General features: G+C 67.3%; 97 protein-coding genes and 1 pseudogene (1 of these 98 running past the window's edge). 35 read left to right on the top strand and 63 right to left on the bottom strand.

Features of this window, described 5'->3' with window-relative positions:
• Positions 1-152 precede the first annotated feature (152 nt).
• The gene (gene kdgK1, locus ACMGFE_RS07445; protein WP_436924455.1) at positions 153-1109 is read right to left on the bottom strand and encodes a bifunctional 2-dehydro-3-deoxygluconokinase/2-dehydro-3-deoxygalactonokinase; all 957 of its coding nucleotides are present in this window, start codon (positions 1107-1109) and stop codon (positions 153-155) included.
• Between the two features lie 288 nt (positions 1110-1397).
• Between kdgK1 and ACMGFE_RS07440 the strand changes: the two genes are divergently transcribed.
• On the top strand, positions 1398-3317 hold the full coding sequence (locus ACMGFE_RS07440) for a HAMP domain-containing protein (RefSeq protein WP_436924454.1): 1920 nt from the start codon (positions 1398-1400) through the stop codon (positions 3315-3317).
• Between the two features lie 1427 nt (positions 3318-4744).
• Here ACMGFE_RS07440 and ACMGFE_RS07435 read toward each other — a convergent pair.
• The gene (locus ACMGFE_RS07435; RefSeq protein ID WP_436924453.1) at positions 4745-4975 is read right to left on the bottom strand and encodes a hypothetical protein; all 231 of its coding nucleotides are present in this window, start codon (positions 4973-4975) and stop codon (positions 4745-4747) included.
• 2300 nt (positions 4976-7275) lie between these two features.
• Here ACMGFE_RS07435 and ACMGFE_RS07430 point away from each other — a divergent pair.
• Both ACMGFE_RS07430 and ACMGFE_RS07425 read left to right on the top strand, forming a co-directional pair.
• A complete protein-coding gene (locus ACMGFE_RS07430) occupies positions 7276-7722 on the top strand; it encodes a DUF5805 domain-containing protein (RefSeq protein ID WP_436925157.1) in 447 nt (148 codons plus the stop codon).
• On the top strand, positions 7715-8740 hold the full coding sequence (locus tag ACMGFE_RS07425; RefSeq protein WP_436924452.1) for a tyrosine-type recombinase/integrase: 1026 nt from the start codon (positions 7715-7717) through the stop codon (positions 8738-8740). The genes ACMGFE_RS07430 and ACMGFE_RS07425 overlap by 8 nt, the downstream gene beginning before the upstream one ends.
• Before the next feature lie 697 nt (positions 8741-9437).
• Here ACMGFE_RS07425 and xacF read toward each other — a convergent pair.
• On the bottom strand, positions 9438-10889 hold the full coding sequence (gene xacF / locus ACMGFE_RS07420; protein ID WP_436924450.1) for a 2,5-dioxovalerate dehydrogenase: 1452 nt from the start codon (positions 10887-10889) through the stop codon (positions 9438-9440).
• Between the two features lie 154 nt (positions 10890-11043).
• Between xacF and ACMGFE_RS07415 the strand changes: the two genes are divergently transcribed.
• Both ACMGFE_RS07415 and ACMGFE_RS07410 read left to right on the top strand, forming a co-directional pair.
• Positions 11044-12282, top strand: a complete 1239-nt coding sequence (locus tag ACMGFE_RS07415; protein WP_436924449.1) for a mandelate racemase/muconate lactonizing enzyme family protein — start codon at positions 11044-11046, stop codon at positions 12280-12282.
• Positions 12283-12780: 498 nt separating this feature from the next.
• Positions 12781-13542, top strand: a complete 762-nt coding sequence (locus ACMGFE_RS07410; protein ID WP_436924448.1) for an IclR family transcriptional regulator — start codon at positions 12781-12783, stop codon at positions 13540-13542.
• Positions 13543-13855: 313 nt separating this feature from the next.
• Here the strand turns inward: ACMGFE_RS07410 and thsA are convergent, their stop codons facing one another.
• The 10 genes from thsA to ACMGFE_RS07360 all read right to left on the bottom strand — a co-directional run bounded on the left by thsA (position 13856) and on the right by ACMGFE_RS07360 (position 25501).
• The gene (gene thsA / locus ACMGFE_RS07405; protein ID WP_436925156.1) at positions 13856-15532 is read right to left on the bottom strand and encodes a thermosome subunit alpha; all 1677 of its coding nucleotides are present in this window, start codon (positions 15530-15532) and stop codon (positions 13856-13858) included.
• Positions 15533-15712: 180 nt separating this feature from the next.
• Complete coding sequence (locus ACMGFE_RS07400) at positions 15713-16897, bottom strand: oligopeptide/dipeptide ABC transporter ATP-binding protein (protein WP_436924447.1); 1185 nt, start codon at positions 16895-16897, stop codon at positions 15713-15715.
• 3 nt (positions 16898-16900) lie between these two features.
• On the bottom strand, positions 16901-18031 hold the full coding sequence (locus tag ACMGFE_RS07395; RefSeq protein WP_436924445.1) for an ABC transporter ATP-binding protein: 1131 nt from the start codon (positions 18029-18031) through the stop codon (positions 16901-16903).
• A 36-nt stretch (positions 18032-18067) separates the two neighbouring features.
• Entirely contained in the window at positions 18068-19093 is a 1026-nt protein-coding gene (locus tag ACMGFE_RS07390) for an ABC transporter permease (RefSeq protein WP_436924443.1), read from the bottom strand.
• 2 nt (positions 19094-19095) lie between these two features.
• Complete coding sequence (locus ACMGFE_RS07385) at positions 19096-20118, bottom strand: ABC transporter permease (RefSeq protein ID WP_436924442.1); 1023 nt, start codon at positions 20116-20118, stop codon at positions 19096-19098.
• Positions 20119-20156: 38 nt separating this feature from the next.
• Positions 20157-20879 carry a YIP1 family protein gene (locus ACMGFE_RS07380; RefSeq protein ID WP_436924440.1) on the bottom strand — a complete coding sequence of 241 codons (723 nt, stop codon included), beginning with the start codon at positions 20877-20879 and terminating at the stop codon, positions 20157-20159.
• 20 nt (positions 20880-20899) lie between these two features.
• Positions 20900-21874: an AAA family ATPase gene (locus ACMGFE_RS07375; RefSeq protein WP_436924439.1), complete on the bottom strand. Its 975-nt coding sequence runs from the start codon at positions 21872-21874 to the stop codon at positions 20900-20902.
• A gap of 90 nt (positions 21875-21964) precedes the next feature.
• On the bottom strand, positions 21965-22495 hold the full coding sequence (locus tag ACMGFE_RS07370; protein WP_436924438.1) for a DUF7519 family protein: 531 nt from the start codon (positions 22493-22495) through the stop codon (positions 21965-21967).
• Positions 22495-24513 carry a DUF58 domain-containing protein gene (locus ACMGFE_RS07365; protein WP_436924437.1) on the bottom strand — a complete coding sequence of 673 codons (2019 nt, stop codon included), beginning with the start codon at positions 24511-24513 and terminating at the stop codon, positions 22495-22497. The genes ACMGFE_RS07370 and ACMGFE_RS07365 overlap by 1 nt, the downstream gene beginning before the upstream one ends.
• The gene (locus ACMGFE_RS07360) at positions 24503-25501 is read right to left on the bottom strand and encodes a DUF4129 domain-containing protein (protein ID WP_436924435.1); all 999 of its coding nucleotides are present in this window, start codon (positions 25499-25501) and stop codon (positions 24503-24505) included. The genes ACMGFE_RS07365 and ACMGFE_RS07360 overlap by 11 nt, the downstream gene beginning before the upstream one ends.
• 285 nt (positions 25502-25786) lie before the next feature.
• Here ACMGFE_RS07360 and ACMGFE_RS07355 point away from each other — a divergent pair, with 285 nt between their 5' ends.
• Entirely contained in the window at positions 25787-27604 is a 1818-nt protein-coding gene (locus tag ACMGFE_RS07355) for an ABC transporter substrate-binding protein (RefSeq protein ID WP_436924434.1), read from the top strand.
• A 118-nt stretch (positions 27605-27722) separates the two neighbouring features.
• Here the strand turns inward: ACMGFE_RS07355 and ACMGFE_RS07350 are convergent, their stop codons facing one another.
• Entirely contained in the window at positions 27723-29876 is a 2154-nt protein-coding gene (locus ACMGFE_RS07350; RefSeq protein WP_436924432.1) for an ABC transporter substrate-binding protein, read from the bottom strand.
• A gap of 229 nt (positions 29877-30105) precedes the next feature.
• Here ACMGFE_RS07350 and ACMGFE_RS07345 point away from each other — a divergent pair, with 229 nt between their 5' ends.
• On the top strand, positions 30106-30483 hold the full coding sequence (locus ACMGFE_RS07345) for a hypothetical protein (protein ID WP_436924431.1): 378 nt from the start codon (positions 30106-30108) through the stop codon (positions 30481-30483).
• A gap of 126 nt (positions 30484-30609) precedes the next feature.
• Here the strand turns inward: ACMGFE_RS07345 and ACMGFE_RS07340 are convergent, their stop codons facing one another.
• From ACMGFE_RS07340 to ACMGFE_RS07330, 3 genes are all read right to left on the bottom strand, one after another.
• A complete protein-coding gene (locus ACMGFE_RS07340; protein ID WP_436924429.1) occupies positions 30610-30858 on the bottom strand; it encodes a hypothetical protein in 249 nt (82 codons plus the stop codon).
• 153 nt (positions 30859-31011) lie between these two features.
• A complete protein-coding gene (locus ACMGFE_RS07335) occupies positions 31012-33297 on the bottom strand; it encodes a glycoside hydrolase family 3 N-terminal domain-containing protein (RefSeq protein WP_436925155.1) in 2286 nt (761 codons plus the stop codon).
• Positions 33298-33492: 195 nt separating this feature from the next.
• Positions 33493-35595, bottom strand: a complete 2103-nt coding sequence (locus ACMGFE_RS07330) for an endo-1,4-beta-xylanase (RefSeq protein WP_436924428.1) — start codon at positions 35593-35595, stop codon at positions 33493-33495.
• Positions 35596-35793: 198 nt separating this feature from the next.
• On the opposite strand from ACMGFE_RS07330, the gene ACMGFE_RS07325 reads away from it, so the two are divergent.
• On the top strand, positions 35794-37869 hold the full coding sequence (locus tag ACMGFE_RS07325; RefSeq protein WP_436924427.1) for an alpha-glucuronidase family glycosyl hydrolase: 2076 nt from the start codon (positions 35794-35796) through the stop codon (positions 37867-37869).
• Between the two features lie 147 nt (positions 37870-38016).
• On the opposite strand, the gene ACMGFE_RS07320 is transcribed toward ACMGFE_RS07325, so the two are convergent.
• The 3 genes from ACMGFE_RS07320 to ACMGFE_RS07310 all read right to left on the bottom strand — a co-directional run bounded on the left by ACMGFE_RS07320 (position 38017) and on the right by ACMGFE_RS07310 (position 42273).
• Positions 38017-39222, bottom strand: a complete 1206-nt coding sequence (locus tag ACMGFE_RS07320; RefSeq protein WP_436924426.1) for a glycoside hydrolase family 11 protein — start codon at positions 39220-39222, stop codon at positions 38017-38019.
• A 346-nt stretch (positions 39223-39568) separates the two neighbouring features.
• On the bottom strand, positions 39569-39763 hold the full coding sequence (locus ACMGFE_RS07315; RefSeq protein WP_436924424.1) for a hypothetical protein: 195 nt from the start codon (positions 39761-39763) through the stop codon (positions 39569-39571).
• Positions 39764-39858: 95 nt separating this feature from the next.
• Positions 39859-42273, bottom strand: a complete 2415-nt coding sequence (locus ACMGFE_RS07310; protein WP_436924423.1) for a glycoside hydrolase family 95 protein — start codon at positions 42271-42273, stop codon at positions 39859-39861.
• Between the two features lie 199 nt (positions 42274-42472).
• On the opposite strand from ACMGFE_RS07310, the gene ACMGFE_RS07305 reads away from it, so the two are divergent.
• Both ACMGFE_RS07305 and ACMGFE_RS07300 read left to right on the top strand, forming a co-directional pair.
• Positions 42473-43543, top strand: coding sequence for a mannonate dehydratase (locus ACMGFE_RS07305; protein WP_436924421.1), 1071 nt, complete (start codon positions 42473-42475; stop codon positions 43541-43543).
• 354 nt (positions 43544-43897) lie between these two features.
• Positions 43898-44671 (top strand): IclR family transcriptional regulator, encoded by a 774-nt coding sequence (locus ACMGFE_RS07300; protein WP_436924420.1) that lies wholly within the window; start codon positions 43898-43900, stop codon positions 44669-44671.
• A gap of 43 nt (positions 44672-44714) precedes the next feature.
• On the opposite strand, the gene ACMGFE_RS07295 is transcribed toward ACMGFE_RS07300, so the two are convergent.
• The gene (locus tag ACMGFE_RS07295; RefSeq protein ID WP_436924418.1) at positions 44715-45797 is read right to left on the bottom strand and encodes an LLM class flavin-dependent oxidoreductase; all 1083 of its coding nucleotides are present in this window, start codon (positions 45795-45797) and stop codon (positions 44715-44717) included.
• Positions 45798-46109: 312 nt separating this feature from the next.
• On the opposite strand from ACMGFE_RS07295, the gene uxaC reads away from it, so the two are divergent.
• Together uxaC and gfo6 are read left to right on the top strand one after the other, a co-directional pair.
• Entirely contained in the window at positions 46110-47474 is a 1365-nt protein-coding gene (gene uxaC / locus ACMGFE_RS07290; RefSeq protein WP_436924417.1) for a glucuronate isomerase, read from the top strand.
• 79 nt (positions 47475-47553) lie between these two features.
• Positions 47554-48621, top strand: a complete 1068-nt coding sequence (gene gfo6, locus ACMGFE_RS07285) for a D-xylose 1-dehydrogenase Gfo6 (protein ID WP_436924416.1) — start codon at positions 47554-47556, stop codon at positions 48619-48621.
• A gap of 39 nt (positions 48622-48660) precedes the next feature.
• Here the strand turns inward: gfo6 and ACMGFE_RS07280 are convergent, their stop codons facing one another.
• A complete protein-coding gene (locus tag ACMGFE_RS07280) occupies positions 48661-49638 on the bottom strand; it encodes an endo-1,4-beta-xylanase (RefSeq protein WP_436924415.1) in 978 nt (325 codons plus the stop codon).
• Between the two features lie 93 nt (positions 49639-49731).
• Here ACMGFE_RS07280 and ACMGFE_RS07275 point away from each other — a divergent pair, with 93 nt between their 5' ends.
• Positions 49732-52206 (top strand): glycoside hydrolase family 31 protein, encoded by a 2475-nt coding sequence (locus tag ACMGFE_RS07275; RefSeq protein ID WP_436924413.1) that lies wholly within the window; start codon positions 49732-49734, stop codon positions 52204-52206.
• Between the two features lie 65 nt (positions 52207-52271).
• Here ACMGFE_RS07275 and ACMGFE_RS07270 read toward each other — a convergent pair whose 3' ends face one another.
• Positions 52272-54413, bottom strand: a complete 2142-nt coding sequence (locus ACMGFE_RS07270; RefSeq protein WP_436924412.1) for an ABC transporter substrate-binding protein — start codon at positions 54411-54413, stop codon at positions 52272-52274.
• A gap of 151 nt (positions 54414-54564) precedes the next feature.
• Between ACMGFE_RS07270 and ACMGFE_RS07265 the strand changes: the two genes are divergently transcribed.
• Positions 54565-55314, top strand: a complete 750-nt coding sequence (locus ACMGFE_RS07265; protein ID WP_436924410.1) for a ThuA domain-containing protein — start codon at positions 54565-54567, stop codon at positions 55312-55314.
• Positions 55315-55355: 41 nt separating this feature from the next.
• On the opposite strand, the gene ACMGFE_RS07260 is transcribed toward ACMGFE_RS07265, so the two are convergent.
• Positions 55356-55607 carry a DUF8074 family membrane protein gene (locus ACMGFE_RS07260; RefSeq protein ID WP_436924408.1) on the bottom strand — a complete coding sequence of 84 codons (252 nt, stop codon included), beginning with the start codon at positions 55605-55607 and terminating at the stop codon, positions 55356-55358.
• Between the two features lie 144 nt (positions 55608-55751).
• Here ACMGFE_RS07260 and ACMGFE_RS07255 point away from each other — a divergent pair, with 144 nt between their 5' ends.
• Positions 55752-57461 carry a glycoside hydrolase family 2 protein gene (locus ACMGFE_RS07255; RefSeq protein WP_436924407.1) on the top strand — a complete coding sequence of 570 codons (1710 nt, stop codon included), beginning with the start codon at positions 55752-55754 and terminating at the stop codon, positions 57459-57461.
• A gap of 636 nt (positions 57462-58097) precedes the next feature.
• Here the strand turns inward: ACMGFE_RS07255 and ACMGFE_RS07250 are convergent.
• The 3 genes from ACMGFE_RS07250 to ACMGFE_RS07240 all read right to left on the bottom strand — a co-directional run bounded on the left by ACMGFE_RS07250 (position 58098) and on the right by ACMGFE_RS07240 (position 61394).
• A complete protein-coding gene (locus ACMGFE_RS07250) occupies positions 58098-59174 on the bottom strand; it encodes a Gfo/Idh/MocA family protein (RefSeq protein ID WP_436924406.1) in 1077 nt (358 codons plus the stop codon).
• Between the two features lie 96 nt (positions 59175-59270).
• Positions 59271-60425 carry a Gfo/Idh/MocA family protein gene (locus tag ACMGFE_RS07245; protein WP_436924405.1) on the bottom strand — a complete coding sequence of 385 codons (1155 nt, stop codon included), beginning with the start codon at positions 60423-60425 and terminating at the stop codon, positions 59271-59273.
• A 3-nt stretch (positions 60426-60428) separates the two neighbouring features.
• The gene (locus ACMGFE_RS07240; protein ID WP_436924404.1) at positions 60429-61394 is read right to left on the bottom strand and encodes a sugar phosphate isomerase/epimerase family protein; all 966 of its coding nucleotides are present in this window, start codon (positions 61392-61394) and stop codon (positions 60429-60431) included.
• 160 nt (positions 61395-61554) lie between these two features.
• On the opposite strand from ACMGFE_RS07240, the gene ACMGFE_RS07235 reads away from it, so the two are divergent.
• The 4 genes from ACMGFE_RS07235 to ACMGFE_RS07220 all read left to right on the top strand — a co-directional run bounded on the left by ACMGFE_RS07235 (position 61555) and on the right by ACMGFE_RS07220 (position 66214).
• Complete coding sequence (locus ACMGFE_RS07235) at positions 61555-62418, top strand: fumarylacetoacetate hydrolase family protein (RefSeq protein ID WP_436924403.1); 864 nt, start codon at positions 61555-61557, stop codon at positions 62416-62418.
• A 93-nt stretch (positions 62419-62511) separates the two neighbouring features.
• Positions 62512-63276 (top strand): IclR family transcriptional regulator, encoded by a 765-nt coding sequence (locus ACMGFE_RS07230; protein ID WP_436924402.1) that lies wholly within the window; start codon positions 62512-62514, stop codon positions 63274-63276.
• Positions 63277-63865: 589 nt separating this feature from the next.
• On the top strand, positions 63866-65836 hold the full coding sequence (locus ACMGFE_RS07225; RefSeq protein WP_436924401.1) for a DEAD/DEAH box helicase: 1971 nt from the start codon (positions 63866-63868) through the stop codon (positions 65834-65836).
• A 66-nt stretch (positions 65837-65902) separates the two neighbouring features.
• Positions 65903-66214, top strand: coding sequence for a CGCGG family putative rSAM-modified RiPP protein (locus ACMGFE_RS07220; RefSeq protein WP_436924400.1), 312 nt, complete (start codon positions 65903-65905; stop codon positions 66212-66214).
• 61 nt (positions 66215-66275) lie between these two features.
• On the opposite strand, the gene ACMGFE_RS07215 is transcribed toward ACMGFE_RS07220, so the two are convergent.
• Positions 66276-66506 (bottom strand): glycine zipper 2TM domain-containing protein, encoded by a 231-nt coding sequence (locus ACMGFE_RS07215; RefSeq protein WP_436924399.1) that lies wholly within the window; start codon positions 66504-66506, stop codon positions 66276-66278.
• Between the two features lie 150 nt (positions 66507-66656).
• On the opposite strand from ACMGFE_RS07215, the gene ACMGFE_RS07210 reads away from it, so the two are divergent.
• The 3 genes from ACMGFE_RS07210 (at position 66657) to ACMGFE_RS07200 (ending at position 67798) form a co-directional block, all read left to right on the top strand.
• Complete coding sequence (locus ACMGFE_RS07210; RefSeq protein ID WP_436924398.1) at positions 66657-66839, top strand: hypothetical protein; 183 nt, start codon at positions 66657-66659, stop codon at positions 66837-66839.
• 351 nt (positions 66840-67190) lie between these two features.
• The gene (locus ACMGFE_RS07205) at positions 67191-67517 is read left to right on the top strand and encodes an Asp23/Gls24 family envelope stress response protein (RefSeq protein WP_436924397.1); all 327 of its coding nucleotides are present in this window, start codon (positions 67191-67193) and stop codon (positions 67515-67517) included.
• 134 nt (positions 67518-67651) lie between these two features.
• Positions 67652-67798 (top strand): hypothetical protein, encoded by a 147-nt coding sequence (locus tag ACMGFE_RS07200; RefSeq protein WP_436924396.1) that lies wholly within the window; start codon positions 67652-67654, stop codon positions 67796-67798.
• A gap of 21 nt (positions 67799-67819) precedes the next feature.
• On the opposite strand, the gene ACMGFE_RS07195 is transcribed toward ACMGFE_RS07200, so the two are convergent.
• Positions 67820-69571 (bottom strand): MutS-related protein, encoded by a 1752-nt coding sequence (locus tag ACMGFE_RS07195; RefSeq protein WP_436924395.1) that lies wholly within the window; start codon positions 69569-69571, stop codon positions 67820-67822.
• 124 nt (positions 69572-69695) lie between these two features.
• Between ACMGFE_RS07195 and ACMGFE_RS07190 the strand changes: the two genes are divergently transcribed.
• On the top strand, positions 69696-70424 hold the full coding sequence (locus ACMGFE_RS07190) for a hypothetical protein (RefSeq protein WP_436924394.1): 729 nt from the start codon (positions 69696-69698) through the stop codon (positions 70422-70424).
• A 37-nt stretch (positions 70425-70461) separates the two neighbouring features.
• Here ACMGFE_RS07190 and ACMGFE_RS07185 read toward each other — a convergent pair whose 3' ends face one another.
• Together ACMGFE_RS07185 and ACMGFE_RS07180 are read right to left on the bottom strand one after the other, a co-directional pair.
• Positions 70462-71370, bottom strand: a complete 909-nt coding sequence (locus tag ACMGFE_RS07185) for a PLP-dependent cysteine synthase family protein (protein ID WP_436924393.1) — start codon at positions 71368-71370, stop codon at positions 70462-70464.
• 234 nt (positions 71371-71604) lie between these two features.
• A complete protein-coding gene (locus tag ACMGFE_RS07180; protein ID WP_436924392.1) occupies positions 71605-72276 on the bottom strand; it encodes a hypothetical protein in 672 nt (223 codons plus the stop codon).
• A 134-nt stretch (positions 72277-72410) separates the two neighbouring features.
• Here ACMGFE_RS07180 and ACMGFE_RS07175 point away from each other — a divergent pair, with 134 nt between their 5' ends.
• Positions 72411-72851: a DUF488 domain-containing protein gene (locus ACMGFE_RS07175; protein ID WP_436924391.1), complete on the top strand. Its 441-nt coding sequence runs from the start codon at positions 72411-72413 to the stop codon at positions 72849-72851.
• Positions 72852-72903: 52 nt separating this feature from the next.
• A complete protein-coding gene (locus ACMGFE_RS07170) occupies positions 72904-73293 on the top strand; it encodes a TlpA family protein disulfide reductase (RefSeq protein ID WP_436924390.1) in 390 nt (129 codons plus the stop codon).
• Positions 73294-73336: 43 nt separating this feature from the next.
• On the opposite strand, the gene ACMGFE_RS07165 is transcribed toward ACMGFE_RS07170, so the two are convergent.
• The gene (locus ACMGFE_RS07165; RefSeq protein ID WP_436924388.1) at positions 73337-75607 is read right to left on the bottom strand and encodes a thioredoxin domain-containing protein; all 2271 of its coding nucleotides are present in this window, start codon (positions 75605-75607) and stop codon (positions 73337-73339) included.
• A 104-nt stretch (positions 75608-75711) separates the two neighbouring features.
• Here ACMGFE_RS07165 and purD point away from each other — a divergent pair, with 104 nt between their 5' ends.
• Positions 75712-77028, top strand: a complete 1317-nt coding sequence (purD, locus tag ACMGFE_RS07160) for a phosphoribosylamine--glycine ligase (protein WP_436924387.1) — start codon at positions 75712-75714, stop codon at positions 77026-77028.
• Positions 77029-77036: 8 nt separating this feature from the next.
• On the opposite strand, the gene ACMGFE_RS07155 is transcribed toward purD, so the two are convergent.
• The 4 genes from ACMGFE_RS07155 to ACMGFE_RS07140 form a co-directional block, all read right to left on the bottom strand.
• Positions 77037-77450 carry a VOC family protein gene (locus ACMGFE_RS07155; protein WP_436924386.1) on the bottom strand — a complete coding sequence of 138 codons (414 nt, stop codon included), beginning with the start codon at positions 77448-77450 and terminating at the stop codon, positions 77037-77039.
• Between the two features lie 94 nt (positions 77451-77544).
• Positions 77545-78057, bottom strand: coding sequence for a plastocyanin/azurin family copper-binding protein (locus ACMGFE_RS07150; RefSeq protein ID WP_436924384.1), 513 nt, complete (start codon positions 78055-78057; stop codon positions 77545-77547).
• A 220-nt stretch (positions 78058-78277) separates the two neighbouring features.
• Positions 78278-80884, bottom strand: a complete 2607-nt coding sequence (locus ACMGFE_RS07145; RefSeq protein WP_436924383.1) for a heavy metal translocating P-type ATPase — start codon at positions 80882-80884, stop codon at positions 78278-78280.
• Positions 80885-81049: 165 nt separating this feature from the next.
• Positions 81050-81514 carry a GNAT family N-acetyltransferase gene (locus ACMGFE_RS07140; RefSeq protein ID WP_436924381.1) on the bottom strand — a complete coding sequence of 155 codons (465 nt, stop codon included), beginning with the start codon at positions 81512-81514 and terminating at the stop codon, positions 81050-81052.
• A gap of 538 nt (positions 81515-82052) precedes the next feature.
• Here ACMGFE_RS07140 and ACMGFE_RS07135 point away from each other — a divergent pair.
• On the top strand, positions 82053-83222 hold the full coding sequence (locus tag ACMGFE_RS07135) for a methyltransferase (protein WP_436924380.1): 1170 nt from the start codon (positions 82053-82055) through the stop codon (positions 83220-83222).
• Positions 83223-83249: 27 nt separating this feature from the next.
• On the opposite strand, the gene ACMGFE_RS07130 is transcribed toward ACMGFE_RS07135, so the two are convergent.
• The 5 genes from ACMGFE_RS07130 to ACMGFE_RS07110 all read right to left on the bottom strand — a co-directional run bounded on the left by ACMGFE_RS07130 (position 83250) and on the right by ACMGFE_RS07110 (position 87870).
• Positions 83250-83846, bottom strand: a complete 597-nt coding sequence (locus tag ACMGFE_RS07130; RefSeq protein WP_436924379.1) for a winged helix-turn-helix transcriptional regulator — start codon at positions 83844-83846, stop codon at positions 83250-83252.
• A gap of 128 nt (positions 83847-83974) precedes the next feature.
• Positions 83975-85243 carry a ZIP family metal transporter gene (locus ACMGFE_RS07125; protein ID WP_436924377.1) on the bottom strand — a complete coding sequence of 423 codons (1269 nt, stop codon included), beginning with the start codon at positions 85241-85243 and terminating at the stop codon, positions 83975-83977.
• On the bottom strand, positions 85240-86529 hold the full coding sequence (locus ACMGFE_RS07120; RefSeq protein WP_436924375.1) for a multicopper oxidase domain-containing protein: 1290 nt from the start codon (positions 86527-86529) through the stop codon (positions 85240-85242). Before ACMGFE_RS07120 ends, ACMGFE_RS07125 begins: the two co-directional genes overlap by 4 nt.
• Positions 86526-87218, bottom strand: coding sequence for a metal-dependent transcriptional regulator (locus ACMGFE_RS07115; RefSeq protein ID WP_436924374.1), 693 nt, complete (start codon positions 87216-87218; stop codon positions 86526-86528). Before ACMGFE_RS07115 ends, ACMGFE_RS07120 begins: the two co-directional genes overlap by 4 nt.
• An 85-nt stretch (positions 87219-87303) precedes the next feature.
• Positions 87304-87870 (bottom strand): peroxidase-related enzyme, encoded by a 567-nt coding sequence (locus ACMGFE_RS07110; RefSeq protein ID WP_436924373.1) that lies wholly within the window; start codon positions 87868-87870, stop codon positions 87304-87306.
• Positions 87871-88015: 145 nt separating this feature from the next.
• Between ACMGFE_RS07110 and ACMGFE_RS07105 the strand changes: the two genes are divergently transcribed.
• Positions 88016-88558, top strand: a complete 543-nt coding sequence (locus ACMGFE_RS07105) for a metal-dependent hydrolase (RefSeq protein WP_436924372.1) — start codon at positions 88016-88018, stop codon at positions 88556-88558.
• Here the strand turns inward: ACMGFE_RS07105 and ACMGFE_RS07100 are convergent.
• Positions 88555-88806: an MTH865 family protein gene (locus ACMGFE_RS07100; RefSeq protein ID WP_006884247.1), complete on the bottom strand. Its 252-nt coding sequence runs from the start codon at positions 88804-88806 to the stop codon at positions 88555-88557. The genes ACMGFE_RS07105 and ACMGFE_RS07100 overlap by 4 nt on opposite strands.
• A gap of 128 nt (positions 88807-88934) precedes the next feature.
• Between ACMGFE_RS07100 and ACMGFE_RS07095 the strand changes: the two genes are divergently transcribed.
• Complete coding sequence (locus ACMGFE_RS07095) at positions 88935-90362, top strand: PQQ-dependent sugar dehydrogenase (RefSeq protein WP_436924371.1); 1428 nt, start codon at positions 88935-88937, stop codon at positions 90360-90362.
• Between the two features lie 71 nt (positions 90363-90433).
• Here the strand turns inward: ACMGFE_RS07095 and ACMGFE_RS07090 are convergent, their stop codons facing one another.
• The 12 genes from ACMGFE_RS07090 to ACMGFE_RS07035 form a co-directional block, all read right to left on the bottom strand.
• Positions 90434-91024, bottom strand: a complete 591-nt coding sequence (locus tag ACMGFE_RS07090) for a DJ-1/PfpI family protein (protein ID WP_436924370.1) — start codon at positions 91022-91024, stop codon at positions 90434-90436.
• 148 nt (positions 91025-91172) lie between these two features.
• Positions 91173-91985 carry an HAD-IIA family hydrolase gene (locus tag ACMGFE_RS07085; protein WP_436924369.1) on the bottom strand — a complete coding sequence of 271 codons (813 nt, stop codon included), beginning with the start codon at positions 91983-91985 and terminating at the stop codon, positions 91173-91175.
• A gap of 160 nt (positions 91986-92145) precedes the next feature.
• On the bottom strand, positions 92146-93585 hold the full coding sequence (locus tag ACMGFE_RS07080; RefSeq protein WP_436924368.1) for a hypothetical protein: 1440 nt from the start codon (positions 93583-93585) through the stop codon (positions 92146-92148).
• Complete coding sequence (locus ACMGFE_RS07075) at positions 93582-94367, bottom strand: ABC transporter ATP-binding protein (protein ID WP_436924367.1); 786 nt, start codon at positions 94365-94367, stop codon at positions 93582-93584. The genes ACMGFE_RS07080 and ACMGFE_RS07075 overlap by 4 nt, the downstream gene beginning before the upstream one ends.
• A 259-nt stretch (positions 94368-94626) precedes the next feature.
• Positions 94627-95550, bottom strand: coding sequence for an NAD-dependent epimerase/dehydratase family protein (locus tag ACMGFE_RS07070; RefSeq protein WP_436924366.1), 924 nt, complete (start codon positions 95548-95550; stop codon positions 94627-94629).
• Between the two features lie 86 nt (positions 95551-95636).
• Positions 95637-97403, bottom strand: a complete 1767-nt coding sequence (locus ACMGFE_RS07065; protein WP_436924365.1) for a PH domain-containing protein — start codon at positions 97401-97403, stop codon at positions 95637-95639.
• Positions 97400-98176 (bottom strand): PH domain-containing protein, encoded by a 777-nt coding sequence (locus ACMGFE_RS07060; protein ID WP_436924364.1) that lies wholly within the window; start codon positions 98174-98176, stop codon positions 97400-97402. The genes ACMGFE_RS07065 and ACMGFE_RS07060 overlap by 4 nt, the downstream gene beginning before the upstream one ends.
• Before the next feature lie 43 nt (positions 98177-98219).
• Complete coding sequence (locus ACMGFE_RS07055; RefSeq protein ID WP_436924363.1) at positions 98220-99194, bottom strand: aldo/keto reductase; 975 nt, start codon at positions 99192-99194, stop codon at positions 98220-98222.
• 122 nt (positions 99195-99316) lie between these two features.
• Positions 99317-100438 (bottom strand): ABC transporter permease, encoded by a 1122-nt coding sequence (locus ACMGFE_RS07050; RefSeq protein ID WP_436924362.1) that lies wholly within the window; start codon positions 100436-100438, stop codon positions 99317-99319.
• On the bottom strand, positions 100428-102341 hold the full coding sequence (locus ACMGFE_RS07045) for a PrsW family intramembrane metalloprotease (RefSeq protein WP_436925154.1): 1914 nt from the start codon (positions 102339-102341) through the stop codon (positions 100428-100430). The genes ACMGFE_RS07050 and ACMGFE_RS07045 overlap by 11 nt, the downstream gene beginning before the upstream one ends.
• An 80-nt stretch (positions 102342-102421) precedes the next feature.
• The gene (locus tag ACMGFE_RS07040; RefSeq protein ID WP_436924361.1) at positions 102422-103321 is read right to left on the bottom strand and encodes an ABC transporter ATP-binding protein; all 900 of its coding nucleotides are present in this window, start codon (positions 103319-103321) and stop codon (positions 102422-102424) included.
• A gap of 498 nt (positions 103322-103819) precedes the next feature.
• Entirely contained in the window at positions 103820-104242 is a 423-nt protein-coding gene (locus ACMGFE_RS07035) for a helix-turn-helix domain-containing protein (RefSeq protein ID WP_436924360.1), read from the bottom strand.
• A 136-nt stretch (positions 104243-104378) separates the two neighbouring features.
• Here ACMGFE_RS07035 and ACMGFE_RS07030 point away from each other — a divergent pair, with 136 nt between their 5' ends.
• Positions 104379-105071, top strand: a complete 693-nt coding sequence (locus ACMGFE_RS07030) for an aminopeptidase (protein WP_436924359.1) — start codon at positions 104379-104381, stop codon at positions 105069-105071.
• 120 nt (positions 105072-105191) lie between these two features.
• On the top strand, positions 105192-105623 hold the full coding sequence (locus tag ACMGFE_RS07025) for an SRPBCC family protein (protein WP_436924358.1): 432 nt from the start codon (positions 105192-105194) through the stop codon (positions 105621-105623).
• 60 nt (positions 105624-105683) lie between these two features.
• Here ACMGFE_RS07025 and ACMGFE_RS07020 read toward each other — a convergent pair whose 3' ends face one another.
• The 3 genes from ACMGFE_RS07020 to psmA form a co-directional block, all read right to left on the bottom strand.
• A complete protein-coding gene (locus ACMGFE_RS07020; protein ID WP_274323687.1) occupies positions 105684-105923 on the bottom strand; it encodes an HVO_2901 family zinc finger protein in 240 nt (79 codons plus the stop codon).
• A gap of 140 nt (positions 105924-106063) precedes the next feature.
• Positions 106064-106789: a ribosome assembly factor SBDS gene (locus ACMGFE_RS07015; RefSeq protein ID WP_436924357.1), complete on the bottom strand. Its 726-nt coding sequence runs from the start codon at positions 106787-106789 to the stop codon at positions 106064-106066.
• Between the two features lie 87 nt (positions 106790-106876).
• Positions 106877-107653: an archaeal proteasome endopeptidase complex subunit alpha gene (gene psmA, locus ACMGFE_RS07010; protein ID WP_436924356.1), complete on the bottom strand. Its 777-nt coding sequence runs from the start codon at positions 107651-107653 to the stop codon at positions 106877-106879.
• A gap of 456 nt (positions 107654-108109) precedes the next feature.
• On the opposite strand from psmA, the gene ACMGFE_RS07005 reads away from it, so the two are divergent.
• The 4 genes from ACMGFE_RS07005 (at position 108110) to ACMGFE_RS06990 (ending at position 111526) form a co-directional block, all read left to right on the top strand.
• Entirely contained in the window at positions 108110-109252 is a 1143-nt protein-coding gene (locus ACMGFE_RS07005) for a sugar ABC transporter substrate-binding protein (protein ID WP_436924355.1), read from the top strand.
• Between the two features lie 22 nt (positions 109253-109274).
• Positions 109275-110291 (top strand): ABC transporter permease, encoded by a 1017-nt coding sequence (locus ACMGFE_RS07000; protein WP_436924354.1) that lies wholly within the window; start codon positions 109275-109277, stop codon positions 110289-110291.
• The gene (locus ACMGFE_RS06995; protein WP_436924353.1) at positions 110288-111118 is read left to right on the top strand and encodes an ATP-binding cassette domain-containing protein; all 831 of its coding nucleotides are present in this window, start codon (positions 110288-110290) and stop codon (positions 111116-111118) included. Before ACMGFE_RS07000 ends, ACMGFE_RS06995 begins: the two co-directional genes overlap by 4 nt.
• A 78-nt stretch (positions 111119-111196) precedes the next feature.
• Entirely contained in the window at positions 111197-111526 is a 330-nt protein-coding gene (locus ACMGFE_RS06990; RefSeq protein ID WP_436924352.1) for an L-rhamnose mutarotase, read from the top strand.
• A gap of 57 nt (positions 111527-111583) precedes the next feature.
• Here ACMGFE_RS06990 and ACMGFE_RS06985 read toward each other — a convergent pair.
• From ACMGFE_RS06985 to ACMGFE_RS06960, 6 genes and pseudogenes are all read right to left on the bottom strand, one after another.
• A pseudogene (locus ACMGFE_RS06985) lies at positions 111584-111928 on the bottom strand (Rpp14/Pop5 family protein); the annotation flags it as partial.
• Positions 111925-112608, bottom strand: coding sequence for a class I SAM-dependent methyltransferase (locus ACMGFE_RS06980; RefSeq protein ID WP_436924351.1), 684 nt, complete (start codon positions 112606-112608; stop codon positions 111925-111927). The pseudogene ACMGFE_RS06985 and the gene ACMGFE_RS06980, both read right to left, overlap by 4 nt.
• Positions 112609-112647: 39 nt before the next feature.
• Positions 112648-113355, bottom strand: coding sequence for an RNase P subunit p30 family protein (locus ACMGFE_RS06975; protein ID WP_436924350.1), 708 nt, complete (start codon positions 113353-113355; stop codon positions 112648-112650).
• A 27-nt stretch (positions 113356-113382) separates the two neighbouring features.
• Entirely contained in the window at positions 113383-113808 is a 426-nt protein-coding gene (locus ACMGFE_RS06970; RefSeq protein WP_436924349.1) for an RNA-binding protein, read from the bottom strand.
• 11 nt (positions 113809-113819) lie between these two features.
• The gene (locus tag ACMGFE_RS06965) at positions 113820-114002 is read right to left on the bottom strand and encodes a DUF1918 domain-containing protein (protein ID WP_436924348.1); all 183 of its coding nucleotides are present in this window, start codon (positions 114000-114002) and stop codon (positions 113820-113822) included.
• A 44-nt stretch (positions 114003-114046) separates the two neighbouring features.
• Positions 114047-114425 carry the 3' portion of a DUF7504 family protein gene (locus ACMGFE_RS06960; RefSeq protein WP_436924347.1) on the bottom strand. It continues 293 nt past the right edge of the window, so 379 of the gene's 672 nt are visible here — the last part of the coding sequence; its start codon lies off the right edge, out of view — the gene reads right to left on this strand; the stop codon is at positions 114047-114049.

Below are 114425 nucleotides of genomic sequence, written 5' to 3'. Positions count from 1 at the left end.
TCGAATTCGGTGGCAGTCGGCCACGCGAGGCGCGGTCTTCGGGGCCGGTGATGCGAACGGTTTTCCTCCGTTCCTCGCCGGTCTCCGTCGGCGAGTACGACGCTCGAACCGGTCCCCCGTCCCGGCCGGTCTCAGGCGATGATACCTACCGGTTAGCGGGAGATACCGCTCTGTTCGCCCTGGTCGACGACGCGCCGGACTTCATCGGGCGTGACGAGCGCGACGTCGCCGGGGATGGTCCGCTTGAGCGAGGCGGTCGCCGCGCCGTACTCCAGGGCGTCCGGGACGGACGCGCCCGTGAGCCACTGCGAGAGGAAGCCGCCGACGAAAGCGTCGCCGGTGCCGACGGTGTCGTACTCGTCGGCCTCGAAGACGCCCTGCTCGGAGACTTCGCCATCGGCGAGGGCCAGCGAGCCCTCGCCCCCGCGGGTGATGAGTGTCAGGTCGAAGTCGAACTCCCCCGCGAGGTCGCGGGCGATGGCCTCGGCGTCGCCTTCGCGGTCGAGAACGTTCCTCGCGTCGCGCTCGGCCACGACCAGCACGTCGATGTCGGCGAACAGTTCCTCTAGCGTGTCTCGCGCGTCCGCGGGCGACCAGAGCTTCGAGCGGTAGTTCACGTCGAAGACCGTCGTCGTGTCGTGTTCCCCCGCGATTGCGAGGAGTTCGCGACTGGTCTCCAGGAGCGTGTCCGAGAGCGCCGGTGTGATGCCGGAAGTGTAGTAGGCGTCGGCCTCGGCGACGCGGTCGGTCTCGAGCTCGTCGGTGGTCGCCGTGGTCACGGCGGCGTCTGCCCGGTCGTAGATGACGTTCGTTCCGCGGGGTTTGCCGGCCATCTCCACGTAGTACGTCCCCATGCGCGCGTGGTCGTCCCAGACGATGTGGGGGTCGACGCCGTGGTTGCCGAGCGCACTCGTCACGCGGCGGCCGAGCGGCGAGTCCGGGAGTTTCGAGAGCCAGACAGTGTCCAGACCGAGCCGCTCGGCGGCGACGGCGACGTTGCTCTCCGCGCCGGCGACGTGCACGTCGAGGCTGTCCATCGCTTCGAGTCGCTGTTGTCCCGGCGGCGAGAGTCGGAGCATCGACTCGCCGAAGGTGACGAGATCCGTCATGACCCTCGATGGAACTGGAGTCCGCTTAAATCCGCAGGGATCGGACCGGGCGACGGCGACGACCCGGCTGGAGCGTGGTCGCGGTCGTTGCCAGTTCGATGGTGGTTACGTGTTATCAGGTTGTGAGAACGCTCGATGTACTCCAAAGCTATATATGAGATAGTCGAACATGAAATCCTATGCGCAATTGGGGAAATGTGGACGATCCGAATAATCGCACCGAGAAGGTGTTCAGGGTGGCAGTGACTCGGGTGTGTCAGGACAGGGAGCCGACCGGAGGGAGGATCGATGAGCGGTGACGACGCCGGTGGTGGCGTGATGGGAATCGTCCGGACGGTGGTCCCGAACTTCATCAGGAAACGCTTCGCGCTGAAGTTCCTCATCGTGTTGCTGGTGATGGGGCTGGCGATCGGCGCCGTCGGGTACGTCGGGACCCAGCAGTTCAGCGACCACACGCGCGAACAGACGGAGAGCGAGTACAGCTCCCTCGCGGTGCAAGAGTCGAACCTGGTCGGCCAGTGGATCGAGAGTAACAAACTGTCGACGCGCCTGGCGTCAGAAGCGCCGGCGTACGCGGGCAAGAGCCAGTCGCGGATGACGAGCAAACTCCAGCACCACAAGGATACCGTGATGCCGAGCTCCGTGAGCGCGATGCACATCGTCCAGCGCGTCGGCGGTGACTACAAGATCGTGGCGAGCACGGGTTCGATGACCGGGAACTTCATCAAGGACACGGAGCGCTCCTGGTTCATCGGGAAGGACTTCAGCGCGACCAGCGACGTGGCGATGTCGAACGTCTACCGCCCGTCCAGCGGGGGCAGCTCTGTCGTCGGGTTGGCCAGTCCGGTCAACGGCACCTCGAACCGGTACCTGATCGCCGAGCTGGGGACGACGAACATCGCGAGTGAACTCCAGGGGGCCGACCGGGCCGATGGCGGGTTCACGATGATCGTCAACAACAGGACCGGAACGATCCAGATCGACGAAAAAGCGTTCTCTAACGGATTCGACCAGTCGGACGACGAGACGCTCGACCAGTACGGTGACCGCAAGACGCTCCGGGCGGGGGCGAGCCTCACGAACAACGTCAGCGGCGTCGTCTCGAGCCGAACGAACGGAGCGGTCATGGACGAAGAGTACGCGGTCGGTTACTCGCAGATTCTGGTCCCGGGCAACGAGGACACCTGGGTCGCGCTGGTTCACGCGCCGACGGACGTTCTCTTCGGTGACGTCCAGCAGGTCACGCGGTTCGGGATGATCGCGACCGGCGGTGGCGTGCTGCTGATGCTGCTCATCGGGGCGGTGCTCGGCTACAACACCTCGTCGTCGATCGACCGCCTGAAGGGCAAAGCCCAGGAGATGGAGGAGGGCAACCTCGACGTCGACATTCACTCGGGTCGCATCGACAGCATCGGCCAGCTCTACGACGGGTTCGCCGAGATGCGCGACGCCTTGCGCGAGCAGATCGACGAAGCCGAACGAGCCCGGAAGGAAGCGGAGGTCTCGCGGGCCGAGGCGATGGAGATGAGCAACTATCTCCAGGAGAAAGCCGAGGAGTACTCCGCGATCATGCAAGCGGGCGCGCGCGGTGACCTCACCCAGCGGATGGAGCCGGAGGGTGAAAACGAGGCGATGGACCAGATCGCCAGGGACTTCAACGAGATGATCACCGAACTGGAGATGACGACCGGCCAGCTCAAGACCTTCGCCGTCGAGGTCGAAGAGAGCGGGCGGTCCGTCCAGCAGAGCGCGGAGACGGTCCGCGACGCCAGCGAACAGGTCGCCGACTCCATCCAGCGGATCTCCGACGACGCCTACGACCAGAAAGAGCGGCTCCAGCGCATCTCCGAAGAGATGGACGGGGTCGCCGGCCAGCTTGACGACTTCGCGGACGACAATCCCGGGGTCGACTTCGGCGATTCGCTCGATAGTATTCGGGAGGTCGCGGGCATGATAGACGAAGCCGCCGACCTCGCGGAGGACACGATGTCCGAGAGCGAGAACGTCGCCGGCGCAGCGGAGGAACAGGCCGCCGAACTCAACGAAGTGTCCTCGCGCGCCGAGGAACTGGTCCGCTACGCGCAGTACCTCGGCGACGGCCTGAACAACTTCGAAACCGAGGAAGAACACGAGTTCGTCTTCCAGACCGGTGCCGGCGGGACCGGTCCCGGCGTGGACGACGCCGACGAACCCGCAGACCAGCAGTAGAACGCGCCCAGCGTCCGGCTTTTTTTCGCTGCGATCGACTACAGAGCTGCCGGTCCAGATTAACGATGTAACTACCGAGCGACGAACGTGACGACTTTCCCATTGCATTCGTTGCGCCGCAAATCGCGCGTTCGCCGTGACAGGGGTGTCCTCTCCGGGGAGCAGTGGTGATCACCGAGAACGGGAACGACGCCTCCGTCACCGGTCGACCTCTGCGAGACGGTCGTCGAATTTACCGGGGGCTACAACCACAACGATCCGAATTCTGTGCATTGGCGCCACCGAAACCGATCGAGGACCGGCGTTCGAACGGGCGACTCGCTCGCAGCCCACGCCTTCGATCCCGTGGCACTGACGGTGCCACGCGAGCGGACCGGCGTCTGTCGCAGCGACACCACCCGGCTCTTCGACGAACAGGGCGAATCCTCGCCTCGTTGCCGGAGTGATGAAGCCCGGCGAGTACGCGATCGTAGACGAGTCCTCCTATCGAGGTCTCCGCGTGCGCGTGACGATGTGCTCCTGTCACGACGGGAGTCGCGGTCTGGTCGTCGTCACCTCCGGTCACGACACTCCGAACGTGCGGTGCCGGAAGGTTGTCCATCTGGAGCCCTCTCGACGGGCGCGACCGTCGGGGCGGACGGGCCAGCCGATGGATCTCTCGTCTCTGTCAGATCTGCAGTCGCCTCGGCTGCCGACTGACATTCTCGGCTTTCCGCCACTCGGAGTCGCTACGGCCCCGTGAGCGCCAGTTCGCTCACGAGGTCACTCACCCATTTCTGTATAGCGGAATATAGTTTATGCGCACGGCGTCGGGCAGCACAAATCGTTAATTCATTTATCGTTTATATTGATGGATCGCGGTTCCAGGCTGTTTGAAGGCGGTAGCATCCCCCGAGTCGAGTAGGGCAGGTACCGCGCGCACTGCAGTCCCCAAACCGATCACGGGGAGATATCCCGACCACGTTCGATATCGTCGTGGGGGGTTCAATGCGTCACACCCACTCCCAAACGGAGGCCGAGCGAACGAGCCCAAACGGCCGAGTGCAAGTCTACGAAACGGAGTGCTGGCCGTGGCCCGTCCAACTTCCGAGAGCGAGTGTCAACCCGCGCCCAGTACCGACACCGTCGAATCGTGGGACGATAGCCGAACGAGAATTCGACGTGCCCGAAAATTATCTTTCCCGACCCTGGCCGCTCTAGAGGCGCTCAGGGCGCCATAGAACGGTTCGAACTGAGGCGAGTGGAGAGGCACATCTGGGCCCTCTGCGGGCAAGAGGGACAGCAATTCCGACGTGCCAACGGTGCTTCTGCTGAGGGACGTCGACCGATTGTCGCGTCCGGTGAAGCGGTTGGCCCTTGGTGCGGTGCGGCGATCGATTTGACTGCATCGTACTAGATATATAGTGACGTGTTCGACCGAGGAGCTCTCAGATACGGTGATATCGGCCGCGCTGGCGTCCGGACGCCAGGTCGATATCGACCTGCTCCCGTTTGTCATCGACGGAAGTGCGTTCGACCTGCAACGCCTTCCAACGCGTCGTGTTCGGACGATTTGCCGTCGGTTCGAATGGACCGCACACTCCGTGGCAGGCAGTTGCGAATTCGAGGCCGTGCTCCCGATAGCGACGGTAGCTGGCGATCATTTGCTGCGGAGTCATGGACTTACTCAAGAAGTCCGCTGGAATCGGGCCCCTCGATCAAATTCAGACGCTCGATCCGTCCGGTTGCCGTCTCGTTCGGGGCGTCTCGACGATGTACCTTCGCGGGCACCCTGCACCTCAACGGAGTTCTGCTAAGTGGTAACGAGCCATACACCGTTCTGCCCCGATCGGGCTGAGGCGTGCCAAAGATGCCGACAATATGTCGCCGCACAGATAATTAATTAGATGTAACTCTGGATTACCGGCGTAGAGTACAGACACATTCCCATCTATTAGCACAATCGTGGCCGTGATTTCGATCCCTCGCTCACAAATAAGACCATTTAGATGGAAATGTGGATTTTCACCTCCTTCGATGGCGATGGCTCGACACTGTCGAACGCGGTCATCGGATCGACTGGCCAGTGTTTCGAATTGTTCTCAAATTCGGCACACTTCTCATCGCCGCAGTCTGCGTCGAGGACCGAACTCGCAGACAGCATTGCCGGTCTCATTCCGGGGTTCGGGCCGAATTCGATCTCGGCGGACTGCACCCGTCGGTAGGTTGGACGGTTCGATTTCGATAGCGACGTATTCGGTCACTGGATTAATCGAACGACTACCTGAAGGCCGGAGGTCCGTGGACAGCCATCGATATACGACTGTCGTGATGTGCTTTCCCGAATTCCCTTCATCGATTCGAGAGACCGACGAATCCTCCACCCAGGAATAAGGAGATGCCGAAGATTACGAAGACCTCGGTAAGAGTACCGGGGATCGGGTCAGCGAAGATCGAGAGAAGGGCGAGATATACAACGGCATACGCCAGTGGAAGAATGAGGTGCCCAATCTCATCGCGGGGGGTAGGGGGGCGCGCACTATATCGAGATATCTGTCGATGAAGGAACGCAAGGACCACGACCGCTCCCAGTCGGACGAAGTGCAAAGGCGCCGTTATCGTCTGTTCGGTCGAAATTCGGTTTAGATACTCCTGCCAGACCGTGAACAGCATCGCTGTGCCCATCGATAGAACCAGAATCTGATTCACCAACGGTACCGTCGCGCGTTTCGTCGATCGGTCCCCCGAGCGCTGTCCAGATTGGTCGTCCGATGGCGGCCGCTCAGGACGGATCAGATACCCCGCTACGACGGCTTGAGCCGAAAACATGGTCAGAATCGTCGGGTCGGACAACACACCTACTCTGTCCCCTCCTCCGCGAACATTCGAAAGGCGATCCAATGACCGTTATTGCGGCTTGGTAGTAATTCGGACCCATCGTCACGAGCTCGGATGTGTTGACCCCTCGAGCGCAAATATATCGCCGAAATCTCCCTGCCTGGACGGTAGGGTGTGAACCTTCGTCATACGTGTCTATACCTCAGCAGGCCGATTTGAGCCGAGACGAAGGTTACCCCGGCAGCGGCGGGAGGGTCTGGACACGAACGACCGGGAGATCGGGCTTCGATAAACGTCTTGTCTATATCGAAATAAGATTTATCGATAACCTCGCAATCCGGTCTGGCTTTGGTCCTATCCGGAATGCTGGACCGTTGGGCTGCGCGGCAACGATAGTGACTCTGTAGCATGTCTAGGGAGGATAATTGCCGACGTATCGATGCCAGAGAAGGATGCGGGGTCTTCGACAGCGCGACTGACTAGGGTGGTGTCAAGGTAGCCGATCAGGTCGGCAACAGTTCGAACTAGATCTCATACCCACCGGAAACACGACAGCTCACATCTCTGACTCTGGGACGGTTTCACAAAACTTGTCAGCGATCTCGGATTCGATGACTTGTTCTAGATCCAAAATGGTGAGTTCGAGAGGTGATAGCTATAGATCGTCGCTTAGAACGGTTCTGCGTGAGATTCCGAGAGTACGTATGGAGTAACACCGTCTATCGGCTGACGTTGCTGTGACCCCTGGGGTAGTGGTGTCGATGACCCCCTTGCAGAGCGAGTTGTCTTCCCACTCCCTGGACTTCGATCGGTCGGGGTTGACGAATCGTCGGCTCCTCGTTACACTTCTCCGAATCGCATCCCAGAGGGATCTGTTGGGGATACGATCGATGGTTCGCCCAGTCTCATACTCACGACTGGTGCGCCCCCGCAGCGCTGGATGGTCGTGTCACTGACATTATCCTGAGCATTGCCTCCGTAGAACCACACTCACGGATAAAGACCCTTATTTGTGAATGAGGGTCTGATGTAGCGCATCAAAACGGCCGATATAGGCCATCTAAATGCCATTCTGAACTATCAAGAGTATATCGGTGAGTGTGGCGTTAGATTGATATCGCTGGGGAAACATCGGCGAACGATGGCAGAGAGTGAGCTGGATACGTCGCGGGCGACAGTCCGAACGTACGTGCCGGCATACCAGCGAGAGGAGTGGGACGACCATGCCGACGAACTCGGGATGAGTCGGAGTGAGTTCGTTCGATCGATGGTGCAAGCCGGTCGCCGCGGGTTCGGCGACGTCGATCACAGCGATTCCAACGTGAGCAGGTCTGAGAGTGACGATACCGGGGCGTCGTCTCTGGAATCTCCTGGAGGGGTGTCTTCGGACGCTGACCCCCAGGGGATGGACCTCGAAGAGCGGGTCGTCGGAGCCCTCGAATCAGCCGACTACCTGTCGTGGGACGATCTCCTCGGTGCGGTCACCGACGACATCGAGGCCGAGCTCGAGGAAACGCTCCAGGGACTCCAGGCCGACGGCCACGTGACCTACAGCGGTCGGAACGGCGGTTACACCATCGATGAGTAGCGCCGAACGCGAAGCGAGCGAATCCAACGACCCGGTGGCGTACTTCCTGGAGGACATCACGTTCCAGGGCAAGAGTCAGCGGACGCGAGACGCCTACGAACGGGTCCTCCGGGAGTTCGAGGGGTACCTCGACGACCGCGGTCTCGCGCTGTCGGAGGCGAACCACCGGGACTGCATGGCCTGGATCCACCGACTCCGTGGCTCTGTCGGCGAGAGTACCGTCGCGACCTACGCGTCCTACCTCCACCGCTTCTACGGCTACATGACGGAGGTGGGAACGTTCGACGAGAATCCGATGTCACTCGTCCTCGAGGAGATAGACGAGTCGATCAACGTCGACCCCGAGCGCCGGGACATCACGGTGCCCGCGATGCGGTCGTTCGTCGCAGACATCGGGCATCCGCTGGACAGAGCCGTGGTCGTGACGCTCCTGAAGACGGGGATGCGGGCCGGCGAACTCTGTAATCTGGACCGACGAGACCTCTCGCTGCACGATTCGCCCCTCGCGACAGACCACCGCCCTCAGCTCGACGGCAAACCGGATTCGCTCTACGTCGACGCGGCTCCGAAGGCGGGCGAACGGTACAACGACCAGGTGCGGACCGCGTCGAACAAGCGTAAACGGGCGACGACGATACCGATCGACGAGGAACTCGCCAGCGTGCTCGTCGAGTGGTTGGCGGTCAGGCCGGACCCGCGATCGGACGCCGACCCGCTCTTCCTCAGCACGGCCGACGAGTGGGGCAAGCGCCTCACGCCGGACATGGTCCACCACCTCGTCGAGATGCACGCACGCGACCAGGGCTGGTACCGCGACGGCGGCGGCGCCGAAGAGAACGTGACGCCTCACTACTTCCGCCACTTCTTCACGACACACCTCCGGGACCGGACCGGCGACAGGGGGATCGTCAAATACCTCCGCGGCGACGTCGCCCAGGACATTATCGATACCTACACCCACGACTGGGGCGACCGCGTCCGCGAGGTCTACGAAGCCAACATCTATCGCCTCCTCTGACCCCGTCTTCGGCTGACTTCGGGGCCACTCGACCGCGATAATGTCAACTATCCCCACTGAGTGCGGGTCGTACCTCGAACGCATAAACTGTATCTCGCTATATTGAATTGGGGCCGTGTCCGTCTCGTCGACCTGGGAGAAAAGCCCGCAGAGCGGTTCGTTCGCGAGTGATCTGGAAGTGAAGTTCGAACGTATCTCTCGACCGTAGCATTGTTCGAAAGTGCTTGCCACCGGTTCATCGCTTCACGGCTACTCAGACGATCGCCACTCCGTCGCCCCATCCGGTCCAATCTAGATTACACCCGTAGTACTGTCATGAGCGTCAGTCGAAGCCGGCCCCCTATCGTGTGGGGGAACTTGCGTTCAACTATGGCGAACGTTAGTTGCGCCAATAGAGACGATTGTCCAGCCGAATTTCCTGGCAGATGGCATTCACCACGGCGTGTGAGTGAGAATTCGTTTCCGGGCGGTTGGATAAATTACGAAACAGCTGTTCCGTTTAAGTGAACACATACAGGGGCCGCAGTCAGTCGGGTACAGCAGAGATTCGCGCCGGAGGACCGAACTGCGGGATCGACGGGTTGAGCGGTATCAGGCGCATCCGGTAATACAGGATTCGAAGGTGCAGCGTTCGGCGGTGAAAGATGGTCGCGGTCGATAAATCTGAAGCGAAGGTCCCGGATCCGGGACGGGGCGATTACGTGTTCAGGTAGACCGTCTTGATCTCGGTGAAGAAGTCGAGACCGGCGTCGCCCTGCTCGCGGTAGGTGTTCGTCGAGGAGTCCTTCACACCGCCGAAGGGGACGTGGAGCTCGAGCCCCGTCGTCTTCTCGTTGACCTTCGCGACGCCCGCTTCGGTTCGCTCGATGAACTCGTGGGCCTCTTCGAGGTCCGTGGTGACGACGCTCGAAGAGAGACCGAACTGGCTGTCGTTGGCGGTCTCGATGGCGTCGTCGAAGTCCTCGACTTCGGTGACGGCGAGGACCGGCCCGAAGACCTCTTCCTGGAAGATGCGCATGTCGCGCTCGACGTCGGTGAAGACGGCCGGCGTGACGTAGTAGCCGTCGTCGTACTCGTCACCCGTGAGACGCTCGCCACCCGTCTGGTGGGTGGCGCCCTCGTTGGCGGCGACGTCGACGTACTCCAGCGTGGACTCGAGTTCGCCCTGGCTGACGTGGGGGCCCATGCCGGGGTCGTCGAGACCGGGACCGACGTCGATCGACTCGGCGTACTCGACGATGCCCTCGACGAACTCGTCGTAGACGTCCGTGTGGACGATTGCACGGGAACAGGCCGTACAGGCCTGCCCGGTCACGCCGAACGCGCCGGCGCCGACGATGTCGACCGCTTCGTCGACGTCCGCGCTGTCGGTGATGATGGCCGGGTTCTTGCCGCCCATCTCGGCCTGCGCTCGCGCCATGTTGTCGGTCGCCGCGTCGTAGACGTGGTGGCCGACTTCGGAACTGCCCGTGAAGGAGACGGCGTCGACGTCCTCGTGCGAGGTCAGCGTGGCACCGACGTCGCTACCGGAACCGGGGACGAAGTTGATGACGCCGTCCGGGAGGCCGGCGTCTTCGAGCGCCTGGACGATGCTGGCCGCGGGACCCGGCGCGTTGGAGGCCGGCTTGATGACGACGGTGTTGCCCGTCGCCAGCGCGGGGGCGATCTTCCAGGCGGGGATCGCGATGGGGTAGTTCCACGGCGTGACGAGGCCGGCGACGCCCAGCGCCTCGCGCTTCGTGTAGACGGACGTCCGACCGCCGCTCGGGCCCTTCCGTTTGCCTGCGTTGTCGGCCGCCTTCTCGGCGTAGTAGTAGAAGATGTCGATGGCCCGCTGGACCTCGGGGCCCGCCTCGGAGAGCGTCTTGCCTTCCTCGTGGGAGAGCTGCTCGGTCAGTTCTTCTTTCTGTTCCTCCAGCAACTTCGCCGTCTCGCGGAGGATGGAACCGCGGTCCGGCGCGGGCATCGCTTCCCAGTCGGCCTGGGCGTCCGCCGCAGCGGCGATGGCGCGCTCGGCGTCCTCGGTGGAGCCTTTCGCGTACTCGGCGGCTGTCTCCGTCGTGTCCGCGGGATTCTCGACTGCGAAGGTGTCCCCGCTTTCGGCGGGCACCCATTCGCCGTCGATGTACAGGTTCGTGGTCTCTGTCATGCACTAAGACGGTCGTATGGTGTCCACTTACGAGTTTCCATACAGGATATCTTGGGCCGTTCTCGTTGACTCGCTTCCGGGTTGTCGTTTCGATCGCCTGGGCCTGGTGGATGTGGGAAACTTTATACCAGTCAGGTCGGGAGGTGTAGCCGTCATGGTCGATTTCGACAAGATCAGCGACCCGAACGCTGAGTATACGATGCGGGACCTCTCTGCGGAGACGATGGGCGTCTCCAAGGAACGCGGCGGCGTGCGCGACGCCGAGATCACCGACGTCCAGACGACGATGGTGGACGGCAACTACCCGTGGATCCTCGTCCGCGTCTACACAGACGCGGGGGTCGTCGGCACCGGTGAGTCCTACTGGGGTGGCGGCGACACCGCCATCATCGAGCGGATGAAACCGTTCCTCGTCGGCGAGAACCCGCTCGACATCGACCGCCTGTACGAGCACCTGATCCAGAAGATGTCGGGCGAAGGCTCGATCTCCGGGAAGACTATCTCGGCCATCTCCGGGATCGAGATCGCCCTTCACGACGTGGCGGGCAAACTCGTCGACCTGCCGGCCTACCAGCTGTTGGGCGGCAAGTACCGCGACGAAGTCCGCGTCTACTGCGACCTGCACACCGAAGACGAGGCGAACCCGCAGGCCTGCGCCGAAGAGGCCGACCGCGTCGTCTCCGACCTTGGCTACGACGCCATAAAGTTCGACCTCGACGTTCCCTCCGGTCACGAGAAAGACCGCGCCAACCGTCACATGCGCGCCCCGGAGATCGAACACAAGGCCGAAATCGTCGAGGCGACCACCGAGGCCGTCGGCGACCGCGCCGACGTCGCCTTCGACTGCCACTGGTCGTACGCCACCGGCAGCGCCAAGCGTCTGGCCAAGCGTCTCGAAGAGTACGACGTCTGGTGGCTCGAAGACGTCGTCCCGCCGGAGAACCACGACGCCCAGCGCGAGGTCACCCAGTCGACCGCCACGCCGCTGGCCACCGGCGAGAACGTCTACCGGACCCACGGCAACCGCGATCTCATCGAGAACGAGGCCATCGACATCATCGCCCCCGACATCCCGCGCGTCGGCGGCATGCGCGAGGGCCGCAAGATCGCCATGATGGCGGACATGTACTACATCCCCGTCGCCATGCACAACGTCTCCTCGCCCATCGGCACGATGGCCTCCGCCCAGCTCGGCGCCGCCATCCCGAACTCGCTGGCCGTCGAGTACCACTCCTACGAACTCGGCTGGTGGGAAGACCTGGTCGAAGAGGACGACCTCATCGAAGGCGGCTACATGGAGATCCCCGAGGAGCCCGGCCTCGGTCTGACCCTCGACCTCGACGTCGTGGAGGAGAACATGGTCGAAGGCGAGACGCTGTTTGACGAGGCGTAGCCGAAGTCAAACTCGATAATCTTCGATTTTCGGTGTTCGACGCGGCTCCCTGAGCCGCGTCGAACCGGCGAATCTTTGATTCGACTCGCTCGATGAAGCAGACGGGTCACCTGGGCTTCCGTATTCGCCTGGCAACCGTCGATTCGTGTGACTACCTCGAAGACGAGTACGCGGCGTCCCCTGACCCTCGCGCTCGCTGGAACACTTCGAGCAGTGGCTTCGACTCGCCCCTGAAAGTTCCCGCGAGCGTCCACAAATACCCGACTCTCCCATCCGGTATTCGCTCGTCGAAGGGCCCCGCCGTCAGATTACAAAATGCGAGAGACGAACGTGGAAGGTTTCACCAAATGAAACGCAGATCGGCCGGATTCCACGCATACGCAGGACCCCCCGAATTCTAGACCCCTCCCACCGACAGGAGCACAGACGAGGTTCCCGGCCTGAGAACGAGATTCCCTGGAACAGAACAGGTAAGTGATCCGCAGTGGATGCTGTGGTATGGACCAGCCGAAACATCCAGTGACGACAGTCGACAGAACGTTACAGATAGTCGAGATAATACAGGAACTGGACGGGGCTGGGGTCTCGGAGATCGCCGAACGCGTCGACGTGGGGAAAAGCGCCGTGCACAACCACCTCAACACCCTCGCGAACCGGGAGTACGTCGTCAAGGAGGGCGACGAGTACCACATCGGACTCGCTTTCCTGGGCCTCGGAGCGTACGCACGCCAGCGGAACGAGATCTTCGACGCCGCCCACAAGGAAGTCGACACCCTCGCCGACGAGACGGGCGAACTCGTCAATTTACTCGTGGAGAAAAACGGGATGGGCATATACCTCTACCAGTCGCAAGGAGAGAACGCGGTCGAACTCGACACCTACGAAGGCAAGCGCGTCCGACTGCACTGCACCGGCCTCGGCAAGGCCATCCTCGGGTTCCGCCCCGAGGACGAAGTCACGGAGATCCTCGACGTGCGCGGCATGCCCGCCGAGACCGAGCACACCATCACCGACCTTGACGCGTTCTTCGACGAACTCGCCGACATCAACCAGCAGGGCTACGCCATCGACGAAGAGGAACGACTCAACGGGCTGCGCTGCGTCGCGGCGCCTATTACCGACGACGACGACCGCGCCATCGCCGCGATCAGCGTCTCCTGTCCCGTCCACCGGGTCGACGACGACCGCTTCTACGAGGACCTCAGGCAGGCCGTGCTCGGCGCTGCGAACGTCGTCGAACTGGAGCACAACTACTCCTAGCCATCTTTTTCGTCGGGGGGTCGCCTGCGGCGACCCCCCCGACCAAAAACATGGGTGAAAAAGCCGGAACCTCGCTTCGCTCGGTTCCGGTGAACCGCGCGCCTGCGGCGCGCGGACGTTCTACTTCTGTTCTTTCAGCTGCATAATTTCACGACCAGGATATTCCGAGCTGCGGTTGTAGCATCCGCCGAGCGAAAGCGAGGCGGTTCACCGGTCGCGAGGGAGCCAAGCGACCGCCGCGACCGGCCTTTTTCACCCATGTTTTTGGCCCGGGGGTCGCGCTCCGCGCGACCCCCGGGCGAAAAAGATGGTCTTACATGGCGCCGCCCATACCGCCCATGCCGCCCATGCCGCCGCCGGGCGGGCCGCCGGCCTCCTCTTCCTCGTCGTCGCCGACGGAGAGGTCACCGGCGGAGATGACGTCGTCGATGCGGATGATCATCGTCGCCGCGTCGACCGCGGAGTCGACGGCCGTCGTCTTCACGCGGAGCGGCTCGACCACGCCGTCTTCGAACATTTCGACGAGTTCGCCCGTGTCGGCGTCGATGCCGACGTTCACGTCGCCCGCGTCGTGGCGCGCGGTCATGTCGACGAGCGCGTCGATGGCGTCGTGGCCCGCGTTCTCCGCGAGCGTGCGCGGGCCGTCCTCGAAGGCCTCCGCGAAGGCCTCGACGGCGAGTTGCTCGCGTCCCTCGACGGAGTCGGCTTCCTCGCGGAGCGCGAGCGAAGCCTCGATCTCCGGGGCGCCGCCGCCCGGCAGGACGGAGCCGTCCTCGATGGCCGCGGAGACGACGCCGATACTGTCGACGACGGCGCGCTCGACCTCGTCGAGCACGTGTTCGGTACCCCCGCGGAGGAGGATCGTCCCGACGCCCTCCGTGGGGAGGTCACCGAAGACCGTCGTGCTCTCGTGGTCGGCCTGCCGGCGGACGGTCTTGTCACGGATGATGCGCTCGGTGACGCTCCCGGCGAAGCCGAGGTCCTCCTCGGTGAGCGCCTCCAGGTCGCCGACGCGCGTGGCGCCGGTGGCCTGCGCGATCCGCTCGCGCTTGTTGCCGTCGACGCGGCGGTAGGCCGTGACTCCCTCGTTGGCGAGGCGCTCGGCCGCGTACTCGTCGATGCCGCCGTCGGCGACGACGATGTCGGCGCCGGCCTCGACGATGCGGTCGACCATGTCGGCGAGTTCCGACTGCTCTCGCTCGACGAAGCTCTGCAGTTCGTCCATGTCGCCGACCGTGGCCTCGGCGCCGACGTTCGTCTCCGAGACCTCGATGTCGCCCTCGTAGACGAGGACGTTCGCGTCCTGGTGCTCCCGGGACATGTTCTGGTTGACCGGTTCGACGTCGAAGAGGACGCCGTCGACGAACTCCGAGTCGTCGATCGAGGCGCCGTAGAACTGGCGCACGACGACCGCGTCCTGGTCGACGGTGCCGTCCTCGCGGACGGCGGCCTGCACCGCGGAGACGACCATCGACGAGAGCAGGTCTTTCGCCGTCTCGGCGCCCTTGCCGGTCATCGCGGTGCCGGCGACCTGTTTGAGGACCTCCTCGTCGTCGGGGTCGACCTCGGTCGCCATGTCGTCGAACACGTCGACGACCGTCTCGGCCGCGTGGCGGTAGCCGGCGACGATAGAAGTCGGGTGGATGTCCTGTTCGAGCAGGTCCTCGGCGTTCGAGAGGAGCGCTCCCGCCAGGATCACGGCGGAGGTCGTCCCGTCGCCGACCTCGGACTCCTGGGTCGTCGCCACGTCGATTATCATGTCCGCGGCGGGGTGGTCGACGTCCATCTCTTCCAGGAGCGTCACGCCGTCGTTCGTGATGACGACGTTACCGCCCTGGTCGACGAGCATCTTGTCCATTCCGCGGGGGCCGAGCGTCGTGCGGATCGTCTCCGCGACTGCTCGCCCCGCCTCCAGGTTCATCGACCGGGCGTCCTCACCCGACGTGCGCTGCGATTCGTCGGAGAGGACCACCATCGGTCCGTCGGCCATCTGTCGTGCCATGTGTGCTCACAACCGCGTCTGGCGGAAATAAGATTTGCTTTCCGAACGCGCCCGACCCCGAGACACGAGCGGAGCCACGGGGCCAGCCCACAGGTCGGTCCGCTGGCGCGGTCGAGACGCCGTGTCGACGAGCGAAAGCGGCGAAAAATCGGTGCGTCGGGGAGCGACTCAGTCGCCGAAGCCGGACTCGGATTCGGTACCGTACTCGTCTTCGGGGCCCGCGAGTTCGGCGCTGTTCCAGTACTCGTGGTTCTCCAGCGCGCGGAAGCAGGCGGCGTCGGCCTCGCCCGCCGTGTCGTACAGCCCCGGTTCCTCCTGCGTGCAGACCTCCCGGGCCTCCGGGCAGCGCGTGTGGAACTTGCAGCCCGACGGCGGGTCCTCGGGGTCGGGCACGTCGACCTCGCGGACCGGCGGGTCCTCCTGGATGCGCTCCCTGGCCAGGTCGGGGTCGACCGTCGGCGTCGACCACCTGAGCACCTTCGTGTAGGGGTGGGTCGGGTTGTTCAGGATCTCCTCGGGCGGGCCAATCTCGACGATCTCGCCGAGGTACATGATCGCGATCCGACCGCCGGCACGCTTGGCGAGGTACCGCGCGTTCGCCAGGTCGTGGCTGATGAAGATGTACGACGTGTCGAACGTCTCCTGCAGGTCGAGGATGAGGTCCATCATCCCGACGCGCAGGCTCACGTCCAGCGCGCTGATGGCCTCGTCCGCGAGGATGACGTCGGGATTCATCAACAGCGCGCGGCCCAGCGCGACGCGCTGTTTCTCGCCGCCGGAGAGCTGGTGGGGATACCGCTCGGCGTAGTCCTCCGGCGGCATCATGTCCACGTACTCGAGGTACCGGTAGATGGTGTCCTCGCGCTCTTTGGGGCCCAGCTCGGTCCGCCACTTCTTCAGCGGGTCCGAGAGGATGGCCTTGACCCGCCGCGAGGAGTTCAGCGCGTTGGCCGGGTCCTGGTGGATGATCTGCATCGCCCGCCGGATGTCGGTGAACTCCATCTCGGCCTCTCGCGGGTTGTCTTTCGCTTCCCAGATGTCCTGGCCGCGGTAGGAGATCGTGCCCTCGGTGGGTTTCTCCAGCCCGACGGCGGTCTTGCCGAGCGTCGTCTTCCCGCAGCCCGATTCCCCGACGAGGACGACGATGTCGTTCTCGTAGAGGTCGAAGCTGACGCCGTCGACGGCACGGACCGTCTTGTCCGTCAGCGCGCGCTTGACGATGCCGCCCGGCTTGTAGTGGACCTTCACGTCCTCGACCGAGAGGATCGGTTCGTCGCTCTGTGCCGCGGTCGCCTCGTCGCCGGCGATCTCGTCGGCGGTGGCGTCGTCCGCCGTGGGTTCGTCTGTGCTCATGAGTTACTCCTCCCTCGCTCCGTGGTCGAGCGAGTACTCCAGTTCGCCGCGCGCCTGGTCCGTGTAGAAACACGCCGCCTCGTGGTCGTCGTCGACCGTCACCAGGTCCGGGTCCTCGATCTCACACCGGTCGTCCGCGATCGGACACCGCGGGTGGAACGAGCAGCCGGTCGGGATATTCACCGGGTCCGGCCGCGCCCCCTCGATCGGCCGCATCGAGTCGATGTCCGAGTCGATGCTCGGGACCGAGCGCAACAACGCGCGCGTGTAGGGATGTGCGGCGTCTTTCAGCAGCGAGCGGGTCTCGCCGACCTCGATGAACTCGAAGGCGTACATGACGCCGATGCGGTCCGAGAGCCCGGCGACCAGCGGCAGGTCGTGCGTGATGAACACGATGGTCAGCTCGAACTCGTCGCGCAGCTCGCGCAGCATCGAGATGATCGAGCGCTGCATGAGCAGGTCGAGCGCGGCGGTCGGCTCGTCCATCACGAGCACTTCGGGTTCGAGCACGAGCGCGAGCGCGATGAGGGCGCGCTGTTTCATCCCGCCCGACAGTTCGTGCGGGTAGGCGTTCATCACGCGGTCGGGATCGAGGTGCAGCGCCTCGAAGAGGTCGTAGACGTGGTCCATCCGCTCCTCGAGGACCGCGTTGTGGGCCTGGATGGTCTCGTGGAAGTGCCCCTTGATCTTCATCGTGGGGTTGAACGAGTTCATCGCGCCCTGGAACACCATCGAGACCTGCTCCCAGCGGAACGACTGCAGTTCGCCGTCGCTCATCTCCAGCACGTCCACCGAGTCGTCGCCGACGGCGTCGTAGTCGCCGATCTGGTCGGCGCTCGGGGTGGTGTCGCCCTCGTCCTCACGGGGGTAGTAGGTCACCTCGCCGGAGAGGTGCCCGGGGTCCTCGACCGCGTCCATGAGCGCCGCGGCGAACATGGACTTGCCCGACCCGGACTCGCCGACGATAGCGAGGATCTCCTCGCGCCGGATCGAGAGGTCGACGTCGTTGAGGACCCACGCCTGCCCGCGGGACATCCCGAACTGCACTCTGGCGTTCCGTACGTCCATGACGATGTCCTCGTCGGCATCGTCGCCCTCCTCGTCCGTCGTCTGGTTCTGTTGTCCGATAGCCATGTCAGTTCACCTCCGACCGTCGAGCGGGTCCGGCCATTAGAGACCACCCGCCTCGTCCTGTTCGTCTTCCGGCACCGTCTCGGAGTGACGGGCGAGCAACCGGGGGTTGAACACGCGGTCCAGCCCCTGCGAGAAGAGGATGAGCGAGAAGCTCATCCCGGAGATCGCGAGCAGCGGGAAGAACATCCAGTGTCCCGCCCGCCCGGGCGCCGCGACCGCGTTCCCCTGCCGGTAGGCCATCTGCATCATGACGCCCCAGTTCAGCGAACTGAACGGGAGGACGCCGATGAAGTACAGGGCGACCGACTGGAAGATGACGCCGACAGCCGCACCGGCCGCCGAGATGAGTACGAACGGCGCGACCTTCGGGACCAGCTCCTGGCCCACGATGGTCGGCGTCGAGAGCCCGATGGACCGGGCCGCCTCGACGAAGTCCTCGTCGCGCAACGCGAGCACCTGTGACCGCAACATCCTCGCCAGTCCCGGCCACTGGTCGATCGCGATGATGGTACCGACGATGAACGGGTTCTCGGGCGAGAAGATCGCCGCGAGGACGATGATGAGCGGCAGGCCCGGGAGCGTGATGAACACGTCGGCCACCGTCATCAGCATCGTGTCGATGACGCCGCCCTTGTAGCCGGCGATCATGCCGACCAGGACAGCCACGCCGACGGAGAAGACGACGCCCGCCAGCGCCATCTGCATCATAGCCGGCGTCGAGTGGACGAGCGTCTTGAACACGCCGCGCCCGAGGTTGTCAGTCCCGAGCGGCATCGTCCAGTCGACGAACGGCTTGAGGTAGTACGGCCCCTCGTTGATCTGCGGCGGCGGGGTGAGCCAGACGCCGACGGTTCCGAGCAACAGGTAGAAGAGGACGCCCGCGCCGCCGATGCGGGTCCGCCAGTCGCTCCAGGCGACCCGGAACGGCGTCGCGATGTAGAAGTCGAACGCGCGCCGGGCGCGCTCGGCCGGCGGCGTCCGCCGCCGCTCGACCTCCTCGTCGGTGCCGAAGATGCTCTCCTGGGTCACGCCTCCGTCGCTCTTGGGCGTTTTCTCGGACATCGTTAGTAACTCTCCCTCGTCGCGCCGGTCCCGGCTCGCGGGTCGATGAGCCCGTAGGTGAGGTCGGCTATCAGGATGGCCGTCACCGTGATCCCGGAGAAGAACACGAACGCGGCCATCACGAGCGGGTAGTCCTGATTCGTCGCCGCTTCGAGCATGAACCAGCCCACCCCGTGGTACTGGAAGATGCGCTCGGTGATGACGTTCGAGCTGAACATCCCGGAGATACCGAGCATGAAGCCGGTGTAGATGGGGAGGATCGAGTTGCGAGTCAGGTAACGGCTGAGGATGCGGTTCGTGCTCAGCCCGCGCAGGCGCGCAGACCGCAAGTAGTCCGCGCCGACGACGCGGACCGACAGCGCCCGCATCCCGATGGCCCCGCCGGCGAAGCCGACGATGAAGTTCGACAGTATCGGCAGCGCCGCGTGCTGGGCGACCCCGATCATGAATTCCACGTTGAACCCGGGGTCGGCCGCCGGGGGCGCGCGCCCGCCGGTCGGGAAGATGCCCCACTGGAAGGCCAGCACCGAGAGCATCACGATGGCGGCCACGTAGTAGGGGATCGATCGCATCACGAGCACGAACACGGTCAGCCCGGAGTCGATCTTCGTCCCCTCGTGCCAGGCCATGAAGACCCCGACCGCGATTGTCGCGGTGAAGCCGAGCAAGAGCCCGTACACGCTCAGGAAGATCGACCACGGCATCCCGCGGAAGAGGATGTCGAAGACCGGGTCCTGGAACATGATCGACTCGCCGAAGTCCTGGTACAGGATGATGTCGCGCAACCACTCGTAGAACGCGATCGGGATCGGCTGGTCGGGGTTGATACCCGTCAACTGCTCGGCCATCTCCGCCAGCTCCTGCTGGTCGACCTGCTGGTCTTGCTCGCGCATCTGTTCGATCCGGTCCGCCATGAGTGCCTGCACCGGCCCACCCGGGACGAGTCGATACAACGCGAACGTGATGAACATCCCCAGGACGAACGTCACGATCGCTTGCACGAAGCGACGTATGTAATAGTTCATAGTGTGTGTTGGTGTCTCACAATCTCTTAATACTTCCGTCAGAGCGCAGTGACCGCGCTGTAGACGATGTACAGCACGTATCCGATGGTCGGGACGGCGGCGACCTTGTACGCCTCGTCGACGGTGAGGTCGCGCACGTCTTTGATGGCGTACGCGCCGATGTACCCGGCCCACACGGCGAAGAGCACGCCCGCCAGCGTGGCCGCGACGACGATCGTCTCCCCCGCCGCCTGCGACCAGATGGCCTGCGAGACCACGTCGGACAGGCGCGACTCGACCGACACGTCGTCCGCGCTGATATCCATCGTGACGGAGAGATACACCATCGCGGCCGTGTGGACGAGGTTCGCGATCAGGATCGGGACCAGCACCCACGCCGCACGTTTCATCGCGAGGTAGGTCGTCCCGATGGTCGTGTAGAGCCAGCCGATCACGTACATCCCCATGCCGTACCAGATCCACACCAGGACGGCGCCGATCAGCGGTTCGAGGACGCGCTGCTGGAGCTGGAACCTGACGTCCTGGTTGACGACGACCGATTCGATCCCGTCGAACTGGGCGATCAGTTCCTGCAGGACGAGGTAGTTACCCACCGCGCCGACGATGCCGACGACGAGCACGAGCGCGAGCTCGGACTTGAGTCCGCGCGTCCCGATGTACTCGTCGTAGAACCGCTCCGGATCCGTCAGTAGCGACCTGTACAGCCCCAGCGTCCGGCTGAGGTACGACCCTGGATTGCGGACAGCGTTTGAAACTCCCATTGTAGTCCTCCAGAGTGTCCTTACGCCGGCGCCTCGATGGTCGGGACCGGAATCTCCTCGAGCACGTCCCGGACGATCTCGCTCTTGTCGACGTCGTTGACCTGCGACTCCGCCGTCAGGCCCAGTCGGTGGGCGATGACCGGCTGGGAGACCGTCTTGACGTCGTCGGGCGTGACGTAGTTGCGGCCCTCGATGACCGCCTGCGCTCGTGCGGTCTCGTAGAGGCGCTGGGTCCCGCGGGGGCTCATCCCGGTCTCGACCCGGTGGTCCTCACGCGTCGCTCGCGAGACGGCCGCGATGTACTCCAGCATGTCCTCGGTGACGGTGACGGTGTCGGGCACCGCCTGCAGGTCCATGACCCGCTGGTGGTCGAGCACCTGTCCGACCGAGGGCGTCGTCGACGTCCGGTCGTTCCGGCGCCGGAGCAGTTCGACCTCGCCGTCCACGTCGGGATAGCCGATGCTGGACTTGACGTTGAACCGGTCGATCTGCGCCTCCGGCAGCGGGAACGTCCCTTCCTGCTCGACGGGGTTCTGCGTCGCGATCACGAAAAACGGCTCGGGCAGCTGCCGCGTGTCTCCCTCCGTCGTCACCTGGCCCTCGCCCATGGCCTCCAGCAGCGCCGCCTGCGTCTTCGGCGGCGCGCGGTTGATCTCGTCGGCGAGGACGATGTTCGCGAAGATAGGACCCTTGTTGAACTCGAACTCTCCCTCCTGTTCGTTGTAGATGTACGTCCCCGTGACGTCGTTGGGCAGCAGGTCCGGCGTGAACTGGATACGGGAGAACGACAGTCCGAGCGCCGTGGCGAAACTGTTCGCCGTCAGCGTCTTCCCCGTCCCGGGAACGTCCTCGAGCAGGACGTGGCCCTTCGAAAGCAGCCCCACGAGCACTGTCTCCAGGAACTCTTCCTCGATGATGACCGACGACTGTATCTCGTCGATCACCGCATCCAACTCGTCGCTGGCCTCCTGGATGGATAGGTCGGTCTGTGCCATGGTAAGATAGGCCGTGCTTCCCCCCTTAATACTGACGGTGTAAGAGCGTTCCGTCCCCGGAAAAACTGACCAAACGACCGATCCGATCGGTTACTGTCGGATCGACCAGATCAAGAACAGCGCGGCCAGCAACAGCAGAGCCAGCGCCGGGACCGTGAGCGCGCCGGAGGGCACGAGGTAGATCCCGTACGAGAGGCCGGCCGCGACGACGCCCACGAAGACGGTCGCCGCCGCGTGGACGGACTCGCCGCGCTGGGTGTCCGTCTGCTCGGAGAGCTGTCGGCCAACGCTGAAGGCGTTCGACCCCAGGTCGAACGAGATGATCGTCGCCAGGCTCGCGAACAGCAGTATCTCCGGCACGCTCGCGAAGAAGCCGCAGACGATCACGCCGACGAACACGATGCCGGTGCCCGCGATAGTCAGTCGCTCGGACTCGAAGACGAACAGGCCCGCGGCGACGCCCGCCAGTCCGAACAGTCCGATCGGCGCCGACAGCGGCGCGAACAGGCCCGTGATGGCGACCGCCAGTAGCGCGGCGGCCACCGAGAGGATGCTGCTGAACCGCGCCGGCGCGTGCGTTACCTCGACCGCTCCCGTATCAGCGTCTGTCTCGTAGCTCATTATGCCCACCTCGCCTGTGCCTTCTGGATCTCGAGCGAGAGCCGCTCGTGGGGGTCCCAGTCGAGCACGCGGATGCCCCGTTCGCGGAGATAGCGGACCCGCGCCGTCCGTTCGATGCGCGTGAGCCGCTGGCCGACCGTCTCGTCGACGGTCACGTCCGGACTGATGACGGTGACCAGGTGGCCCTCGGAGTCGAGTCTGCGCGCCACTTCCGCCGCGTAGTCGTCCGCCAGCGGTGAGAAGAGGAAGATCTGTGACGTGCTCGGCAGGCGCCGACGCACGTGCGTCATCGGGTCGATGTACTGGCTCTCGTGGTCCTGTCGTTCGGGCGGCCGGGGCGACAGCGCCGGGTGCTGGGCGAACAGCACGCGGGCGTTCTCCAGGTGCTCGCTGCCGGCGCCCGGCGCGTACCAGCACGGCACCGTGTCGAACGCCGCGATGCCGACGAGGTTGCCCTGGTCGTACAGCGCGCCGAACACGTCGCTGGCCGCGTGGACCGAGTGGTCGACGGCATGCGGTTCGTCGGGACCCGCCGAGATGTACGCGCTCTGGCGGGTGTCGAACAGGATGGTGACCGTCGCGGCCTTCTCCTGGCGGAAGTCGATCGTCGCGAGTTCGCCCGTGCTCGCGACCTGCTTCCAGTTGATGCGGTTCATCGGGTCGCCGGGGCGATAGTCGCGCACGGAGTAGAACTCCAGGCCCGACCCGCCCTGCTTGGTGTCGACGTCGCCGGCGTACTGCGTCGTCTGGGCCCGCACCGGCACGTCGTTGGTGACCCGCAGCGGCGGGACGACTCGCATGCCCGCGTCGGGCGTGACCAGCGACGTCCGCTCGACGCCCCCGCTGAAGTCTCGGGCGACGACCAGCAGCGGCCACTCGTACTCGCCGCGCTCGACGCGGACGGTGTACTCGATCTGCGCCTGTGCGCCCGCCTGCAGCGCGGTGTGCAGGCGCGGGACGCCCTCGGTGACGACGAACGCGTCCGGGACGGCGTCGATCAACCGCAGGTCCGGGAGCATCGACCCGCTCTCGTTCCTGACGGTGAGCGTCACCTCGACGAGGTCGCCCGGTTCGGGGTCCTCGGCGTCGAACTCTCGCTCGACGACCAGTCCTTCCGTACGCGGGACCGCCGAGACGCGGGCGTAGATGGTGTACGCGACGCCGACCGTCCCGGCGAGCATGAGTCCCGGGTTGAAGGTGACCGTCCCGATGCCGACTGCGACGAGCGCGAAGGCCGTCACGCCCAGCCAGCGATTGGTGTGCTGGAGCGCGACGTCCTCGAAGGGCTCGCTCGTGCGGAACGTCGGAATCGAGGAGTTGGCCTCGTTCCAGTTCGACTCGACGCCGCCCTCGTCCTCGTCGTCGCCGCCGGAGCGGCCGAGCAGACGGTCGAGGAACGAGCGGTCGTCCTCGGTCTCCACCTCGACCGAGTGGCTCACGTCGACGTCGCCGACCCGGATGAGCTCCTCGACGGTCTCGCGGAACTGGTTCTCGAAGGCGGCCACGTCGTCGGTGCCCGACAGCAGCGACTGGGACAGGCCGGCTTCCTGGGCGGCCGTCCGCTCGCCCTCGAAGAACGAGGCCGCCTGCTCGTTGTCGGTCCACTCGCCGGCGTTCAGGATTCGCCGGGCCTCTTCGACCGAGCAGTCCTCGCGGTTCCTGACGACGGCGATCGCGAGGTTCTCCAGGCGCTCCTCCAGGTGTTCGCGGTTCTCGTTGACGCCCTGGCGCAGGTGGGTCATCTCGTAGAGCATCCGGTCGACGTCCGCACCGGGCATCGGGTTGCCGGCCGGTCGCTCCGGGTCAGGTGTGACCGTCTCTTCCACCTCGCCCTTGAGGCGTCGGCGCACGACGCCGAAGCCGGTCACGGCGCCGAGCGCGCCGATGAGGAAGATGACCTCGTTGCCGAACGGGAGCACGCTGCCGGCGCCGGGCGCGACGATCAACACGACCGCGCCGACGAACAGGAGCGCCCCGATGGCGATCAGCAGCCGGTTGAGGGCGGTCTCAATATCCATCGTCGCCCTCCGTGTCGCCGACGTTCGAACTCCGTCCGCCCGCAGCGCCGTACTCGTCCTCGATGTTCCGGAAGACGTCGATGGCGAGTTGCTCGCGGCTCTCTGCGTCGCGCTTGCCGTAGCGGACCTCCTCGAACAGGCGGGTCAACTCGCGGACGTCGTCCTCGCCGAGACCGACGTCGATAGCGGCGTCGGCGAACTCGCCGGGCGTCGCGCTGTCCGGGTTCGGGACGTCGAGCATGCTCGTCATCTCCCACCAGGCGCGGTAGACCTCGTTGTCCACGTCGGCGTTGTGCTCTTCGAGGCGGTCGGCGGCGCGACCGGCCGCGGCGGCCAGGTCCATCACGTCCGCCTCGGCCCCCTCCTCGTCCGCCTCCGGCTCCATCGTGGTGATCTCCTGGTCACCGGACGCGCGCATCAGGACGGCGGCCGTGGCCACCAGGACGATGCCGAAGACGCCGAGGATTGCGACCGGGGGGATGTCCATCGAGGCGACGGGCGAACTGGTTCCGTTGGCGATGGCGCCCCGCGTGCCGTCGCCGAGCCCGGGTCCGCCGACGGACGCGCAGTCGGTGCCGAGGAAGTAGCCGAGGAGTACCGGCGGCGCGATCGCGTACAGTCCGAGGAACGCGGCGCCGAACGAGTAGCGTCGCTTGACCAGATAGACCAACATCGCGGCCGCCCCGAAGTACGCCAGCCCGCCGTACCAGCTCGACAGCGGTTCGATGCACGTCGTGTACTGCACCGCGTTCCGGTTTTTGCCCTCGACACTCCGGTTTATCGGGTTGCCGCCGCCGGAGCTGTCACCCCCGCCGCCACCCTGCTGGTTCTGGGAGTCTTGCCCCGGATTCTGCGGCGCTTCCCCACCACCGGGAGCCCCCGTGTCGACGGTCGCCGTGATCGTCGCGGCCCCGACCGCGATGGCGGCCATCGCGACGAGCCCGATCACGACGAACCGGAGGGCTTCCTGTGACACATAATCATCCATACTACGTCTTGAACGAACCACAGTATATGTTTTTTCCGCTTGATCGAAGCACGGAGGTCGCCTCGCCGTCTGGAATACGGACGAAACGGGCGTCGTCGACGGCGGTGACGCCGTGTGAGAGAACGGCTGACAACCCCAACCGTCGACCGCGATCTGAGACACGTGTCCGACATCTGGGCCGACGAGCGCGAGCGATCGGGAGCCGCCGTCTCCGGCCCCGTGCGGGCGGGATCGGTCTCTGAAGGGCGGTGGCCTTATACAGTCCCGTCCGCTATCCTCGCGCCAATGAACACAGGGCCGGACGGGCGTAGTCACGGTCGGGCTGGCGCAGGGTGGACGCGCAGGGAGTATCTCGCGGCGCTGGGCGCCGGGGGAGCGGTCGGGTCGCTCGCCGGGTGTACGGAGACGAACGACATCGTGGACTCCCCGGAGGTGTTCGGCTACCAGTTCCCGTACGACGCCGAGACCACGCACGTCGGCCCGTGGTCGACCTCGGACCCCGACTCGTTCTACCCGCTGATCTACGAGGCCAGGTCCTACGCCGCGCCCGCCAGCGACCGCCAGCTCGGCGACGTCGTCGAGTCGGTTGACGTCGACGGCGCGACCGCGACCGTCACCTTCGCCGACGGGTTCACGTGGTGGTCGGGGGAGCCGGTGACCGCCCGCGACACGTGGGTCCACGACGAGATCCACTCGCACGTCTCCTCCGAGTCCGCTCCGAGCGTCGAACTCGTCGACGAGTACACGCTCCGCTACGAGTTCGAGCGCCCGCTCGACAGGCCGCTCGTCCTCTCGGAGGTCGCCAGCGGCGCCGTCCGGACGCCGGTCGAGTTCTACGAGCCGTGGCTGGACCGCCTCCGCGAGGCGACGACGGACGACAGGACCGAGGAGGTGGTCGCGGACCTGCGGACGGAGAGCCCCGGTCTCGAGACGCTCCTCGACGAGGGGCTCGGCTGCGGGCCGTACGAACTGACGGAGGTCTCGATCAACCGGCTCGTGCTGGAGCGGTTCGACGACCACCCGCGCGCGGAGGAGATCTCTATCCCGCGGCTCTGGCTCCCGGTCGTCCAGGAGGTCTCGATCGAGAACCTGATCAAGAAGGGGTGGCTCGACGGCGGGACCGGGACGTTACACGACGAACGGGGGTCCCCGGCGGAGAACCTCGAACAGATCGCCCGCTATCGGACCACCTCGGGGTCGAAGCTCGTCCTCGACTGGCGCAACGACCACCTCGCCCGGCGCGGCGTCCGCCGTGCGATCCTCGCTGCGATCCCGGTCGACGACGTCGTCGAAGTGGCGAGCTGGGGCGAGCCGACGGCGCGGCAAACGGGGCTCGCGGGACCGGCCGAGCGGCGCTGGCTCCCGGAGTCCGTCCGCGAGTCGTTCCACGAGTACCCGGTCGAAGCCGACACCGAGCGAGCGGCCGAGCACATGCGCGCGGCCGGGTACACGCGTGACGAGAACGATACGTGGCGCGACGAAGACGACCGACGAGCGCGATTCAACATCGGGACGCCGGTGTGGGACGACTTCGTCTCCGCCGGGAGCATGATCGAGTCGAGCCTCGGCCGCTTCGGCTTCGACGTCTCGATCGACCGCGTCCCGAACACGCGGATCCACTACGAAGTCACCCAGCACACGTACGACGTCATGCTCTGGAGCTTCGACGGGCGGCCCCACCGCGCCTACGACGTGACGAGCGACGGCGCCACCTCGATCGGCTACGGCGTCTCGGACGCGTCAACGGCGTCGTCGAGCCAGGGGAAACCCGTCGAGGTGCGCGTTCCGCGCACGCCGGGCGACGTAGACGCACCCGAGAGTGACCGCCGGACCGTGAACCTCGTGGACGTCTGGCGGACGATCCGGCGACCGACCGACCGGTCGTCGACGGTCGACGCCGTCTCGACGTTCGCCACCTGGTGGAACGACGCGCTGCCGGACGTCTATCTCGGCACCGAGGTCACCGGCCTCTGGGGGAACACGCGCGACTTCGAGTGGCCGTCCGAGGAAACTGGTTCAGCATATGGAACGGCGGGGCCGGGCGGAAACCCCGTATTCCACATGCTGAAACACGGTGCGATCCGCCCGGCCGGCGACGAGTGAAAAAGCGAGCCGGGGCGGGGAAAACGGCGGTCCGCCCGCGCCCCGGGACCGCGTGACAGAGACGAAAGTTCCGACCGGCGAACGGTCGGTCAGTCGGGAGTACGGCGGGTCGATCGCGTTATTGTGGCGGTTCGAACTCCTTGTCGTAGCTGGCCTGTGCGATGCCCCCGAGGACGAGCACGTCCTCGATACCGAACGAGCGCTCGTAGTCGAACGCGCGAGCGGCCGGGTCCGGCCAGTCGAAGTCGCGCACGTCGCCGAACGCACCCATCAGGTACTGGTGGAACGGGAAGTGCGGGACGTAGAAGTTGTAGTACCTCGCGCACGTCCGGTAGAGCTCCTGCAGGTCCTCCTCGCTGTTGCCGGGCTCGCGGATGGCGTTGACCGTCTCGACGAGGTTGACCTCGGAAGCGTTGTCGAGGTCGGGCGCCTTCCCGGCCTCGTCTGGCGCTTCGAACGCGCCCGGTTCGTCCGGCACCTGCTGGACGATCGGCTTGCCCTGCGTGTCGACCTCGTCGTCGGGTTCGGCTTCGAACGGGCTCTCCGCGGTCGGGCTGCCGGCAACGAGCGGCTCGTCCCACCACGCGCCGCGGTCGTGGTAGTACTGGAAGATGTACGGGTCGCCGTGCCAGAAGATGGTCGAGTCGTAGTTGAGCCCGCCGTTCGGGTCGATGTTGTTCGACCAGGTCGACCACCCCTGCGTGCTGAGGTTGACGCCGAAGCCCCACTTCGAGAGGTTCGCCTTGATGGTCTGACCCGCCTGGACGTGGGCCGTGATCGCCGAGGTGGCGATGAGGTCGATCGAGGCCTGGTTCCCCTGGGGACTGACCCACTGGCCGCCCTGTTTGGAGTAGCCGGCACGCTTCATGTACTGCGTGGCTTTCTCCTTGTTCGACGCGCGGGAGTAGGTGTGGAGGCTGCTGAGGAAGTCCTCCGAGAAGTGCCGCTCGGACTGGGCGTCGAGCATGAAGGTGTCGTGTTCGAGCACCTGCGAACCCTCTTCACCCCAGCCGTTGGCGCTGACGGCGTTCCAGTCGATCGCTTCGACGAGCGCCCGGCGCACCCACAGGTTCTGGAGGTGCTCGTTGCGCCAGTTGAGCTTCCACAAGTCGCCACCGGTCGCGCGTAGCCACCGGGTGAACTCCTGGATGTGGTCCGGGAGTGCATCGCGCGTGATCGTCGATCCGGGCGTGATGGCGCCGTCGTCGAGGTCGAGCACCCCTTCCGTCGTGAGGGTGTTCCGCCGATCGCCTTCCGCCCAGTAGAGCGCGAGTTTCTCGACGTTCGTGTGTTCGGCGTTCGGGTGGTCCTCGTCGAGGTGCAGGACCATCTTCTCCGAGCCGACGTCGTCCATCGACTCGAGCACGTAGGGACCGGACCCGGCCAGCGTCTCGTCCGTCCCGCCGTTCAGCGCCATCCGTTCGAGCCCGATGCCGTCGCTCGTCAGGTCGTCGGTGATGCTGTTGGCCTCGTCTTCCGTCCCGGCGTCGCGATATCGCTCCAGGTACGGCTCTGTGAAGTCGGGGTGGATCGGCGGGTTGCCGTCGACGGGGCCCGCGTTCGATTCGAGTACCGGCCGGCCCGTCGGGTTCGGCTCCTGCTCGGGCACCTCGCCCTTGTCTTCCCAGTAGTGGATCGTCCACTGGCTCTCGGCCTCCTGGTTGAACGTCGCGTCCTCGGCGAACTTGTTGCCGCCCTGGAACCAGTCGACGTGGTTGTGCTTCACCCGGGCCTCCGCGTCGTACGGGTCGCCGTTCCAGTACGTCGACCGGTCGTCGTGGTGGTCCCGCCAGTCGAACGGCGGTTCGACGTCGTAGCCCGAGATCCACGTCATGATCTCGATCTCTTCGTGGTCGGGCTTGTGTGGCGTCTTGACGGTCGTCCCGCTGTAGGACGAGTTCGTCGTGTGGACGTTCCGGAGCCCGTGGAGTTCGGACATCCACAGGTCGCCCGCCGTGTTGTCCTGGGGCGGCCACGGGTTCCAGTTGAACACGTCCGGCGAGTTGGCGATCGCGTAGTTGATCGTGTCGGTGACCGGTTCCCGGGGGGTCGCCGTGTCGGTGTCCTCACCGCCACTCGTCTCCGTGTCTCCGTCGGTGCCGCCGTCACCCGGCGTCGCGGTCGGCGTCGGCGTCCCGGTACTCCCGCCGTCACCTCCGTCACCACTTTCGCTCGGGCAGCCGGCCAGCCCGGCGGCTCCCATTCCAGCCAGTATCTGTGCGTACTGGCGACGCGATAACTCCTTGCCACGGATGCTGTCAGGCTTCCGCATACCACTACCTTTTGTGATTTGTATTTATAGATTGTTGTTCTTTCCTTTTCCATCTAGTGGGGAATTAAATTCGGCGCGTCACGCGGACTCGTTTCCGGGCGCTGGCGGAACCGGGACGCGCTGGCGAATCACCAGTGGAGCGGAGGTAGCGCCCCGCTGGTGGCGCGCCGAGCGTACCCGCCCGCGCAAGCGGAAGTTTGATGTTCGTGTGTGGAACAGTCTATCGCACATGAGGCAGGCTATCGAACGAGCCAAACAGGAGTCGAGTGGTGGGAGAGCGTACCTGCTGGCGCTGTATTACTTCGTGACGGGGAACGTCTCGCTCGTGATCGTGCTGTTGGGCGTCGCGTCGATCGGTCTCGGCGCGACGCTGGTCAACGGGACCCCCGCTATCGTGATCGGGGGCGAAGGCGGGTTCATCTCGATCATGAACGGGATCCCGGAAGGCGAGCGGAGCTTCGGCGCGGTCGAGGGAACCGTCCTCGCTCACAAGGTGTTCGCCGGAATGATGGGCATCTTCGGGGCGACCCTCGTCGTCCTCGGGGCGAGCATCTACGGGTTCCTGTTCGCGAACAAGCTGTACGCCCGGGCGTCCGCGTCGGCCTGACCGACGCCCTCGTTTCCGTTTCGACCACATTTCGAAGCGGCGGTTCTATTTTCGCGGTGGGTACCGTCCTCCGCCGCGCGAGCTCGTGTGGTGACCCGCGGACTGGCCACTCGATCAGCGAGCCGATCACTCCTCGCGCTGGCTACAGAACCAGAGCGCGCTCCCGCTCGCGACCGCGAAGGCGCCGCTCCCGATCACGTTGAGCGTGGCGACGACGAACAGCGACGAGTCCTGGTCGACGACGAACAGGTACGGCACCTGGATCAGCAGGAACACGACCGCGATGGTGAACACGCCCAGGATCTTCCGCGACTGGTCGCAGAGGGCTTCGACTGCCATCTCCCGACCGCTCTCGTCCCCGGCGGTATCACTCACCGTCGGACACCCCGTCGCCGACCGCCCGTTGACTGCGCATAGCGCTCCATCGGTAGTCTCCGAAAAAAGCGTTACCACACCGACCGGTCGGACGGTCCGACGGAGGGGCCGTCTCCGGCTCCCGGAATCGGGCGCCGTCTGCGGCTGCCCGAATCAGGCGCCGTCGACGGTCGTCTCCGTGACGTATCGGCGGGCGGTCCGGGGGACGGGTTTCGAGTCAGTCACGGAGACGGTCGCGGTCTCGGCGACCTCGGCGGCCGAGTGACCCACGCGCAGTTCGTAGTCGCCCGCTTCGACGGTGAGGGTCATCGTGCGGTCGTGGTAGGCGAGCTGGCTCGCGCCGAGTTCGAACGACACGCGCACCGATTCGCCGGCGTCCAGTTCGACGCGCTGGAAGCCTTTCAGTTCCTGAACGGGGCGGGCCTGGTCGGGGTTCTCGGCGGAGGCGTACAGCTGGACCACGTCACTGCCGGCCCGATCGGCCGTGTTCTCGACGGTGACGCTCGCCGTGACCGTGTCCGAGGGGCCGATTTCCGCGTCCGACACGTCCAGATCGGAGTACTCGAACTCGGCGTAGCTCAGTCCGTGGCCGAACGGGTAGACGGGCTGTGCGTCGTCGTAGACGTAGTCCTCCTCGAACGTGTTGGGTTTTCGACTGTAGTGGACCGGCAGTTGCCCGACGGATTTCGGCATCGAGACGGGCAGGTGCCCGCCGGAGTCGTGGCCCTCGAACACCACGTCGACGACGGCGTTGCCGGCTTCCTCGCCGGGGAGCCACGCCTGGACGACGGCCTCGGCGTTCTCGTCAATCTCCGGGATCGCGTGGGGTTTCCCGCTGACGAGGACGACGACGACCGGCGTGTCGGTTTCCTGGACCGCCGCAACGAGTTCGTCCTGGACGCCCGGGAGCCCGAGGTCGGTCACGTCACAGCCCTCGCCGCTGGTCGGGACCATCGGTTTCTCGCGCTTGTCGCCCTCCGCGTCGGAGAAGTCGACGGCCGAACGCGCGCCGACGAAGGCCAGCGCGACGTCCGCGTCCGCGGCGGCCTCGACGGCGCGGTCGATCTTGTCGGTCGAGTTGCCCGTGGCGGTGCAGCCCTGGGCGTAGTTCACGTCGGCGTCGACGCGGTTCTCGATCGCGGCCAGCGGCGTGTCGGCCTCGAAGTCGTACTCCTCCTCGGGGTAGTGAGCGGCGTAGGCGTAGTCGCCGAGCATCCCCTTCTTGTCGTCGGCCTTCGGTCCGACGACCGCGACGGAGTCCGCGCCATCGAGGGGCAGGAGGTCGTCCTCGTTCTTGAGGACGACCAGCGAGTCGCGGGCGGCCTCGCGGGCGAGGTCCGCGGCGGACTCGTCCTCGTAGGGGTCGGTCGCGGCGTCGACGTCGACCGTCGGCTCCTCGAACAGCCCCTTCTCGAACTTGGCTCGCAGGACGCGACGGACCGACTCGTCGAGCGTCTCCTCGGCGAGTTCGCCCCGGCGGACGGCCTTCGGCAGGTACTCGTAGCAGTCCGTGTTGGGCAGTTCCACGTCGATTCCGGCTTCGACGGCGGAGACCCCTGCCTCGCGCTGGGTCGCGGCGACGCCGTGTTCCGCCTCGAGGAAGTCGACGCTGAAGTAGTCGGAGACGACGTGGCCGTCGAAGCCCCACTCGCCGCGGAGCACGTCCGTCAGCAGCCACTCGTCTTTCGCGCAGGGGACCCCGTCGATGTCGTGGTAGGCGTTCATGACCGACTCGGCGTCGGCCTCCTGGATCGCGGCCTCGAAGGGGAACATGTGGACCTCACGGAGTTGGCGCTCGCCGAGGTTCACCGACGAGCGGTTCTTCCCGCCCGCGCCGACGCCGTGGCCGACGAAGTGCTTGAGCGTCGCCGAGATGCCGTCCGCGGGGCCGTCGCCCTGCAGTCCTGACACGTACGCGGTCGCCATCTGGGCGACGAGGTAGGGGTCCTCGCCGTAGGTCTCCTCGACGCGGCCCCAGCGCAGGTCGCGAGCCACGTCGAGGACGGGCGACAGCGCGTGCGCAGTCCCGATCGCTTCGAGCTGGTCACCGATCGTGTCGGTGACCGCTTCCAGCAGGTCCGGGTCCCACGTGCTGGCCATCCCGATGCCCTGCGGGAACGTCGTCCCCTCGGGGCCCATGTACCCGCTGAGACACTCCTCGTGGGGGATCGCCGGGATGCCCAGGCGCGTCTCCTCGGTGAGGAACGTCTGGAGTTCGTTCGTGATTTCCGCGGCGCGCTCGGGCGGGAGGCTCCCCTCGCCACCGATGCGAGTGAGGTGACCGATGCCGTCCGCGAGCAGTTCCTCCGCTACATCGCGGTTGAGTTCACCGTCCTCGATCATCGGGGTCCCGCCGTCGCCCTCGCTCTCGGCCTCGTCTGCGACGTTCCGGCTGGGACTGACCGACCCCAGCTGCGCGGCCTTCTCTTCGAGCGTCATCCGGGAGAGGAGGTCCTCGACGCGTCGTGAAGTCGATGCTGTCGGATCGCGGTAGACGTGCGCGGGATCGGCTGTCATTACGGCCGTGAGGTGGTGATCCCGGACTATAATGGTTCCGGGCCGGTGCCGTCCGCCGACGGATTCGACGGACCTGTTTGCAAGGGCCAAACACCAGGGGCGTGGCAAGAGCGATCCTCACTGAAGAGCGAGTTCGACCGTCGTGCCACCGTCGCCGAGCGTCACGCGCTCGCTCACCTCCTCGCCGTCGACCGTGGCGGTGACCTCGTATTCGCCCGTGAACCCCGTCGTCGCGTAACTGCCGTCGGCGTCCGTCTCGCCGGACGCCTCGGTCCACCACTCGTCGAAGACGAGGTCGCGGTACTCGGCGAGGGCGGGTTTCTCCTCCCAGCCCTCGGCGAAGAACGGCGCGTCGTCGCGCCAGTGGAGCGTGTCGAGGATGCCCCAGACGAGGAAGTCGTCGACCGCCGGATGACTGAAGACCGTCTTCAGGAACTCGCGGAAGAACGTCGCCTTGTCCTCCTCGTCCCAGCCGTCGTCGGCCATGTCGAACTCGGTGATCCGCAGGCGCACGTCGTGTCCCGCGTAGCGGTCGAGCCCCTCCAGGACCTGTTCCGGGGTCAACGCCGAACCCTGGTCGAAGTGACACTGGAGGCCGACCGCGTCGAGGCCCGCCTCCGAGTCGGCGAGGAACTCGATCTGGCGTTCGTAGTCGGCGCGGGTCGACTCGTAGGGGCCGGCGAGCGTGTTGTAATCGTTGACGGCCAGGAGCGTCCCGTCGGGTGCCGCCTCGCGAGCCGCCGCGTACCAGTCCGCGAGGATGGGGGCTTCGACGGGGTCGAGGTCGTCGAGCGACGCGTCGTCGGTCGCCTTCACGCCGTTGGCGGCCTTGATCAGGCCCGGTTCGTGGGTCACCTCGTTCGCGACTTCCCACTCGGTGATGTCGTCGCCGTAGTACTCGATTATCGCGGGAACGTGCTCCATCGTCCGCTCGCGGACGTAGTCGGGGTCGAGTGCCGGGTCCGTGACGCCGTTGTCCTCCCACTCGACGCCCATCGCGCGGACGACGTCCGGGGGCACCGCCCACGCGGAGACGTTCGCCCAGAGGCAGACGTGCCCACGGAGGTCCAGTCCCTGGTCGAGGACCCACTCGGTCGCGCCGTCTGCCGTCTCGCGATTCTCTTCCCAGAAGCGCCACTTGTGGTGGTTCCCGAGGACGGCGAGGTTGAACAGGTCCGTGACGTGCTCGCGATAGGGGTCGCCGTCCGCGGTCTCCTCTAGCAAGTGGCCGGCGTTGATCGCCGTTCCGAAGCCGAATTCGTGTTCGCGCATCGCGACGTCGACGGACGCCCCGTCGACGGGGTTCCCGTCCGCGTCGGTCACTTCGACGGTGAGGTCGCTCGTCCGGTGTTCGCGGATCCGTTCGTCGGCGGCCACCTCCCAGTCGGTGCCGTCGTCGCTGCCGGTGGCTCCCCCGTCGACGGGCCCGCTCGGCAACTCGTCCACGGAGACGCGCCCGCCGAAGTCGATCAGCGCGACGCCCCCCACGTCGATGGTCTGCGGGCCGTAGCCGAGGAACAGTTCGACCCACCAGGTTCCCGGGTCGGCGTCGTAGTCGAACCGCATGGGGACGTAGTACCGCGTCCACTCGGCCGGAGGTTGCACCTGCGGCGTCGACCGGACCACGTTCGTGTCGAGGTTGTCCTCGTCCTTGGCGACGAACTGGGCCGTCGGCGTCGACTCGCTGGACGCCGGGCTGCGCAGGGCGACGACGCCGAGGAGCACGTCGCCCTCGGCGACCGACCGGTCGGTGACCGTCCCCTTCATCGTCACGTCCCACGGGTTCTCCGTCTCCTCGGTGACGTGCACGCGCACGGCCGAGGAGAACGGCTCGCCGTCCCCGACCGAGACGGACGACGTGTCCGCGGCCTCCGAGTCGACGGCGAAGGCGTCGAGCGTCGCTGCCTCCCCGTCGGCGTAGACGAATTCGCCTGCGGGAAGGTCCATGTCGCCGAGGTCTGCCGCGAGTCGCCCGTAGTACGGGTCCGCCACGTCCGGCCAGCCGTCGGCCGCCGTCTGTGCGGTCGTCCCGTCGGCTCCGTCTGTCGCGCGGTCCGTCCCCCCGCTTTCGTCGTCCGGGGAATCCGTCTCTCCGTCTCCGCTCTGTCCGGGACACCCCGCGAGGCCGACGGCCGCGAGCGCCCCCAGCAACGGTCGGCGGCCCACGGACGGGCCGTCGCTGTCGGTACTGTCCGATCCTGATGGATCGCCGGCTGGCATGGATATGTCCCGTAGGTGGTGAATATCATACATAAATGTTTTCCTCTTGACCAACGGAGCGAACGGGGTGGAGAGCGCCGGCGCACGAGACGCAACGCAAGAGGGCGAGCGGTATGGAGAGGGCCCTCTCGCTTCGTTCGGCGCCCGCGAGCCCCGCGTCGGCAGCATTTTAGTGGGTGACGGCGATTGCTACCCCGTATGCAACCCGATTACGACGACTGCTGGCTCCGGTATCGCGAAGTCCGCGACGCGGACCTCCGGGCGTCGTACCAGCGTTTCTGTGCCCACGCGTACGTAGCCGAGCAGTCGCGCGAACTCGGCGCGGTTCGCGAGGAACTCCGGCGCGGCCTCGGCGGCCTGCTCGGACGCGACCCGCACCGCTGGCAACACCCGCCCCGGACGACCGACGGCTTCCTCGCGATCGGCACGCCCGCCGACATGGACGTCGTCGCCCAGTGCGTCGACGCGGAGCGGGTCGCCGACCTCGCCGAGGACGGGTACGTCGTCACGACCGGCGAATGGGAGGGCACCGACGTCCTGGTCGTGACAGCCCCGTCGGACAGCGGCCTCGTCTACGGCACCTTCCACCTGCTGCGACTGCTCTCGAATCACGAACCGATCGAGGACATCGATCTCGTCGAGGAACCGGCCTCGCCCGACCGGCTGATCAACCACTGGGACAACCCCTTCCGCGGGTCGATGGAGCGGGGCTACGCCGGCCAGTCCATCTTCGACTTCGAGACCCTGCCGGACCTGCGCGAGCGCTACCGGGACTACGCCCGCTTGCTCGCTTCGGTCGGGATCAACGGCGTCGTTCTCAACAACGTCAACACGCAGATCCCGGGCCGCGACAGCGCCAACGAGGCGATGGACGAACTGGAGGGGTGGCGACTGCTCGAATCGCGGTACCTGGAGAAGCTGACCGGCCTCGCCTCGCTGTTCCGCCGGTACGGCATCACGACGTACCTCTCGGTCAACTTCGGGGCTCCCGAGAAGGTCGGCGGGCTCGAGACCTCCGATCCGAACGACCCCGAGGTGGCCGACTGGTGGACGGAGAAAGCCGACGAGATATACGACCTGATCCCGGACTTCGGAGGGTTCCTCGTCAAGGCCGACTCCGAGGGCCAGCCGGGTCCCTACAACTACGACGCCGACCACGTCGACGGCGCGAACGTCCTCGCCGAGGCACTGGAACCGCACGGCGGCCGCGTCTGGTGGCGCGCGTTCGTCTACGGCTCGCACAAGGACCGCGCGGTCCAGCAGTACGACACCTTCGAACCGCTCGACGGCGAGTTCCACGACAACGTCACCATCCAGGTCAAGAACGGCCCGATCGACTTCCAGCCGCGCGAACCCATCTCGCCCGTCTTCGGGCAGATGCCGAACACCGACCTCGGCCTGGAACTCCAGATCACCGGCGAGTACACCGGCCAGCACGTCCACGCCTGCTACCACGTCCCGATGTGGAAGGAAGTCCTCGAGTTCGACACCGACCCCGAGGGCCACGGCAAGAAAGTCAAGGACCTGTTCACCGACGAGGGGACCGGAATGGCCGGCGTCGGCGGCCCCGGGGAGGACAAGAACTGGACGGGTCACTACCTCGCGCAGGCGAACCTCTACGGCTACGGCCGTCTGGCGTGGGATCCCGACCTCGAAACGGGCGATATCACCGACGAGTGGGCACGCCAGACGTTCGGCCACGACCCCGCGGTCGTCGAGACGGTCACCGAGATCATGCACTCGACGTGGCCCGCGGTCGTCGACTACTCGACCGGCGGCATCGGTCTCATGCACATGATGTACAACGGCGAGGCCTACCTGGAGAACCACTACGACCCGGGTCCCGAGGAGTGGCCGGGCTACACCGGCGCGACCGCGGACGGCATCGGCAAGGACCGCAACGCCAGGGGCAACGGCTACGCCCAGCAGTACCCCGACGCCCTCACCGAGCTGTACGACGACCCGGAATCCTGCCCGAAGGAGTTGCTCCTCTTTTTCCACCACCTGCCCTGGGACGACGAACTCGACGACGGCCGGACCGTCGTCCAGACGCTGTACGACAACTGTTACGCCGGCGTCGAGGAAGTTCGGCGACTTCGCGACGAGTGGCGCACGCTCGACGGCGAGATCGACGAGGAACGGTACCGCCACGTCGCCGAGCGCTTCGACGAGCAGGTGGCACACGCCGGGATCTGGCGCGACCGCCTCACCGAGTTCTTCTACGACCACTCGGGGATCGCAGACGAGCAAGGGCGAGTCCCCCGCGAGGACTGAGCGGGCGACGCCCGCTGTCCTCGCGCTCGCCGAGACGGACGCGAACGACCGATGCAGAGGGGTCAGTTCACTGCCGATACCGTGGGGTAGGCGAGGCAGTCGGTCGGGTCCGCGTCCGTCTCGGCGCTCGCTGGATCTCCGTGCGGGTCAGACGGAGTCGAAGGTCCACAGCTGGTTGCCGTTTCCGGACCAGCTGTACTGCTGGACGTTGGCCCCGTCGCTGGTCGAGGCGCCCTCGACCTCGACGGCCTTGTCGCTGTGGACGGGCTGGATGTGGTACTCGCCGCCGCCCTGGTCGTGCAGGTGGAACCGCTGGTTGTCGCCGCCGCCGTCCGCGTACTGCTGGACGTTCGCACCGTCCTCGGTCGACTGGCCCGACACGTCGAGCACCTTCCCGCTGTTGACGTTCTCGATGCGGTAGACGCCGTTGCCGGTGTCTTCGACGTTCCACTGCTGGTTCGCCCCGCCCCAGTAGCTGTACTGCTGGACGTTGGCGCCGTCGTCGGTCGACTCGCCGGAGACGTCCAGCGCCTTGCCGCTGTCGACGTTCTGAATGCTGTAGGTGCCGTTCGCGACGGATCCGGACGACCCGCTGCCGTCGTCGTCGCCCGACCCACCGTCGCCGCCGCTACCGGAGTCACCGACAGTGACGTCGGAACTCCCGCTACTCTGGTAGCCCTCCGTGGCCACGATCTGGTAGTCGTGGGTGCCCATGTTCATGCCGTTGCTCTCCCACGCGTCGAAGTGGTTGCCGGTGGTGATCGTGCCGCTCGTCCTCGTGTCCTGGCGGACGCTCCAGTACTGGGGGAACGTCGCCGTGCCCTCGATCGAGGGCTTGTTCTCCCGCAGCGACTCGTAGATGTCGTAGGTCCCGCCGTCGCTCGTGACGGTACCCTTGTAGTCGTGCTCCGGCCGGTAGCTGCCGTGGTCTTCGATGATGTAGTACTCGACGAGCGGGTCCGTCGTCCACCCGTAGAGACACAGGTAGCTGTTGCCGTCGGGGCTGAACGAGGCCGAGTAGTCCACCGTCCTGCGGGAGCCGGTCTCCCAGCCCTTGCCGCAGACGAAGTTCCCCGTGTCCGTCCAGTCGACGCTGTAGTTGCCGCCGGACTCCAGCGTCATGGTGACCGATCCCTCGTCGTTGGTCCAGAACGAGTAGTAGTACCCCTCGTGCGTGCCCGTCTCGTTCGAGGTGACGTCCCGGGCAGCGGCGGCCGGAGACGCCACGGTCCCGACGCCGAGGCCAGTCGCCGCGGCGGCGGCCGTCGCTCGCATGTAGCTCCGGCGGTCGATTCCGCCGGCGTGGTCGTCTGGTGATGCCTCTTCTCCGTGGTATTCGCTCTCGTCTGTCACAGTCTCGCACCTCCACCATCCACCTCGAAAGCGATGTACATAAAATTTCGGACTAGAAGATATTATATATCGAATTAATAATTAGCTGTCACTATGTGTCTGGCATCTACCGGGATGGCACTCGGCCGGAAACCGAGGGAAAGGCGCCAGCGAGCGCTCGGCGGGTCGATACGAGTAGGAAAGCGGGGAGACACAAATCGAACCCACGGGGGCATGGACGCGTCAGTTCAGGCGTCGAACGTCTCTACAGTCGCGAGCAGTCAGAGTCGGCGCCCGCCAGCGCGTCTTCCAGTGAGCCGACCGCTTCGTAGGACCACTCGGCGGTCGCGTCCTCGTCGTCCTGGACTCAGTTACCGAACTCCGCGTTCGTCTCTGCGGCCTCGTGGTTCGTGTCGTAGAGGCGGACGTGCCCGTCGAACTCCGAGCGGGCCAGGTCCTGGATCAGGTTGGGCGCCCACTGTCGGCTCCCGCCGCCGACGTAGGCGATCTCCACGTCGTTCGGGTCTATCGGCCGTTCCGCACGCGTCGCTGTGGTTGTCATGGCTTCCCAGTTCCCAGGCCGAGGGGTAACAACTAGGGTCGCGGCGAATCGGTCCGCGTCGAGGTCACTCGACGGGAGGAACGGCGGGCCGGCAGTTACGCCTGGTCGACCACGAGGGCGTAGGACTCACCGGCCGACGCTTCGAAGGTGAGCACGCAGTCCTCGCGTTCGGCTTCGACCGACTCGGCGTCGGCCGTCTCTACGCGGTCGACGGTCGTCTCCGAGACGCGGATCCGGCACGGTCCGTCGCGCTCGGCCCAGACGGTCGCCTCGTCGAGTCGGCCGTCGCTCCACGAGAGGTCCACCTCGAACCCGCCACGAGCGCGCAGTCCGCTGACGGCCCCGTCGTCCCACCCCTCGGGGAGCGCCGGGAGAAGTCGCAGTTCGCCGGCGTGGCTCCCGAGGAGCGCCTCGGCGATGCCCGCCGTCCCGCCGAAGTTGCCGTCGATCTGATAGGGCGGGTGCGAGTCGAGCAGCGAGTCGTACGTCGAGTCCGCCAGGAGCTCGTGCACGCGGTCGGCGACGCCCTCGCCGTCGCGGAGCCGGGCGAACAGGGCGATCGACCACGCGCACGACCAGCCCGTGTGCCCGCCGCCGTTGTCGAGTCGTCGCTCCAGAGACGTGCGAACCGCCTCGCGCAGTTCCGCTCGGTCCAGCGCGAGATCGGCGTCGTCGAAGAGCACGTCGGCCGGATAGAACCCGACGAGGTGGGAGACGTGGCGGTGGCCCGGGTTCACCTCCTCGTAGTCGGTCAACCACTCCTGCAGGGCGCCGTCGTCGCCGACCTGCATCGGCGGGAGCCGGTCGAGCGCGTCGCGCAGGTCAGCCGCGAAGTCGGCGTCGCGGTCGAGCCGTTCGGCCGCCTCGATGCAGTGACCGAACAGATCGCGAGTCAACTGGAGGTCCATCGTCGGCGCGACGCAGGTCGTCGCCTCCTGGCCGTCGGTAGTGCGGAACTGGTTCTCCGGCGACGCCGATGGCGCGGTCACCAGCCAGTCTTCCTCGGGATGCTCGACGAGGTAGTCGAGCACGAATGCGGCCGCCTCCCTGAGCGTCGGGTAGATCCGTTCGAGGTCCGCTTCGTCGCCGGAGAAGGCGTAGCGTTCCCAGAGGTTCTGGCAGAGCCACGCGGCGCCCGTCGGCCAGTGGCCCCAGTGAGCGGCGACGGTCTGGCTCGTCGTGTGCCAGCGGTCGCTCTGGACGTGCGCGCAAAAGCCCTCACAGCCGTAGCGGTCGCGGGCGGTTCGCCTGCCGGACTCGCGGAGGTCCTCGACGAAGTCGACGAGCGGGTCGGCGCACTCGGCGAGGTTCGTGGCCTCCGCGTGCCAGTAGTTCATCTCCAGGTTGACGTCGAGCGTGTAGTTCGAGTCCCACGGCGGGTGGTACTCCTCGTTCCAGATCCCCTGGAGGTTCGCCGGGAGCGTTCCCGGGCGCGAGGACCCCAGCAGGAGATATCGCCCGTACTGGAAGTACAGCCGTTCGAGGTGCGGGTCGCGAGCGCCGTCGCGGACGCGGTCCAGTCGCTCGTCGGTCGGCAGGTCCACGGGTTCGCCGACGTCCAGCGTCACCCGGTCCATGTACTCCCGGTGATCGGCGACGTGGCGTTCGCGGAGCGTCTCGTAGTCCTCGCCGTCCAGCGCTGCCAGCGTCTCCCGACAGTCGGCCGTCGGGCTGCCGTCCGAAGGGGCCGTCTCCGCGGTGAACAGCACGGTCACTGCGTCTGCGTCGCGGACGAGGATGCCCTCGTCGCCCGCGAGGAAATCGTCGCTTTCCTCGTCTCCGGATCCGTCGTCCTCTGACCTGCCGTCTTCCGCGTCGATCGCCGACGCGGCGACGACGCTGCCGCCCTCGGCGCGGACCCGCGCGCGACCTTCGAATCGCGGTCCCCAGCCCCCGGGCTCGACGTCCTCGTCGTCGCCGGGGACGCCGACGACCTGGCCGCGGAGGACGACGGTATCGTCCACGACTGTCGTCCGGGCACACCGCTCTCGATCCAGACGGATCCGCGCGGACAGTGCGCCCGGTTCGTCGCTCTCCAGTCTGACGGCGAGCACGTCGTCGGGCGCGCTCGCGACGTATTCGCGCTCGAAACGCGCCCCGTCGACGGCGTATTCGACCCGAGCGACGCCGTCGCGGAGGTCGAGTGAGCGTCGATACGCCCTCGGCTCCCCGTGGCCGGGCAAGTCGATCAGGAGGTCGCCGAACGGGAGATACGGCGGGACGCCCTGCGCGTCGGTCACGAAGCGTTCGTTGCAGAGGCGCTGAGCCTGTTCGAACTCGCCCGCCCAGAGTCGATCGCGGACCGCGTCGAGGTCGTCGGGCCCGCCCTCCGCCGTGCGGTCGGCGTCGTCGCCGGCCCACAGCCGGTCCTCGTTGAGCGCGACCCGTTCTCGGTCGGGTCGCCCGTGGACCATCCCGCCGTGGTGGCCGTTGCCGACCGGTAGGGCCTCGACCCACTCGCAGGCCGGTTCGTCGTACCACAAGCGGTTCGCGCGGCGCTCGTCCGTCATCGGTGCATCGCGGGCTGGGTCGTCATCTGTATCTGGAGCGCGTCCGTTGGCGTGCGTCGCGTCGATGGCCGTGCGGTCCGTGACATGGACCGAGCATCCACCGGCCGCGTATTGAATCCACTCATGGGGGACCGGACGGCCCGAAATCGGGGCGGGCGACGGGACCGAGTTTTATATCGGTGAACGCGGTACGGGGTGTATGGCTACGGAAGGCAGTGGGCCTCCTCCCTCCCAGTCGGACCTGCCGATGCGGGTGGGAGCGGGGCAGTTCATGGATCCGACGCCCGAGCGACTGCGCTACGTCAAGCAACTCGGCGGCTCGGACGTGCTCTTGAACATGTATCAGGTGGACGACCCGGCGTACGAGCACATGCCCGACGACGAGCAGGCGCCGCTGTCGGGCGAGGGCGCGTGGTCGGTCGAGTCGCTGCGAGAGCTCCGCGAGCGCGTCGAAGCCGAGGGACTGCGACTCAACGCCATCGAGAACGTCCCCGTCTCCTACTACGAGGACGTGATGCTCGGCGGGCCGAACCGTGACGAGCAGTTGGCCCGGCTCAAGGAGACGATCCGGAACATGGGCGAGGCGGGGATCCCGATTTTCGGGTATCACTGGGCACCCGCGGGCGTCTGGCGGACGGGATGGGGGACAGCGCGCGGCGGCGCGGAGGTATCCGTCTTCGACGCCGAATCGACCGATATCGAGCGTCTGACCCACGACCGGGAGTATTCGGAAGCCGAACTGTGGGAGAACTACGAGTACTTCCTCGACGAGGTGCTCCCCGTCGCCGAGGCGGCCGGCGTGACCCTCGCGCTGCATCCGAGCGACCCACCGATGGAGCGACTCGGCGGCATCCCCCAGCTGTTCTGCAACTTCGAGAACTTCGAGCGGGCGATGACCTATCGCGAGAGCGACTTTCACGGCCTGGACCTGTGTCTGGGCTGCTGGTCTGAGATGGGCGAACCGCTCGAGGAGGTGATCCGGTATTTCGGCGAGCGCGACGAGATCGTCTACGTCCACTTCCGCGACGTCTCCGGGACAGTCCCGCACTTTTCCGAAGACTTCCTCGACGAGGGAAACTACGACGAGTACGCCCTGCTGAAACTCCTCGACGAGGTCGGCTTCTCGGGGCTGATGATCCCCGACCACACACCCCACCTCGAAGGCGACAGCGACTGGGAACACCGCGGTCGCGCGTTCACCATCGGCTACATCCGCGGAATGCTCCGGACTATGCGCGCCGAACAGGCCACGCAGTCGCCCGACCGATAACGCGCTGCCGTCTCCCCACGCCGAGAGCGGCTTTCGGTCCCCTTTGACCCTCGTTCTGTCGAGATTTCCGTCCCGTACCCGCAGGCGCCGATCACGACCGCGCGCCGAACGACAGTCGCGAACTGACGTGGGACGTATTCACATAGCAATTCCAGCGATACTGGAAAGGACACGTCACGAACAATTATTATGGAAGAGGCCGGGACGGCCTTCGGGTGGGTCGCGAACGGATCGGTGGCCAGTACCCTCGCGCCGGGGGTAACCCGGGTTCTGGAAAACAGGCATAGTTCTGTAATCTGGGGCCCCGATTCCAACATCAATGGATTTTATTACTTGCGAATGAATAGAAGGGGTATGGAGATCACGCGGCCAGGCGACAGCGACAAGATGGTGAAGTCGGTCGAGCGGGCGTTCGACGTCCTGGGCGTGTTGCGCACGGAGGGGACGGTCCGGATCGACGACGTGTCGACGGCGCTGGACATCCCGACGAGTACCGCGCACGTCCACCTCAAGACGCTCGAATCGGTCGGCTACGTCGTCAGGGACAGCGACGGCTACCGATTGAGTTGCCGGTTCCTCCGCGACGGGGTGACCGTCCGCAGTCGGAAGAACGTCTACCGGGCGACGAAACCGGAAGTCGACGCCCTCGCCGATATCACCGGTGAGGTCGCCAATCTCGGGATCGAGGAGAACGGTCAGCGGGTCATCCTCTACCAGGCCGAGGGGACCGAAGCCGTCTACGACAACGCGCCGATCGGCGAGTACACCAACATGCACTGGACGGCCCTCGGCAAGGCGATGCTCGCCTACCTCCCCGAGTCGTACGTCGACCAGATCGTCGAGACGTACGGCCTGCCTGGCGCCCGCGACGCGACCATCACGGACCGCGACCGCCTGGCCGAGGAACTGGCTCGCATCCGCGACCGGAACTACGCCCTCGAAGACGAGGAGCGACGCGAGGGCATCCGCTCGCTCGCGAGCCCCATCGTCGTCGACGACACCGTCGTCGGCGCCATCTCGATCTCCGGCCCGAAAGAACGCATCGACGACGACCGGATCGAGAGCGAACTCCTCCCGGAACTGCGCAACACGGTCAACGTCGTCGAAGTGAAGTACGCGTACGACTGAGGCCATTCGGTCGAACGACCGCCCGTTCGTCCGGCCTGTGTGCCTACTCCTCGCGGAAGTGCGGGATGATCGTCTCCTCGTAGTGGCGCATCGTCTCCTCGAAGTCACCGACGGGGATCAGGACGACGTTGTCCAGTCCCGCCGCGACCCAGCGTTCGAGGTCCTCGATCGCTTCCTCGGGCGTCCCGGAGATCGTCACCTCGTCGACCGCCTCGTCGGGAATCCGCTCGGCGGCCGCGAGCAGTCGCTCCTCTTGCTCCTCGTCGAAGGCCATCTCGAACATGATCGGCGTCTCGTCGGCGATGTCCTCGTAGCCCATCTTCTCCAGCAGCGGCGGGCGTAGCGCGAGGCTCGTCCGATTCCGCTCGATGGCCGCCTCGCGCGCCTCGTCACCGTCAGTGGAGACGGTCGTCGGGATCATTACCGCGCGGTCGATGTCGTCGGGGCTGCGCCCGCGGTCCTCGGCCACGTCGAGGACGCGCTGGAGGTCCCGTTCGTACTGGTCCGGCGCGTGGACCCACGGGAACCACCCGTCGGCGAGCGCACCGGTGAACCCGCGCATGCTCGGGCCGTAGCCGCCGACCCACATCGGCGGCCTGGGCTCCTGGACCGGTTTGAGCCCCATGTGCGCGCTGTCGAGCTGGTAGAACTCGCCGTCGAAGACGACCGGATCGTCGGCCGTCGACGCCCACAGCTCGTCGATCACTTTGAACGCCTCGCTGAAGCGCCCGAAGGGGTCCGACCAGTCGATATCCTCGATCGGCGTGAAGTTGAACGCCTCGCCCGCGCCGATACCCATGCCGAAGCGGCCGTCGGTCATCTGGTCGAGGGTCACGCCGACGTGTGCGAGTTCAGTCGGATGTCGACGCACCGAGTCGGTCACGCCCGGCATCAGCATCGCGTCGTCGGTTTGCTGGGCGATCGCGGCGAGGACGGTGAACGCCTCCCACGGCGGATCGACGAGGAACTCCTCGGACCCGGTCGGGTGGAACAGGTGGTCCGGGACGGTGATGATGTCGAAGCCCGCCTCCTCGGCGCGAACAGCGTCCTCGACTGTTCCCTGCACGTCGCCGTACGTCACGACCTGGCAACCGAAGTTCAGGTCCTGCGGATCTCGTTGGCTCATGCTCTCAGCATCGAGCGATCGCAGTAAATAGGTACCGCCATCTCGTTTCCATCTTTTTCGCTCGGGGGTCGCCTGCGGCGACCCCCGAGCCAAAAACATGGGTGAAAAAGGCCGAACTCGCGCGGAGCGCGAGTTCGGTGTCTGCGGGAGTGAGCACCGCGAACGACCGCAGGCTCGTCAGAGCGGAGCTCTGACGGCGAACCGCGCTCGCTCCGCTCGCGCGAATGCCAGTGGTCAGTTCGCACGCTCATCTGAACGCCACGTCGTCACCGGACACGTACTTTTATTTCCGAATCGGCGGTACGTCTGCGTATGAGCTTCCTCGACGACGACTACCTGCTCGAAACCGAGGCCGCAAAGACACTCTACGACGCCATCGCTGACCGACCGATCCTCGACCCGCACAACCACGCCGACATCGTCGAGATCGTGGAGAACGAGGGCTGGGCGGACATCTGGGAGGTACAGGGCGCGACCGATCACTACGTCTGGTCGATGATGCGAAAGCGCGGCGTCGACGAGGAACTGATCACCGGCGACGCGAGCAACCGCGAGAAGTGGACCGCCTTCGCGGAGGTCGTCCCCGAGATAGCCGGCAATCCCGTCTACGAGTGGCTCCACCTCGACCTGAAGCGCCGCTTTGGTATCGACGAGTCCGTCTCCGCCGAGACGGCCGACGAGATCTGGGAGGCGACGCGGGAACAGCTCGCCGGCGACGACATGCGGCCGCAGGAACTCCTCCGCGAGATGAACGTCGAGGTGCTGGCGACGACCGACAACCCGACTTCGCAGTTGGAGTATCACGAGCGCGCGGTGGACGAGGTCGAGGGCGTCGACGTCCGGCCCACCTGGCGCGCCGACCCCGCCGTCAACGTCCAGAAGGCTGGATTCGTGGACTTCGCCGACGACCTCGCGGAGGCGACCGAGTTCGACACCGGCGACTTCGACGGGTTCACCTCGGCACTCGCGGCGACCCACGACTACTTCGACGAGCGCGGCTGCGCCGCGAGCGACCTCGGGATCCTCGAACCCGTCTCGCGACCAGTCAGCGAAGAGCGCGCGGCGGAGATCTACGACGAGCGCCGCACCGGCGAGTCGCTCACCGACCGGGAGATCGGGGACTTCCAGGCGTACCTGCTGGAGTTCATCGGCGAGTTGAACGTCGAGAAGGGGTGGGTCACGCAGCTCCACATCGGCGCGCTCCGGGACTACCGCGCGGAACTGTACGACGAACTCGGGGCGGCAGCCGGCGGCGACGTGTCGATAGGCGACCTGAACGTCGCCGAGGGGCTGGACTACTACGTCGACCGCTTCGACGGCGAGGGCGAGATCATCCTCTACTGCGTCGACCCGGGGCACTACCCGACGCTCACCACGATCGCGCGGGCGTACCCGAACGTCAGCGTGGGGCCGGCCTGGTGGTTCAACGACAGCCCGTTCGGGATGGACCACCAGCTCGACTACGTGGGCTCGGTCGACCTGCTGGCCAACCACACGGGGATGGTCAGCGACTCGCGGAAGCTCCTCTCGTTCGACTCCCGCTTCGAGATGTTCCGCCGGACGCTCGCCAACGTCGTCGGGAAGAAAGTCGAACGCGGCCAGATGCCCCTCGACGTGGCCGAGGACCTCGTCGACCACGTCGCCTACGAGCGACCGAAAGAACTGTACGGGTTCTGAAGTGCCACGACGGGATATGCGCCGTCACTGAGCTTCCGGGACCGTTCCCCTTTTTGCCGGTGGCGGGATTGGTCGTCGTATGGATCTGCAAGTGCCGTCTGCGTTCGACGAGCGAGACTGGGAGCGGCCGGTGGACGGCGGACCGGTTCGGTTCGCCGTCGTCGGCCTCGGGTGGTTCGGCCCGGACGTGGCGATCCCCGCCATCGCCGAGTCGGACTACTGCGAGACGACGACCGTCGTCAGCGGGGACCGCGAGAAGGCCGAACGCGTCGCGGAGGAGAAGGGCGTCGAGCACGCACTGACCTACGACGACTTCGCGGCGGGCGACGCGGCCGACGCCTACGACGCCGTCTACGTCGTCACGCCCAACGCCTTGCATCTGCCGCACGTCGAGACGGCCGCCGACCTCGGCAAGGACGTGCTCTGCGAGAAACCGCTGGAGGCGACCGCCGACCGCGCTCGACAGTGCGTCGAGGTCTGCGACGAGGCGGGCGTCCAGTTGATGACCGCCTACCGGATGCAGACGACGCGTTCGGTCCGGTGGGTCCGCGACGTCGTGCAGGACGGGGCCATCGGCGACCCGGTGCAGGTGCGCGGCGCGTTCGGCTACAACCTGGTCGCCGCGGGCGAGGACCTGGACCAGTGGCGCCTCGATCCCGACCTCGCGGGAGGCGGTCCGCTGATGGACCTGGGCGTCTACCCGCTCAACACCGCGCGGTTCGTCCTCGACGCGGACCCGTCCGCCGTTCACGCCTCCACGGTGGAGGGGCCGCCCGAGTTCGACGGCCTGGAGAACTACTGTGCGTTCACCCTGGAGTTCCCCGACGGCCCCGTCGCCTCCTGCGACACCGGCTACGAAGTCGCCGGCACCAACTACTTCGAGGTCGCCGGGACGCACGGCCGGATCCGGATCGACCGGTCGTTCGACGTGGACGCCGACCGCCGGATCACCGTCGAACTGGAGGGGGAGGAGACGGTCGTCGATGCTGACGAGCCATCCGAGATCGTCGAGGAGTTCGACTACTTCGCGACCGGCGTCCTGACGGACGTGAAGATCGGCCCCGACGGCGAACACGGCCACTTCGACCTGCGCGTCACGGAGGCCATCTACGAGTCGGCCGAGACGGGTCGGCGCGTCGACCTGTAGAAGCGGGAGGAGAGGAACTTCGCGTCAGTTCTCCGACGATCAGTACGTTTCGAGCGTCTCCTTGATCGCGTGGTAGGCGGGCTTGGGGTCGTTACCGGCGTCGAACAACAGCGGGTCGTCGGTCAGCGAGTCGAACCAGCTGGAGACCCACGAATCGGAGTCGCGGACGCCCCAGACGACGAGCGTGTCGACGCCTTCGTCGAGGCAGACCTCCGTGATCGCCCGGTAGTACTCGGCCTGTTTCTCCCAGCGCGCCTCTCTGTCGCCGGGGTCGTCTTCGGGGGTGTACGCCACGTCCATCTCCGTGATCTGGACGTCGAGACCGAGGCCTCTGAACCGGCGGACGTTCTCGGCGACGGACGCGGGGTCGGGCTTGCCGTGGAGCGCGTGTAACTGGAGGCCGACGCCGTCGATCGGGACCCCGCGGTCGAGCAGGCGGGAGACCAGGTCGTAGATGGCGTCGGACTTCTCGTTGATGCCGTCGGCCCCGTAGTCGTTGTAGTACAGGTCCGTCTCGGGCGCCACCTCGTCGGCCCACTCGAAGGCCTTGTCGAGGTACTGTTCGCCTAACGCGTTGTACCAGAGATTGTCCCGCATCGCCCCGTCGTCCGCGATGGCCTCGTTCACGACGTCCCAGGCGTCGACCTTGCTTCGGTAGCGCCCGGCGGTCGTGTGGACGTGGTCGCGCAGGAAGTCTTCGAGCTGGCCGTCCGTGTAGTCCCACTCCTGGAACCACTCGGGGGTCTGGTTGTGCCACGCGAGCGTGTGCGCGCGAACGGTCTGGTCGTGTTCCCGGGCGTAGTCCACTACCGCGTCGGCGTCGCGGAAGTCGTAGGTGTGTCGGGAGGGGCGGAGCGGCCCCATCTTCAGCGCGTTCTCGGCGGTGACGTAGTTGAACTCGTTGCGGAGGATCTTCTTGTAGGAAGCGTCGGTCCGGAGCGGCTCGGCCGCGACGGCGGCACCGATCTCGAAGTCCCGTTCTGCAGCTACGTCTCGCAGTCGGCGGTCGTCTGCCATACCCCAACAGGCGAATCCGTCCCGGAAAAAGATACCGGGGGATCGACGGACGCGACAGGAAACGTAAAGATGGACCCGGAAATGAGTGAATCCATGCACGTCGACACCCTGGGAGGGTACGAAGACGGCCCGCTGTTCGATGTGGGGGGTAGTCGCATGAAACTGCAGGTCCTGGACGACGCAATCGTCCGCCTCGTCTACACGGCCGGCGAGACGATCCCGGACCCCGAGAGTCCGATGGTCGTCGAACAGGAACCGGTCGGGAACTGGGACCTCGCCGAGCGCGACGGAGAGTACGAACTCACGACAGCCGAACTGAGCGTTCTCGTCGACCGCGAGACCGCGGCGATCACCTGGCGCGACGCCGACGGCCGGCGCCTCGTGAGCGAACCTGACGACGGCGGCAAGTCCGTCGTTCGCGTCTCGCCCGAGGATCTGACGGTCGGCGACAGCGAGGTAGCGACGCCCCGCGAGTCGCTCGACCGCGAGGCGTACTCGACGCGGCTGGACCTGGAGTTCGCCGACGACGAGGCGATCCTCGGTCTCGGCCAGCACGACGACGGCGTCGCCAACTACCGCGGCGAGGAGCAGACCCTCTACCAGGGGAACACGAAGGTCGCGATGCCGGCGTTCCTCTCGACGCGCGGGTACGGCATGCTCTGGAACACGGGGTCGCTGACCTCGTTCCACGACGACCAGCACGGTTCGTTCGTCTGGACGGAGTGCGACGACGCCCTCGACGTGTTCTTCGTCGCTGGCGAACCCGACGCGGTTATTTCGGGCTTCCGCCAGTTGACCGGCGAGTCGACGATGCTCCCGAAGTGGTCATACGGCTACGTGCAGTCCAAAGAGCGCTACAAGACGGCCGAGGAACTGGTCGAGGTCGTCGACGAGTACCGCGAGCGCGATATCCCGATCGACTGCATCGTCCAGGACTGGCAGTACTGGCCCGATACCGAGGACCACCACCCGAATTTCGAGGAGTGGGACGGTCCCGAAGGCGACTGGGGCCAGTGGGGCCAGAAGTCGTTCCACCCCGAGCGATTCCCGGACCCCTCGGCGACGATGGACGACCTCCACGAGCGGAACGTCCGCCTGATGATCTCCATCTGGCCGAACATGCTCGCCGGCGAGAACTACGACGAGATGAGCGAGGCCGGTCACGTCCTCGACGACGAGGACGTGCCGGCGCCGGGGAACGAGCAGCGCTACTATAACGCCTTCTCCGAGGAGGCCCGGGACATCTACTGGAACCAGGCGAAGGAAGGGCTATTCGACCACGGCGTCGACGCGTGGTGGTGTGACTCCACCGAGCCGTACGACCCCACGTGGACGCTGCCGACGGCCCCCGAACCGCACCGACTGGCCCAGCACACGACGGACGCGTTCAAACACGTCCTCGACCCCGGATACCTCAACACCTACTCGCTCCACCAGGCGAAGGGGATGTACGAGGGCCAGCGCGAGGCGACCGACGACAAGCGCGTCATCAACCTCACCCGCTCGGGCTACCCGGGCCAGCAGCGCTACGGCGCGATCACGTGGTCGGGCGACATCGAGGCGACGTGGGAACGTTACCGCACGCAGATCGCCGACGGCCTGCAGTTCACGGCCGCGGGCAACCCCAAGTGGACGCTCGACATCGGCGCGTTCTTCGCCGGCAACGCCGACTACTCGTGGATCATCGACGGCGACTTCGACGAGGGCAACGAGGACGCCGGCTACCGCGAACTGTACGTCCGCTGGTTCCAGTACGGCGCGTTCCTGCCGCTGTTCCGCTCGCACGGGACCCACACCGCCCGGGAGATGTGGCGCTTCGGCGAACCCGGCGAGCGCACCTACGATACGCTCGTGACGTTCGACCGCCTGCGCTACCGGCTGCTCCCCTACATCTACTCGCTGGCCGGCTGGGAGACCCACCGCGACTACACGATGTACCGCCACCTCGCGCTGGAGTTCCCGGACGACGAGGCGGCCCACGAGGTCGGCGACCAGTTCATGTTCGGCCCGGCGTTCATGGTCTGTCCGGTCACCGAGCCGATGTACTACGGCCCCGACTCCGAACCGCTCGACGAACGGGCCGAGGCCCGCGAGGTGTACCTCCCCGGGGGCGTCGACTGGTACGACTTCTGGACGGGCGAGCGCTACGATGGCGGCCAGACGATCCTCGCCGACGCGCCCCTGGAGAAAGTCCCGCTGTTCGTCAAGGCCGGCAGCGTCGTGCCGATGGGGCCGGTCGTCCAGCACACCGGCGAGCGCCCCGACGCCGACTGGGAACTGCGCGTCTACCCCGGTCGCGACGGCGAGTTCGACGTCTACGAGGACGCCGGCGACGGCTACGACTACGAGGACGGCGCGTTCGCGTTCACACCGATCCGCTGGGAGGACGCGGCGAGCGAACTGACGATCGGCGACCGCGACGGGTCGTTCCCGAAACTCGTCGAGGAGCGCGATTTCGAAATCGTGGTCGTCGGCGAAAACTGCGGCGTCGGCGTGGAGACCGGCGTATCGAATGAGGAGACGGTCACCTACGACGGCTCGGAGACGACCGTCGGCGTCGACCGCTGAGCGGCGCGACCGGCCCCGCGGTCGTCCGCGACCGCTGGACGGCTGATCCGCTCCCGAGTCCGCCGTCACTCGGGCGACTGGAAGTCGGTGTCGTAGCTGGCCTGCGCCAGGCCGGTCATCACCGTCCCGACCGGGATGCTGACGTTGCGGGCGTAATCGAGCGCTCGCTCGTCCGGTCCCGGCCAGTCGAAGTCCCGAACGTTGCCCCACGCCCCGGAGATGGATTGGGCGAACACGAAGTCTGGGAGGTAGAAGTTGTAGTACTGGGCGCAGGTGCGATAGAGCTCGTCGATCGCTTCTTCGGACTTGCCCGGCTCGCGGATCGCGTCGACGACTTCGAGCATGTCGACCTCGCGGCCGTTCTCCAAGTCGGGGGCGATCCCGGCCTCGTCGGGCGCGTCGATGGAACCGACTTCCTCGGGGAGTTCGACGACGACGGGCTTGTTCTGCGTGTCCCGCTCGTCGTCCTCGGTGAGGCGGAAGACGCTGCCGGCTGAGGGGCTGCCGCCCAGCAGCGCCTCGCCCCACCACGCGCCGCGGTCGTTGTACTTGCCGAAGACGGTCGCCGTGTCCGACCAGAAGATCGACGTGTCGAAGTTGAGGCCGTCGCCCTCCGGGTTGAGGTTGTTCGACCACGTCGAGAACCCCTGCGAGGAGAAGTTGACGCCGAAGCCCCACTGCGAGAGGTTCGCCTTGATCGACTGGGCCGCCTCGATGTAGCTCGAATCGCTCGAGGGCGCGATGAGGTCGATGGATGCCGCGTTGCCGTCGGGGTCGACCCACTGACCGCCCTGCCGCGAGTAGCCCGCGTTCTGCATGTACTGGGTCGCGTTTTCGAGGTTCTGGGCGCGCGAGTAGGTGTGGAGTCGGTCCAGAAAGTCCGAGGAGAAGGTGCTCTCGGACTCGGCGTCCATCAGGAAGGTGTCGTAGGTGGTGGTTCGGCCGGTCTGCTGGCCCCAGCCGTTGGCGACGACCGCGTTCCAGTCGACCGCTTCGACGAGCGCGCGGCGGACCCACAGCCGCTGGAGGTGAGGGTTGTGCCAGTTCATCAGCCACTGGGTCCCGAGCGTGGCGTTGAGCCACCGGGTCAGCTCCTGCACGTGGTCGGGCAGGGTCTCGCGGTTGTAGTCCGCCGACGGCGCGACGATGCCGCCGTTGAGGTCGATGTCGCCGTTCGACGCGAGCGTCTGGCGGCGCGAGGACTCCGCCCAGAGCAACTCCAGTTTCTCGACGTTCGTGTGGCCGGCGTTGGGGTGCTCGTCGTCGAGGCGGAGCGTCGCGGATTCCGATCCGATGTCGTCCACGGATTCGAGGACGTACATGCCCGACCCCCACCCCTCCTCGCTGACCCGCTGGAGCGAGACGCGGTCGCTCGTCAGGTCGTCGCTGATCGACCCGACCTCGTCCGAGGAGCCTGCGTCCTGGAACCGTTCGAGGTACGGTTCCGTGTAGTCGGGATGCAGCGGCGGGTTGAACAGCAGCCCCTTGGCCTGGGCTTCGAGAACCGGCTTCGCGACCGGATTCTCGTCCTGTTCGGGTACTTCGCCCCTGTCGAACCAGCCGTGGCGGGTCCACTGGTCCTCGGCTTCCTCGTTGAACGTCTCCCCCTCGGTGAACTTGTTGCCGTTGAAGAACCAGGCGACGTGGTTGTGGGTGACCAGCGTCGGCGCGTCGTACGGGTCGCCGTTCCAGAACGACGCCCTGTCGTCGAGGTGGTGGCGCCAGTCGTAGGGCTCTTCGACGGTCCACTCCTCGATCCACGTCATCAGTTCGACCTCGTCGTGGTCGGGCTTGTGCGGCGTCGGAACTGTCGTCCCGCTGTATGCGTTCTCCGGGGTGTGAACGTTGGTGAGCCCGTTGAGTTCCGACATCCAGTTGTCGCCGGAGGTGTTGTCCTGGGGCGTCCACGGGTTCCAGTCGAACACGTCCGGCGAGTTGGTGACCGCGATCCGGATCGTGTCCCGCACCGGTTGCCGGTCTGTCCCCGTTTCGCCGGTCGGTTCGTCGGTCGGCGTTCCCCCGTCTCCCTCGCCCGGGGTGTCGGTTGGGCCAGCGTCGTCATCGCCCACGCCGTCTCCCCCTGCCGTCGCGGTGTTGTCGCCGCCACTCGGACAGCCAGCCAGCGCGGCCGTTCCCATTCCGGCCAGTATCTGCGCGTACTGGCGGCGTGATATCCTCTCGTCGTTACTGGTGTCAACGTCCCCCATATCCTTCCTGACCGAAGGATTGTATAATAAATTTTCGAAAATAAATTGACATTCAGTGGCGCCCGGGGAATACGTTCGGACAGGCCGAACCCACGCGTCCAGTTTTGCCGCTTGCCGAACTAGCAAGTCGGCCGGTTGCGTGGATACGACCATGGCCGACACGCGCGTCACGGTCTGGAACGAGTTCGTGCACGAGCAAGAGAACGACACCGTCGCAGAAATCTACCCCGACGGCATCCACGGCGCGATCGCGGACGCGCTGTCCGAGCGCGGGTTCGACACCGAGACGGCGACGCTGCAGGAATCCGAACACGGGCTCACGGAAGACGTCCTCGACGAGACGGACGTCCTGACGTGGTGGGGGCACGCCGCGCACGACGAGGTCGAAGACGAGGTCGTCGAGCGCGTCAAAGAACACGTCCTCGACGGGATGGGACTGCTCGTCCTTCACTCGGCGCACTTCTCGAAGATCTTCAAATCGCTGATGGGGACGTCGTGCGCGCTCAAGTGGCGCGAGGCCGCCGAGCGCGAGCGACTGTGGGTCGTCGAGCCGAGCCACCCCATCGCCGAGGGCATCGACGACTGCATCGAACTCGAGGAGGCGGAGATGTACGGCGAGCGCTTCGACGTCCCCCAGCCCGAGACGCTGGTGTTCAACTCCTGGTTCGAGGGCGGCGAGGTGTTCCGATCGGGCTGTACCTATCGCCGCGGCGACGGGCGAGTCTTCTACTTCCGACCCGGCCACGAGACCTACCCCGTCTACCACGACGAGGAGATCCAGCGGGTCCTCGCGAACGCCGTCGAGTGGGCCGCGCCGAGCGACGACCGCGCGACCTACAGCCAGGGGAACGCCGAACCCCGCGAGGACATCGACACCACCGACGAACGCTCCGTACACTGATCGGCCGCGGGAGCGCCGGAGAACTGGCTGTCGACCGGCCGTTACTCTTCGACTGTCGGCGGCGTCAACGCGTCGTCGTCTTCGTTCGCTTCCTCGTCGTCCTCGTCGTCGTCCGCGTACTGCGGTGCGATCTGCCACTTGAAGTAGGCCGTCCAGCCGATGGACGTGGCCCCGAAGAGCGCGACGACGAAGAGGTTGATGTCCGGATTCCCGGGCGTCGAGAGCCAGAGCGCGCTGACCATCACCCCGAAGGTGTAGACGAGCACCGCGCCGTCCGTGGACGTGATTTCCATGTCTCCCAGTTCGCCCGCGGAGGCATAGAACTGGCGCTCGCCGTCTGTTCCCGCAGGTCGGCGGGACGCTCGCCCGGGAGCGTCAACCAGCGGTCGGCGTCCGTGTGGTAACGTTTAACTCCTGGCAGCGAGCCCAGGCCACGTATGCACCGGACGTTCGATACGACCACGGAACGGCGACAACGGTCGCTCGACGGGCCGTGGGAGTTCCTGACAGATCCCGAGGGCGAGGGCGTCGAAGCCGGCTATCACGAGGCGTTCCCGAGCGAGGAGGCCGACCGGATCGCGGTCCCGAGTTCCTGGGGCGCGCGGACCGAGTACGCCGACTACGTCGGGCCCGCGTGGTACCGCCGCACGTTCGAGCTTCTCGAACCGGGGTCGGTCCTCCTCACGTTCCACGCCGTGGGCCGCGAAGCGACCGTCTACCTCGACGGCGAGGAACTGACGAGCCACGTAGGGGGATACACACCGTTCACCGGGCTGGCGCGGGACCTCGACGCCGGGACGCACGAGCTGGTCGTCCGCGCGGACAACACCCACACGGAGACGACCGTCCCGCACGACGACGTCGACTGGTTCCCCCACGGCGGGATATACCGCGAGGTCGTTCTAGAGACCGTCCCGGACGTCTTCGTCCGGGACCTCGCACTGGAGTACGAACTAACGGGAGACGCGGCGACAGTCGAGGCGGAGGTCACGCTCAACAACCTCGGCCCCCGACCGGCCGAACCGGAACTCGCCGTGTCGGTCGGCGAGGAGACGGTCGCCGAGCCCGTCACCGTCGACGGGATGGACGCGCAGACGACGACGCTCACCCTCGAACTCGACGACGTGGAGCGCTGGACGCTGGAAGACCCGACGCTGTACGACGTCGAAGCCAGACTCGGGGGGGCCCAGAGCGACGAACGCGCGGGCGAGGCGTTCGCCGACGACCTCCGCGACCGGATCGGCTTCCGCGAGATCGCGGTCGACGGGCGCGACATCCTGCTCAACGGCGAGTCGGTATCGCTCGCTGGCGTCAACCGTCACGAGGATCACCCGGACTGGGGCGCGGCCCAGCCGCTGCGAATCCAGCAGCAGGATCTGGACATCATCGAGCGGGCCGGTTGTAACGCAGTCCGCTGCTCGCACTACCCCAATCACCCGCGCTTTCTGGACCTCTGCGACGAAGCCGGCGTCCTCGTCATCGAGGAGATCCCGCTCTGGCAGGTCGACGAGTCGGCGATGGGAGGGTGCCGGGAACGGGCCCAGCGGACTCTCGTCGAGATGGTCGAACGGGACCGCCACCACCCGTCGATCGTCGCCTGGAGCCTCTCGAACGAGTGTTTCAACGAGCAGCCGACCGTCGCCGACGCCACGGGCCAGCTCCGGGAGATCGTCGACGGAGTAGACGGGTCACGGCTGGTCACTGCCGCGTCGAACACCGACTGGGAGGGCAGTACCGACCGCGTCTTCCAGTACTGCGACTTCCTCTGCGTGAACGCCTACTGGGGCTGGTACCGCGACGACAGCGACTGGGCGGCACACCTCGACCGCGTCGAGGACTCGTACGGCGAGAAACCGATCGTCGTCTCGGAGTTCGGTGCGGGCGCCGTCCCCGGCGACCGGACCCACGCGGCCCGGAAGTGGTCCGAGACGTACCAGGCCGATCTGCTCGAAACGTGCATCGAACTGTTCCGGGAGCGCGACAGCGTCGCCGGCTTCACCGTCTGGCAGTTCTGTGACACGCTCGCGAACCCCGGTGACGCCATGTCCCGACCGCGGTCGCGGAACAACAAGGGGATCGTGACCGAGTACCGACGGCCGAAAGACGCCTACTGGACCCTCGTCGACCTGCTCGACGGGCCGCGGTGACCAGACCCGCCCGCTCCGACCCCGTCTGCCGACCGTTCCGTCCCGGTCCCGACCGCCGCTTCTCCCGCCGTGAGCGCCTTCGCGCTCGTCGGTCTCCAGCCGTCCCGAGTGAGCCGCGTCGATATGTCTGCTAGCAAACGGTCGCTGTAGAAATAGAGAACTGGATTCTGTTTCTCGCCGCGTCGAACGGACGGTCCCTGGCGCTATTACAGACGTACGCCTGTAATCGACAGCGTTCCGAACGGTTTCTCGTGCGTGAATGTCTCCCAGGTATCCGGGGAGAACACCGGGAAATCACGGGACGATGGACCGGTTGTCGGAGCGACGCCGATCGCGGTCGCATCGTCGTAAGCAGGAGTTACCGGGTCCATCTACGGGACCGGCTCGCGGATCGACGTCTCCGCAGGGAAGCAAGTCGTTCTGTGTCGTCGAACCCTCGTCGACGTATAGGGAACGGATAATCGTAGAAGAGAACGCCTGTGAGAATGGTGCCATGTAGGTTCGTCTCAGTGGGACGATCTACCTGACTGGTGGAACCACTGGTCGGGCGCATCGCCACTACGTTCGAGACGTTCGATCGGTGGTTCGACCCCGACCTGCCCCGACCGGGACCGCTTCCGCGACCGACGGCTCCGATCAGGGGTCGCCGGATTCGGGCGTGAGTTCGCCCGATTCGACCATCGACTCCAGCGGATTGTCGTCGATATCGAGCGGGAAGTCGACCCGGCCGCGGCGGCGGGCGGACTCCCAGGCGCCGAAGATCAGTTCGGTGCCGACGAGGGCGTTTCGAGCGGACAGCTCCGAGGGATCGCCGGTCGCTACGCCGGCCACCACGTCGGCGATCGCGCGGCGGATGCAGTCGTCCCCGTGGACGCCCTCGCCACAGGCGATAGACTCCCAGCCCTCGCCGTCGCGGCGGATGCGCAGGGGTTCGGACGCCGAGACGCCGCCGGGGCCGACCTCGATGACGCCCTCGCTGCCGATCAGTCGGTTGTGACAGGCGACGGTCTCCGCGCCCACGCCCGTCGTCGCCAGCCCGGTCACGCCGTTCTCGTATCGCCACTGGACGACGGCGTGGTTCTCGTTGTGCGCGCCGAACAGGACGTCTTCCTCCCGGTAGTCGACGTTCGCGAGCACCCACTCCGCCTCGGTCTCGTCGTTGTAGTACGAACAGAGGTCGAAGGAGTGGCTGCCGTAGTCGTAGACGTTGGGGGCGGAGAACTCGACGCGTTCGAGGTCGCCGATCTCCCCGGCGTCGAGCAGCTCCTTCGCTCGGCGGAAGGGCTCGCCGAAGCGGCGCTGGTGGTTGAACGTGAGCTGGACGTCGTGGCGGTCGGCTTCCTCGGCCATCGCGCGGGCCTCGCCCCACGTGCGCGACATGGGCTTCTCGCAGTGGACGCCCGCGACGACGCCGCTCCTGATGCAGCCGATCGAGATGTCCGCGTGGATAGCCGGCGGGACTGTCACGCTGACGACGTCCGGTTCGACCGACTCGAGCATCACTTCGTAGTCCTCGAAGACGCCGTCGTCGCCGATCCCGTACTCGTCGGCGAACGCCCGGGCGTTCTCCGGGACGATGTCAGCGACCGCGACCAGATCGACTCCGTCGACCTCCTCGTAGGCGTCGGCGTGGCGATACCCCATCGCGTACCCGTCGCCGCTCGGGTTGTCAGGATCCGGTCCGGCACCGACGACTGCAGCTGTCAGCGTCATGGGTTATCGAGTCACAGAACCGCGAAAAAGGTGCCGCCGCGAGCGAATCCTGCCGGGTTCGCCCTCGAATCCGGCGTCGACCGGTCTCGGGTGGGCTCAGACCGCGACCCACTCGCCGGAGGCGTCGGACTCCTCGATAGCGCTGAGTAGCTCCTGCACGCGGTAGCCGTCCTCGAACGACGGCGAGTGGTCCTCGCCGGCGACCGCCGCGGAGAGGAACTCGTAGTTCTCGTGGACGAACGTGTGTTCCCAGCCGATGACGTGGCCCACGGGCCACCAGTGCTCCATGTACGGGTCGTCGGCTTCCGTCACGTTGATCGTCTGGAACCCGCGGTCGTCTTCGAGCAGGAGTTCGAGTTCGTTCAGCCGTTCGAGCGAGAACTTCAGGCTGCCCTTCGAGCCGTTGATCTCGATGGAGTGGTCGTTCTTGCAGCCCGTGGCGAAACGCGAGGCCTCGTAGGTCGCGACAGCACCGTTCTCGAACTCGGCCTGCGCCGTGTAGGCGTCGTCGACGGTGACCTCGCGGGTCTCCGTCGGGTCGCCGCCCTCGCCCTGGAGCGAGCCGTCGTCGCCGCCGGGGACGGGCCGCTCGTCGACGAACGTCTGCAACTGGCCGGAGAGGCGGGAAATGTCGCCCGCCCGGTCACCGACGAGGAAGCGGGTCAGGTCGATCGTGTGCGCGCCCAGGTCACCGAGCGCGCCCGAGCCAGCTAGCTCCTTCGAGTTGCGCCAGCTCCACGGCGCCTCGGGGTCGACCAGCCAGTCCTGGAGGTACTGTCCGCGAACGTGGTGGATCTCGCCGAGTTCGCCCGCGTCGATCAGGTTCTTGGCGTACTGGATCGCCGGGATGAATCGGTAGTTGAACGCGATTCCGGCGGTCGCCGCCGAGTCGCGGGCGGCGTCGCGCATCCGCTCGGCGTCCTCCAGCGTGTGCGCGAGCGGCTTCTCGCAGAAGACGTGCGTGTCGGCTTCCAGCGCGGCGATCGACGGGTCGGCGTGGACGTTGTTCGGCCCGAGGTTGTAGAACACGTCGACCTCCTCGACGACGTCCTCCCAGTCGGTCGCGTACCTGTTGAAACCGAGTCGCTCGGCGGCCTCAGCCAGCGCCTCCTCGTCGCGGCCGACGATGACCTCGCGCTCGACTTCGGGTGCTTCGGGGAAGAACATCGGCAGGCGCGCGAGCGCGTTGGCGTGCGCCTTGCCCATGAACCGGTAGCCGAGGACGCCGACGGAGAGTGGTTCCTCGCTCATCGTTCAGGCCCAGTAGGCGTCGCCGGGGGTCGTTTCGAAGACGGAGCGCTGGAGCACGTCGATGGCTTTCTCCAGGCCCTCGTTGGGCGAGGTCAGCGAGTCCTCGTGCTCGATGGACAGGGCGCCGTCGTAGTCGATCATCCGCAACGTCGACACCACGTCCTTCCAGAACTCCTCGCCGTGGCCGTAACCGATCGAGCGGAAGAGCCACGAGCGGTCGGGTTCTTCGGTGTACGGGTCGGTGTCGAGAACGCCCTTCACGCGGCTGTTGGCCTCGTAGACTTTGGTGTCCTTGGCGTGGAAGTGGTGGATCGCGTCCTCCTCGCCGAGGAAGCGGATGGCCTCGGTGATGTCGATGCCCTGCCAGAACAGGTGCGACGGGTCGAAGTTCGCCCCGATGTACTCGTTCGTGCGTTCGCGGAGTTCGAGCATGCCGGTCGGCTCGTACACCAGCATGTTCGGGTGCATCTCGATGGCGACCTTCACGTCGTGGTCGGCCGCGTGTTCGGCCAGGTCGGACCAGTACTCCTCGGCGACCTCCCACTGGTACTCGTGGGCCTCGTGGTGCTCGTTGGGCCACGGCGCGGTGATCCAGTTTGGCGTCTCGTCGTTCGGCCCGCCCGCGGGGAGCCCCGAGAAGCAGGTCACGGCGTCGACGCCGAGCTGGTCAGCCAGCGTGATAGCCTCCCGGAGTTCGGTGTCGGCGCGCTCGGCCCGCTCGTCGTCGGGGTGGAGCGGGTTGTTGTGCGTCGCGAGCGCGGACGCGTAAAGACCGTGCTCGTCGAGCAACTCTTGCAGTTCCGCCTGTGCCTCGTCGTCGTCGAGGTACTCCTCGCGCGGGAGGTGGTCGTCTCCGACGAACCCGCCACACCCAAGTTCGACAGCGTCGACGCCCTGCTCGGAGAGGTACGCGAACGCGTCGTCGATCGATTCGCCGCCGAGTGCCACGGTGAGCACACCTACGTCCATATGCGTTCACCTCTCACGAACGTTCAAAAACTCTTGCGGTGCCGGTACCCCTCGCCGCGGACACCGCGAGAGCGGGCGACCGCGACCGTTCACCGGGTCGCCGTTCGCGGATCACGCCCGGCACACTTAAATACTGCCTGTCCAACACACTGTACAGAGTATGAGATACTTCCGAGTGACGCGGGGGACCGACCAGCGGCTGGTAGCGTCCGACGGTGACACCGCCTACGACCTGACGAGCGCGTCTGGCGGCCCCGCGACAGTTGCGGAGTTGCTCGCGAGCGCCGACGACTCGCGCCAGGGGCTCGACGAGAGCGCCCAGGCGTACCTCGACGACGCCGAGGAACTCGAGATCGACGAGGACGACGTCCTCGTGCCCGTCGAACCCCCGGAGGTGTGGGCCTCGGGCGTCACCTACCAGATCAGCGAGGAAGCGCGCCAGGAAGAGAGCGACAAACCCGACGTTTACATCGACGTCTACGAGAGCGAACGCCCCGAGATCTTCTTCAAGGCGACGCCGAGCCGGACCGTCGGCCCCGACGACGCGGTCGGTATCCGCGCCGACTCCGACTGGGACACGCCGGAACCGGAACTCGGTATCGTCCTCTTCGAGGGCGACATCGTCGGCTTCACGATCGGGAACGACATGAGCAGCCGCTCCATCGAGGGCGAGAACCCGCTCTATCTCCCCCAGGCCAAAGTCTACGACCGCTGCTGTTCGCTCGGCCCCTGCGTCGTCTCGCTCTCTGAAGTCGACGACCCCCACGACCTCGAGATGACGATGCAGATTCACCGCGACGGCGAGGTCGTCTACGACGGGACCACGAACACGAGCGAGATGGTCCGCACGTGCGAGGAACTGAGTTCGTATCTCACACGTCACAACGTCGTCCCCGACCTGACCGTTCTGTTGACCGGAACGGCGCTCGTCCCAGAGGGCGATTTCACGCTCCGCGAGGGCGACGAGGTCGAGATCGACATCGAGGGGATCGGGACGCTCACCAACCCGGTTACGACCGTCTGACGCCGCCAGGGATTTTCTCGAAGTCGAGTGAACGTCTGAACGACCGTTTGCGATTGCAGAACGATTAAGACAGCGGGGTGTCTCTCGCTCGCTATGGCGCAGTCCGCGCGAAACACGGTAAAGTCGGTCGAACGCACCTTCCGGATCATCGGCGGTCTCCAGGAGCTCGGCGGGGCGGGAGTGACTGAGCTGTCGACGCACCTCGACCTCCCGAAGAGCACCGTCCACAACTACCTGAGCACGCTCGAACAGGAGGCCTACGTCGTCAAGGCGGACGACCAGTACCGCATCGGCCTGCGGTTCCTCGAACACGGCGCGTACGCTCGCAACCAGTCGCAGATCTTCGAGATCGCCCGTCCGGAACTCGACAGACTCGCCGACGAGACCGGGGAACTCTGTAACCTCCTCGTCGAGGAGCACGGCAAGGGGACGTACCTCTACCGGACCCGCGGCGAGAACGCGGTCCGCGTGAAAGAGCACGTCGGCAACCGCGTCTGCCTGCACAGCACGGCCCTCGGCAAGGCCATCCTCGCGCACCTCTCCGAGGAGCGGGTCGAGGAGATCATCGACCGCCACGGGCTGCCCGGGACCACCGAGCGGACCGTCACCGACCGCGACGAACTGTTCGAGACGCTCGCGGAGATCCGCGAACGCGGCGTCGCGTTCGACGACGAGGAACGCCTGTCCGGGCTGCGTTGCGTCGCCGCCCCGGTCCTCAGCAACGACGACCGGGTCCTCGGCGCGATCAGCGTCTCCGGTCCCTCCCACCGCTTCGAGAACGAGCGCTTCCGCGAGGAGCTCCCCAAGCGCGTCCTCGAAACCGCGAACGTCCTCGAACTGAACGTCACGTACTCGTAGCGGCCCCGCACGCGCCGTCGACGTCCACCCACCGACTCGCTCCGAGCGGCGTACCGACCGGACTGTGCCACCGGCCCGCCCGACGGTTCCGCTCGGCCCATTTCGAGACGCTGTTCCCAGCGCTCGGTAGACCGGATCGATGCGTCCCCAAGTCGAATCCGAGTGAGCGTCAATAGAATAGTCAAGGATAGAATAGGTTTTGGAACACAACAGAACTATTATAAATTCGGCGAAATCGAGCTATCGACTTCGGGAATGAACGTGAAACTCTAAAAATTCGTTCTGTAGGCCATCTTAGCCAGTTTCAGGCAGTTGTTTTCACAATTTCCGTGTCACCGACGGTGGCGATCTCGATTGACGACTCCATCTAGAGTGGAACCTGGTCTTCGGAATATCGCGCAGTAACGTCTCTGTAGTGGCGAGATATCGTCATCGAGTCCCTCAGCGGTTGGATAACCATTGGTGGGAATGCGACAGGGTCTTCAGATATTATCAAATTCAAAGTTATTACGAATTACCGACTATAAGTAGGTTCGATGGTCGGACTGCGCGCTCTCGAGCCGCGACCGCCCGGGCAGACGAAAGCACCTTGTCGCGTGGCGGCCAACGGGCGGGTGTGACAGACGACCAGGACGACGCGTCGCTCGATCGGTTCCACGAGGCGATCGAACGGGCGGGTCGTCCAGTCCTGACGACCGACGAGATCGCGCGTCGACTGGACGAATCGAGGGACGAAACCGAGTCGTGGCTCACGGCCCTCGAACGCGACGGCGGCGTCGTGAGCCGGGACGTCTCCCAGGATCCCACGGTGTGGTACCCCGCCGAGTGGACCGAGTACGCCGACCGCGAGCGGTTCGTCGTCTTCCCGAACCGCCGGCAGATCGTCGTCGACAGACCGGCGCAGTTCACCCGCGCGCAGCTCTCGCAGTTCGCCCGCCTGGTCGATACGAACGGCGACCGCGGGTACGTCTACGAGATCGCGGATTCGGACATCTGGCAGGCGCCGTACGACCACGTCGAGGAACTGCTCGGGACCGTCCGCGACGTGCTGCCCCAGCGCTATCCCGACCTCGAAGAGTGGATCGGCGAGCAGTGGAAGCGCGCCCACCAGTTCACCCTCAAGACCCACGAGGACGGCTACGTCGTCCTCGAAGCGGCGACGGAGAACCTGATGGGCAACGTCGCCCGGCAGAAACTCGACGACAGCCATCTCCGGGCGCCCATCTCCGACACCGAGAGCTGGGTCGCCGAGGAGGCCACCGCGGAGGTCAAGCGCGTCCTCTACGAGGCGGGCTATCCCGTCCAGGACGAGCGCGACCTCGAATCCGGCGACCCGCTGGATCTCTCGCTCACCCTGGATCTCCGGGACTACCAGCACGACTGGGTGAGCCGGTTCATGGAGACCAAATCGGGCGTGCTCGTCGGCCCGCCGGGGAGCGGGAAGACCGTCGCTGCGATGGGCATCCTGGAGCGCGTCGGCGGCGAGACGCTCGTCCTGGTGCCGAGCCGCGAACTCGTCCGCCAGTGGCGCGACGAGATCCTCGCCCACACGACCCTCGACGAGTCCCAGGTCGGCGAGTACCACGGCGGCACGAAGGACATCCGGCCGGTCACTATCGCGACGTACCAGACCGCGGGGATGGACCGCCACCGGCACCTGTTCGACTCCCGGGAGTGGGGTCTCATCGTCTACGACGAGGTCCAGCACGTCCCCAGCGACGTCTACCGGCGGAGCGCGAACCTGCAGACGCGCCATCGTCTCGGCCTCTCGGCCTCGCCCGTTCGCGAGGACGACCTCCAGGAGGAGATATTCACGCTCATCGGTCCCCCCATCGGGACCGACTGGGACTCGCTGTTCGACGATGGGTTCGTCGCCGAACCGCGCGTCGAGATCCGCTACGTACCCTGGACCGACGACGACAGCCGCAACGAGTACGTCGGCGCCGACGGTCACGAGCGCCGCCAGATAGCCGCGTCGAACCCCGCGAAGATCGAGGAGACCCGACGGATCCTGTCGCGCCACCCCGAGCAGAAGGCGCTGGTCTTCGTGGACTACCTCGACCAGGGTCGGGACCTCTCGACCGCGCTGGACGTGCCGTTCGTCAGCGGCGACACGCCCCACCACGAGCGCGAGCGGCTGTTCCAGCAGTTCCGCGACGGGTCGCTCCGGACGCTCGTGGTCTCCCGCGTCGGCGACGAGGGGATCGACCTCCCCGACGCCTCCCTCGCGGTGGTCGCGTCCGGGCTGGGCGGGTCGCGCCGGCAGGGGACTCAACGCGCCGGCCGGACGATGCGACCCGCCGGGCGCGCGCTCATGTACGTGCTCGCGACGCAGGGCGCTCGCGAGGAGGAGTTCGCACGCCGGCAGATGCGATATCTCGCCGGAAAGGGCGTCCAGGTCCAGGAGCGGACGGTCGACGAATCGGAGGCGGACGACGGATCGGGCGACGAGGACGAACCAGGAGACGGCAGCGTGAGCGACGAAGCGGACGGTGGAGACCGGGCGGACGAGCGAAGCAGAGACGGCGACCGCTCCGGAGAGGACGGGCCCGCGGTCTGAGCCACTCCGCGACGACCGAACGTGTTCGGCGCCACGGGTTCACCCGAGGCGTGGGTACGAGTAGATATGTCCGTCAGCCACGACGACGTCGAGCCCGTGACCGACCACGTCCACGAGAACTCCTGGTCGGCTAACCTGGAGAAACCGCACCACGCCGATGACCGCGAACTGGTCGTCTCGCAGGCGGTCGACGCCGTCGAGCACACCGCACCGGGCAACCACGTCAATCTGGTCACCCACGGCGACCACGGCCACCCGGAGAGTTATCTCTACGAAGAACTGTCGGAGGCCTTCGGCGACGCAGTACGCTACGAGTACGTCGAACAGTGCGGCTGCGGCGGCCACGTCACTCGACTCCACGTCGAAAACGAGCTCTGAGAGCGGGACGGCACGGGGGCCGGAGTCGTCGCCGCGTCGGCCGCGGCGGTCGGCCCGGTCGTCACTCCGCGTCGGCGAGTTCCTTCCGCTCAGCCCGTTTTTCCTTCACGTCGTCGATGAACGAGTCGACGGTGACGCGTTTCTCGCCGATGGTCGCGCCGACGAGGGCGCCGAGCGCGCCGCCGGTGCTGGCAGTGTTGCGTCCGAAGAGACCGCCGATTCCGGCGCCGACGGCGGCGCCCATGGCTGCGTAGCGAGCACGACTCAGGATGCGCTTCAGGCGTTTCTTCATACGCACTACTTGGAGTATCTGGCCCATAAGTGTGGCCCTCCCGAAAGTTCCGTGCATGACAGGGTCTCGCATACGTGCAAAAAATTTAATATATTCCCGTGTAGACGTATCGAGTACGTTCCACCACTACGGTGCGAGCGGTGATCCCGAATGATCGACCTCATTGCGTCACCGGCGTTCGCCCGGGCCCACGGCCCGTATGGCGGCAGCGCCGGTTGCGCCGACGCCGCCGTCACGGCGGACGTCGGTGCAGTGAATCCCAGCGGGGAGGATCTGGCGATCGGTCGGTCTGCAGGGGGCAACCGCGTGCTCGAACCGACCGTCGCCGCGTGAAACTCCGCGGGCCGTCCGGGCTCCCAGTCCGGTCGACGGCTGTCGGTTCGAGCCGATCTCGGCTCTTCCTGTGACCCCGACGTCGTGGCCACCGGCCCGTCTCGCGTGACGACAGGTCTCGTCCCACCGATGGATCCGCGCTCCGCTGTCGCCCCATCGGCCCACGCACGCCCGATCCGCGCTCCCAAGGCCTCCGGTCGCTGACGCGGCCTCCGTCGCCGCGTCCGGCTCGGACGGGAGCGCGGTCGGCGAACCAGCGCCAGCGCTGCCGGAGAGAGGCATCACTGCGCGCCCCGACGCCCGCACGGCGGTCGCTCAGGCGACGCGCGTTCGAATCGCGCCGGGCGTCGTATGGCAGTCCATGCCACAACCGCGGTGGAATCGACGGCGGAAGTCGACCTGTGGGTCCCCCGAGACACCATGGCGGACCTCGAGAGCGGCGTCCGGACGGTCGTCGCCGACGTCGACGGCGTCGAGACGGCCGAAGTCACCGGCGTGACCGACGTGACGCCCCGCGCGACCGACATCCGCGTGACGGCCACCGTCTGGCTCGTCTTCCCCGACCACGCGCCCGAGGCCGACGCCGTCCGCCAGACGCTGGAAGACGGCTTCGGCATCATGGAGGCGACCGTCCTCGTCGCCGACGCGGCCGACCCAGTCGACGCGAACGAATCGTGAGCGGCACGAACTATCGGCGGCGGCCCCGCGAACGGGCCGCTCCGATCCCCTGCTCTCCGCGGTCACAGCGGTGTGACGCCGGCCCAGCGCCGGAGCGGCGGGTTCGATCCCCGCCGGAGAGTCTGGTGAGAGCTATGCTGTGTATCATCGCGCCGGAGTACGAGTCGGCCGACGACGAGCGAGAACGATCACGATCGGCGGACGATAGCGCCGACAGCGACACGGAAACCGGAGAAGACGCCGCGAGCGATGGCGATTTCCCGACGGTCGGGACGGTCTGATCTCACTGGTTCCGCCCCGGGTCAGGCCGTCCAGCGGGCGTCGGAGAGCGTCCGCTGGACGGCTTCCTCGCCGACGGCCTCGGCGAGCGTCTCGAAGCCCGCCCGCTCGCTGCGGTCGCCCGCGTTGGCGACCAGCCGCGAGACGATGAACTCGGGCGTCGAGCGACCGACCGTCTCGAAGCGGGGCTGGTAGTCGACTTCGAGGTCGAGATCCGGGGTCAACCCTTCGGCGAAGATGCCGTCGACGCGGGCTTCCGGCGGAAGCGGTTCGAGGTCGTCGGCGAGGTGGGTGACGAACACGCCGAGCGCGCCGCGGTCGACGCTCAGTCGGACGAGGCCGTGGAGAAGGTCCGCGGCGGACCCCGGTTCGGTGATGGCCTCGAACTCGTCGACGAGCATCAGCGTCCGACCCTCGTCGGTCAGCGGCGGCACCACCGACCGGAGCGTCGATTCGAGCACGCCGGCGTTGAAACTCGCGTGGCGGCGATGGAAGACGACGGCGTCGACGACGCCCACCTCGGCGCTGTCCGCGGGGACCGGCAGGCCCATCTGGGCGAGCAGTTGCACCTGACAGAGCGTCTCCAGCAGCGTCGTCTTCCCGCCGCTGTTGGCGCCGGTCAGGACCGCGACCACGTGGTCGCTCGGTGGCGCCTCCGCGGCCGGTACGTCGAGCGCGTGGTCGCCGATGCCGTAGGTGACGGGCTGGACCGGGATACCGCCCGCGACGAGCGAGAGGTTGCGCGCGTTCTCGACGGCGACGGTCTCGCGATCCACGAACGTCGGCCGCTGGAGGTCGTACGCGTCGGCGAATCGAGCGATCGAGACGTACAGCGCGACGTCGTCGACGGCCGTCACCGCCGCGTCGATCTCCACCCTCGCCGTCTCGATCGTCCCTTCGAGCCGGTCGGCCACTTCGACCTCGCGCTCGTCCACGGCCGTGCGGAGGTCGCCGGCCAGCGACCGGAGCGTCTCGGCCACGAAGTCGCCGGCGTCGGTCGCTTCCCCGGGCATCGCCTCGCGGACGCGCGTCACGTCGACTTCGGTCTCGCTCGTGACGTGGCGGACGAGCGTCTCGCGGAAGTCGTCCGGGCCGCGAGCGCCCGACTGCACTTCCTCGGCGACGCTCCCGGGCGTGGCCGCCATGTCCTCGACGTCGGCGAGCGCGCCGCGGAGGGAGTCGAGTCGGTCGTCGGCGCCCTCGCCGATGCTGTCGCCGCCGCTCCGGAGTCCCGCGAGCGCGGCCGCCGCGTCGGCGAGCGCCTCGTCGTCAAGGTCCGCGATCGGTTCGAAGACGCCCGCGGAGACGCCGGCCTCCGAGAGCGCGAGCGCGGTGCGGACGGCCGCGAGTTCGCCGCCGGCGGCGTTGTCCTCGAAGGCCTCCTCGACGGCGGCCCGGGTCTCGTCGTCCAGGGCCGTCCACGAGTCGCGGGCTTCGAGGATGCGGTCGATGCGCTCGGCCATCTCCTCGCGGGCGCCCAGCGGTGTGAGGATGCGGATCCGGCTGGCCGCGTCCTCCGTGAGGGCGTACTCTCCGGCGAGGTCGAGGATCTCCTTGTACACCTCGCGGGTGTCTCGCGTCGCGAGCACGTCCATCGCTTCGCCGCCCTGGGCCCGCCGGAGGATGCGCGTCGCCCGACCCTGCGAGAGGCCCGCGTCGACCAGCGCCCGGGAGTCCGCCGACTCGATGGCGGCCAGCGCTCGCTCGACGCCCAGTTCCTCGGCGAGCAGGTCCCGGGTCTTCGGCCCGATTCCCCAGTAGTCCTCCAGTCGCATGCCAGTGGCGTGGGCGTGCGCCGGTATAGTCGTTTCTCGTCGTCGCGCCCCTCGCCCCCGCGTTCGACGCCGATCGGTCGGTCGTAGGCCGGGATTCTTGTCGGCCGGGCGCAAAGGAGGCGGCATGGCCGACCCGCCGGACGAACGCGACGAGAATGGTGGTGCTGGTGGCAGTGACGACACAGGCAGTGGTGCCGACGGCGCGGACAGTGCCGAACCTGGGGGAGACGGTATCGGCGATCACGACGGACCGATCGACAGCACCGCCACCGGCGACGAGGAGGCCGTCGACCTCTCGGAACTCGACGGGCTGTTCGACGAGGACGAGCGGCCCGAGTTTCTCGTCAGCGAGGGCGGCGAACGGCGGGCGTCCGGCCGCGTCATGGTCGTCGCCGGCCTCGCCGTCGCCGTCCCGCTCGCGCCGCTGGGGCTGTTCCTCGTGAGTACGGTCCGCCCGCTGTCGGTCTGGACCGCCCCGCTGGTGTTCCTCGGGAGTTGGCTCGCACCCGCCGCCTATCTCGCCCGGGCCCGCGTCCCGGCGGAGGCGTTCGCGCGGAGCCTCTACCTCATCGCCGCCGGGACCGCCCTCATCCCCCTCGGCCTGCGGATCGGCGACGAGGGCGTGGCGAGCGGCGATCTCCAGGTCGCGGTCGGCACGGTGACCGCCGTCGCGCTCGTCGTCGCCGGCCTCGCGGCGGTGCTCGGACGATACATGCACGGCCAGGCCAGCGACCGAGTCAGCGGCGACCTCCGGGCGTTCGAAGCCGCCCGGGTAGACCGCGGAGAGACGGCTGGTGAGGGGCCCGGGGAGCGAACTGAAGACGAATCGAACGCGGGCGGCGTCGAGAAGTAGCGGGACGTCCGGTCGGCACCCTCGAGTCGACCCGGTCTCAGTCGAACATCCCGGTCGACATGTAGCGCTCGCCGCTGTCCCAGTAGACGGTGACGACGAGCGGGTCCTCCACAGAATCGTCGGCCGCGAGGCGCTCGGCGACGCGCTTGGCGACCAGGTTCGTCCCGCCGGAGGACTGCCCGACGAGGATCCCCTCCTCGCGGGCGAGGCGGCGGCACTCCGCTTCGGCCGCGTCGAGTTCCACCGTCTCGACGTCGTCTAGCAGGTCGCGGTCGAGGTTGTCGCTCACGAACCCGGGTCCCATGCCCTGGAAGTCGTCGTCGCCGGCCACGCCGGTGGAGAGGACGGCGTTGGTCGCCGGTTCGACCGCGACGATCTCCACGTCGGGGAATGTCTCCCGGAGGCGGCGGCCGATTCCGGTGAGCGTCCCGCCTGTGCCGACGCCAGCGACGAAGGCGTCGACCTCCCGGTCGCCGATCTCCTCCAGGATCTCGGGGCCCGTCGAGCGGTAGTGGGCCTCGGGGTTCGCCGGGTTCTCGAACTGGCGGAGCTGGACGTAGCCCTCCTCGGCCTCCAGTTCGTCGGCGCGGTCTTTCGCGGCGGAGATGTCGCCGTCGACGAGTTCGATGTCGGCGCCGTAGGCGCGCATGATCTGGCGGCGCTCGGGCGACTTCGAGGAGGGCATGACGAGCGTCACGTCGTAGCCCTTCGCCGCGCCGACCACGGCGAGGCCGATGCCGGTGTTGCCGCTCGTGGGTTCGACGATGGCGTCGCCCTCGGTGAGCACCCCGTCGCGCTCGGCGGCCTCGACCATCTCCTTCGCCGGCCGGTCCTTGGCGGACCCGCCCGGGTTGTACGACTCTACTTTCGCCGCGATGGTGGCGCCGTCGGGGGCGTCGACCTCCACCAGCGGCGACCCGATCGTTTCGAGGATGCTCGAGTACACTACGGCGAAGTACGACACAGCCCCTTAAATGGGCCGCGGCAGCGGCAGGCAGTGCTGCCGTCCGTGACGGTCAGGGGCGACGTAGGGCCGTTCGCCCCACGAATCGGCTGCCGTGGCCGGGTTTCTATTGCAGGCCGAATCGGCTTGTGAATCGCAATTCAATGACCGACCGAGCCGTTCGACGAGCCACGTTCGTCGTTCGGTGAGTCGCGGACGCTCTCCAGATTACCCATGTCATACAACGACCCCAACAACCGACGACAGCAGAGCCAGCACAACCAGCAGCAGGGCCGTTCGATCGGTGGCCAGCACTCCGCGCAGTCCCAGCAGCGCGACCAGCAGGGTCAGTTCACCGGCCAGCAGGGCCAGCAGGGCGGTCAGCAGAATTACCAGCAGCAAGGTCAGCAGCGGCATCAGCAGGGTAGCCAGCAGTTCGGCGGTCAGCAGCTCGGCGGTCAACAGGGCCGTTCGATGGGCGGCCAGCACTCCGCCCAGTCCCAGCAGCGCGACCAGCAGGGCCAGTTCACCGGCCATCAGGGCCAGCAGGGACAGCAACGACACCAGCAGGGCGGCCAGCAGTTCGGTAGTCAGCAGCACCAGCAGGGTGCCCAGCAGTTCGGCGGCCAGCAGCACCAGCAGGGTTCCCAGCAGCTCGGCGGCCAGCAGGGTCGTTCGATGGCCGGACAGCACGCCGCCCAGTCCCAGCAGCGCGACCAGCAGGGCCAGATCCCGGGACAGCAGGGCCAACAGGGCGACCAGCGACAGCAGCAGGACCGCTCCGGCCAGCGTACCCAGAGTAGCAGCCAGAGTAGCAGCGGTGGCAGCACGCAGGGCCTGACGCAGGAAGCCCGATCGCGCGGCGGCAAGACCTCCGCCCAGGAGCAGGAACGAAACGAGCAGGGCCACTTCACCGGCAAGGACTGATCGGGTCCCGACGCCCTCGGCGTACCGCTGGAACCCCGACCGAACCCCTCTGATCGCCCGCAGTGTCCGTTCGCACCGTCGAAACTTTTTCCGCCGTCTCGACCGGAGACCTGCACGTGACGGGGACCGTTACGGACACCTACGCGGCCGCGCTCCAGCACGACATCGCCGACCTGCCCGACGACGCGCGGCTCGTCGGCGTCGTCCGCCGACCGACCGGCTGGTTCAGCGCGCTCGTCGACGAGAACGTGCCGGCGCTCGGCCCTCCGGAGTCGCTCCTCTCGGAGACCAAGCAGCGCCAGGAGGACCTCCAGTTGCAGGGCCTGTGCGACGAGGAAGCCCACAACGCCGCGTGGACGGAGACCGACTTCGAGGCGCGCTACCGCGAGCACCTCGCGACCGACGACGCGGCCCGGGACGCGGTCGATTCGCTCGCGGAGGAGGTGAAAGACGGCGGATCGGTCGCGCTCGTCTGCTTCGAGGGCGAGTCCAAACGCTGTCACCGGCGGATCCTCGACGACGTGATCCGCGACCGGGCCGGAATCGGCGACGAGTAGCCGGGATGAACGGAGCGTTGTCGTTAAGCCACCCCACCCGGTAGTGGGGTGTATGTCACTGGAGACCATGGAGCCGAACCCGGTGTGGACCGAGGAGGCCTACGCCGACACGGTGGACGTCCTCGCGGCGCTCAAAGACGAAGTCACCTACAAGGTCTGGGGCGGCGACTGGTGTATCGACTGCCGATCGCAACTGCCGGACTTCGGCGCGGCGCTCGACGCCGCAGGCGTGCCCGACGACCGCATCGAGGAGTACGCCGTCGAGAAGGAAGACGACGGCAGCAAGACCGGGCCGAAGGTCGAGGAGTACGACATCGATCTGATCCCGACGGTCGTCGTCGAACGCGACGGCGAGGAAGTCGCGCGATTCGTCGAGGAGGAACCGGTCCCCATCGCCGTCTACCTCGGCCGCGAACTCGAAGACCTCGCGGCCTCCGTCTGATCGCCAGGGCGGCCCCCGTTCTTCTCGTTTCCTCTCTGCGTCCTCACTCGCCGAACCACTCCAGCGCCTCCGCGACGGAGTGGGTCGGTGGCGAACACGCCCGCGACTGGCAGGCGTAGACCGTCGGTTCGTCGTCGCGAACCTCGCGGTCGGCCCAGATCGGCGGGGCGTCGTCGAGTTCGAGCGCCTCTAGCCACGGGGAAAGTTCGTCGTCCGTCGGGGGCCGCGGCGCGAGCAGGCGACGCGGGACGTACGTCGTCGCCAGTGTCTGGCGCCACTTCTCTGGAACTCTCTCCGCCGCGAGCGTGAGTTCGTGACTCCCGGAGCGGTAGGTGTCTGCAGCGAGCGCGAGCGACGGATGCTGGACCGGATCGGACTCGATCCGGTTGCTGTGGGTCCCGAGCACGCCCGCGGCGACCGACTCGAAGCGGTCGTGGGCGACGAAGTGGTCGAGCGAGAGCAGGAGTTCGGCGGCCACGCCGGCGCTGGAGGGCGTGGACTGGTCGGCGAGCTCCTGCGGTCGCGCCACGAGCGATTCGCCGCTCTCGGGGGTGAAGTACAGCGTCTCCTCCTCGGCGTCCCAGAACTCCTCCTCGATAGTCCGGGCGAGGTCCAGGGCGAACGCGAGGTGGTCGACATCGCCGGTGGCCTGGTAGGTGTCGAACGCACCGCGCGCGAGGAAGGCGTAGTCTTCGAGATACCCATCGATCCGCACGTCTCCACCGGGAGACTCGGTCTCCCGAGCCTCCGAGCGCGGCTCGGAGACGTCTTTGAAGCGCCGGCGGAGTCGGCCCGCGTCCTCGTCCCAGAGGTGCTCCCGAACGAACGCGAGCGCGTCAACCGCGTTTTCGGCCCACGATTCCGAATCCACGATGGCAGCCTCGGCGAACGCGGAGATCATGAGGCCGTTCCAGCCGGCGAGGACCTTCTCGTCGCGGGGCGGTCGCGGTCGTTCCTCGCGTGCCTCGAAGACGGCCGACTTCGCCGCGCGAAGCAGTTCCTCGACTTCGGCCTCGTCACGGTCGTACTCGTCGGCGAGCGCCTCGACCGGTGCGCTCAGGGTCAAGACGGTCTGTCCTTCGAAGTTACCGCTCGGGGTGACGCCGTAGCGATCGCAGAACAGGTCCGCGGCGAGGTCAGTCTCTTCGTCAGAGAGGCCGGCGTCGGCGCCGAATTCGGCGACTGCCTCTTGGACACTTCCGGGGGTCCAGACGTAGAAGGCCCCTTCCTCGCGCTCGCCGCTCTCGTCCTCGCTCTCGCTCGCGGGTCGCTCCGCTCCCCGCTCGCCGTCGCGGTCCGCCGCTTCGCTCCGGACCGCGCTCTCGGCGTCGAGCGTGCTGTAGAACCCACCCTCGGGATGGGTGAGTTCGCGCTCGACGAACGCCAGCGTCTCGCGGGCGGTATCACGGTAGCGCTCGCGGCCGGTGAACTGGAAGCCGGCGAGGAAGACGCGGGCCAATTCCCCGTTATCGTAGAGCATTTTTTCGAAATGGGGGACCACCCACTCTCGGTCGGTCGTGTAGCGGTGGAAGCCGCCGCCGACGTGGTCGTAGAGCCCTCCGTCGCCCATCGCGTCGAGCGTCTCCTCGACGACCTCGCGGTAGGCGTCGCGGCCGCCCTCGTGATGAGCGCGCATCAGCGCGTGGAGACGGCCGGACTGCGGGAACTTCTGGCCGCGCCCCCAGCCGCCGAACTCCCGATCAGCCCCGCGGAGGGCGGCGCTGGCCGTCGATTCGAGCACGTCGTCGCCCGGGATTTCGCCGGGCTGGTCGGGCGTCTCCTCCAGGTCGCTCTCGATGGCGTCGGTCCACTGGCGGGCGCGCGCTTCCATCTCTTCGCGTTCCTCGGGGTCGCTCCACGACTCGCTGATGTCGTCGAGGAGCTGCCGGAAGCCCGGCGCGCCGCGTTTCGGTTCGGGCGGGAAGTACGTGCCCACGTAGAACGGGTCGCCGTCGGGCGTGAGCCAGGCGTTGAGCGGCCAGCCGCCGCGCCCGGTGACCTGCTGGCAGATGCTCATGTAGATGCTGTCGACGTCGGGACGCTCCTCCCGGTCGACCTTGATCGGGACGAAGTGCTCGTTGAGCACCGCGGCGATCTTCTCGTCCTGGAAGCTCTCGTCCTCCATGACGTGACACCAGTGGCAGGCGGCGTAGCCGATGGAGAGGAAGATGGGCTTGTCCTGTTCGGCCGCCGCGTCGAGGGCCTCCTGGTCCCACGGCTGCCAGTTGACGGGGTTGTCCGCGTGCTGCCGGAGGTAGGGACTCTCCTCCTCGTCGAGCCGGTTGCGCGCCGTCGGGTCGGCGTCGTCGGTCATACCGAGGGGTAAGCGGTCACGACAGTAAACCCCGGCGGAGTCGTGAGCGGCCCGATATCGGTCGAAACGCAGGACTTACGGTGGCCGGATGCGGGCCTACGCGTATGACAGAGACAGTCCTGCTGGTCGGCGGCGGCGGCCGCGAGCACGCCGTCGCTCGTGCGCTCGACGAGTCCGACGCGGACCTGTACGCCTGCGCGGGCAATCGCAACCCCGGCATCGCCCGGATCGCCGAGGGCTTCGAATCGCTCGACACCACGAACCCCACCGCAGTCACTTCCTACGCCCGCGAGGTCGATGCCACGCTCGCGGTCGTCGGTCCCGAAGCCCCGCTCGCCGCCGGCGTCGCCGACGCGCTCGACGACGCGGACGTCTACGCGTTCGGCCCGCGGGAGGCCGAAGCCCGCATCGAGACGGACAAGGCGTTCCAGCGCCGGTTCATGCGCGAGCACGACATCCCCGGCTGTCCCGACTTCGAGACGTTCGAGGACATGGACGCCGCCGCCGAGTACATCGACGAGTACGACGGCGACCTGGCCGTCAAGCCGGCCGGGCTCACCGGCGGCAAGGGCGTCCGCGTCACCGGCGACCAGATCACCAAGGAGGAAGCCAAGGAGTACGTCCGCGAGTCCGACTACGAGCGGATCGTCCTCGAGGAGCGCCTCGTCGGCGAGGAGTTCACCGTTCAGGCGCTCGTCGCCAACGGCGAGGTGCGCGTCACCCCCGCCGTTCAGGACCACAAGCGCGCCTACGAGGGCGACGAGGGGCCCAACACCGGCGGGATGGGCAGCTACTCCGACGCGACGCTCGAACTCCCGTTCATGGACGAGGACGACTACATGGACGCCGTCGACGTCCTCGAAGCGACCGTCGACGCCCTGGAGGGCTACAAGGGCGTCCTCTACGGCCAGTTCATGCTCACCAGCGAGGGAATCAAGGTCGTCGAGTTCAACGCCCGCTTCGGTGACCCCGAGGCGATGAACACGCTGCCGGTGCTCAACACGGACTTCCTCGACGTGCTGACGGCCGCCCGCGACGGCGAGTCGCTGCCCCAGCTCTCCTTCGCCCCGAAGGCCACCGTCTGCAAGTACGCCGTCCCCGACGGCTACCCGACAGACCCCGAGGCCGGTGCGAAGGTGACGATCGACGAGGACAGCGCCGCAGCGGCCGCGGACGGGTCCGACGGCGAGGCGCTGCTCTTCTACGCCAGCGTCGACGAGCGCGAGGACGGCATCTACACGACCACCTCGCGGTCGTTCGCGGTCGTCGGCGTCGCCGACTCGATAACCGAGGCCGAAGAGATCGCCGAGGACGCGCTCGCCGTCGCGGGCGAGGAGGGACTGCGCATCCGCCACGACATCGGTAAACCCGACCTCGTCCAGCAGCGCATCGACCACGTGACCGAACTCCGCGGCGAATAACTCGTCCGCTACTCGGGAGCGACCACTTCGATTTTGATCCCGTCGGGCCCCTCACAGTAGAGCGCGTAGTATCCACCTGCGTACGGGTGCTGGTCCTCGTACAGTACACTCACGCCTTCTCGCTTTCGGACGCCTGCCGTTATTTCGTCGACCTGATCGCGCGAGGCGGCGTGAAAGGCGAGGTGGTTCAGACCGGGCGCTCGACGGTCGAACGGAGGATCCGACGTGTTCGCCTGAACGAGCACGACGTACGTCGGTCCGTTCTCCCAGGACCTGCCACCGTCCCACTCGTCTTTGGCTTCGTACCCGAGCTGTCGGAGGAGCCAGTCCCAGAACTCGGCGGCCGCCGACAGGTCGCTCGCGGACAGTTCGACGTGATGGATCTGGCCCGTTCGTTTTGCATCGGCGGTATCGGTGGTCACGGGACGACCGGAGCAGTGCCGCGAAGGTAAACCTCTGGGCCTGGGAAGTCAAAAGGATGGTCCGGCTCCGTTCGAACAGCAGCAGGATACGGCGTTACTCGACCGAGATGCCGCCTTTCATGCCGGTGGCCTCGTGTGGACCGCAGTAGTAGGCGTAGATACCGGTCGTCTCCAGCGTCACGGAGTAGGTCTCGCCCTCTTCGATCGTGTCCATCTCGCCGCCCTCGGTGCCGTCCAGTCCGCCGCCGTCGGGCTGGCTCTCGGGCTTGACGTTGTGCGTCGGGCTCTCGAACTCGAAGTTGACCGTCGTGCCGGAGTCGACTCGCAGGAACGTCGGTGAGAAGGCCAGACTCCCGTCGGGACCGACTGCGATGGTCGCCTCGCTCTGGCCCCGGGCGTCCTCGCTCCCCTCGTCGACCGCGTCGTCGAGATACGAGGGCCACGACGGTGTTCCGCCGCCGTCTCCGTCGCCGCCGTCGCCGCCGTCTCCGTCGCCGCCATCGCCGCCGTCACCTGCTGTCTCCGTCGAACATCCCGCGAGGACGCCGGTCGTTGCGATCGCTCCGATACCTCCGAGGAACCGTCGCCGCCGAATATCTCTCGTCATCTCGTGTCGGTTGTTGGGAAGGCATACAAAAGAGACTTCGCAATTCCGGCCGAGCGAAACGGGTGTAGACGGGTCGAACGCCGTTATTTCCGTCGTTCAGGGGGCGAATTAGTTCGGTATAGTGTTTATATACGTACGAGATCAACATTTCTGGCAGTTGGCCGTCGATCGAACTCGTTCCTGGATTCCGAACGCGGGAACGGGACCGTCCGAGAGGGTCTCAGCGAAGGAACCCGAGCAGGCGGTAGTCCTCGTCGGGCGTGTACCGGCGGAAGAGGAGGCTGTTCGCGAGGACCGAGACGCTGGAGACGGCCATCGCCACGGCCGCGAGCACCGGCTGGAGCAGCCCCAGCGAGGCCAGCGGTATCATCGCCGTGTTGTAGCCCAGCGCCCAGAAGAGGTTCTGTTTGATCTTCGAGAGCGTCCCCTCCGAGACGCGGATGGCCTTGAGGACGTCCTGCGGGTCGTCGCGCATCAGCGTCACGTCGGAGGCCTCGATGGCCACGTCCGTCCCGCTGCCGATGGCGCAGCCGACGAACGCGGTCGCGAGCGCCGGCGCGTCGTTGACGCCGTCGCCGACCATCATCGCGCGCCGGCCGTCGGCCTGGATGTCCTCGACGGCCTCGGCCTTGTCCTCGGGCAGGACGCTCGCCATGACGTTCTCGGGGTCGATCCCCACCTCCTCGGCGACGGCCGTCGCCGTCCGTTCGTTGTCGCCGGTGATCATCCACACGTCGACGCCGCGTTCGCGCAACGCCGCGACGGCGTCGCGCGCCGACGGTTTTACCGTGTCCGCGTCGGCGACGACGCCGAGGAGGCGGTACTCGTCACGGCCCTCGTCGGCGAGCGCGACGAGCATCGCCGTCTTGCCCTCGCGTTCGAGCCGGTCCATCGCGTCGGCGGCCGGGTCCACGTCGACGCCCTCGTCGCGCAGGAGCTTCCGGTTGCCGACGAGGACGCGCCCGTGGCTCGTGGTCGCTCTCACGCCGTGACCCGGAACGTTCTCGAAGTCCTCGGCGTCCCCGACGTCGATACCGCGCTCGCGGGCGCCCGCGACGATGGCCTCGGCGAGCGGATGCTCGCTCCCCGACTCGGCGCTCGCGGCGACTTCGAGGACGAACTCCTCGGTTGTCTCGGGTTCTGCGAGGGCCCCGCCGTCTGTCGCAGGCTCCCCGTCGACCGCACCTCCGTCGGTCGCAGGGAGCGCGACCACGTCGGTCAGTTCCATCTCGCCCTTCGTCAGCGTCCCCGTCTTGTCGAAGACCACCGCGTCGACGTCGCGGACGCGCTCCAGGATGTCGCCGCCCTCGAAGAGGACGCCGTTGCGTGCGCCGATCGTCGTCCCGACCATCGTCGCCGCGGGCGTCGCGAGCCCCAGCGCGCAGGGACAGGCGATGAGCACCGCGGAGGCGAAGACGACCACGGCGAACTCGAAGACGCCGACTGCCGTCGGGCCGCCCGCGGCGAGCCCCCACAGCGGGAGCGACGTGACGAAGCCCGCGAGGACGTCGGGGAACGCGTACCAGACGCCGCCCCAGAACAGCGCGTTCACGATGACCGCCGGGACGAAGTACGACGAGATGCGGTCGGCGACGTTCTGGATCTCCGGCTGGCGGCTCTGGGCGTCCTTGACGCGCTGGACGATCTGCTGGATGGCCGTCTCCTCGCCGACTTTCGTCGCCTCGACGACGAGGACCCCGTTCCGGTTGACCGTCGCGCCGATCACCTCGTCCCCGGGACCCTTCGAGACGGGCACCGACTCCCCGGTGACCATCGACTCGTCGACGGCGCTGTCGCCGTCCACGACCTCGGCGTCGGTCGGGATCTTCTCGCCCGGGCGGACCTTCAGCCGGTCGCCGACCTCGACCTCCGAGAGCGGGACCTCCTCCTCGCTCCCGTCCTCCCTGACGAGCGTCGCGGTGTCGGCCTCCATCTCAAGCAGCTGTCGGATCGCCTCCGACGCCTGGCCCTTCGAGCGGGCCTCGAGGTAGTTACCGAGCGTGATGAACACGAGGATGAGCGCGGCGGTGTCGAAGTACAGCCCCTCGCCGGGGAACCCGAGCAGTCGCGCCACGGAGTAGAGATACGCCGTCGAAGAGCCGAGCGCGATCAGCACGTCCATGTTCGCCGTGCCGTTCCTGACGATGGCCTTGTAGGAGTTCTCGTAGAACTCCTTGCCGAGCATGACCTGGACAGGCGTCGCGAGCGCGAACGCGATCCAGCCGAGCGGGATCCCCTCGAAGGTCGCGTCCATCCACGCCGGCGCGAACAGGTGGCCGGCGAGCATCGCAAGGAGCGGGAGCGACAGCGCGGCACCGAACAGCGTCAGGTTCCGCTGACGGCGGATCTCCTCGTTTCGCGCCGCGTCCTGATGTTCCTGGCTCGACTGACCCTCCGACTCGTCGACCGCGCGGACGGGCGAGTAGCCGGCGTCCTCGATGGCGCCGTAGACGTCCTCGATCGACGCCTCGGCGGGGTTGTACGTCACCTTCGCTTCGTCCGTGGCGAAGTTGACGTCGGCGTCGACGACGCCGGGCGTGTCGAGCAGCGACTCCTCGTTCGAGGCGGCGCAGTTCGAGCAGGTCATGTCCGTGATCGCGACCGTGACCGTCTCGCTCGCGGCCTCGTAGCCCGCGTCCTCGATGGCGTCGTAGATCTCGCCGAGCGAGACGGTCTCGGGGTCGTACGTGACGCTCCCCTCGTCCGTCGCGAAGTTCGCGTCGACCTCTGTCACGCCCTCGAGCGATCCCACCGACTCCTCGATGGTCTGCGAGCAGTTCGCGCAGCTCATCCCGTGGAGTTCCAATCTGGCCCTGCGCTCGTTCATCTTGTCTCTATATAGGGGCTACCCGTTCATGCGGTTTGTCCCTTTCAATCGAAGGAAGTAATCGCAGAGAATTTTCGAAACCAATCTCTGAGTGTGTTCCGATAGAACGTTCTAGAGTGGGTGGCCGATTTCGAACCCGCGAGGCGGCGGCGAACGGCGCCGACGTCAGTCGAGCCGCTGGGCGTAGGTCACCTGTTTCTCGGCGAAGCCGTTGTCCTCGTAGAAGCGACGAGCGCCGTCGTTGTGCCACTCGCAGGAGACGGTGACGTACTCGGCCCCGCGCTCGCTGGCGACCCGTTTCACCGCTTCGAGTGCGTCGCCGCCGTGACCCTGGCCCCTGTGATCGGGCGCGACGAACAGGTCCACGATGTCGGCGTACGCGGAGTGAACTCGCGATGGATGCTCGCCCTCACGGAGCAGCAGATAGCCGACTTCGGTTTCGTCGGCGACGAGCAGGAACACCGTCGTGTCCTCGCGGTCGAGCTGGCGTTCGAACCCCGATTCGGCGCTCTCGGGCCCGTCGAGAGCGACCTCGTTCAACTCGTCGTACTGCTCCATCTCCGTCGCCAGCGCGTACCAGTACTCCGCGAGCGTCTCGAGGTCGTCTCGCGTGGCCTCGACGAGTTCCATACCGGTCGCACAGTCGGGTCGCGCTTACGCTTTGTCCCGGACTGAGACTCCGTGTCAGGGCCCCTCGCGGGCCATCGACCGGGCACAAGCTATTTGTGAGACCCGGAAATACGCCTCGATAGGATGGAGAAGGGCCCGAGGTCGGGCCGGGCTCCCCGCGCCGCGTAGCCGTCGACGGCAGCGACGACTCGTTCGGCCGGGTCCGGTTCGATCGGCTCGCCGACTGTGCGCCGTCTGGACGCGCGATCCGGGTCGCTGCCGGACGCGACTGTTCTCCGGGCGGCCGCGCTTTCGGTACCCGTGGTCGCGCTTCGCGGACAGACGTCCGTAGGTTTTCGGCACCGCACGTCCGCGAGGCGCGGCTCTGAGTCGGTCGACGAACGCCAGCCCTGCCGACCATCCGAATGCCACGCCACGCACGCCCACGACCGCACAGCACCGACAACCACCCGACCGCGCGACCGTTGGCCTGGACTGCCCGGACGTCCGCCCCGACCACAGCGCCGCGTTCGCCGTCTTCTCGGCGGGGGATGTGCGGATGACCGCCGTCTCCGAACCCCTCGTACTCGGGTCGCGGACGGACTCCGACCGGGACCGATTCCGGTTTCAGACGGTCGACGGCGTCGCCGACGCCGACGCGTTCTGCCCGGGAGAACTCCTCGCGCTGGAGCACCTCTGGGACCGCGACCTCGGTCGTCTCCGGTCGATCGACGCCCGGTACGGCGTCCTCGGCGTCGTCCTCTCCGAGGTCACGTCGACAGTCGAGATCACCGCGTCGAGCGCTCGCTCGGCGGCGCTCTGCGAGCGGAACGTCGCCGCGAACGGCGTCGACGCGACTGTCAGGCTCGCCACCGGGATCGCGTCCGTGGACGACTCGAACGCCGACCGAACACGCGCCGATAGCCATCCGTTCGAAGCCGCCGATACCTCCGTGCTCGTCCCCAGGGCCTACGACCCGATCGAACTCGGGACGCGGCGCATCCGGACGGCTCTCGACTCGCTCGTCCCCGGCGGCGAACTGTTCGTCGCCGCGAAGCCCGAGACCGGACTCGGCCGCTACGAGTCCGCGCTCGCCGACGCGGCCGGAACCGTCTCGACCGTCGGGTTACGGGACGACTGGGCCCTCCTCGGAGCGACAGCCCCGGAAAACGTCGAGCTACAGCGCGATCCGCCCTTCCGGCGGGTCCGCACGACTGTCGACGACGTCGACCTGTCGTTCGTGACCGCTCCGGGCCTGTTCTCCCCCACCGAACTCGACGCGGGAACCCGACTCCTCGCGGAGACGGCAGCGATCCGAGACGGCGACGCCGTCCTCGACTGCTGCTGCGGCTACGGCCCGCTCGGCGCCTACGCAGACGCAGTCGCCGACTGCGAGGTCTGGTGCAGCGACGACGACGCGCTCGCGACGGCCTGCGCCCGGCGGACGCTCGACGAGAACGGCGTCGACGGTCGAGTCGTGACGGGCGACTGCACCTCCGGCGTCGCCGACGGCACGTTCGACACCGTCCTCTGCAACCCGCCGACGCACGCCGGTGACGGCGTCCTCGCGGACCTGTTCCGGGGAATCGGCGACGTGCTCGCCCCGGACGGACGGTTCTGGTTCGTCCACCACCGCGCGCTCTCCCTCGATCGTCACGCCGCCCCGTTCGATTCAGTCGAGACGGTCGCGACCGGTACGGAACACGTCGTTCGACTCGCGCGTCGCTGAGAAGAATCCCCGGACGACGGTCCCGTCTCAGACGTCGGCGCCCTCGCGCAGGTCCTCGTACATCTCGACGAACGAGGCCTCGCAGGACCCACAGCAGAAGTGGTACGTCTCGCCGTCGAGTTCGCGGATCTCGCCTTCGGTCGTGACGGTGTTGCCGCACTCGTCGCACGTCAGCGCCAGCTCGGCGTCGTCGACCGAGGGGTTCCACGTCCGGTCGGCCAGCAGCGACACCTCGTAGTCGCGGACGTCCTCGGCGACGACCTCCGCGTCGAGGACCGAGAGCACGTCGTCGACGGGGACGGTCCCGGTGAAGACGACGCGTTCCTCGGCAGTGGTGAAGACGTGTTCGACGGCGTCGGCTTCGGCGAGCGAGTCGGCGACGGCGCTCGCCGAGCGCGGGGTGACCGTCAGCGTGACCAGCACGGGCGTCCCCTGCCGGAGCTTCGACCGGTCGATGTCGACGGTGAATCCGCGGATGACCCCGAGGTCTTCGAGTCGGTCGACCCGGTCGGCGACCGCCGGCGGCGACAGGTCCACTACGTCGGCGATGTCGCGCCAGGAGCGACGAGCGTCGTCGAGTAACAGTCCCAGGATCCGCCGGTCCGTGTCGTCGAGGTCGCGCATACCCGTCGAAAGTAGCGTGCCGGAAATACGCTTTTCGTCGGCCGCGCCGGTTGCGGCCCGCTGCAGTCCCGGTGGAAGTGGCGGCAGAGGCCGCGTCTGGCGGTTCGGCCGCGGGCGCGTCCGGCGGCCTACAGTGAGACCAGCAGATCCGTCGCGTACATCACGACCAGGCCGGCGAGGAACCCGAGCAGGTTCGTGGCGGTCGCCAGTCGACCGCTCCTGCGGACCATCGAGGCGAGTTCCCACTCGACCTGGAGGATGGCGCCGACCCCGACGGCGAGGAAGAAGGCGCCCAGCGTCGGCGAGAAGGCGTAGCCGCCGACCCACCCGCCGAGGATGACCGGGGCGCCGGCCAGCGCGCCGATGGCGGCGAAGTGCCACAGCGACGGCCGCTCGCCGCGCGCGACCGGGGCCACCACGGCCGGGCCCTCGGTGACGTTGTGGATCATGAACCCCACGACGAGGAACGCGCCCAGGGAGACGCGTCCGAGCGCGAACGAGCTCCCGATGGCCAGTCCCTCGGCGAGGTTGTGCAGCCCGATGCTCAGCGCGACGAGGTAGGCCAGTCCGAGCGGGGAGAGCCCCTCGGAACGGTCGGACTGCCACTCGCCGACCGCCTGAACGAGCAGCAGGGCGCCGAGGACGCCGACCACGACGAGCAACTGCCCCTCGAACGCGCCGGGGACCTCGGCGGCGACGTCGAGGGCCTCGAAGCCGGCGTCGAACGCGAGGAAGGCGAGCACGCCGGCCGAGAACAGCAGGACCGCGTGCAGCCAGCGGTCCGAGAGGTCCCGCATAAACGGGAACCACAGCATCCCGAGCGCCACCGGGATGACGCCGACGAACAGGCCGACGAGGGCGAGCGTCCAGAGCACGTTGGCGCTCATCCCCGGCGAGGGCTGGGGGGCGACGATCGTGTGGTGGAAGGTCGCCCCGTCGTTCAGCACGAGCGCCGTCCCGACGTCCCACGTCGGCGTCCAGTGGTAGGGGATCACGATGCGGCCGCTCTGCATCGGCGCCAGCGTCTGGGACTCCTCGCCGCCCGCGTACATCGTGAACTCCCAGTAAGCGTCGTTGACGAGCACCTGGCTCACCGTCGCGGGGTTGGGCCCGTTGTTCGTCACGTGCAGGACGATGCGCTCGTCGTTGGGGAGCGACGCGTGCGAGACCGTCACGTCGGGCAGGGCGCTGCCCGACTGGACGCCGTCGAGCGGCGAGAACACCACGAACCCGCCGACGACCGCCGCGAGCAGGATGAGCGGGACGAGCGCGCCGACCCACGGCGGGATCCCGAACGGCAGGCCGACGCCCTCGCCGTCCGCGGTCGCGCCGCCGTCGGTCCGCCGCGACTGCTCGGCCCCGGAGTCGGCTTCGGGGCCGGACGCGTCGGGCGTCACGCTTCCACCTCGAAGAAGCTCATCCAGCCGAGTTCGGCGAACTCGGACTGGTGGGCGTGGAACATGTACAGGCCCGGGTCGTGGTCGGAGTAGTCGAGTTCGACGATGCCGCGCTGGGCCTGGCACTGCATGATCGTGTCGACGGTCTTGTGGGTGGGCATGAGCGTCGTCCCGTGGTCGTAGTAGTCGAAGAACTGCGAGTGGGTGTGCAGGGAGTTGACCAGGTCGAACTCGATGGTGTTGATCAGGTAGATGCGGACCGGTCGGTCTCGCTTCACCTTGATAGGCTTCACAGTCTCGCCGGCTTCCCACTCGCCGTTCTCGGCGTCGGTCGACCCGACGCCGTAACAGAACGCCTGCGTGTTGACGGCGTAGACCTCGTTGTCGCCGTCGAAGTTCGTGTCGAAGCCGTTCATGATCATCACCATCTCGTCGACCTCGTCGGCGCGGTACTCGTGGTTGCGGAGCTTCGCCTCCTCGACGAGCGTCTCGCGGTACTCGTCGGAGATCGGGCCCTGGTAGTTGACGTAGTCCCGGGGGTTCTCGCGGACGCGCTCGGGATCGGGGTCGACGATGAGCGCACCGTAGAGGCCGCGGTGGATGTGCTCTTTCAGCGGCAGCGAGTGACAGTGGTAGAAGTGACAGCCCGCGGGCTGGGCCTTCCACTCGTAGACCGTCGACTCGTTGAGATCGATGACGCCGGGCCCGTTCTGCGGGATCCCGTCCATCGCGGGGTCGACGTTCTTGACGTGCGGGTGGATGGTGTGGGGGTGTTCCTGGCCGTTGGTGAACTTCACGCGGATGACGTCGCCTTCGGTGACCCGGAGCGTCGGGCCGGGGACCTGCCCGTTGTAGGTCCACGCGGGGAACGTGACGCCCGGCGCGATCTCGATCTCCTGCAGGCTGGCTGTCAGCGTGAACTCGCGGACCCGCTGGCCGTCGCGCTCGTAGACGCGCGAGTTCACCCTGTCGTCGTCGCCGTCCGGGTGCCCCGTGTTGAACGTCCGGAGGAACGAGTGCGGGTCGAACGAATCCGCGGCGTACTCGCCGACCGCGCCGAACGCGCCGTGGGGGTTCATCCCGTCGTCGTGGCCCTCCTCGTGGTCGTCTCCGCCTTGCGACGCCGCGGAGGACCCGGACATGCCGATGGCTCCCGCGCCGGCGAGGCCGAGGCCGCCCAGGACCGCGCGGCGGCTGACTGCCGCGTCCTCGGAGACGGCGTCGACGAGTCGGCCGGTCAGGTCCGAGGTCAGCTCCGCGGCCTGACTGCGCTCGTCGCTCATCACGCGACACCGTTCGATTCGGCGAGGTGGTCGGCCGGGCGAGCGACGTAGATGTTGTCGGCGATGTCGTCCGGCAGCGAGACCGTCCCCCCGTCGGTCAACTCGACCGTGACCATCCCGATCGGCGCCACCTCGACCACCGTCAGTTCCGTGTCGGGCGTGACTCCCTCGTCGTCGAGGTACTCGAGCTCTTCTGGGTCGCGGTCGCGGACGCGGTTCACCACGACCGTCTCGCCCTCGCAGCACTCGTCGAGCGTCGTGCCGGACGTCTCGTCGACCGGTTCGAGCGAGTCGGCCGGGATCGGGTCGCCGTGGGGGTCGACCGCGGGGTCGTCCAGCACCTTGGCGACGCGCCGTTCGAACTCCTCGCTGATGTGGTGTTCGAGGCGGTCGGCCTCGTCGTGGACCTCCGCCCAGTCGTAGCCAAGTTCCTCCGTCAGGTACGTCTCCAGCAAGCGGTGGTGTCTGACCACTTCCAGCGCCACGGTCTCCCCCTCCGGCGTGAGTCGGACGCCCTTGTACTTCTCGCGCTCCACGAGTTCGCGCTCGGCCAGCTTCTCCATCATGCTGGTCGCCGTGGGCGGCGTCACCTCGAGCAACTCCGCGATGTGCGACGTGGCCACCGGCCCGTCGCTCTCCCGCTGCAGCTCGTAGATCGCCTTGAGATAGTCCTCCATCTTCGCGCTGAGCATACCGAGTATTAGACTCGTCTAATCCTTAAGTATGTCGAACCGAATAGATTCGGTAGGCTCGTCGTTATTGCGCGCGTCGGCGCCGTTACCGACCGAGATCGTAGAACTCGTCGTTCGGGCGCATGTCCGCGAGGTGTGCCATCCGGTTCGAGAGGTTGAAGAAGGCCGTCACGCTCCCGATATCCCAGATCGCCCGCCGGGAGTAGCCGTGCTCGCGGAGTCGCTCGAAGTCCTCCTCGTCGACCGCGGCCTGGTCCTCGGTGAGTTTCACGGCGAAGTCGAGCATGGCTCGCCGATCCTCCGAGATGTCGGCCGTCCGGTGGTTGCTCATCAGTTGCTCGGCGAGGTGCGGGTCGTCGGCGTATATCCGGCAGAGCGCGCCGTGGGCGACGTTGCAGTAGAGGCAGTCGTTGGCGCCGCTGACGGCGACGACGATCATCTCGATCTCGGCCCGGTCGAGTTCGGTGTTCTCGACGAGTGCGTCGTAGTACTGGAAGAACGCCCGGAACTGCGACGGTCGGTAGGCGTAGGCGAGGAAGACGTTGGGGACGAACCCCGCTTCGTCTTCTTCCTCGGCGATGCGTTCGCGGAGGTCCTCGGGCAGGTCGTCGACGTCCGGTACCGGAAACCGCGTCATCGCTGGCTCGCTCATGCGTGAGAGCGCGAGCGGCACGCCCTTCAGTGCTCGGGCGTGAACGGTCGCCGTTCTGCGGGCGCCCCCGGAGCGGGTACCGAGCGCCGGGCCACACTTCGGCCGTGAACCGTAAGTCTCGCGACCCCCTCCTCACCACACGTCGATGCACAGGATGGGTCACTTCGGCGTCGCCTTGCTCGTCTATGCGCCGGTCGGCGCGGCGCTGCTGGCGCAGGGATTCGACGCGGCGGCGCTCGTCGGCGGTGCCGTAGTGATGGCGCTGTCGACGGTCCCGGACGTCGACCACAGCCTCCCGTTCGTCGAACACCGTGGGAGCACTCACACGGTCGGGTTCGCAATGCTCGTCGGTGTCGTCGTCGGCGCGCTCGGCATCGTTCTGGGCGCCGCCACCGCTGCCGCTGGCAACCCCGGTCCGAGCGAAGGCCTCGGCGTCGCACTGCACACCGCCGACGGCCTCACGGCGGCCGGGAGGCTGGGCGCGTTCGGGTTCCTGCTGGGAGTCCTCGCCGTCGCGTCGCACTTGCTGGGGGACGTCCTGACGCCGAAAGGGATAACGCCGTTCTGGCCCGTTTCGCGGGCCCACTACACGGTGTCCGTCTGCCGCGCGGACAACGTGACGGCGAACTACATGTTACTGACCACTGGAATCGCCGTCGCGACCGCAGTCCTCCTGGCGAGCCGCTAGAGGAGGTCCTGGTCGTCCAGCTGGTCCATCACGTCGTCGACGAACGCGTCGACGTTGTCGTACGGAAAGTTCCCGCTGCCGAGCTTCGTGTTGAGCTCCATGGCGGTCATCGAGAAGTCGCCGGACTCGAACTTCGTGCCCGGGCCGTTCGGGAGCGCCGGGACGAGGTCCATCGGACTGGAGATGGGGTAGTCCGCGCCTTCGAACGCTTCGGTGAACTGCTCTCTGAGGTCTTGCCTGTCAACCATACACGAACCATGTCGGCAGTGCAGTAAAAAAGGTTCGAGATTCACATCTATGAACTCGTTCCTCGTTTCTCGACGGTCCTGTCAGCTGGACCCAAAAGGTTCCTTTCTGTGGGGCGCGAACCGGAAGTATGACCGAGGAAACGCTGTCGCGGCGTCGTGCGCTCGCTCTCGGCGGACTCGCCGTCGCGACATCGCTCGCGGGATGTGCCAGCGACGGCGACGGCGGCGGACAGGCTGGGGAGACGACGGGAGACGACACCGGCACGGCGAGTCCGACCGACGGGGAAACGGACGCGGGGACCGACGGGGCGACCGGCACGGACGCGACCGAGAGCGCGACCGGGACAGCCCCGTTCGAGGACCTGTCGGTGCGCGCCGAACCCGTGGCGACGGGGTTCACCTCGCCCATCGCGGTGGAAGTGCCCCAGTCCGGCCGCCGGTTCGTCGTGGACCAGACCGGCCAGATCCGCCTGCACGACGATGACGAGGGGCTGCGCGACGAACCGTTCCTGGACGTGTCCGACCGGATGGTCGACGTCGGCGGCGGGTACAGCGAGCAGGGGCTCCTCGGCCTCGCCTTCCACCCGGCGTTCGACGAGAACGGCCGACTGTTCGTCCGGTACAGCGCACCGCCCGGAGAGGACACCCCGGACGGCTACTCCCATACGTTCGTCCTCTCGGAGTTCCGCGCCGACCCGGAAGGGACGACCGCCGATCCGGACTCCGAGACGACGATCCTCGAGATCCCGCAACCGCAGGGCAACCACAACGCCGGCGCCGTCGCCTTCGGTCCGGACGAGTACCTCTACGTCGCGACGGGCGACGGCGGCCGGGCGAACGACCAGGGGAACGGCCACGTGGAGGACTGGTACGACGCGGTCGGCGGCGGCAACGGCCAGGACCTGACCGAGAACCTGCTGGGCAGCATGTTGCGGATAGACGTCGATAGCGAGGGCGAGGATCGGCCGTACGCGATCCCCGAGGACAACCCGCTGGTCGGCGAGGACGGACTGGACGAACAGTACGCCTGGGGCTTCAGGAACCCCTGGCGCTTCTCGTTCGGGCCCGAGGGGCGCCTGTTCGTCGCGGACGTCGGCCAGGGGAAGTGGGAGGAGGTCAGCGTCGTCGAGCGCGGGGGGAACTACGGCTGGAACGTCAAAGAGGGCACCCACTGCTTCCAGGCCGACGACTGCCCCGAGGAGAGCCCGCGCGGCCGCGAACTCCGGGATCCCGTGATCGAGTATCCCCACGGCGGTGCCGAGGTCAGCGGGGTCGCAATCGTCGGCGGATACCTGTACGACGGCGACGCGATGCCGGATCTCCGTGGTCGGTACCTCTTCGCGGACTGGCGAGCGCAGGGTCGGCTCTACGTCGCCCGAGAGACCGACGACGGACTGTGGGAGACGACGACGGTCGCCGTCGAGTCCGAGGCGCAGTTCGGCCCGAACGTCCTCTCGTTCGGGCGGACCCCAGAGGGGGAGTTGCTCGTCTGCACGACCGCGGAGTCGGGCGTCACCGGCGACAGCGGTGCGGTCTTCCGACTCCGCGGCGCGTAACTTCCGAAAAAATGGCGGTCGGTGACTCGATTCGACGGTCGGCGATCCGATTCGACGGTCGGTGACGTCGTTCAGTCGGCGGTGACGGGCTGGCCGTGCTGGATCTCCGTCCCGAGCACGTCGAGGAACTCGGCGATCCACTCCGGATGGTCGGGCCAGGCCTGTGCCGTCACGAGGTTGCCGTCGCGGACGACCCCCTCGGCCCACTCGCCGCCGGCAGCGCGTACGTCGGCTTCGAGCGCCGGATAGGCGGTGCAGGTGCGGCCCTCGACGACGTCTGCCGCGGCGAGTATCTGCATCGCGTGGCAGATGGCCGCGACCGGTTTGTCCTCCGCGAAGAAGTGCTCGACCGTCTCGATCACGGCGTCGTAGTTGCGGATGTACTCCGGGGCGCGACCGCCCGGCACGACGAGCGCGTCGTACTCGGCGGGGTCGACCGCGTCCAGCGTCGCCGTCAACTCGAAGTCGTGGCCGCGCTCTTCGAGGTACGTCTGGTCGCCGCGGAAGTCGTGGACGGCCGTCTTGACCGTCTCGCCGGCCTCCTTGTCCGGACAGACGGCGTCGACCTCGTGGCCGACCGCCTGGAGCGCCTGGAACGGTACCATGACCTCGAGGTCCTCCCCGAAGTCGCCGGTTATCAGCAGGATTCGCTGTCCACTCATAGTTCTGTGACCCCCGCTGGATCCACCGACTAGTTGGATGCGCGACAGTATAAGCGTACCTCGACCTGTCGGGTTCGGGACCGAAAACGGGAGCGGGAGCGGGAGCGGGAGCGATGGAGGGATCCCGGTTCCGGTCCCGGTGGCTTTCCTACGGGAGGAGCGGCGGGAGGTCGGCCAGCGAGTCGAGGACGTAGTCCGGGTCGACCTCGCTCTCGGCGACGTCGGCCCGGGTGGCGACGCCGGTGAGGACGAGCGCCGTCGCCATGCCCTCCCGGGCGCCCATCGCGAGGTCGGTGTCCAGGCGGTCGCCGACGACGAGGCACGCCTCGGGCGGGACGGAGAGGCGGTCGAGGGCGTCCGCGGCCGCTTCGGGGGAGGGTTTCCCGAGGACGCGGTCGGGTTCGCGGCCGACGGTCCGGGCGATAGCCCCCGTGATCGCGCCGGACCCGGGCACGAACCCGTCTGCCGTCGGGATCGTTCGGTCCGGGTCGGTCCCGACGAACGTCGTCTCGGCGTCGATCCCCGCCAGAGCCTCGGTCATGGCGGCGTAGTCGAACGTCTCGTCCCACGAGGAGACGAAAACGGACGCCTCGCGGGGGTCGTCGACCAGTCGCTGGCCGGACTCGCGGAGGTAGTCGGCGAGCGACGCCGAACCAACGAGATAGGTCGGGTCGTCCGCGTGGTGGTCCCGCAGGAAGTCCCGCGTCACGGTCGAGGCGGGCAGGATCATCGATTCGTCGGCCTCGATGCCCATGCCCGCGAGTCGGTCGACGTACTCGGCCGGCGTCTTCGTCGGGTTGTTCGAACAGAAGCAGACGCGGATGCCGCGCGCTCGCAACGCGGCGATGGCGTCGGCGGCGCCCGGGAGGGCGCCCTCACCGCGGTACACTGTGCCGTCGAGGTCGACGATCACGCCACGCACCTCCGACAGGTCCCGCGCCGGTTCGGCGATGTCCGTCATTCGGTTGATCGGGCGCGTCTACGGACTGTCGGGTCAATAGCCCACCGGTGGGTGCGGCGAACGCGCGGCGGTTACGACGCCGCGAGTGGGCGAGTGCGATCGGGCCGGCGCCGCGAGTGGGCGACCGAGACCGCGACGGCGCCGCGAGGTGCCCGCCCCGTCACCGAAGTTTCCGGTTCCAGCGCGGCCCGGCGCGACGCGAGAGCGCGATGCCGACGAGCGCGGCCGCGAGGGAGACGCCGACCGCGACACCGGTCGCCGTCGTCGGCGTCTCGCCGTAGGCGAGCGCGGCGACCACCAGCGGGATCGAGACGGCAGCCAGCGCGGCGCCGAACGCGACGAACAGCGGCGTGTCGAACAGGAGTTCGTTCGGCGAGAAGCCGGTGACGTACGCCGTGACGCCGAAGACGTAGACGGCCACGAGCGGGAAGACGACGGCGCCGATCAGCACCTCTCCCACGGGGATCCAGACGAGCGAGAGGGCGAGATAGACGAGTCCGGCGGGCAGCGAGAGCAGGAGGTAGGCGGCGCGCTTGCCGCCGAACACCTCGTCCATCGCGACGGGGTAGCGCAGGTACTCGTCGGCGCTGTCGAACTGCGTGACCCAGCTGTAGGTCGTGAACGCACCGAGTCCGAGGAACGTCCCGACGGCGATGCCGTAGGAGGGCGCGAGCGCAGTCGCGTCGGCCACCTCCCGGACGAGCAGCGCCGTGACGCCGAAGAGCACGCCCATCGAGAACAGCACCTTCCAGACCGACCCGCTGGAGCGGGCGATCTCGAGGACGGTCCGCGTCGCGATGCCGCGGTCGTCACCGACTGCCGAGCGCAATCGACTGTACCTGTCCGGCGCGGATCGTGTCGTTCCCGCCCCTCCCGGCCGAAACGCGAGCGGGCCAGCGACGGCCAGCGCCAGCGCGGGGCCGAACCCGGAGACGGCCGTCCGGAGGGACGGGTCGAGGTAGAATCCGTACGGCGAGAGCGCCGCCACGTCGAGTCGGCCCGTCGCGATGCCCGCAGCGAGCGCGGCGACGAGGGCGATCACGGCTGCTCGACTCCGCGTCCCAATGCCGGTGAGCGTCAGGCTCACGCCGACGCCGAGCGCGAACGTGCCCGTCGTGGTCGCCCAGAGCAATCCCACCCGCGCCGGGGGGACCCCCGTCGAGAGGGCGACGGCGGCGTACCCGACGGCGAGCGGCGCGAGGAAGAGCGCGGAGTAGTACAGCAGGTCCTTCACCAGGAACACGGCCAGGAGCCGCCGCCAGGTGACGGGGAGCGTCCGCGCCGAGAAGACCAGCAGCGTCACGTCGCCCAGCACGTCCCGCAGGGCGTCACGCCCGACGAGGCCGATCGTCCCGACCTGCAGGCCGAAGAAGAAGACCAGCCCGTGCAGGCCGGCCGCGATAGCGTCCATCGGCGTCTCTGTCAGGGTCAACAACCAGACGCCGACGCCGGCGAACGCGGCGACGACGAGCGGGAACGCGGCGAAGCGGCCGCCGAACAACTCGGCCTGGAGCCGCCACTCCTCGCGGATCATCCGCGCGAGCAGTCGCGTCGAGAGCCCGCGGCCGGGTCGTCTCGCGTCGGTTCCCGCGCCGCTCATGCGTTCGATCCGCCGTCCGCTTCGAGCGGTCGGTCACCGCCGTCGTTCCCCGTCGCGCCGGGCCCGGTCGACTCGGCCGCCTCGACCTCGCGCCTGAAGTAGTCGAGGAGCTGTTCGTCGGGGTCCAGATCGGCGGGATCGCGCTCGGCGACCAGGGTCCCGTCGCGGATGATCCCGACCGACGTGCACAGCTCCTCGGCGACTTCGAGGAAGTGCGTCGAGAGGAACAGGGTGTTCCCGCGCTCGCAGTACTCCCGCATGTGGTCTTTGACCTCGGCCTGCATGATGGGGTCGAGGTTCACGAGTGGTTCGTCGATGAACACCAGATCGGGTTCGTGGATGAACGTCTGGGCGAGCATGACGCGCTGGCGCTCGCCCTCCGAGAGGTCCGTCGAGAGCGTGTCGAGCTTGTGGTCGAACCCCAGCCGGTCGGCCCACTCGGCGATGCGGTCCTCGGCGGCGTCGAACCCGCGGACGTCGCCGACGAACTGGAGGTACTCCCGCGGCGTGAGGAAGCTCGGCGGATCCTCGCGCTCGGGCAGGATCCCGACCGCCTCGCGGACGGCCAGCGGGTCGGCCACCGGGTCGTGGCCGAGGACCGCGGCCGTGCCGTCGGTCGGGTCGAGCTGCCCGGTGAGGATCTCGATGGTCGTCGTCTTGCCGGACCCGTTCGGGCCGAGCAGGCCGAACAGTTCGCCCTCGGGGACCGAGAGCGACAGGCTGTCCAGCGCCGTCACGTCGCCGTAGCGTCTCGTCAGGTCGTTGGTCTCGATGGCTGCCATTGTGGATGCTCCGAACCGCCCGGCGATCCGGCACCGACGGTGCGGCGACGACGGTGCAGCGACGGCGGGCGGCCCCTCTGCGTCTGGCGCGTACATCAGGTGTCAGAGACCATAGAGCTTCGGGGAGTCCGGCGCCCGAAGACGACGGGATCCCGTTCCATTCCGTCTCGGCCCCGCACCGTCTCGGCCCGGTACCGTCTCTGCCACGAACCGTCTCGGCCACGAACCATCTCAGCCACGAACCGTATCGACCGCAGGCTCACCGCCAGCCGATCCCCGGCGAGGCCGAGTCGTCGGCCTCCCGCCAGGAGTAGGCGGGCTCCCAGCCGAGGTGCTCTTTGGCCTTCGCGTTCGAGAGCGCGGCCTGCTCGCCCTCCAGGTCGCACCGGTCGGGCAACTCGCCGGCGACGGATTCGATGATCTCGGCGGTGGGCTGGCCGAGGTAGTTCTCGTCGGCGACGCAGAGGTACGTCTCGTGGCCCGCGTCCGCGTTCGCGAGCGCCGCCTCGACCATCCGCGCCACGTCGCGCACGTCGACGTAAGACCAGAGGTTCCCGCTCAGCGACCCCGATTCCAGGTCGAACCCCTCCCGTTGCGGTCGGGCGCGATACGCTTCCGGCGCGTATACGGTCGCGGGCCGGATCGTCGTGACGGGCACGTCGTACTGTCGCGCGACCATGCCGGCGACCGCCTCGCCGCAGTACTTCGACGTGCCGTAGGGGTCCTCGGGCCGTCGCTCGTGGTGCTCGTCGACGGGCAGGTAGTCGGGGAGCCACGGGTCGTCGGCGAACAGCATCCCGTAAGCAGCTTGCGAGGAGGTCCAGACGACGTCGGCGCCGACTCGCCCGGCCGCGACGAGCACGTTGTAGGTGCTCATCGTGCTGTTCTCGAAGACGCGGGTGCCGGGGTCGTCGAGCGGCCCCGAGATGGCCGCCGCGTGGACCACGGCGTCGGGGTCGGCCTCGTGGATCGTCTCCCAGGCCTCGCCCTGATCCGTCAGGTCGACCGCGCGGAACTCGGCGTTCGCTCGCTCGCCGTCGGGGCGCTCCAGGTCGACCCCGACGACGTGGACGCCGCTTTCGGCCAGTCGCTCGACGATCCAGGGACCGACAGCCCCCGTCGCGCCGGTCACGACCGCCGTCTCTACGTCGTGGTCGAACTCCTCGCCGTCGTCTCGTGCCATACGCTACCATGCGTCGTCCGCCGCCGAAGTCCTTGGGTCGAACGTGACGGCAGGCACCGAACTGGGCCGTCGAACCGGGTCGCGATTCAGTCGCCCGCCTGTCCGTCGCCGACGGCTGACGGGCCGCGATTTCGACCGTCCGGGCGTGAAGCGGTCCGGCGTCGACGGGCGAGTGCACCGTGGAGTTCGTCGGGAACCCGTTCGCGGATCCGGTCGGCGGTCTCGACGTCGACGTCGACGGCGGCCGCGTCGTCGCCCGTGATGCTCTGCGAGCCCGCGGTGTCGATCGTCACCGTCGCGAGGTCCCGGCGGCGCTGGAAGATGGTCTCGGTCGTGAACACGGTCTGGACGCGGTGGTACGGGACGACCTTCTGCTTTCGCACCCAGAAGCCGTTACGGGTGACGACGTGGTCCTCGCCGAGTGCGTAGCCGCGGTTCCGCCACTTGAGGTGCGCCGCGACGGGGACGAGCGGCGCGGCGACGAGCGGGACGTACCAGAAGAGTCTGAACGCCGTGACGAGCGTCCCGGCGTACAGCAGGGCCACGATCACCGCGAGGCCGATCGCGTACCGGAACCCGTACCGGAGTCGCGCCCGCTTCGGGGGACGCTCGAAGCCAGTGGCGTCGAAGGCTTCGAGGGATCGCGCGAGCGAGACGACGCGGTCGCGCTCGGCGACCGGGATCGCCGACTGCGAGCCGTTCGATTCGCCGCTCGCCGGGGTGTATCCCGCGGTCTCGATGGTCAGCGCCGCGTACCCCAGGGCGCGGGCGAGGACGTTCTCGCGGACGGTGATCGTCTGCACCTTCGAGAGCGGGATCGTCCCGCGGAACTTCTGGAGGAGCCCGCGTTCGTAGCGCAGTTCCTCCTCCCCGCGGTCGAGCCGGAACCCGTAGTAGCGGGCGGCGTTGAGCGCGCCGGAGATCAACGCCAGCACGAGGATGCCGACCAGCGCCGCGGCCGGGCCGAGCACCGCCCCGAGGATGCTCTCCAGCCCGATCCCGTACTCCCAGATCGACTCCGGTTCGAACGCCGAGACGGCCGAGGGCGCGAATATCGAGGCGCCGAAGAAGAGGAACGAAGCGATCCGGAGGTCGACCGAGATCAGCGCCAGCACTCCGAGCTCACGCTGGCTCATCTCGAAGATCGTGTCGAAGCGCTCGGCCTCCGGTTCGGCCGTCTCGCCGTCGGCGGCCTCGACGGCCCGGCTCAGCCGACTTATCTCGGACTGGAGTCGTTCGGCCTCGTCGTCGCCGACGTATCGAAGCTGCGCCTCGGTCTGGCCGCCCCCGGCGGTCTCCAGGCCGACCTCCGCGATGCCGAGCACGCGCTGGACGACGTTCTGGGTGATGTCGACGTTCTGGATCCGCCGCAGCGGGATCTCCCGCTTGCGGCGCGAGAAGACGCCCGACCTGATGTCGAAGGTGTCCCGCGTGAGTTCGTACTCGAAACGGCGGTAGCTGGCGACGAGATAGCCGACGATGGCCGCGGCCCCGAGGACGATCGCGAGCGCGACGCCGACCGCGAGCAGGCTACGGCCGGAGCCGAACAGCGCCGAGACCCCGGGAACGCCGAAGACGACCAGCGCGACCGCGATGCTGATCCCCTGCTGGGCGATCTGGTAGGGCACCGTCAGGACGTGCAGTGACCGCGGGCCCTCGATGCGCGGCGTCGTCGCCGACGGTTCGCCCTCCCGGGCGGCGGCCGACTTCAGTCCGTCGCCGTCCGGGTCGGCGCCGTCCGATCCGCCGCGGTCCGCGTCGCTCGCTCGGTCCGCACCGGTCACCTGATCCGCATCAGTCACTCGGTCCACGTCGCTCGCACGATCAGCGTCGGTGGCGTCGTCCTCGCTCATACTGCGTCTTCGTCCTCGGAGGCGATCGCGAGTCGTTCGAGCCTGGACTGGAGGTCCTCGGCGGTGTCGGGTTGCAGTCCGGGGATGGTCACGTCGGCGCCACGGGAACCGGCGGTGTACACTACCAGCGTCGAGAGCCCGAGTATCCGCTCGAATGCCGAGCGGCGGGTGTCGATGTGCTGGACACGTACGTAGGGCACCACGGTCTGGACCTTGGTGAAGACCCCGCGGGTCAGGTACAGCGACTCCTCGCGGACGACGTAGCGCCAGGACCGGTAGAGGTAGATCGTCCGCACCACGCCGTAGATCGCGAAGAGGGCGAACACCGCTCCCATGACCGTGAGCGCACCCGGTACGCGGTCGAGCGGGAGGTACTCGTGCCCGCCGGCCCACGTCGCGGCGCCCGCGGCCAGGCCCGCGGCGAGGGCACCGATCAGCGGGCCGACGATCCACTCGTAGCGGACCCTCGGGTCCAGCGTTCGCGGTTCACCGGGCGTCTCGACCGACTCGACGCCGCCGGCGCGGCCGATCGCCGTGTCCTCGGGCGCCTCGTTCGCGCCCGCTGGCGCCGTTGCACCCGTCGATTCCGTCGCACCCGTCGATTCCGTCGCGTCGGTCGACTCGGCGCGGGTCGGGTCCACCGCGTCGGTCGCCGGCGTGTCGGCCGCCGGCTCCGGGTCCGCGATCTCCGGGTCCGTCCTCTCGCGGTCTTCGGGGGGGACGCCGTCGGGCGGCGGATCCGACCCGTCGGCTTCGTCGCGAGGATCTGTCATTGTCTCGTCCGTGGGCCGGCCCCGGTAAAGTCGTACCGACGGCTCACTCGTGGCCCGACACGCGAACCGGTTCGTACGGCGCTTCCAGGTACTCGACGTCGGAGTCCGACAGCGAGATGTCCAGCGCCTCGACTGCCTGTTCGAGGTGCTCGATACTCGTCGTCCCGACGATGGGCGCGTCGACCCACTCCTTGTCCAGCAGCCAGGCGAGACCGATCTGGGCCATCGTGGCGCCGTACTCGTCGGCCAGTTCCTCGACGCGCTCGTTGATCTCGCGTCCTCCGCCCTCGAAGTAGGGGTGCTCGCGGGCGTAATCGTCTGTCTCGCCGCGGGTCGTCGCGTCGTACTCCTCGTGCGGCCGGGTGAGATAGCCGCGGGCCAGCGGCGACCACGGAATGACGCCGACCTCTTCCTGCTCGCAGTAGGGCAGCATCTCGCGCTCCTCCTCGCGGTAGAGCAGGTTGTAGTGGTTCTGCATCGTCTGGAACCGTTCGAGGCCGAGGCGGTCGCTCGCGTGCAGCGCGTCGGCGAACTGGTGGACCCACATCGACGAGGCGCCGACGTACCGGACCTTTTCGCGACGGACGGCGTCGTCGAGTGCCCGCAGCGTCTCCTCGATCGGCGTGTCGTAGTCCCAGCGGTGGATCTGGTACAGGTCGACGGTGTCCATGCCGAGCCGTTCGAGCGACGCGTCGAGTTCCTGCTCGATGGCTTTCCGGGAGAGCCCGCCCGAGTTGGGGTCGTCGTCGTCCATCTGGAAGAACCCCTTGGTGGCGACGACGCTCTCCTCGCGGTAGCCCTCCAGCGCCGTCCCGAGGACGCGCTCGGACTCGCCCCGGGAGTACATATTCGCCGTGTCGAAGAAGTTGATGCCCAGGTCGCGGGCGCGCTCGACGAGTTCGATGCCCTCCTCCTCGTCGAGGACCCACTCGCGCCAGTCGCTCGAACCGAAGCTCATACAGCCCAGGCAGATGCGGCTGACCTCGACGCCGGTCGAACCGAGAGTCGTGTACTCCATGCGCGAGTGATTGGTGTCAGCGGTGCAAAAAGGTGGGTTTCGCGGTCGCCGTCACCGATATCGGCGGGACGCCGCAGCCGGCCGCGCCGGGGAAGAGCCGGGGAAGTGCCGGGCCAGCGCCGTCAGAGCCCTTCGGGGTCGGTCCGCGCGACGAGTCGCCGGGCGAGCGTGAACAGGACGGCCGCGGCGGCGACGTAGGCGACGACGTGGACCGTCGTGGTCGTCGTCGGGCTGTCGACGGCGAGTTTCGCGACCGTCGTCGCGGGGTGCTCGGGGACGAACGTGAGCGCGCCGAACCCGAAGATCACGAGGACGGAATACAGCAGTTGCGCCTGCCGGCGCTTGGCCGTCAGGACGCCCAGCGAGAGCCCGAGCGTGACGACCAGCGTCGTCAGCGCGGCCACGACGACGAGCAACTGGCCGACGTTGGCGATGTCGATGCCGTTGACGCCGAGCAAGGTGATCCACAGCAGCGCCTGCAACGGCGCGATGAGAACCATCGCCAGGGCCTTGCCGTCGACGATGTCTACCAGCGACAGCGGCGCGACCCGCAGGAGTTCCAGCGTGCCGCGTTCGATCTCTTCGGTCAGCGAGTCGACGGCGACAGAACCGCTGATGAAGGGCGGGAGGAACAGGAGCAGGGGTACGAGCACCGTGTAGGTGAACCCGTAGTACGGGCTCGCGTCGACCTCGTCGGGGACCGGGACCGGCGAGCGATCCAGGTGCTCGCCGCGGACGATCCGCTCGTTGCGCTCGACCCGTTCGAGGAGCGTCCGCACCTGGTCGACGATCAGCGTCGTCTCGATGCTCTCCTGGGGCGCGATCACCGTCACGTCGATCCGATCGCCCGAGTCGCCCGCGATCATCACGGCGTGAACGTTGCCGTTCTGGTATGCGCTCCGGGCGTCTTCGGGGGACGGATAGGTTATCGCGCGGAGCCCGTCCTGGTCGTTCGCGGCTCGGACGAGCGCGTCGTCGTGGTCGCCGGCGACGCCGACGACTACCTCGCCTGCCGAGACCGATCCCGGGCTATAGAGCGAGGTGAGTCCGACGACGAGGAACGACGAGAACGCGGCGACGAACAGCTGGATGAGCAGCGCGAGGACGATGGTCTTCTCGCGGCTCAGCGACGAGAGGTCGCGCTTCGCGATGGTGAGTCTGGCGTCCGACAGCAGCGACCGCTCGTCCGACTCCGCGGCCGCGGACGCCGACGGCTCGACGGGCGGCGGCGACTCACCCGGCAAGTGCGCTCACCACCGTTAGGTTGTACGCGACGTGAACGGCGACGGCTATCACCAGCGCCAGCGCGTACGAGCGGCGACCGCGCCGGGCGCCGAGAGCCGAAACCGAGGCCGTGACGACGTGGAGCGCGAGCGGCGCGAGCAGGAGCGCGACGAGCAGGAGCGGGAGCGGGATTCCGGTCTGCAACAGCGCCTGCTCGCCGAGCGCGGCCTGACCGATCTGGACCTCCTGGAGGTCGGCCAGGCGCGCGATGAGCGTCAGCTTCTCCGCGAGGAAGAACCCGAGGCCGCTGAACGCGCCGACGACGAGCGCCGTCCGCAGGCCGCCGTCGAACCGCGAGTGCGCGTAGCCCGCGTAGACGTGCAGGCTCTTGGCGAGTTCCTCGATGAGCGCGATGCCCACGAACGCGGCGAAGACGACGACCCCGAAGGGGATCTGCGCCTGCGTGAGCGGGTACATGAACGCGACGACGACGAGTTCCGCGACCAGGACGAACGGGAGGAGGACGGCGGTCACCAGCGCGACGCTCCGGCGGCGCTTGATCGGGCCGGCGAGCGCGTCGAGGACCTTCAACGGGATCGGCCGCTGGGTGAACATGTCCTCCTCGCGGTAGAGGCCGGCGCCGAGGCCGAAACAGACCAGCGCGGTCAGCGTCGGTGGCAGCACCGAGAAGACGAACTGTCCGAGACCGATGGCCTGGCCCTGTAGGTCCCGGACCACGAGCGTCAGCGGCGAGATGAGCGCGATGGGCGTCACGTCCGTGAAGATCGCCGGGACGAACGCGTAGGAGGTCAGCGTGACCGTGATCGTCACCGTCACGAAGGTCAGCTCCTTGAACGAGCGGGCGAACATCGCGCCGAGGAAGGTCGCAGCGAGGAACAGGAGGGCGAGCGGGACGATCGCCAACACGGATATCGCCGAGCCCTGCAGGGCCAGCGTGATCACCGCGGCGACGCTCACAGCGGCGGCGAAGTACGGGAGCGTCTTGCCGACGATGATGTCGCCCCGGGAGACGGGCGCGACGAGCAGGAGTTCCCCCCGTCGGTTGATCCGCTCGCTGAGGATCGTCGACCCGTAGGCCTGGATGACGAAGTTCAGCGGCAGGACGAACACGAACGCGAGCACGAGCGAGCGGAACGGGAACGGCGGCGTGATGTCCGACGGCGCTCCCGTCGTCGAGCCACCGGTCAGGCGGGCGCTGATCGACGACCCGCCGACGTTGGCACCGTCGCTCGGTCGCGTCACGTCGGCGTCGCCGTCACCGCCCGAGTCTCCGTCGTTCGTCCCACCGTCGCCGGAATCGCCGGCGGCATCGTCACCGGAGCCGTCACTGTCGTCGCTCCCGGACGGAGCGGAACCGACGTCCGCGCTGCCGCCGGAATCGTCGCCGCCGTCACCGTCGTCGCTCTGGATGGTGATCGCCTGCTGGCCGGGGGCGACGACGCGGCTCGCCTCGCGTTCGACGTACGTGAGGTTCACCGTGACGGGAAACGCGGCCGACTGGTTGTCCTCCAGCTCCATGATCCCGTCGTTGTACCGCATCGTCGACGACCGCAACTCGTCGACGGCGGCGCGGCCTTTCGTCGAATCGGCGTACTCGCGGACCTGCGGGCCGACGATCCGGATCTCCTGATAGCCAGCCTCGACGGCCGCGGAACTGGGATCCTGTACCCTGAAGGTCGGGTCGAGGTAGACCGGATCGTAGTACGGGTCCTCCTCGACCACGCCGACCCGGTAGATACCCTGGTCGAGCGCGACGCCCTGGCTGACCGCCATCGGCGCCATCGCGCCGAGTCCCAGGACCGCGAGCAGCGCGATGGCGATCGTCCGTCGGTCGACGCCGCCGGCGTTTTTCGTCACTTCCCAGCGGGCGATCCGACCGACGTTCTCCGCTCGCGTGCGAATCCAGCCCCGGAGTCGGTCGACGGCCGATGGCCGTGGCCCGTCGTCGGACGAGTCGCCGACCGACGGCGGTCGACCGCCGCTCACGGCTGCGCTCCGGAGCCCCGCTCGGCCCCGGAGTCCGACTCGGCGACGTTGAGGAAGACCTCTTCGAGGCTGGACTCCTCGGTCCGGATGTCGACGACGTCGCCGCCCGCGGCCTGGGCCGCCTCTCGCGTCTCGTCGACGGCGGCCATGCTCTCGACGATCCGCCGGTGGTGGCCGTTCTCGCGGGCGCTCCCCGGAACTTCGACGGTCGTGTAGACGTGGTACTCCGTCCGGCCGTGCTCGGCCTGGAGTTCGTCGAGGTCGCCCTTGGCGACGATCTTCCCCTCGTTCATGATGGCGACCCGGTCGCAGATGCTCTCGACGTGATATAGGTTGTGGGCGCTGAAGACGATGGTTTTGCCCTGTTCGCCGAGTTCCCGCGTGAAGTCGATGATGTAGTTCGTGGTGAGCGGGTCCAGGCCGCTCCCCGGTTCGTCGTAGATGAGGACGTCCGGGTCGTTGATGAGCGACCGGGCGATGGCGACCTTGCGCTTCATGCCCTTGGACATGTCACCCAGCGGGCGCTCGCGGTGGTCGAGGTCGAGGCGTTCGAGCGTGTCGTGGATCCGCCGGTCGGCGACGCCGTCGGGTACGTCGTAGAGGTCGGCGAAGAAGTGGAGATACGAGAGGGGCGTCATCTCCTCGTAGAGGGGCGACTCCTCGGGGAGGAAGCCGAGGCGGCGGCGCATCTCCGGTTCGCCGGCGTCGAAACCGGCGACGGAGACGTCGCCGTCGGTCGGTTCGACGAGGCCGGCGAGCATCTTCAGCGTCGTCGTCTTGCCGGCCCCGTTCGGGCCGATGATGCCGAAGACCTCGCCCTCCTCCACCGTGAACGTGCTTCCCTCCACCGCGACGAACCCTCCGTACTCCTTGCGCAGGTCGCGGGCCGTGATCATTCGGCCGATGCTTGCGGGGCGGGGGTTGTATAGGTTCGTCTCCCGTTATCGCATGTTGGTATCGGGGCTCCGTGTTCTGGAAAGAGACCGAGTGAACGGACTACGGTGGCGCGCGCTGACGAGGGTGCCGAGCGACAGCGAGGCCGCGAGTCGAAGCCGTGCGAGGGATGACCGAGGGAGCGTAGCGACTGAGGGAATCGGCTGGGGAGGTGTGAGGCGCGGTGCTGTGCGGTGCCGTTCTCCTGGTGGACTGAAAGGGCGAGGCGCGCTCGCGGCGAACGAAGTGAGCGGAGCCGTCTGAGCGGGCACTATCCGAACGAAGTGAGGATATCTCGCTCAGCGGCCGCGAGCGCGCCGAGGGCTTTCAGCTCTCAGCGTGCCCTGCGGTCGGTTCTCCTGCTAGCGAGCGCGCCGAGTGTTTCCACCGACAGATGTCGGCAGTACTCACCACAAATCGACCGTCGCCCACACCAGAGCAGACCGAATCACCGACTCAGTTCACTCATCGGGTCGGGGCATCGCTTCGAGTTCGCGGATCTCGGCGGTCTTCTCGACGCGCTCGTACTGCCGTCGCCACGCCTCGGTCGGGAACAGCCCGTTGCGGTCGAACAACTCGCGGGCCGCCTCGGTCACCCGGTAGAACTTGTAGGGGTACCCGCGCGTGCGCTCGCCCGTCGGGACCGTTAGCTCCTCGACGACGCCGGCCTCGCGGAGCACCTTCAGGTGGTTCCGGATGGTGTCGGCTTCGAGGCTCGGGTTCATGTAGTCGAGTTCGTCGACGCTGGGGGCGCCCTCGGGGTGGCCGACCACGTCCGCGACGATGTTCGCCCGCGTCGAGTCGGTGACCCGCTGGAGCGCGAGCCAGGCGTCGAACCTGTCGGTCGCTCGCTCCCCACCGCTTTCGGCCGTCTCGGGTCTCATATGCAGTCGTACGCGCTGCACCGCAATAAACACTTGGACGTTGAGTGCGAGTGGTTCTCGACTGTTTCCACAGCGGTTACCGAACCGATTCCGGAACAGTCGGAAAACACATAACGGAGCCGGGAGTCGCGCCGACATGGACGACAGCGACGAGGCGGCGTCGAGCGAGGGGGGAAGGGGATACGACGGAGCCGGCGAGGAAGCAGAGAGACGGAACGAAGCTGGCAAGAGGGGAGAGAGCGGCGACGAGCGGGCGTACCTGAGCGGCGTCGACGAGGGGGAGCTCGCCGACGCCAGCCCAGACTCACTCACGTTGACGCCGGCACAGCACGAGCGGCTGAAGGACCACCTCCACGGCGACAGGCTCGACGACATCAAGTACAGCGACCGCCGGTACCTCGTCGTCGGTCGCGGCGGGGACGAAGGGCCGGGCAGGCGACGCGCGCTCGTGCGGGACCTGCTGGACGACCGGCGCGAAGCGACCGGGTACATGCTCGAGGACTTCGGGCTCTCGGGGGAGGAGTTAGACCTCTGGGCGCCGGCGTTCGAGATCCTCTGCGCGCAGTCGACGCACGTCGTCGGGGTCCTCGAAGACTACGACGGCGGCCACGTGTGGGAACTCGGCTACCTCTACCACCAGCAGAGCCGGGTCCGCGACATCCTCTGGCTGCTCAAGCGGGTCTACGGCGACGAGGCCACCGAGCGAGAGCGCTACGACAACGGGATGGCCGCGTCGCACCTCGCCGCCCTCGAACGATCTGCCGGCGAACGTGTCGTGACGTGGGACGACGAGTCCAGCCTGCGCCGGGCCGTCGACGAGGTCCCCTGAGCGCCGACTGCCAGTGGTTCGCCCCGGTACTCGCTAGCCGCCGATCTCGATCGACCGAGACTTGGTAGCCGACGGAAACGGCGACCGGACACCCAAGGATCGTCGGCCCGAAGGTATCGTATGGGCGCACTCCCGCGCGTCGAGCGAACGCCCGACGGCCGGCGTCTCGTCGTCGACCGCCTCGTCGACGCAGACGCGGAGGCGGTCTGGACGGTCTTCACGGACACCGAGCGCTGGCCGGAGTGGGGCCCGAGCGTCACGGCCGTCCGCTGTGACGACCGCTTCGTCGAGCGTGGCACGACCGGCGAGGTGCAGGTCGCCGGCGGGCCCTGGATCCCGTTCGAAGTCGACGCCTGTGAGGCCTACCGGTGGACGTGGCGCGTCGCGCGGATCCCGGCGACCGGCCACGCGGTCACGCCGCTCGTTGACGACCGGGCGCGCGCCGCGTTCGAGATCCCGCTGTACGCCGGCGGCTACGCTCTCGTCTGTCGGCGCGCGCTGTCTCGAATCGCGGCCATCGCCGAACGCGCCGGCGAAGACGCGGTCGAGTGAGGAATCCGAAGCGGGCAGTGAGAAGGAAGTAGCGGTCCTGCGGTAGTCGGTTCGGCCGATTCAGACGGACTTCTCGAGTCGGACGTTGCTTACTTTATGGATGTCCTCGCCCATCCCCTCGCCGTCGCAGTCGTCGTTGGGGCAGCGATAGTGCCAGCCGTCCTCGGTGGCCGTTCGCTCCGCGAATCGCTCGCCGCACTCGTCGCAGAACAGGTCGCCCTGTGTGCACGTATCCAGGTGGAGTTCGAGCTCCAGCTCCGTACTGAACGTACGTTTGCAGTTCCGGCAAATGTGGGTCATATTCTGAGATTCGTGATCGCCCCATATATCAACACCGGAACGTTCACGTCCGTGGCTGTCGGTTCCGAAAAATTGCGAATCGCAGGACGGAGGTGGGTAACCACCGACGAACGGTCACCGCCGCGCGAGCCAATGGCGGCCTACCGGGTGTCGATGTCGTCTTCCTCTTTGAGGATCCGTGTCTCGGCCTCGCCGCTGGAGACCTCGTTGACCAGTTCGTAGAAGTCGTTTTGCATCCCGGCGGGGAACTCGACGACGCCCACCCACGACCCGTCGGGTTGCCATTCCTCGCGTTCGAGGTCGCCAAACTCCCGGATCTGGGCCTGGCCGCTGCCGGCGTAGTCCGGGGGAAGCTGCGCGGCGACTTTCACCGTGTCGAAGCGGATGGGGATCACCGGCCGGAGCGCGTCGAGGGCGTCGTCGACCTGCCGCTCGACCGGTTCCATCGGGTCGATCTTGAAGTCGGCCTCTTCGAGCGCGGTCTCGATGCGGTCGGGCGGGTGGGGCGCGTCGTCCATCTGCGGGTTGACCGCGTTGCGCGTGATCCGATTGACGAGGTCCCTGTGCTTGCGCTCTTGCATCTCCTTGCGCTGTTCGGCCGTGATCTGGATCTCCCCGCGTTCGACGACCTCGGGGATGATTTCCAGCGGGTCCGTGGTCCCGAACACCTCTTCGAGCGCGTTCTCGGGCGGGCGGTCACCCCGGGAAGCGTTCTCGAAGACGTCTTCGGCGGCGATCACGTCCTCCAGTTCCCCCTCGAACTCGCCGCGCTTCATCGCGAGCGCGGCGTCGGGGTCGACGAGCACCTCGAACCGTTCCCCGTGGGACTCGAGGCGCGCCGTCACTGCCTCGTCGAGCGATATCATACCCTGTGGTTACACCGGGCGGGTAAAAAGGTGTGTGGCGTCGGCGATGCGGCCGCCGCCGGCAGGCGAGCGCCGGCGACCGGTCCCTTACTCCTCGGTCTCTTCGTCGGCGTCGTCGGCTTCGTCCTCGTCGGACGCGAGGAGGCCGAGCTCGTCGAGATGGGACTCCTTCTCGGCGTCGCTCATCTCGGTGAACAGTTCGTCCTCGACGCTGATGGTGGCGATGCCGATGCCCTCCGGGGCGAGTTCCCCGTCGTTGACGGAGGCCAGGGCTTCGAGCGCGAGCCCGACGCCGCCGTCCAGGTCCATCTCCTCGGAGTAGTTCTCTTCGAGGTACTCGCGGATGTCGCCGCGGTCGGCGCCGACGGCGAGGGCCTTCCACTCGTACGGCGTGCCCGACGGGTCGGTCTCGTAGAGGCGGGGCTCGCCGTTGGCGATGCCGCCGATGATGAGCGCGACGCCGAACGGGCGAGCGCCGCCGACCTGCGTGTACTGCTGGATGTGGTCGGTGACGGCCTTGGTGAGCGTCTCGACGCCGATGGGCTCGCCGTAGCGCAGCTGGTTGACCTGCGCCTGGCGCCGGGCGAAGTCGATGAGCTGGCGCGCGTCGGCGACGTGGCCGGCGCTGGCGATGCCGATGTGGTCGTCGGCCTTGTGGATCTTCTCGACGCTGGACCGTTCCATCAGCGGCGAGCGGATCCGCTTGTCCACCGCGAGGACCACGCCGTCGCTCGTTCGTACACCGATGCTCGCCGTGCCGCGTTTGACGGCTTCGCGGGCGTACTCGACCTGGTAGAGCCGACCGTCCGGCGAGAAGATGGTTATCCCGCGGTCGTACGCCTGCTGTTGCGATTGTCCCTGCATATTTATAGATCGAGTTCGGTCGCCCCGAAGACGTCCCGACCGGCCGGCACGTCGACGCCAGTCGCACGGAGGGCGCCTCGCCGCTCGGTCCCCTCGGTGACGACGTTTCTCTGGTGCGTTGGTTCCGGTCGGCGTCCTATATACTTTTCTTGTCGTGGTCCCGCAGTCGCCGTCCCCCTCCGCTGGGTCGTACACCGTCACGTCGTCGGTCCCATCGGCAGTCGGTGTCGGGTCGTCGTCGGTTCACCCGCTCGCCCGTCCCTTCGCCTGTCTCGTCGTCCCTGGTATCGGTCGTGTTCGCCGTCGGCCCGATTTCTCACTCATCTGTCGAGACAGGCCGCACGGGTCCCCCTCGATCCGGCTCGTACCCCGTTTCGCGCGGGAGAGACCGGTGATTCGACGCGATCTTATCCTATACAAAAATTTATGAAGTTTCCATCCGGTGTGTGCTATCGTATGGCAAACTACGACCGCCGTTCGTTTCTCAAAGGGATCGGGACGACAGGACTCGCGGTAACCGTCGCGGGGTGCTCCGGCGGACTCGTCGGCGGAGGAGGTGACGACACGCTCGAGAAGATCGGGATGACTGCGTACGTGCGCGGAGGGTCGTGGATCACCGCCTACATCGAGGCGGCGGAGTTCTGGGCCGAAGACCAGGGCATCGAACTCGAAGTCAGACCGAACCAGCAGAGCGCGCAGAAGCAGGTCAGCGACATCCGCGACTTCGCCAACGGCGACCACGACGCCATCCTCGTCGGCGTCTGGTCGACGGGCGCCGCCGAGGGGGCGATAAACCAGGCCATCGAAGGCGGGACGCCGGTGTTCGCGACGAACGCCGACACGTCGAGCGGCGAGATCCCGCTGTACGTCGGCTTCAGCAACTACGACGGCGGTGCGAGTTCCGCCGAGGAGATGCTCTCGGCGCTGGAGGAACAGAAGCCCGACCAGGACAGCTATCGCGTGCTGAACGTCCGCGGCGTTCAGGGCAACCAGTCCGCGAACCAGCGCTCGCAGGGCTTTCTGGACGTGATGGACGAACGCGACGACGTGGAAGTGGCCGAGACGCTCAACGGCGAGTACGCCCGAGACGTGGCCCAGTCGACGACCCAGCAGTGGCTCAACAACAACGAGGCGGTCGACGGCATCTACTCGGGCAACCTCTCGATGGGGCTGGGCGTCGTCCAGGCGCTCCGGAACCTCGACATGGCGGTCCCGAAGGGCGAAGAGGGCCACATCGTCCTCACGCAGATGGACGGGAGCCCCGAGGTGAACCCCCTCGTCGGCGAGGGGATGATAGACGCCGCGGTCGACCAGCCCAACTACTTCTACAACCCCATCGCGATGCACTACATGCGGGAGTACGTCGAGGCGGGCAACGACCAGAGCGTCATCCCCGACGTGGGCGACACCGTCATGGCGGACGACCTCACTATCGAGTCGGGCCAGCACAAGGGGGTAGAGCTGTGGTCCGAACCCATCTGGGATCCGGGCGAGATGCGCGAGCAGAACGACCACCCCTGGTTCCGCACCAACAGCATCGTCATCGATCAGGACAACTACGACCAGCCGTTCCTCTGGGGCAACGTCTGGGGTAACTGACCCCCGCTCCGACTACTCTCACATGGCTACGCAAGACGGATTCATCGCGCGGACGTTCGGCGATAGCGACGACCTACTGCTGACGCTCCTCGACAACATGATCTGGCCGATCCTGTTCGTCGTGATCGTCTTCGTGCTGGCGCTGGTGCCCCAGACGTTCAGAAACGTCAGGTCGATCCAGTTGTTGCTGTGGTCGGCCGTTCCCCTGGGGCTGCTGGTGCTCGCCGAGAGCCTCTGTCTGCTCTCGGGGCACTTCGACCTCTCCATCGGCTCCATCGCGGGGTTCTCGGCCATGTTCACGGGGATGGTCCTCGGGACGTGCCCGAGCTGCTGGGGCCTGACCGCGAACCCATGGATCGGCTTCGCGCTGATCCTGCTCGTCGGGTCGGCCATCGGCGTGTTCAACGGCGTCATGATCGCCAAGGTCGGTCTCAACCCCTTCCTGCAGACGCTGGCCGTCCTCATCATCTTCGAGGGGGCCAAGACGGCGATGCAGACCCAGCCCGTGACCGGGCTACCGCAGCTGTACCTGTTCCCCGGCGGGACGCCGAACTTCGCCATCGCCGTGATGTTGCTCGCCTTCCTCGTCCTCGGGCTCGTCCTCCGATTCACGCAGTTCGGACAGGCCGTCTACGCGGTCGGGAGCGACGAGACCGCAGCGCGCGAGGTCGGAATCGACGGCGACCGCCTGATCATCACCGTCTACACCGTCAGCGGGCTGCTCTCGGCGGTCGCCGGGATCATGCTCACCGGGTTCGTCGGGGTCGTCCCGCCGCTCATCGGCGAGGGGCTGGTCTTCCAGGCGTTCGCCGGCGCCGTCATCGGCGGGATCAGCCTGTTCGGCGGTCGCGGCAAGATCACCGGTGCCCTCGGGGGCGTCGTGCTCATCGAGGTGATCCAGTCGGCGCTGGACAACAGCGCCGCCGTCGGTGCGACACAGATACAGATGATCAACGGAATCGTCCTGCTCGTCGCGATCCTGCTGTACAGCACGCAGTCGCAACTCAGAGAGCGCATCATCTCGGGTGAGGCCGCATGAGCGCCGACGACACCGACGCGGCGGCCGACGATCCGACGGGATCGTCGGCCGCCCCCGACGCCTCTGGAACACCGAAGATCCGCATCGAGAACGTGAGCAAGCGGTTCGGTCGGATCCTCGCGCTCGACGACGTGAGCATCGACGTCCGGGACAACGAGATCTACGCCCTCATCGGCGACAACGGGGCGGGGAAGTCGACGCTGATGAACATCGTCAGCGGCGTCCACGAGCCGAGTTCCGGCCAGGTGTACCTCGACGGGCGGCCGATAAACTTCTCCAACCACAGCGACGCCCGCAAAGCCGGCATCGAGACCGTCTACCAGGACCTGGCGCTGATGAACGACCTCGACATCGCGTCGAACATCTTCATGGGGTCGTTCCCGACCAAGCGCTACGGCCCGCTCTCGGTGATCGACTGGGACGAGACCTACCGGCGCGCCGAGGAGATCATGCACGACGCGCTCGGCCGTGACGTCGACGTCCGGACCGAGGTCGAGTTCTTCTCCGGCGGCCAGCGCCAGCTCGTCGCCGTCGGCCGCTCGCTCGCCTTCGACCCCGAGGTGATCGTCCTCGACGAACCGACCAGCGCCCTCTCTATCGACGCCACCCGCCTGGTCCACGAGACCATCCGGAGGCTCCGCGACCAGGGGATGACCATCGTCATCGTCAGTCACAGCATCGAGTCTGTCCTCGAACTCGCCGACCGCATCGGCGTGCTCTACCAGGGGCGGCTGGTGGCGACGCTCGACCCGGAAGAGACCGACATCGTCGAGATCACGGAGCTGATGACTACCGGGACGAGGGAGGGGGCCGAACTCGACGACTGAGACCCGGGCACTCGCTCTGGCCAGTGCTCCAGCGCGACCGCCCAAACGCTCATCCGGTTCCCTCGCCATCACACCGACATGACCGAACGAGCAGTGTACGTGCAACGGCTGGACCCGGACGAACGAGCGGCCTACGTCGACGCCCACGACGACGTCCCGGAGGGCGTGACGGACGCGATGGAGCGCGGTGGCGTGACGGACTTCGAACTCTACGTTCGCGAAGACCTGGCGGTCTGTATCCTGGAGTGCGAGGATCTGGACGCGTACCTCGACGCCGTCGACGGCGACGAGGCGGTCGCCGAGTGGGAGGCCTACACCGGCCAGTTCAAACGGTCGGGGGTCGATCCCGACGCCGACCCGGACGAGGGGATCCCGTTCATGGAGCGAGTCTGGTCGTTCAGTCCGTGATCGGGACCTCCCGGTGGCGCTCCCGGGGGTCGCCCCACGCAGTCAGCCCGCGAGGCCGCCGAGGTGGTCCGCGACGCAGGCGCGGACGGTCCCGCTGGTCCCCCGGACGCGGAGGCCGAGGTCCGCGCCGTCGACATCGGCGATACAGGCCAGCACCGCCCGTCCGCGGCTCACCTCACCCCGGCGCACGCGGACGACCGCGTGGCCGCTTCCGTCGGTGAACTCGAAGCGGAGCACCGAGAGGTCGGCCTCCGCGCTCCCGGCGTCGCCGACCAGGTTCTGCGCGGCGAACCACACCTCGCGCTGGAAGGTGCTGCGACCGAACTCCGCGCCCGGTGGCCCCCGGAGTTCGACCGCGAGGTAGCGCCAGCGCGGCTGGAGGTGCTTCGGCAGGTGCTTCACGGCTCGTCCGCTCCGTTTTGGCCCGTGGGCACCTGCGACGCGTCTGCGTCGCCGGCGGCGTCGCGAGCGCCGCCCGCTCGCTCCGCGACGAGCACGCCGACCTGCTCGTGGACCATCTCGACCGCCGTCAGGGCGTAGCCGGCGTCGGTGAACGCGTCGGCGAGCACGCCGACCGTCGCCGGGTCGTCCACCTCGGGGCTGTAGAACGGTTCCTCGGGGTCGGGCTCGCCGAAGAACATCACGTCGCCGAGGACGATACGCGCCGGTTCGAGCGCCGCGATCACGTCGACGGCCTCGCGTTTCTCCGCGTCCGAGAGGTGATGCATCGCGAAGTTGGTCGTCACCACGTCGACGTCGGCGTCTTCGGGGACCGCCGGCTCGCGGAACCGACCCTCGCCGAACTCGACGGTCTCGAGGCCTCGCTCGGCGGCTTTCTCGCGGGCCTGTTCGAGCATGCCCTCGCTGATGTCGCGACCGATCACCCGTGCGGCGTCCTCGGCCAGCGGGAGTGCGATGGCGCCGGTCCCGGTCCCCAGGTCGAGGACGGTGTTTTCGGGTCCGGGCGCGGCGTGGTCGACGACGAGCGACGCGCAGGCGCGGTACTCCTCGCTCTTCGACTCGTCGTACTCGCCCGCCTTCTCGTCGAAGCGGGCGGCGTGGTCTTCGAGCGGCTGCTTCATAGGGAGCGATCCGACCCGGAGGACAAAGAACGCCCCGCTCTACCGGTCGGCGTCGTCGACGGGTCCGCGGTAGACGCCCGGTTCGACGAACGCGTCGCTCTGGAGGCGCCGGTTGCGTTCGACCAGCCGGCCCCACTCGGTGAGGCCGGTCTCGACCTGTTCGGCGTCGAATCCGACGACTTCGCCGACGGCGACCAGTTCGCGGGGCGCCCGCAGGTGCAGGTCGCTCCGCGGGTCGGCACTGACGACGTAGGGCACGTCGAACGTCTCGACCAGTTCGCGGAGCTTCCGGAGCCCGCGGATCGCGCGGACGCGCTGTCCGCCGTCGGCGCGGAGCACCCGCCGGAAGGAGAATTCGAGGCGGACGCCGTTCTCCGCGGCGGCTTTGGCGAGGACGTGGTTGACGTCGCCGTCGCCGACCATGGGGTGGGCGAGCACGTCGACCGCCGGCTGCTCGACGGCGAAGCGGTTGATCGCCGGCGTCCCGCCGTGGACCGCGACGATCGCTTTGGTCTCGCGGTGGTTGCCGACGAACCCGCTCGCCCGCGAGGGGTCTTCCGCCCGCACCTCCACGCCCTCGACCACGTCGATACCGTGTTTCTCGGAGAGCGCCGCGGCGTCGAACTCGGCGAGCGCGTCGCCGTGGTTGCGGACGACGACCCCGTCGAACCCGTACTCGGCGGCGGTCTCCGCGTATCGCTCGACGGACGCTTCGCCGTCGGGGTCGGCGTGAACGGCTTCAAACATCGCTCGGAGAAGTGGTGATCACGGCCGTCAGAGCGCCTCGAAGACCTCGCGGGCGTTCTCGACGGCCTTCGGTTTCTTCGCCGGGTACGCCTCGACCTTGGTGCGGAAGGTGATCCCGTCGCCGCGCCGCACCTCGCCGGAGAAGGCCGCCTGCTTGTCCAGCGTCAGGTAGAACGCGCAGTTGTCGTCGACCCGCTCGTCGAGTTCGTCGACGACGGCGTCGACGTCGTCGAGTTCGCCCAGGCGGTCTAGAACGTGCCGGATCCCGTCGGCGCGCTCGACGCGCGCCGAGAGGACGACGATGCGGTCGCCGTGGTGACCTTCGGAGACGGCCCGTTCGACCGCGAAGTCCTCGGGCAGGTAGGTCCGCAGCGCGCGCTCGACGCGCTCCTCGTCCTCGGTGGCGTAGCAGAACGCGCGCAGATCGACGTAGTGGAGCGGGACGGACGACATCGGGGCAGTCGCTACTCCTCGGCGGCTTCGAGCTGGTCCTCGGAGACGCCAGCTTCCTGGCCGTCCTCGAAGGAGACCGTGTAGTTCTCGTCGCCGAACATCGTCTCGACGACCTGCGTGATCGTGCCTTCTTCGCCGTCGTACTCGCTGTGCTCGTCGCGGAGGATGACGCTGTCGTCCTCTTCGAATGCCATGGGCGGCGGTACTCGATGCCCGAACAAAAAGGGACTGATCCGACTCACTCGCGGTCGCTCGCCGCGCGACGCGCGGTCTCGGGGTTGCCGCCGTCGGTGACCACCGTGTGCCCCTCCGATCCGTCGGACCGATGCGCCCGGGCAGGGGCACTCGGCCCCTCGGAAGCGGGACCGATCCGGTCGGTCGTCTCCCGCAGTTCGTCGTCGACCAGCGTCCGGAGCGTCGCGAGCGTCGACTCGTCGTGCGCCCCGGGATCGACCGAGATGAACGCCCTCGCGCCCGCGGAACGGAACTGCGACGTGAGCGCGTGGAGGAATCGGAAGGTCCGCTCCGGGTCGGCGTACTGCAGCACCGTCGACAGCGAGTCGAGGCAGACGACCGGTCGCTCCCCCGGCCGCTGCGCCTGGAGCCACTCGGTGACA

Origin of the sequence: Halosimplex amylolyticum (assembly GCF_051414035.1) — an archaeon.
In the GTDB taxonomy this organism is placed as follows: Archaea; Halobacteriota; Halobacteria; order Halobacteriales; family Haloarculaceae; genus Halosimplex; species Halosimplex amylolyticum.
This window is presented reverse-complemented; position numbering and strand designations above follow the sequence as displayed.

Bases quoted from the DNA above. Each gene is read 5' to 3' on its own strand.
- kdgK1 (WP_436924455.1), bottom strand. From the start codon at position 1,109: ATGACGGATCTCGTCACCTTCGGCGAGTCGATGCTCCGACTCTCGCCG.
- ACMGFE_RS07440 (WP_436924454.1), top strand. From the start codon at position 1,398: ATGAGCGGTGACGACGCCGGTGGTGGCGTGATGGGAATCGTCCGGACG.
- ACMGFE_RS07435 (WP_436924453.1), bottom strand. From the start codon at position 4,975: ATGACTCCGCAGCAAATGATCGCCAGCTACCGTCGCTATCGGGAGCAC.
- ACMGFE_RS07430 (WP_436925157.1), top strand. From the start codon at position 7,276: ATGGCAGAGAGTGAGCTGGATACGTCGCGGGCGACAGTCCGAACGTAC.
- ACMGFE_RS07425 (WP_436924452.1), top strand. From the start codon at position 7,715: ATGAGTAGCGCCGAACGCGAAGCGAGCGAATCCAACGACCCGGTGGCG.
- xacF (WP_436924450.1), bottom strand. From the start codon at position 10,889: ATGACAGAGACCACGAACCTGTACATCGACGGCGAATGGGTGCCCGCC.
- ACMGFE_RS07415 (WP_436924449.1), top strand. From the start codon at position 11,044: ATGGTCGATTTCGACAAGATCAGCGACCCGAACGCTGAGTATACGATG.
- ACMGFE_RS07410 (WP_436924448.1), top strand. From the start codon at position 12,781: ATGGACCAGCCGAAACATCCAGTGACGACAGTCGACAGAACGTTACAG.
- thsA (WP_436925156.1), bottom strand. From the start codon at position 15,532: ATGGCCGACGGACCGATGGTGGTCCTCTCCGACGAATCGCAGCGCACG.
- ACMGFE_RS07400 (WP_436924447.1), bottom strand. From the start codon at position 16,897: ATGAGCACAGACGAACCCACGGCGGACGACGCCACCGCCGACGAGATC.
- ACMGFE_RS07395 (WP_436924445.1), bottom strand. From the start codon at position 18,031: ATGGCTATCGGACAACAGAACCAGACGACGGACGAGGAGGGCGACGAT.
- ACMGFE_RS07390 (WP_436924443.1), bottom strand. From the start codon at position 19,093: ATGTCCGAGAAAACGCCCAAGAGCGACGGAGGCGTGACCCAGGAGAGC.
- ACMGFE_RS07385 (WP_436924442.1), bottom strand. From the start codon at position 20,118: ATGAACTATTACATACGTCGCTTCGTGCAAGCGATCGTGACGTTCGTC.
- ACMGFE_RS07380 (WP_436924440.1), bottom strand. From the start codon at position 20,879: ATGGGAGTTTCAAACGCTGTCCGCAATCCAGGGTCGTACCTCAGCCGG.
- ACMGFE_RS07375 (WP_436924439.1), bottom strand. From the start codon at position 21,874: ATGGCACAGACCGACCTATCCATCCAGGAGGCCAGCGACGAGTTGGAT.
- ACMGFE_RS07370 (WP_436924438.1), bottom strand. From the start codon at position 22,495: ATGAGCTACGAGACAGACGCTGATACGGGAGCGGTCGAGGTAACGCAC.
- ACMGFE_RS07365 (WP_436924437.1), bottom strand. From the start codon at position 24,513: ATGGATATTGAGACCGCCCTCAACCGGCTGCTGATCGCCATCGGGGCG.
- ACMGFE_RS07360 (WP_436924435.1), bottom strand. From the start codon at position 25,501: ATGGATGATTATGTGTCACAGGAAGCCCTCCGGTTCGTCGTGATCGGG.
- ACMGFE_RS07355 (WP_436924434.1), top strand. From the start codon at position 25,787: ATGAACACAGGGCCGGACGGGCGTAGTCACGGTCGGGCTGGCGCAGGG.
- ACMGFE_RS07350 (WP_436924432.1), bottom strand. From the start codon at position 29,876: ATGCGGAAGCCTGACAGCATCCGTGGCAAGGAGTTATCGCGTCGCCAG.
- ACMGFE_RS07345 (WP_436924431.1), top strand. From the start codon at position 30,106: ATGAGGCAGGCTATCGAACGAGCCAAACAGGAGTCGAGTGGTGGGAGA.
- ACMGFE_RS07335 (WP_436925155.1), bottom strand. From the start codon at position 33,297: ATGACGCTCGAAGAGAAGGCCGCGCAGCTGGGGTCGGTCAGTCCCAGC.
- ACMGFE_RS07330 (WP_436924428.1), bottom strand. From the start codon at position 35,595: ATGCCAGCCGGCGATCCATCAGGATCGGACAGTACCGACAGCGACGGC.
- ACMGFE_RS07325 (WP_436924427.1), top strand. From the start codon at position 35,794: ATGCAACCCGATTACGACGACTGCTGGCTCCGGTATCGCGAAGTCCGC.
- ACMGFE_RS07315 (WP_436924424.1), bottom strand. From the start codon at position 39,763: ATGACAACCACAGCGACGCGTGCGGAACGGCCGATAGACCCGAACGAC.
- ACMGFE_RS07310 (WP_436924423.1), bottom strand. From the start codon at position 42,273: ATGACGGACGAGCGCCGCGCGAACCGCTTGTGGTACGACGAACCGGCC.
- ACMGFE_RS07305 (WP_436924421.1), top strand. From the start codon at position 42,473: ATGGCTACGGAAGGCAGTGGGCCTCCTCCCTCCCAGTCGGACCTGCCG.
- ACMGFE_RS07300 (WP_436924420.1), top strand. From the start codon at position 43,898: ATGGAGATCACGCGGCCAGGCGACAGCGACAAGATGGTGAAGTCGGTC.
- ACMGFE_RS07295 (WP_436924418.1), bottom strand. From the start codon at position 45,797: ATGAGCCAACGAGATCCGCAGGACCTGAACTTCGGTTGCCAGGTCGTG.
- uxaC (WP_436924417.1), top strand. From the start codon at position 46,110: ATGAGCTTCCTCGACGACGACTACCTGCTCGAAACCGAGGCCGCAAAG.
- gfo6 (WP_436924416.1), top strand. From the start codon at position 47,554: ATGGATCTGCAAGTGCCGTCTGCGTTCGACGAGCGAGACTGGGAGCGG.
- ACMGFE_RS07280 (WP_436924415.1), bottom strand. From the start codon at position 49,638: ATGGCAGACGACCGCCGACTGCGAGACGTAGCTGCAGAACGGGACTTC.
- ACMGFE_RS07275 (WP_436924413.1), top strand. From the start codon at position 49,732: ATGCACGTCGACACCCTGGGAGGGTACGAAGACGGCCCGCTGTTCGAT.
- ACMGFE_RS07270 (WP_436924412.1), bottom strand. From the start codon at position 54,413: ATGGGGGACGTTGACACCAGTAACGACGAGAGGATATCACGCCGCCAG.
- ACMGFE_RS07265 (WP_436924410.1), top strand. From the start codon at position 54,565: ATGGCCGACACGCGCGTCACGGTCTGGAACGAGTTCGTGCACGAGCAA.
- ACMGFE_RS07260 (WP_436924408.1), bottom strand. From the start codon at position 55,607: ATGGAAATCACGTCCACGGACGGCGCGGTGCTCGTCTACACCTTCGGG.
- ACMGFE_RS07255 (WP_436924407.1), top strand. From the start codon at position 55,752: ATGCACCGGACGTTCGATACGACCACGGAACGGCGACAACGGTCGCTC.
- ACMGFE_RS07250 (WP_436924406.1), bottom strand. From the start codon at position 59,174: ATGACGCTGACAGCTGCAGTCGTCGGTGCCGGACCGGATCCTGACAAC.
- ACMGFE_RS07245 (WP_436924405.1), bottom strand. From the start codon at position 60,425: ATGAGCGAGGAACCACTCTCCGTCGGCGTCCTCGGCTACCGGTTCATG.
- ACMGFE_RS07240 (WP_436924404.1), bottom strand. From the start codon at position 61,394: ATGGACGTAGGTGTGCTCACCGTGGCACTCGGCGGCGAATCGATCGAC.
- ACMGFE_RS07235 (WP_436924403.1), top strand. From the start codon at position 61,555: ATGAGATACTTCCGAGTGACGCGGGGGACCGACCAGCGGCTGGTAGCG.
- ACMGFE_RS07230 (WP_436924402.1), top strand. From the start codon at position 62,512: ATGGCGCAGTCCGCGCGAAACACGGTAAAGTCGGTCGAACGCACCTTC.
- ACMGFE_RS07220 (WP_436924400.1), top strand. From the start codon at position 65,903: ATGTCCGTCAGCCACGACGACGTCGAGCCCGTGACCGACCACGTCCAC.
- ACMGFE_RS07215 (WP_436924399.1), bottom strand. From the start codon at position 66,506: ATGAAGAAACGCCTGAAGCGCATCCTGAGTCGTGCTCGCTACGCAGCC.
- ACMGFE_RS07210 (WP_436924398.1), top strand. From the start codon at position 66,657: ATGATCGACCTCATTGCGTCACCGGCGTTCGCCCGGGCCCACGGCCCG.
- ACMGFE_RS07205 (WP_436924397.1), top strand. From the start codon at position 67,191: ATGGCAGTCCATGCCACAACCGCGGTGGAATCGACGGCGGAAGTCGAC.
- ACMGFE_RS07200 (WP_436924396.1), top strand. From the start codon at position 67,652: ATGCTGTGTATCATCGCGCCGGAGTACGAGTCGGCCGACGACGAGCGA.
- ACMGFE_RS07195 (WP_436924395.1), bottom strand. From the start codon at position 69,571: ATGCGACTGGAGGACTACTGGGGAATCGGGCCGAAGACCCGGGACCTG.
- ACMGFE_RS07190 (WP_436924394.1), top strand. From the start codon at position 69,696: ATGGCCGACCCGCCGGACGAACGCGACGAGAATGGTGGTGCTGGTGGC.
- ACMGFE_RS07170 (WP_436924390.1), top strand. From the start codon at position 72,904: ATGTCACTGGAGACCATGGAGCCGAACCCGGTGTGGACCGAGGAGGCC.
- ACMGFE_RS07165 (WP_436924388.1), bottom strand. From the start codon at position 75,607: ATGACCGACGACGCCGACCCGACGGCGCGCAACCGGCTCGACGAGGAG.
- purD (WP_436924387.1), top strand. From the start codon at position 75,712: ATGACAGAGACAGTCCTGCTGGTCGGCGGCGGCGGCCGCGAGCACGCC.
- ACMGFE_RS07150 (WP_436924384.1), bottom strand. From the start codon at position 78,057: ATGACGAGAGATATTCGGCGGCGACGGTTCCTCGGAGGTATCGGAGCG.
- ACMGFE_RS07145 (WP_436924383.1), bottom strand. From the start codon at position 80,884: ATGAACGAGCGCAGGGCCAGATTGGAACTCCACGGGATGAGCTGCGCG.
- ACMGFE_RS07140 (WP_436924381.1), bottom strand. From the start codon at position 81,514: ATGGAACTCGTCGAGGCCACGCGAGACGACCTCGAGACGCTCGCGGAG.
- ACMGFE_RS07135 (WP_436924380.1), top strand. From the start codon at position 82,053: ATGACCGCCGTCTCCGAACCCCTCGTACTCGGGTCGCGGACGGACTCC.
- ACMGFE_RS07130 (WP_436924379.1), bottom strand. From the start codon at position 83,846: ATGCGCGACCTCGACGACACGGACCGGCGGATCCTGGGACTGTTACTC.
- ACMGFE_RS07115 (WP_436924374.1), bottom strand. From the start codon at position 87,218: ATGCTCAGCGCGAAGATGGAGGACTATCTCAAGGCGATCTACGAGCTG.
- ACMGFE_RS07110 (WP_436924373.1), bottom strand. From the start codon at position 87,870: ATGAGCGAGCCAGCGATGACGCGGTTTCCGGTACCGGACGTCGACGAC.
- ACMGFE_RS07105 (WP_436924372.1), top strand. From the start codon at position 88,016: ATGCACAGGATGGGTCACTTCGGCGTCGCCTTGCTCGTCTATGCGCCG.
- ACMGFE_RS07100 (WP_006884247.1), bottom strand. From the start codon at position 88,806: ATGGTTGACAGGCAAGACCTCAGAGAGCAGTTCACCGAAGCGTTCGAA.
- ACMGFE_RS07095 (WP_436924371.1), top strand. From the start codon at position 88,935: ATGACCGAGGAAACGCTGTCGCGGCGTCGTGCGCTCGCTCTCGGCGGA.
- ACMGFE_RS07090 (WP_436924370.1), bottom strand. From the start codon at position 91,024: ATGAGTGGACAGCGAATCCTGCTGATAACCGGCGACTTCGGGGAGGAC.
- ACMGFE_RS07085 (WP_436924369.1), bottom strand. From the start codon at position 91,985: ATGACGGACATCGCCGAACCGGCGCGGGACCTGTCGGAGGTGCGTGGC.
- ACMGFE_RS07080 (WP_436924368.1), bottom strand. From the start codon at position 93,585: ATGAGCGGCGCGGGAACCGACGCGAGACGACCCGGCCGCGGGCTCTCG.
- ACMGFE_RS07075 (WP_436924367.1), bottom strand. From the start codon at position 94,367: ATGGCAGCCATCGAGACCAACGACCTGACGAGACGCTACGGCGACGTG.
- ACMGFE_RS07070 (WP_436924366.1), bottom strand. From the start codon at position 95,550: ATGGCACGAGACGACGGCGAGGAGTTCGACCACGACGTAGAGACGGCG.
- ACMGFE_RS07065 (WP_436924365.1), bottom strand. From the start codon at position 97,403: ATGAGCGAGGACGACGCCACCGACGCTGATCGTGCGAGCGACGTGGAC.
- ACMGFE_RS07060 (WP_436924364.1), bottom strand. From the start codon at position 98,176: ATGACAGATCCTCGCGACGAAGCCGACGGGTCGGATCCGCCGCCCGAC.
- ACMGFE_RS07055 (WP_436924363.1), bottom strand. From the start codon at position 99,194: ATGGAGTACACGACTCTCGGTTCGACCGGCGTCGAGGTCAGCCGCATC.
- ACMGFE_RS07040 (WP_436924361.1), bottom strand. From the start codon at position 103,321: ATGATCACGGCCCGCGACCTGCGCAAGGAGTACGGAGGGTTCGTCGCG.
- ACMGFE_RS07035 (WP_436924360.1), bottom strand. From the start codon at position 104,242: ATGAGACCCGAGACGGCCGAAAGCGGTGGGGAGCGAGCGACCGACAGG.
- ACMGFE_RS07030 (WP_436924359.1), top strand. From the start codon at position 104,379: ATGGACGACAGCGACGAGGCGGCGTCGAGCGAGGGGGGAAGGGGATAC.
- ACMGFE_RS07025 (WP_436924358.1), top strand. From the start codon at position 105,192: ATGGGCGCACTCCCGCGCGTCGAGCGAACGCCCGACGGCCGGCGTCTC.
- ACMGFE_RS07020 (WP_274323687.1), bottom strand. From the start codon at position 105,923: ATGACCCACATTTGCCGGAACTGCAAACGTACGTTCAGTACGGAGCTG.
- ACMGFE_RS07015 (WP_436924357.1), bottom strand. From the start codon at position 106,789: ATGATATCGCTCGACGAGGCAGTGACGGCGCGCCTCGAGTCCCACGGG.
- psmA (WP_436924356.1), bottom strand. From the start codon at position 107,653: ATGCAGGGACAATCGCAACAGCAGGCGTACGACCGCGGGATAACCATC.
- ACMGFE_RS07005 (WP_436924355.1), top strand. From the start codon at position 108,110: ATGGCAAACTACGACCGCCGTTCGTTTCTCAAAGGGATCGGGACGACA.
- ACMGFE_RS07000 (WP_436924354.1), top strand. From the start codon at position 109,275: ATGGCTACGCAAGACGGATTCATCGCGCGGACGTTCGGCGATAGCGAC.
- ACMGFE_RS06995 (WP_436924353.1), top strand. From the start codon at position 110,288: ATGAGCGCCGACGACACCGACGCGGCGGCCGACGATCCGACGGGATCG.
- ACMGFE_RS06990 (WP_436924352.1), top strand. From the start codon at position 111,197: ATGACCGAACGAGCAGTGTACGTGCAACGGCTGGACCCGGACGAACGA.
- ACMGFE_RS06980 (WP_436924351.1), bottom strand. From the start codon at position 112,608: ATGAAGCAGCCGCTCGAAGACCACGCCGCCCGCTTCGACGAGAAGGCG.
- ACMGFE_RS06975 (WP_436924350.1), bottom strand. From the start codon at position 113,355: ATGTTTGAAGCCGTTCACGCCGACCCCGACGGCGAAGCGTCCGTCGAG.
- ACMGFE_RS06970 (WP_436924349.1), bottom strand. From the start codon at position 113,808: ATGTCGTCCGTCCCGCTCCACTACGTCGATCTGCGCGCGTTCTGCTAC.
- ACMGFE_RS06965 (WP_436924348.1), bottom strand. From the start codon at position 114,002: ATGGCATTCGAAGAGGACGACAGCGTCATCCTCCGCGACGAGCACAGC.